Consider the following 104,915-nt stretch of genomic DNA (forward strand, 5'->3'; position numbering starts at 1 on the left):
CGCGTGGGGGCCCCCCCCCCCCCCCCCGGGGGGGGGCCCGCCCCACGTCGTATGCGATCCGCTTACATGCGCACCTGGACGGCGCGCGCCAGCCGGTCGTGCAGGCCGCGTCCGTCCCGGTCCCAGACCAGCGCCGGGATGACGAGGGCCAGCAGGACCGTGCGCAGCAGCACCCGCAGGACGCCGAGGCGGCCGCCGTCCTCCGCGACCACCCGGAGGCCGAGAATCCGCTTGCCGGGGGTAAACCCCACGGTGGCGACGGTCAGCACCGACAGGGCCACGAAGACGGCCAGCGTCCAGTTGCCCGTGGCGCCCAGGTCGCCGTGCGTGATCAGCCCGTAGGCGATCAGCTGGCAGCCGACCCAGTCGATGGCGACGGCGCCGAGCCGGCGCCCGAACCGCGCCACGGAGCCGGGCCCCGACCGGGGCAGCCCGAGGCGCTGGCCGCGGTAACCGAAGTCGACGCCCATCTCCTCGGCGGCCGCGCGGGGGCCGGAGAGCCAGGATCCGAGTGCTTGCCTGTTGTCCACTCGACCACGGTACCGGTGGCGCTCCATGCGACCTGGACGGGGCCCTGGTTAACTTGTGCGAAACAAATGGGTCATGCTTGAGAAATCCCGTCTGCTTATGGTCGGGTCAGCGTGCGGCACCGCACTGACGCACCACGAGCTATACAGCCCGTCCCTGCCCCGGGGCCGGGAGTAGGAGGAGTTGGATGTTCCAGAACGCCGACGAAGTGAAGCAGTACATCGAGGAGAACGACGTCAAGTTCGTCGACGTCCGCTTCTGTGACCTGCCTGGTGTGATGCAGCACTTCACCATCCCGGCGCGGGCGTTCGACCCGGCTGACGAGCTGGCCTTCGACGGCTCCTCGATCCGCGGCTTCCAGGCCATCCACGAGTCCGACATGGCTCTGCGCGCCGACATCAGCACCGCGCGCCTGGACCCGTTCCGCCGTGACAAGACGCTGAACATCAACTTCTTCATCCACGACCCGATCACGGGCGAGGCCTACAGCCGCGACCCGCGCAACATCGCGAAGAAGGCCGAGGCGTACCTCGCCTCCACCGGCATCGCCGACACCGCGTACTTCGGGCCCGAGGCCGAGTTCTACGTCTTCGACAGCGTCCGCTTCGCGACCACCGCGAACGAGTCCTTCTACCACATCGACTCCGAGGCCGGCGCCTGGAACACCGGCTCCGAGGAGAACAACCGCGGCTACAAGGTCCGCTACAAGGGCGGCTACTTCCCGGTCGCCCCGGTCGACCACTTCGCGGACCTGCGCGCCGAGATCTCCCTGGAGCTCGACGCCCAGGGCCTCCAGGTCGAGCGCCAGCACCACGAGGTCGGCACCGGCGGCCAGGCCGAGATCAACTACAAGTTCAACACGCTGCTGGCCGCGGCCGACGACCTGATGCTCTTCAAGTACGTCGTGAAGAACGTCGCCTGGCGCAACGGCAAGACCGCGACCTTCATGCCGAAGCCGATCTTCGGCGACAACGGTTCGGGCATGCACGTCCACCAGTCGCTGTGGAACGGCGGCGAGCCGCTGTTCTACGACGAGGCCGGCTACGCGGGTCTGTCGGACACCGCCCGCTACTACATCGGCGGCATCCTCAAGCACGCCCCGTCGCTGCTGGCGTTCACCAACCCGACGGTGAACTCCTACCACCGCCTGGTGCCCGGCTTCGAGGCCCCGGTCAACATGGTGTACTCGCAGCGCAACCGCTCCGCGGCCATGCGCATCCCGATCACCGGCTCGAACCCGAAGGCCAAGCGCGTCGAGTTCCGCGCCCCGGACCCGTCCTCGAACCCGTACCTGGCGTTCTCGGCCCTGCTGCTGGCCGGCCTCGACGGCGTCAAGAACAAGATCGAGCCGATGGAGCCGATCGACAAGGACCTCTACGAGCTCTCCCCGGACGAGCACGCGAGCGTCCCGCAGGTCCCGACCAGCCTCGAGGACGTCCTCAAGGCCCTGGAGGAGGACCACGAGTACCTCCTGGCCGGCGGTGTCTTCACCCCCGACCTGATCGAGACCTGGATCGACTACAAGCGCACGCACGAGATCGCCCCGATCGCGCAGCGCCCGCACCCGCACGAGTTCGAGCTCTACTTCGACCTCTAAGCCGCGCTGACGGAGCCCCGCCCCTCTCCCCGGAGAGGCGCGGGGCTCCGCCGTTTCCGGGCGCCACCCCCTAGGTTCAGGGCATGGACGATTCCTGGAAGACCGTTGCCGCGCTGGCGGCCCGCTTCGACGAGCACGACCGGGAGCGGGGGGTGGCGCACGAGGAGAGCGTGACGCTGCAGATCCTCAAGATCGGCGAGGAGTTCGGCGAGGCCGCGCAGGCCGTCATCGGGGCCAGGGGGACCAACCCGCGCAAGGGCACCTCGCACAGTTGGGAGGACGTGGAGGCGGAGGTCGCGGACGTGCTCGTCACCGCGATGGTCGCCCTCGCGCGGATGCGGCCCGATGCGGCGGCCTTCTTCGCCGCCCACCTCCGGGAGAAGTCCGCCCGTTTCCTGTGACGCCCGGGTCCGGCGACGCCCGGCCCCGCGGCCGGGTCAGGGGAGGAGGGGAGTGGCGCCCGTCAGGGCGTGGAGGCAGCGCAGGGCGAGCTCGGCGGGCGAGCCGGGGCCCGAGGCCGGGGCGTCCGTCGCCGCCCAGAGTTCCAGGGCGATCCGGATCGAGTCGGTCGCGGCCGCGGCCAGCAGGCGGATCTGGACGGGGTCGGCCTCCGGGCCGGCCAGCCGGGCGATGACCGGGACCAGCCGCTCCTCGGAGTCCTGGTTGACCCGGTACCAGACCCCGCGCAGGGCCTCGTCGGTCGCCGCCGCGCGGAGCAGGCCGCGGGTGACCTCCAGGCCCTCCTCGACGGCCGGCAGGTCGCTGAGCGAGCGGGTCACGGCACGGTCCAGCGCCTCCGCGAGCGGGGTACCGGGATCCTCCTCGGCGAGGAGCGCGCGCCAGGCGTCGCCGCCGCCGGCCAGCAGCGGGGCCACGGCCTCCTGCTTGTTGCGGAAGTAGCGGTAGAAGGTGCGCAGCGCCACACCGGCCCGGTGGGCGATGTCTTCGGCGGTGGTGCCGTCGGGACCGTGCTCGGCGAAGAGCTCACAGGCCGCGCGGGCGATGTCGAGCTGGGTGGCCGCCTTGCGGCGCTCGGTCAGCGACTGGGCTCCGGGGCCGGCCTGGGGAGCGTACGGACGAGGGGATCTCACGAGGTGCAGCCTACCGTCCGCCGCACCAAGCGATTGCAATCCACGCCACTATGGCAAAACGTGCCATCTCCTCGGTACGCTCCTCCCATGAACCGTTACGAAGGACGTCGCGTCCTCATCACCGGCGGCGGCTCCGGCATCGGCCGGGCCACCGTCCACCGCATCCTCGCCGAGGGCGGCCGCGTCCACACCGTGGACGTCAACGAAGCCGGCCTGAAGGCCACCGCCGACCAGGCGGCCGCCGACGGGTACGCGGACCGCCTGACCACCGCCCTGCTCGACATATCCGACGAGCAGTCGGTCAAGGCGGGCGTCACCGCGGCCGTCGGCGCCCTCGGCGGGCTGGACGTCCTGGTCAACGCCGCGGGCATCCTGCGCTCCGCGCACACCCACCAGACCACCCTCGACTTCTGGAACAAGGTCATCTCGGTCAACCTGACCGGCACCTTCCTGATGATCCGCGAATCCCTCCCGGCCCTGCTGGAGGGCGAGCAGCCGGTCGTCGTCAACTTCAGCTCGACCTCGGCGTCCTTCGCGCACCCCTACATGTCCGCCTACGCGGCCAGCAAGGGCGGCATCCAGTCGATGACCCACGCCCTGGCCGCCGAATACAGCAAGCAGGGGCTGCGCTTCGTAGCCGTCGCCCCCGGATCCATCGAGAGCGGCATGACCACCGGCAACGGTCCCGGCCTGCCCGAGGACACCGACTGGAGCCTGTTCACCAAGCTCGCCCCGGCCCTCGGCCAGGGCTTCGCCGGCCCGCAGACGGTGGCCGGCGTCGTCGCGATGCTGGGCTCCGAGGACGGCGCGTTCATCACCGGTACGGAGATCCGCATCGACGGCGGCACGCACTGCTGAGCGCCGGCCTCAGCTCCTGAACCGGTCCCACAGCCGGGGGAAGCGCTCCGCGAGCACGGCTTCGTCCTCGAAGTCCAGCGGTGCGCCCTCCGGCTCGGCCGGCTGCAGCGCCACGCCCAGGTCCGGCGCCACCGAGCCGGTCAGCTGCTCGTACGCCTCGTCGGCCGCGAACCCCAGCTCCTCGCCGTCCCCGTCGATCTCCTCGTCGAAGTCGCCCAGCAGCTCCGCCAGCGCGTCCGGATCGTGCACCCCGCCCTCGAAGACCTCCCGGCCCTGGCCGATCAGCCAGCAGCGGAAGTAGTCGAACGCGTCATCGCTCGCCCCGTCGAGCAGCACCCACGCCGCACCCCACAGGTCCCACGTGTACGCCCGGTTGTACCGGGACTCGAAATGCCGCGCGAAATCGAGCACGGAGTCCGGGTCGAGCTGGGCCAGCCGCTCCACGAGCAGCTCGGCGTGCTCCTCGGGGTCGCCCTCGGCGGCCTCGCGGGTACTGTCGACGATCTCCCAGAACTCCGTCTCGTCCATCACGGCTCCAGCATCACGGGTCCACCCCCGCGCCGCCACCGCTCATACGGCCAAAGACCGGTGAACGCCCCCCGGGTGGCCGCAAAAAGGGACGAGGCGGCCCGCCCCCACGGGGGCGGACCGCCTCACCGGCGACGCGCGGGCCTACAGGCCGTAGCGCTCCCGGGCTTCCTTGATGGCGGACGCCGGGACCTCGCCGCGGCGGGCGAGCTGGGCCAGCGCGGCCACCACGATCGACTGCGCGTCGACGCCGAAGTGGCGGCGGGCGCCCTCGCGCGTGTCGGACAGGCCGAAGCCGTCCGTACCCAGGGAGGTGTAGTCCTGCTCCACCCACTGGCTGATCTGGTCCGGAACCTGACGCATCCAGTCGGAGACGGCCAGCACGGGGCTGGTGACGCCCTCCAGCGCGCGCGTGACGTAGGGGGTGCGCATCTCGCCGCGCAGCAGCGCCTCGTCGCACTCCAGCGCGTCGCGCCGCAGCTCGCCCCAGGAAGTGGCGGACCAGACGTCGGCGGCCACGTTCCAGTCGGCGGCCAGCAGCTTCTGCGCGTCCAGGACCCAGTGGATCGCCGTACCGGAAGCCATCAGCTGGATCTTCGGGGCGTCGGCGGCCGGGGCGGACTCCAGCGAGGAGGCCTCGTTGAAGCGGTACAGGCCCTTGAGGATGCCCTCTTCGACGCCCTCGGGCATCGCCGGCTGCACCTTCGGCTCGTTGTAGACCGTCAGGTAGTAGAAGACGTCCTCCGGCTTCTCGCCGTACATCCGGCGCAGACCGTCCTTGACGATCACCGCGATCTCGTACGCGAAGGCCGGGTCGTAGTTCAGCGACGCCGGGTTCGTGGACGCGATCAGGTGCGAGTGGCCGTCCGCGTGCTGGAGGCCCTCACCGGTCAGCGTGGTGCGGCCCGCGGTGGCGCCGACGATGAAGCCCTTGCCGAGCTGGTCGGCGAGCTGCCACATCTGGTCGGCGGTGCGCTGCCAGCCGAACATCGAGTAGAAGATGTAGAAGGGGATCATCGGCTCGCCGTGCGTCGCGTACGACGTGCAGGCGGCGATGAAGTCGGCCATGGCCCCGGCCTCGGTGATCCCCTCGTTGAGGATCTGGCCGTCCTTGGCTTCCTTGTAGTACATCAGCTGGTCGCGGTCGACCGGCTCGTACGTCTGTCCCAGCGGCGAGTAGATGCCGGCCGACGGGAACAGGGACTCCATACCGAAGGTGCGGGCCTCGTCGGGGACGATCGGCACCCAGCGCTTGCCGGTCTCCTTGTCCCGCATCAGGTCCTTGACGAGCCGGACGAAGGCCATGGTGGTGGCCATCTCCTGCTTGCCGGAGCCCTTGAGCAGCGGGGCGAAGGACCGCTCGGCCGGCGCCGGCAGGGCCACGTGGTGGACCTTGCGGGCCGGGGCCGGGCCGCCGAGGGCCGCGCGGCGCTCGTTCAGGTAGCGGACCTCGGGGCTGTCCGCGCCCGGGTGTCCGTACGGGACCTGGCCGTCGGCGAAGGCGCTGTCGGGGATCGGGAGGCCGAGGAGGTCGCGCATGTCCTTGAACTCGTCGATCGTCAGCTTCTTCATCTGGTGGTTCGCGTTCTTCGACTCGAACCCGGCGCCCAGCGTGTAGCCCTTGACCGTCTGCGCGAGGATGACGGTCGGCGCGCCCTTGTGCTCCAGGGCGGCCTTGTACGCGGCGTACACCTTGCGGGGCTCGTGGCCGCCGCGGGAGCTGTGGAAGCACTCGGCGATCTTCGCGTCGGTGAGGACCGCGCCGAGCTGCACGAGCTCGGCGTTGGCACCGAAGAAGTGCTGGCGGATGTAGGCCACGTCGCGGGTCGCGTACGTCTGGAACTGCGCGTCCGGTACCTCGCGCAGCCGGCGTACCAGGGCGCCGGTGGTGTCCAGCCGGAACAGCTCGTCCCAGGCGGAGCCCCACAGCGACTTGATGACGTTCCAGCCGGCGCCGCGGAACTGGGCCTCCAGCTCCTGGACCACGCGGAAGTTGGCGCGGACCGGACCGTCGAGGCGCTGCAGGTTGCAGTTGATGACGAAGGTCAGGTTGTCGAGCTGCTCGCGGGAGGCGAGGGCCAGGGCGGCGGTCGACTCCGGCTCGTCCATCTCGCCGTCGCCGAGGAAGGCCCAGACGTGCGAGTTGGCGGTGTCCTTGATGCTGCGGTTCTGCAGGTAGCGGTTGAAGCGCGCCTGGTAGATCGCGGAGAGCGGACCGAGGCCCATGGAGACCGTCGGGAACTCCCACAGCCAGGGCAGGCGCCGCGGGTGCGGGTAGGACGGCAGGCCGTTGCCGCCGGACTCCTGGCGGAAGTGGTCGAGCTGCTGCTCGCCGACGCGTCCGTCGAGGAAGGCGCGGGCGTAGATGCCGGGGGAGGCGTGGCCCTGGATGTAGAGCTGGTCGCCCGATCCGTCGGCCTCCTTCCCGCGGAAGAAGTGCTGGAAGCCGGTCTCGTAGAGCCAGGCCGCCGAGGCGAAGGTGGCGATGTGGCCGCCGACGCCGTACTTGGAGCCGCGGGTCACCATGGCGGCCGCGTTCCAGCGGTTCCAGGCGGTGATCTTGGCTTCCAGCTCCATGTCACCCGGGAACTCGGGCTCCGCGGAGGTGGGGATGGTGTTGACGTAGTCCGTCTCCAGCAGCTTCGGCAGCGCGAGGCCGGCGGCTTCGGCGTGCTGGAGGGTGCGACGGAGCAGGTATTCGGCGCGGCGCGTACCGGCGGCCTTGGCGACGGCGTCGAGGGAGGCCGCCCATTCGGCGGTCTCCTCGGTGTCGCGGTCCGGGAGCTGGTCGAGCTCGCTCGGAAGCTTTCCTACGGGGTCGGACATCGGTGTGCGCCGCCTTCCGGACAAAGGAGAGGTGGTGAAGAAGAACCCTGACGGGCAGGACAGGGCCGGCGGACCCGGGTAGGGGTCCGCGATGACTGTAAATCGCTGATCGATGATCGATCAAACGAAAGTGGCGAAGAAATGTCGATCCGGCGAAAGTCGGCACCGGGTGCCATGAAAACGGGCACCCGGTGCCGGGCAAACCGGGACAAGCCGCCCGGTCAAGCCCGGGGGGCACACCCCAGGACGTGCCGCTTCACCAGCACGCCGATGTCCGGATCCTGGTTGCGGAAGGCCTCCACCAGGGCCGCGTGCTCCTCCGCGTACGACTTCTGCACCGTCCCGAGCCAGCGGATGGACAGGGCGGTGAACACCTCGATGCCCAGGCTCTCCCACGTGTGCAGCAGCACGCTGTTCCCGGCGGCCCGCACCAGCTCGCGGTGGAAGCCGACCGTGTGCCGGACCTGCGCGGTTCCGTCCTCGGTCCGGTCCGCCTCCCACAGGGCCGCCACGTGCGGCTCCAGGGCCGTGCAGTCCACCGCCAGCCGCGGCGCCGCCAGCTCGGCCGCGATCTGCTCCAGACCGGCCCGCACCGGGTAGATCTCCTCCAGGTCGGCGGCGGAGAGGTTCCGTACCCGGACCCCCTTGTTCGGCGCCGACTCGATCAGCCGCAGCGTCTCCAGCTCGCGCAGGGCCTCGCGGACCGGCGTCTGGCTGACCTCCAGCTCGACCGCGATCCGCCGCTCGACGATCCGCTCGCCGGGCTTCCAGCGGCCGCTGACGATCCCCTCCACGATGTGCTCGCGGATCTGCTCGCGCAGCGAGTGCACGACGGGTGGGGTGATCATCGGCGCTTCATCTCCTGGGGGCGCGCGGGGCTGTTGCGTAGACAATACGGCGGTGTCGGCCGACGCGATGCGTTCCTGGTCAGGGACCCGGGGTGAGGCTCGTTACAAGACCGGGCACGGGGCCCGGACCGACGACGGCGCCCCCGCCCGGAAGGTTCCGGGCGGGGGCGCCGTGCGCGACAGCTGTGCGGCTACCGCCGCGGCCGGTTGGCTACAGGCCGAGCTCGACCTCGAACTCGCCGGCTTCCAGGATGGCCTTGACGGCCGAGAGGTACCGGGCCGCGTCCGCGCCGTCCACCAGACGGTGGTCGTAGGACAGGGTCAGGTACGTCATGTCGCGGACGCCGATGACCGTGCCCTCGGGCGTCTCGATGACCATCGGACGCTTGACGGTGGCACCGATGCCCAGGATGGCGACCTGGTTCGGCGGCACGATCACCGTGTCGAACAGCGCACCGCGCGAGCCGGTGTTGCTGATGGTGAAGGTCGCGCCCGACAGCTCGTCCGGCGTGATCTTGTTACCGCGGACCTTGGCGGCCAGGTCGGCGGTCGCCTTGGAGATGCCCGCCAGGTTGAGGTCACCGGCACCCTTGATGACCGGGGTCATCAGGCCCTTCTCGGAGTCCACGGCGATGCCGATGTTCTCCGAGTCGAAGTAGGTGATGGTGCCCTCGTCGTCGTTGATCCGGGCGTTGACGACCGCGTGGGCCTTCAGCGCCTGGGCGGCGGCCTTGACGAAGAACGGCATCGGCGAGAGCTTGACGCCCTCGCGGGCCAGGAAGGAGGCCTTGGCCTTCTCGCGCAGCTTCATGATCTTGGTGACGTCCACCTCGACCACGGAGCTGAGCTGCGCCTGCGTGTGCAGGGCCTTCATCATGTTGTCGCCGATGACCTTGCGCATGCGGGTCATCTTGACCGTCTGACCGCGCAGCTCCGACACCGCGGCCGGGGCCTGGGCGGCGGCCGGGGCGGCGGCGACCGGCGCCGGAGCGGCGGCGGCCTTGGCGGCCTCGGCGGCGGCCAGGACGTCCTGCTTGCGGATACGGCCACCGACACCGGTGCCCGAGACCGTGGACAGGTTGACGCCGGACTCCGAGGCGAGCTTGCGCACCAGCGGGGTCACGTACGCGCCCTCGTCACCGGCCTGGGCCGGGGCGGCGGGGGCGGCCGGGGCGACCGGAGCCGGAGCGGCAGCGGCCGGAGCCGGGGTCACCGGAGCCGGGGCGGCGACCGGAGCGGCAGCCTGGACCGGGGCCGGAGCAGCGGCCGGAGCCGGAGCCGGGGCGGCGGGGGCAGCCGGAGCCGGAGCAGCGGCCGGAGCCGGGGCCGGAGCCGCGGGGGCGGCGGCCGGAGCCGGAGCGGCGGCCGGGGCGGCACCGGCGACGCCGATGACGGCCAGCCGCGCGCCGACCTCGGCGGTCTCGTCCTCGCCGACCAGGATCTCCAGCAGGGTGCCGGAGACCGGCGCGGGGATCTCGGTGTCGACCTTGTCGGTGGAGACCTCCAGCAGCGGTTCGTCGGCCTCGACCGACTCGCCGACCTGCTTCAGCCAGCGGGTGACGGTGCCCTCGGTGACGGACTCGCCCAGTGCGGGCAGCACGACATCGGTGCCCTCGGCCGAACCGGCACCGGCGGCCGCCTCGGCCGTCGGCGCGGGAGCCGGGGTCTCGACCTCGGTCGACGGGGTGGCCTGCGGGGCCTCCGGCGCCGGGGCGGGGGCGGTCTCGGCGGCCGGAGCGGCAGCCGCGGCCGGCGCGCCGGAGCCGTCGTCGATGACGGCCAGCTCGGCGCCGACCTCGACGGTCTCGTCCTCGGCGACCTTGATGGAGGCCAGGATGCCGGCGACGGGCGACGGGATCTCGGTGTCGACCTTGTCGGTCGAGACCTCGAGCAGCGGCTCGTCGGCCTCGACGCGCTCGCCCTCGGCCTTCAGCCAGCGGGTGACAGTGCCCTCAGTGACGCTCTCGCCGAGCGCCGGAAGGGTTACGGAAACCGACATGGTTTCTGTTGCTCCTTACGAAAGTGCGGAAGTGGTCGTCGCGCCCGGGACGATTAGTCGTGGGAGTGCAGCGGCTTGCCGGCCAGGGCCAGGTGGGCCTCGCCGAGGGCCTCGTTCTGGGTCGGGTGCGCGTGGATGAGCTGCGCGACCTCGGCCGGCAGGGCCTCCCAGTTGTAGATGAGCTGGGCCTCGCCGACCTGCTCGCCCATCCGGTCACCGACCATGTGGACGCCGACCACGGCACCGTCCTTGACCTGGACGAGCTTGATCTCGCCCGCGGTCTTGAGGATCTTGCTCTTGCCGTTGCCGGCCAGGTTGTACTTCAGGGCCACGACCTTGTCCGCACCGTAGATCTCCTTGGCCTTGGCCTCGGTGATACCGACGGACGCCACCTCGGGGTGGCAGTACGTGACGCGGGGAACACCGTCGTAGTCGATCGGGACGGTCTTGAGACCGGCCAGACGCTCTGCGACCAGGATGCCCTCGGCGAAGCCGACGTGCGCGAGCTGGAGGGTCGGGACGAGGTCGCCGACGGCCGAGATGGTCGGCACGTTGGTCTGCATGTACTCGTCGACCAGGACGTAGCCGCGGTCCATCGCGACGCCCTGCTCCTCGTAGCCCAGGCCCTGCGAGACCGGGCCGCGGCCGATGGCGACCAGCAGCACCTCGGCCTCGAAGGCCTTGCCGTCGGCGAGGGTGACGCGCACGCCGTTCTCGGTGTACTCGGCCTTGTCGAAGAAGGTGCCCAGGTTGAACTTGATGCCGCGCTTGCGGAAGGCGCGCTCCAGGAGCTTGGAGCTGTTCTCGTCCTCGACCGGGACGAGGTGCTTGAGGCCCTCGACGACGGTGACGTCGGAACCGAAGGACTTCCACGCCGAGGCGAACTCGACGCCGATCACGCCGCCGCCCAGGATGATCGCGGACTCGGGCACGCGGTCCAGGACCAGCGCGTGGTCCGAGGAGATGATGCGGTTGCCGTCGATGTTCAGGCCCGGCAGCGACTTCGGCACGGAGCCGGTCGCCAGCAGGACGTGGCGGCCCTGGACGCGCTGCCCGTTCACGTCGACGGACGTCGGGGAGGAGAGGCGGCCCTCACCCTCGATGTAGGTCACCTTGCGGGAGGCGACCAGGCCCTGCAGACCCTTGTACAGGCCCGAGATGACGTCGTCCTTGTACTTGTGCACACCCGCGATGTCGATGCCCTCGAAAGAGGCCTTGACACCGAACTGAGCGGCTTCGCGCGCCTGGTCCGCGATCTCACCGGCGTGCAGCAGAGCCTTCGTGGGGATGCAGCCGTTGTGCAGGCAGGTGCCACCGAGCTTGTTCTTCTCGATCAGCGCAACGTCGAGACCCAGCTGGGAGGCGCGCAGCGCCGCGGCGTAACCGCCACTGCCACCGCCGAGGATCACTAGGTCGAAAACGGTGCTGGCGTCGTTCGCCACGTCACGTCCTCCATGCATGTGCGCCGGGCACCGGTCCTCTGTGACCGGGCGGCGGCTGGTATTCGGCCGCTTGTTTCTTCGGCCCTGTGGTGGGGGCCCTGTCCTGCCGAGAACCCATCTTCGCATTTGTCGGGGGAACACGGGACGCCGGGCCCCGGCTGGGGACGGCCGTTCTGCCGGAATGCGGGTTACCAGTGCGTAGAAAACTACTGATCGTCGAGATTACGTCCACAGCGAACGCGCCCCGGGACCTCGTCCGGGTCCCGGGGCGCGTGATCACGAGGAGCCGAGGCGTCAGCCGAGGTCGCCCGTGGCGGTCCGCTCGGCGAGCCGCACCAGGGTGCGCACGGCGGAGCCGGTGCCGCCCTTGGGGGTGTAGCCGTACGGGGCGCTCTCGTGGAAGGCCGGGCCCGCGATGTCGAGGTGGGCCCAGGTGATGCCCTCGCCGACGAACTCCTGGAGGAAGAGGCCGGCGACCAGGCCGCCGCCCATCCGGACACCCATGTTGGCGATGTCGGCGGTGGGGGAGTCCATGGTCTTGCGCAGGTCCTCGGGGAGCGGCATCGGCCAGGAGGCCTCGCCGACCTCCTCCGCGATCTCGTGGATGGAGGTGCGGAAGGCGTCGTCGTTGGCCATGATCCCGAAGGTGCGGTCGCCCAGCGCCAGCACCATCGCGCCGGTCAGGGTCGCCACGTCGACGATCGCGTCCGGGTTCTCCTCGGAGGCGCGGGTCAGCGCGTCGCCCAGGACCAGGCGGCCCTCGGCGTCCGTGTTGAGGACCTCGACGGTCTTGCCGCTGTACATGCGCAGGACGTCACCGGGCTTGGTCGCGGAGCCGGACGGCATGTTCTCGGCGAGCGCGAGCCAGCCGGTGACGTTGACCTGGAGGCCCAGCTTGGCGGCCGCGACGACCGAGGCGAACACGGCGGCGGCGCCGGCCATGTCGCACTTCATCGTCTCGTTGTGGCCGGCCGGCTTGAGGGAGATGCCGCCCGAGTCGTAGGTGATGCCCTTGCCGACGAAGGCGAGGGTCTTCTCCGCCTTGGGGTGGGTGTAGGACAGCTTCACCAGGCGCGGCAGGTTCTCGGAGCCCTTGCCGACGCCCATGATGCCGCCGAAGCCGCCCTTGACCAGCGCCTTCTCGTCCAGCACCTGGACCTTGATGCCGTTCTCCTTCGCGGTCGCGGTGGCGACGGCGGCGAAGGCCTCGGGGGTGAGGTCGTTCGGCGGGGTGTTGACCAGGTCACGCGCGACGTTGACCTCGGTCGCGACGACGACGGCGCGCTCGGCGGCGGCCTTGTGCTCCTTGTCGCGCGGCTTGGCGCCGAGCAGGGCGACCTCGGCCAGCGGCTGCTTCGGGCCGCCGTTCTTGTCGCCGCTCTTGGCCACCTTGTTCGCGCCGCCCTGGTAGGCGGTGAAGGCGTACGCGCCGAGCAGCGCGCCCTCGGCGACGGCGGTGACGGCGGACGCGTCGTCCAGGGGCAGGGCGAACGCGGCCTTCTTCGTGCCGTGCAGGGCACGGGCGGCGGAGCCGGCGGCTCGGCGCAGGGCCTCCTCGTCGTACGACTCGTCCTGCTCCGGTACGGAGCCGAGCCCGACGGCCAGCACGACCGGGACCTTGAGACCGGCGGGCGCGGGGAGCTTGGTGACCTCGCCTTCGGCGCCGGAGGCGCCCATGGCGTCGAGTACGGCGGCCAGCTTTCCGTCGAACGCCTTGTCCACGGCCTCGGCGCCCGCGGCGACGACAGGCCCCTTCGGGCCCTTCGCCACGCCGACCACGAGGGCGTCGGCGCGGAGCGTCGCCGCGCCGGCAGTGCTGAGAGTCAGAGCAGTCACGGTGGTGAAGTCTCGCTTCCGTTTGTGGATGTGTGCGCTGCGGTCGCGTCAGGGTCGCCGGCCGCTCCGCAGCGATCGTATTCGGGCGCGGCGGCACCCGGAAACGAGCCTACGCGTACGCGGTCGTCCGTACGCCACTCGAAGGTTTGGCAAGTTGTTCGACGGAACCACTGACAGGTTCACCCATCTGTGGTCTCTGTTCCAGGTTTGCCCTTTAGACCTGACGAGGTCCGAGAGGATCGAGCCACTCTCGCAAGGGGGCGTGGGGTCCCTTTGCATGATTTCCACAGAGCCTCCCGGTCGGCCGTCCGCCATGGCCGGTGCCGAGGGAGCCTGCGGGGGGAAGGCCGAAATGGTCAGCAAGGCCGGAATGGTCAGCAAGAACAAGAACCGGATGAACAGGGCCGCCGCGGCGATGGCCGCGACCGCCCTGATGTCCGTGGCAGTGCCCGCGGCGACCGCCCAGGCGGCCACCGTCGTACCGCGCGTCGACCTCAGGGTGCTGGTCGTCGACGACGGCGGCAGCTCGGTCGCGGCGATCACCGCCGAACTCCGGGACACCGGGGTCCCCTTCACCCGCGTCGACCTGGGCAGCGGCAGCCGCCCGGTGATCGACGCGGCGTTCCTGAGCGACACCGTCGACGGCCGGCCGCGGGCCAAGTTCCAGGGTGTCGTCCTGCCCAACGAGAACCCCTTCGGCGCGGGCTCCGCCGAATCGGCCGCGCTCAGCGCCTACGAGAGCGCGTACGGCATCCGCCAGGTGGACGCCTACACCTGGGCGCATCCCGAAGTCGGCCTGGAATACACCGACAACGGCGGCTACAGCGGCACCCTCGACGGTACCCAGGCCGCCGTCACCGCCGCGGGCAAGGCGGGTCCCTTCGGCTACCTCGGGGGCCAGGTCACCTTCGAGGACAACTCGCCGCTCATCCCCGAGAGCTACGGGTTCATCGCCAAGCCGCGCACCGGCTACACCAGCTACCTCGACGCCCCCGTCGGCTCCGGACGGGCCTCCCTGGTCGGCGAGTACGCCCACGACGGACGCAGCGAGCTCGTCGTCACCTTCGGCTACAACCAGTACCAGCAGCAGTTCCGGCTGCTCGCCCGGGGCATCGTCGACTGGCTGACCCAGGGGGTCCACCTCGGCCAGGAGCGCAACTACTTCGCGGTCCACGTCGACGACGTCTTCGCCCCGGACGCCCGCTGGGACCAGGCCCTCAACTGCACGCCCGGCGACTACGCCTGCGCCGGCGGCGAGGGGAAGGAGAGCACCATCCGGATGACCGCCGCCGACGCCCAGTACGCGGCGCAGTGGCAGAAGTCGAAGGGCTTCAAGCTCGACCTGCTCTTCAACGCGGGCGCCGGGGAGGAGTGGAAGGCCGCGAACTCGGCGAACGGCGGCACCGACGCGCTGACCGCCCAGCTGGTCGCGGACCGGGCCCAGTACCGGTGGATGAACCACACCTACACCCACCTCTTCCTCGGCTGCGTCCAGGACGTCACCACCGTCCCCTGGACCTGCACCAAGAACGCCACGGGCGCCATCAACTGGATGAGCCGCGCCGACATCTCCGCCCAGATCCGCGACAACAACAACTGGGCCGCCTCCAAGGGCATCACCACCGACCGCTCCGAGCTGGTCACCGGCGAGCACTCCGGCCTCAAGACCCTCCCGCAGCAGCCCGCCGACAACCCGAACCTGGCGGGCGCCCTCGCCGACAACGGGGTCAAGTGGGCCGGCAGCGACAGCTCCCGCGAGCCCGGGCAGCGCGCCGTCGGCGCCGCCCTGACCGTCCCCCGCTACCCGATGAACGTGTACTACAACACCGGCACCAACGCGGAGATGGCCGACGAGTACAACTGGATCTACACCAGCCGCGCCCAGGGCGGCAGCGGCGCCTGCGAGGACAACCCGGCGACCTCCACCTGCCTGCCGGCCCCGCTCGACGCCGCCACCGGCTACCTGGGCTACGTCGTCCCGACCGAGGCCCGCACCGCGCTGCGGCACGTGCTGGCCAACGACCCGCGCCCGCACTACGTCCACCAGTCCAACCTCGCCGAGGACCGCACCCTCTACCCGGTCCTCGATCAGGTCCTCGACACCTACCGCACGCTCTACGCGCCCAGCGCCCCGATCGTCAACCAGAGCATGAAGGACACCGGCGTCGAACTCAGCCGCCGTGCCGCCTGGGACGCGGCGCTCGCCGCCAACAAGGTCACCGCCTACCGCATCGGCAAGGACGTCACCGTCAAGGCGCCCTCGGGCGTGGTCGCGCCCGTCACGGCGCCCGTCGGAACCAAAAAGCAGCTGCTGCTCGGCACCGCGGACTTCGGCACCGCGTACGCGGGCAGCCGCTCCGCCTGGACGGCTCCCGAGCTGCTCCAGTCGGCGGTCACGCTCAAGCTGGCCTGACCCCCGCCCGCCGGCCCTCCGCCGGGCCGGCCCCGCTCCATCCGCACGCGTACGCAGCACCACCTTGCGCCGGCGCTCCGCGAACCACGGGCGCCGGCCCCTTTTCCGTCCTGGGGGGACACACCGCATGAGCCATGGGCGCCATGTCACCATGCTCACCGAAGGCACCTACCCGCACGTCCACGGGGGCGTCAGCACCTGGTGCGACCAACTGGTCCGGGGGATGCCCGAGGTCGACTTCAACGTCATAGCCCTGACCGGCTCCGGACGCGAGCCGGTCACCTGGCAACTGCCCCGCAACGTCTACCGGCACACCGCCGTGCCGCTCTGGGGCCCGCCGCCGCCCCGCTCGCTCCGGTCGGCCCTGCGGGGCAAGGCCCGGCGCCGCTTCACCGACACCTACGAAACGTTCTTGCTGTCGCTGCTCGATCCCGCCCGCGGCGGATTCTCCGCGGCCCTGCGCGAACTGGCCCTGCTGGCCCGCTCCGGCCGCCTCGCCCCGGCCCTGCGCTCCGAGTCCGTCCTGCGGCTGCTGATGGACCTCTGGACCCGCCCGGGCATGCCCACCGCCGCGGCCGCACCCACCATCCACGACGCGCTCACCGCCACCGACCTGCTGGAACACGCACTGCGCCCGCTCAGCGTGCGCATCCCGCGCGACAGCGTCTCGCACGCCGTCAGCAGCGGCCTCGCCACCCTGCCGGCCCTCGCCGCGAAACACCTCGACCAGGTCCCCTTCCTGCTCACGGAGCACGGCATCTACCTGCGCGAGCGCTATCTCGGCTACCGCACCGCCGAACAGCGCTGGCCGGTGAAGGCGCTCATGCTCGGCTTCTACCGCGAGCTCAACAGCGAGGGCTACCGGCAAGCCGACCTGATCACCCCGTGCAACCGGTACAACCGCCGCTGGGAAGAGCGCGGGGGCGCCGCCTCCGACCGGATCCGTACCGTCTACAACGGCGTCGACCCGCACGCCTTCCCCGACGCCGGCCCCGAACCCGAGGTGCCCACCCTCAGCTGGTGCGGCCGCGTCGACCCCATCAAGGACCTCGAAACCCTCATCCGCGCCTACGCGTACATGCGCCAGGAGGTCCCCGCCCTGCGGCTGCGCCTCTTCGGCCCCGTCCCGGCCGGCTGCGAGGACTACAAGCTCCGCCTGGAGAAACTCGCCGCCGAGCTCGGGGTGTCCGACGGGATCACCTTCGAGGGCCGCATCGCGGAGGTCGCCCGCGCCTACGCGGCCGGCTCGATCGTGATGCTCTCCTCGATCAGCGAGGGTTTCCCGTTCAGCATCATCGAGGCCATGTCCTGCGGCCGCACCACCGTCTCCACCGACGTCGGCGGAGTGCGCGAGGCCGTCGGCGACACCGGGCTCGTCGTCCCGCCCCGCGAGCCCGAGACCATGGCCCGCGCCACCCTCGCCCTGCTCCGCGACGACGAACGCCGCGCCGAACTCGGCCGGCTGTCCCGCAAGCGGGTCGTCGAGAAGTTCACCCTCCACCAGTCCGTGGACGGGTTCCGCCACATCTACCGGGAACTCGCCGGCCAGCCCGTCCTGCCGGTCCACCCGGGCGACGACTGGACCCAGCGGCTCGCCGACCCCTGGTACCGGGAGCTCGCGGCGTGGGGGTCCCCCCGGACGGCGGTGCCCCCGGCGGTAGCCGGGGGCGAGCTCGGGGGAGGGAGCCGGTGAGCGGCTCCCTGTGGCTCAAGGTGCCCGGCGGCAACACCCTGCCCGCCGTCCCCCGTCCCCGGCGGACGGCCCCGCCGGCCGCCGACCCGATGGACGAGCTCGCCGAGCGGTTCGACGCGCTCGCCGCCGCCGCCGTCCATCCCGACGAGATCGCCGCCATCCTCGAATCCGACGGGATGAACGACGAGTACATCCGCCTCACCTACGGCCGCCACGACTCCTTCGCGCTCGCGGAGGAGCTCTACGCCCGGGTGCCCCGCTCCTTCCCGGAGCCCGAGAGCGTCCCCGACCCCTGGAAGGTCTCCCTCACCGCCTGCCTGCTGCGCGGGGTGATCTTCGCCCTGCCCGGCCTCGCCTACCTGCTGGGCGCGCCCCTGCTCGAAGGGCCGCCGGACCGGCTCGGCCTGCCCGCCGGGACGCTCACCCTGCTGGCCGGCGCGCTGATCGGCTGGGTGTGGGACCAGACCCTGTCCCACCGGGCCTACTCCTGGCTCGGCCTCGGCGACCGGGCCGCCGCCGGGCGGACCCTGCTCGCCGGGGCGCCCGCCGGGGCGCTGCTGGGCACCGCCGCCGCCCTGGCAGTGCCCGGCGGGCCGCCGTTCTCCTACGTGTTCGCCGCCGGGCAGGCGCTGTACGTCGGCGCCGCCACCGTCCTGCTGGTCCTCGGCCGCGAGCGGATGCTGCTCGCCGCGCTCGGCCCGATGGCCGCGGGGGCGGTGCTCGCGCTGTTCACCGACCTGCCCGTGCCGGTGCGGGTCGCCCTGCTGGCGGTGTCCCTGCTGGCCGCCTGCGCCCTGGCGGTACGGGAACTGCCGCTGGCCGCGGGGGTACGGGCCCTCGTGCGCCGGGCCCGCGGCCGGACGCGGGCCCGCCCGGACGGCGGCCCCGTGCGGTGGCGGATGCTGCGCGGCACCGAGGAGGAGTACGCGTCGCGCGGGCCCCGGCTCGCGGACTCCGTGCCGTACGGCGTCTTCGGCCTGGGCACCGGGCTGCTCGTGCTGTACGCCGCCCTGGGGGAGGTGCTCGCCGGAGGCCCCGCCGAGGCGGTCGCCGCGCCCTCGGCGGTGGCCCTCACCCTCAGCATGGGCCCCGCCGAATGGCTGCTGCACCGGTTCCGCAGCGGCAGCCTGGCCGGGCTGCGGGCGGCCCGCTCGCCCCGCGCGTTCCGGCACCGGATGCTGGCCACCCTGGCCCGCTGCCTCGCCCGGTACCTGGCGGTGCTGCTGGTTCTGGGCGTGACCGGGACCCTGCTGTGGCCCGGCGCTCCCAGCCCGACCGGGGCCCGGGCGGCGACGCTGCTGCTGCTCGGCGCCGTGATGTGGACCGGGCTGCTGCTCCAGTCCTTCGGGGCGGTCCGGCCCGCCGCGGTGGTCTGCGCCTCGGCGGCGTTCGTGCAGAGCCTGGCCGTGCTGACCGGGCTCGGACAGCCGCGGCTGGTCCAGCTGGTGGTGGCGGGCACGGCCGCGGCCGCCCTGGCCACGCTGGTCTGCCTGCTGCTGGGCCGGGCCACGGCGCACCGCTGAGCGCGACCGGGCGGGCAGGACCCCGCGGCACGTGACACCGTACGAGTCGACGCACAAGAAGAAGGACCTCATGTTGCTGGTGCCCCTCTACGAGCACCCCGCCGACCGGCCCGAGGCGTGGGAGCTGCTGATCGCCTCGGCCGGGCGGCTGCATTCGGTGGTGCTCAACCCCGACAGCGGGCCGGGCGAGGCCCCCGACGAACGGTTCGCCGCGGTCGCCGGGCGGTTGCGGGCCGCCGGGGTCCCCGTCCTGGGGTACGCCGACACCGACTACGGGCGGCGCCCGCACGCGGCCGTCGTCCAGGACCTACTGCGCCACCGCGACTGGTACGCCACCGACGGGGCCTTCCTCGACCAGGCGTCGGCCGAGCCGGAACTGCTCCCGCACTACGGGCGGCTCACCGTCGCCGCCCGGGCCGCGGGCGCCGGCACCCTCGTCCTCAACCACGGCGCCCACCCGCACCCCGGGTACGCCGCGCTCGCCGACCTGCTCGTCACCTTCGAGGGCCCCTGGGACGCCTACCGCGACGCGGGCGCCCCGCCGGCGTGGACCGCCGACCACCCCGCACAGCGGTTCTGCCACCTCGTGTACGCCGTCCCGCCGGGCGCACCGGCCGCCGAACTCGCCCTGGAGCGGGGGGCCGCCGTGCACTGCGCGGTCCCCGGCTCCGGCCCGCACCCGTGGGGGACCCTCCCGTACGACCTGGAGGCCACCGCATGAGGCGCCGCGTACTGCCGTGGCTGCTCGTCGGCCCGCTCCTGCTCCTCGCCTCCTGTACGTCGGCGCCCGAACTGCCGGAACCCGACGACCTGTCACCCGACCCGGCGCCGGGCCAGCGCTGGCAGCCCGCGCCGCGGGTGAGCTGGCAGTGGCAGCTGACCGGCACGCTGGACCCGTCCGTGAAGGCGGCGGTGTACGACGTGGACGGCTTCAACACCACCAAGGAGCAGGTGGCCGCCTTGAAGAAGGCGGGCCGCAAGACCATCTGCTACCTCTCCACCGGCGCCTGGGAGGACTTCCGTCCCGACGCCGCCGACTTCCCGAAGGAGCTGCTGGGCGAGGGCAACGGCTGGGAGGGCGAGCGCTGGCTGGACATCCGGCGCTCGGCCGAGCTGGCACCGCTGATGGCCAAGCGGTTCGACATGTGCAAGGAGAAGGGCTTCGACGCGATCGAGCCCGACAACATGGACGGGTACGCCAACTCGTCCGGCTTCCCGCTCACCGCCGCCGATCAACTGGCCTACAACCGGCTGATCGCGAAGCTCGCGCACGACCGGGGGCTGTCGGTCGGGCTCAAGAACGACCTCGACCAGATCCCGCAGCTGGTCGGGGACTTCGAGTTCGCGGTCAACGAGCAGTGCGCGGAGTTCGACGAGTGCGAGCGGTACCGGCCGTTCGTCGCGGCCGGGAAGGCCGTCTTCCACGTCGAGTACGAGGGCCGGCTGCGCGAGTGGTGCCCCACCTCGCAGCGGGAGAAGCTCAGCTCGCTGCAGAAGAAGACCGATCTGGACGCCTGGCGCCGCTGGTGCCCGCCCAGGGGCGAGCCTTAGCGGGTGGCCGCGTACGCCGCGACGCCCTCTGCGGTCGTACCCGCCCAGCCCACGTACCCGTCGGGCCGGACGAGGAACACCCCGTCCCCGTAGGGCGCGTAGGACGGGACGCACACGGTGCGGACGCCGGGCAGTTCCGGAAGGTCCGCCCGCCCTTGCGCGCCGACGGCCAGCAGCGTCCAGTGCGGTCCGCGGAACGCGTCGAAGAGGCGCACGCCGCCGCGCACCCCGTCCGGTGCGCGGTCGCCGGCCCGCAGGGCGGCCTCGGGCAGGCCGGTGCGGGTGTCCACGGAGAGGGAGGAGCCCCGGTAGCCCAGGCCCAGCATCCGCGTGGCCGCCCCGCGCCGGGCCTCCCCCCGGTGGATCCGGGTGGACAGGCCGAGCATGTCGGCGGCCGCGGGCAGCCGTTCCTCCTCGTAGGTGTCGAGCAGGGAGTCGGGGGCCCGCCCGGCCAGCACCGCAGCCAGCTTCCACCCGAGGTTGTACGCGTCCTGGACGCTGGTGTTGAGCCCCTGGCCGCCCGCCGGGGAGTGGACGTGTGCGGCGTCCCCGGCGAGGAAGACGCGGCCCTCGCGGAACCGGTCGGCGAGCGCCGCCCGGGGGCGGAAGTCGGAGGCCCAGCGCACTTCCGTCACGTCCTCGGCGGCGAGGTGGGAGCGGGCGGCCACGACCGCGCGGATGCCGCCGAGGGAGAGGTCGATGTCCGTGCCCTCCGGGAACCGGGCGGTGAGCTGGAAGTCCTCCGTGCCGGCGAGCGGACAGAGCGCGAGGACCCCCGTGTCGTCCGCGGCCGGGAAGACGTGCCAGTTGTCGCGGTCGAGTCCCGTGACGCGGACGTCGGCCACGAGGACCGGGTTCGGGTCGACGCTCTCGCCGGTCATCGCGATGCCGAGCGCGCGGCGCACGGTGGACCGGCCGCCGTCGGCGGCCACGACGTAGCGGGCGCGGACGGGCTCCCCGGAGGCGAAGACGGCGTCCACTCCCTCGGCGTCCTGGTGGAAACCGGCCAGTTCCCGGCCGAAGGCCACCGTGCCGCCGAGTTCGGTGAGCCTGGTGAAGAGGATCTCCTGGGTGCGCCACTGCGGCACCATCCACGGCTCGTGGTAGGGCGAGTCCTCGCGCGGGGTGCCCGGGTCGAACATCGGGAGCTCGCTTTGGCGCCGGCCCTCCCGCCAGATCATCCCGACCGGGTAGGGGCCGCCGGCCGCGTCGATGGCGTCGCCCACGCCGAGGTCGTCGAAGACCTCCCGGGTGCGCGGCTGGATGCCCTTGCCGCGGGAGCCGGGGAAGAGGCCGTGCGCCCGCTCCACGACGAGGGCGTCGACCCCGCGCCGGGCCAGGTCGACGGCGAGCGCGAGACCGGTGGGGCCCGCGCCGACGATCAGGACGTCCGTGTGCGTGCCACCACTCGTGCCGGTGCCTATGCTGCTCATGCCACTTCTCCTTAACGTCGTTAAGTTGCTTTTCAAGAGTTGCCTTAACGGTGTTAAGCTGTCAAGCGTGACGACCCGGAGACCGCCGAGACTGGACAAGAAGCAGGTGGCGGAGACGGCGCTGCGCCTGCTGAACGAGGTGGGCCTGGACGGACTCACCCTGCGGGCCATCGCCAAGGAGCTGAACGTCCAGGCGCCCGCCCTCTACTGGCACTTCAAGGGCAAACAGGAACTGCTGGACGAGATGGCCACCGAGATGTACCGCCGGACGGTCGCGGGGGTGCGGCTCGCCCCGGAGGCCACCTGGCAGGAACGGCTCCTGGCCGTCAACCGGGCGCTGCGCGCGGCGCTGCTCGGCTACCGCGACGGCGCCAAGGTCTTCAGCGGTTCGCGCTTCACCGGCACCGGACACGCTCCCGAGCTGGAGGCGAACCTGCGCGCGCTGGTCGACGCCGGCTTCACGCTGCCCCAAGCGGTCCGCGCCTTCTCGACCGCCTCCTGCTTCACCCTCGGCTTCGTCACCGAGGAACAGGGCGTCGAGCCCGTCCCGGGCGAACGCCGGGAGGGCTACGACGTCACCGAACGCGCGGCCCGCATGTCGGCGTTCCCCCTCGCCGCGGCGGCGGGCGCCGACCTCTTCCAGGACTACGACGAGGGATTCGAGGAAGGCCTGTCGCTCGTCATCGCGGGCGTCGAAGCCCGCTACCGCACACCCTGACGAGCCGTACGCGCCCGCAGCCGGCGGGGGTTACGCGGGCAGGACCGCGTGGACCCGGTAGCCGCCGCCGTAGCGCGGCCCGGCGAAGCAGGAGCCGCCCAGGGCCCCGGCCCGCTCGCGCATCCCCAGCAGGCCGTGGCCGCCGCCCGGGTCGGCCGGGCGGGGAGCGGAGTCCGCCGAGGTGCCCCCGTCGTCCAGCACGGTCACCTCCACCGACGCCCCCACCCGCACCACGCTGACCTCGGCCGTCGCCCCGGGACCCGCGTGCTTGCGCACGTTGGTCAGCGCCTCCTGGATGACCCGGTACGCGGCCAGGTCCACGGCCGCCGGGAGCGGATCCGCCTCCGGGCCCAGCTCGACCATCACCTTCACCGGCAGCCCGGCGTTGCGGAAGGTCTCCGTCAGCTCCGCCAGTACCCCCAGACCCGGCGCGGGCTCCGTCGGCGCCTCCGGATCACCGGACTGCCGCAGCAGCCCGACGGTGGCGCGCAGTTCGTTCAGCGCGGACCGGCTGGCGTCGCGGACGTGGGCCAGCGCCTCCTTGGCCTGGTCGGGGCGCTTGTCCATCACGTGCGCCGCCACCCCCGCCTGCACGTTGACCAGGGCGATGTGGTGCGCGACCACGTCGTGCAGGTCCCGTGCGATGCGCAGCCGCTCCTCGGCGACCCGGCGCCGGGCCTCCTCCTCCCGGGTGCGTTCGGCGCGTTCGGCCCGCTCCCGGATGGCGTCGATGAAGGCCCGGCGGCTGCGCACCGCGTCCCCGGCGGCCGCCGCCATGCCGGTCCAGGCGAAGACGCCGATGTTCTCCTGCGAGTACCAGGGCAGCGGCCCGGCCAGCATGGCCACGCCCGTCAGCCCCGCCATGGTGAGCAGGCCGACCTTCCAGGTGGTGGGCCGGTCGGTGCGGGCGGCCAGCGTGTACAGCGCGATCACCGCGCTCATCACGACGGGCGTCCGGGGTTCCCCGGTCGCCAGCTCCAGCAGCGACAGGGCGATGGTCGCGGCGAGCACCGCGCGCGGCCGGCGCCGCCGGAACACCAGGGCCGCGGCGCCCAGCAGCATCAGCAGCAGCGAGAAGGGCTCGGGGGCGCGGGTGCCGAAGGTCGGGCCGTGCGGCCCGTGGGGAGTGGCGAACGAGCCGACCACCATGGCGACGAGCGCACCGAGCGCGAGTACGGCGTCGGTGGCCAGCGGATGGAGCCGCAGCCACTGCTGGACCGCGCAGAAGGGCTCCTGCCGGGTGGGGTCTGTCGTCACGGGAAGCTACGGTACGGCCTCTCCCGCGGTCCGGGTCAGTCGCTGCGCGCGGGCGGCGCAGGCGCGGACGGCGGCCGGCGGCCCAGCGGTATCCGGGAGCGCGGCGGCCCCCACTTCGCGCGGACCACGCACACCGCCATGACGGCGGCGATGGCGGCGAGGTGCTCCTTGCCCGCCAGGTTGTCCTTGATCAGCACCTCGCCGGTCATGACGGCGATCACCAGGGCCCCGGTGAGGTACGCCCGGTAGCGCCAGCACACGAAGATGGCGAGCCCCACCACGGCCGCCGACGGCCCGGTGTCGTTGACGACGCGGTCGGACACCGGCAGGCCGAAGGGGTGCTCAGGGCCCAGAGAGAGCCCGATCCGGGCATAGGTCGTCCCGGCGAGCGTGGCCACGTAGCCGATCAGCAGGGTGCGCCACCAGCCGATGCAGATCTCGGAGATGCCGAAGACCAGCAGGATCTGGCCGAGCGCCCCCCACACCGGCAGGTCGAGTGCCGGTACGAACAGCGAGAGCGGGGTCCGCAGGAGCGCCAGCCAGAGTGGGTCGGCGGCCTTGACGGAGCCGAGGTCCTGCACCGGCTGGAAACCCCAGTGGGTGTTCTGGACGATCTGGAACAGCGAGGTCAGGGCGACCGCGCCGATGGTCATCGGGATCGCACGCCACTTCTCGCGGACGAGCGCGTCCCGGATCGTCCGGAACAGGGGCCCCCACTCGCGGCGGGCGAACCGCCGCGGTGAGGGGTTCGACCACGCTGTCAACGACGCGTCTCCAGATGTCTGCGGTGCAGCCACTTCGGCAGGCCGGGTGCCTCCAGGAAGCCCTCGGCCCGGCCCGCCGCGATACCGATCCGCAGCAGGTCGGAACTCTTCTCGAAGAGCATGAACCGCGGTTCCCAGATCGGCCGGTATTTGGCGTTGGCCCGGTAGAGGGACTCGATCTGCCACCAACGGGAGAAGAAGCTCAGCAGCGAGCGCCACATGCGCAGCACCGGACCCGCGCCGAGCTTGGACCCCCGTTCGAAGACGGAACGGAACATCGCGAAGTTCAGTGAGACCTGTGTGACGCCGATCTCCTTTGAGCGCTCCAGCAGTTCGATGACCATGAATTCCATCAGACCGTTCTCGGAGTCCCGGTCCCGGCGCATCAGGTCGAGCGACAGGCCCTTGGGGCCCCACGGCACGAAGGACAGCACGGCGCGCAGCTCGCCCTGCCCGTCGAAGCACTCCAGCATCACGCACTGGCCGTCGTCCGGATCGCCCAGCCGGCCCAGCGCCATCGAGAAGCCGCGCTCGGTCGCGCCGTCGCGCCAGTCGTCGGCCCGCTTGAGGAGGTTGTCCATCTCGTCCGCCGGCACGTCGGCGTGACGCCGGATGCGGACGGTGTACCCGGCGCGCTTGACGCGGTTGAAGGCCTGCCGGACGGTCCGCATGGCGCGGCCCTCCAGGGTGAACTCGTCCGTCTCGACGATGGCCTCGTCACCGAGCTCCAGCGCGTCCAGGCCGTGCCGCGCGTAGATCTGCCCGGCCTCCTCGCTGGCGCCCATCACGGCCGGGATCCAGCCGTGCTCGCGGGCCTCGGCCAGCCAGGGCTCGATGGCGCCGGGCCAGGCCTCCGGGTCGCCGATCGGGTCGCCGGAGGCCAGCGAGACACCGCCGACGACGCGGTAGGTGACGGCGGCCTTGCCGGTGGGGGACCAGATGACGGACTTCTCCCGGCGCAGCGCGAAGTAGCCCAGCGAGTCGCGGTCGCCCTGCTTGGCGAGCAGCGCCCGCAGCCGCTCCTCGTCCTCGGGGGTCAGCGGGTCGACGGCGCGGCGCGCGCGGAACGCCGCGAACAGCACGGCGAGCAGCAGCATCATCGACATGACGTTGATGGAGACGTCCACCCAGCTGGGGGTGGCGATACCGTCGTAGGCCCGGTCGTTGGGCTCCAGCGTGACCAGCCGCATCACGCCGTACCGCCAGCGGGCCAGGAACGTCGCCTGGGCCCGGTCGGGGTCGGTGTTGGTGGCGCCGACCAGCAGGGCGGCGACGAGCGAGGTCACCAGCAGGCCGACGGCGCCGACGACGGTGGCGAGCTTGGGGTTGGACCGGTCGCCCTTGGCGTAGAACTCGTGCCGGCCGAGCACCAGGGCGCCGACGAAGGCGGCGGTCAGGATCAGCGACACCCAGTTCTGGGCGTGGTCGCGGAACTCGGGGTAGCAGAAGTTGAACTCCCCGCCCGTGCACGGGGCGAAGGCGGCGGTGGCGAAGGCGAACAGCAGCATCCCGCTGATCACCAGGTTCAGGATCCAGGCGGCCCGCTTGCGGCGGCGCATGGTGACCGCGAGGATCAGCGAGAACAGCCCGGACGCGAACCCGGCCGTGAGCAGGTACGGGGTGTAGAAGTCGGCGGTGTTGTGCCGGCGCAGGTCCTGGCCGAGCGAAAGCCACACCGCGCTGAGGAAGTTCACGAAGGTGACGGCACGCAGGTACCAGACGGCGAACGCGGCCCCGCGCCGCGATCGTCCGGTCCCCCTGCGGCCGGCCGCCTTGTCGGCGCCCTCACCGCCGGGTTCTTTCCTGCCGTTGGCTGCCGTCGTGGTTTCTACGCTGGTCAAGCGGACCTCTCCCATGGAATGCGATGTTATGGGGCGTCACCGTCCACGGGCGGTTCGAGCACCCCGGACTGCTCAGGCCCGTGGCGCCCGTCGACTCAGTCCTTCGGTTCCTCCGCCGCCCGCTCGGGCAGGTCCGCCGCGAGTGCGGCGGCCGCTTGGACGAGGGGGAGGGCCAGCAGGGCCCCGGTTCCTTCCCCCACTGTGACGCCGTGGTCGAGCACGGGGTTGAGCGCCATCCGGTCCAGGGCTTTGGCCTGGCCCGGCTCCCCGCTGGCCTGGCCGGCCAGCCACCAGTCCGGCGCCCGGAACGCGGCCCGCTGGGCCACCAGCCCGCAGGCCGCCGACACGATGCCGTCGAGGATGACCGGCGTACGGCGTACCGCGCACTGGAGCAGGAACCCGGTGACGGCGGCGACGTCCGCGCCGCCGACCTTGGCCAGCAGGGCCACCTGGTCGCCCAGCACGGGCCGGGCCCGGCGCAGCGCGTCGCGGATCGCCGCGCACTTGCGCATCCAGGCCAGGTCGTCGATGGGGACCCCGCCGCGGCCCGTCACCACGGAGGCGTCCGTGCCGCACAGGGCCGCGATCAGCGTCGCGGCCACCGTGGTGCCGCCCACGCTGAGGTCGCCGAGCACGACGAGGTCGGTCCCCGCGTCGGCTTCCTCATCGGCGACGCGCATCCCGAGCCGGAGCGCGGCCTCGGCCTCCTCGGGCGTCAGGGCGTCCTCCACGTCGATGCGGCCGCTGCCGCGCCGGACGCGGTGGCGGGTGACGTCCGCCGGAAGCAGTGCGGGGTCGCAGTCCAGTCCCGCGTCGACGACGCGGACACCGGCACCGAACCGGCCGGCCAGGACGGAGACCGGGCTGGTCCCGTCGAGCACCGCGCGCACCAGTTCGTGGGCGGAGCCGGCGGCCCGGCCGGAGACGCCGGCGGCGGCGATCCCGTGGTCGGCGGCGAACAGCACGACGCGCGGCCGCTCGATCGCCCGGACCGGCACCCGCCCCTGTGCGGCGGCCAGCCACTCGCCGAGCTCGTCGAGCCGGCCCAGCGCGCCGGGCGGCACGGCCAGCCGTTCGCGGCGATCCTCGGCATCACGACGGACGCCCCCGTCGGGGCGCTCGATCAGATCGGAGAACTCGTCGAGATTCAGCGTGGTCATCTGCCAGAGAGTACAGGCGGTGAAGCCCTCCCTCAGGCCCTGTCCCGCAAGCCGTCGCCGGCCTCCCGCGGCCCCGCCGCGGTGTCAGGGCTTCAAGATCAGCACCTGGCCGGCCGCGACCAGCAGCACGTGCTCGCACTCGGCCGCCACCGCGTTGTTCAGCCGGCCCAGCTCGTCACGGAAGCGCCGCCCCGACGCGGTCGCGGGAACCACGCCCGCACCCACCTCGTTGCTGACGAACACCACCGGCCGACGGGTCGTGCGCACGGCCTCCACCAGCGCGCCGGTCCGCTTGCGCAGCTCGGTCAGGCCGCCCGCCGCCCACACCGAGTCGTCCCACGCGCCCGCCCGGTCCATCGCGTCCGTCAGCCACAGCGCCAGACAGTCCACCAGCAGCGGCGGCCCGTCCCCGTCCGCCAGCAGCGGCACCAGCTCGCACGTCTCCACCGTCCGCCAGCTCGCCGGACGCCGCTCCCGGTGCAGGCCGACCCGCTGCGCCCACTCCGCGTCACCGTCCCGGGAACCGCCCGTGGCGACGTAGACCACCCCGGGGAACGGCGCCAGCCGCCGCTCGGCCTCGTACGACTTCCCCGAGCGGGCCCCGCCCAGCACCAGCGTCCGCCGCGGCACCTGCGGCAGCGCGCGGTACTCGCCGGCCACCACCGTGGTGCCGTCCGCCACCGTCCGCGCCCCGACGGCCGCACACCGGCGCTCCAGCTCCCGGCCCGGCGGGGTGTCGTGGTCCAGGTGCACGGCGATCACATCGGTGGCCGGGCCGACCGCCCCGCTCGCCCGCAGCCGGGCCAGCGCCTCCGGGCGGCCGAGCACGTCCGCGAGGACCACGTCGTACGGGAGTTGCCCGCCCGAGGCGGGGCCCAGGCCCGCCGGCGCCCCGCCCGGCGGCAGGTACAGCAGCCGGCCCCCGTCCGGCGCGGTGACCTCGTACCCCGTGCCCGGGGCGTCCATCGGCACGGCCCGCACCCGGTGCCCGCTGATCACGGCCAGCTCCCGGCCGTCCGGCACCCGGCCGGCGGCGGGCAGCCCGGGCGGCAGCTCCACTGCCGGGCCGTCGTGCGGGTGGGTGAGCAGCACCTGCCGCACGCCCGAGAGGGAATGCCCCGCACGGGCGCCGGCCAGCACCGCCCCCGGGGTCAGGTCCAGCAGCAGCGCGCCGTCCACCAGAACGGCGGTCGCGGCGCGGGCCGCCGGGCCGACGGCCAGGGCGCAGGCGGCGCAGGGACAGCCGGGGCGGGGCAGTCCTTCGGGTGTACCGGTACCGAGGAGAGTGAGTTCCACGGGATGATCCTCCCGCGTCGCCGGGACTGCTGCGCGCCCGGCTACTCTGCGGGCAGACTCAAGGGGAGTACGCGCGCGAGCGACAGACGAGCGGCGGACGAGCAACGGAGGCGGACATGGCGTGGACGTGGCGGTTCGAGGCGGCCGACGGCGGCGAGACCAACCCGTCGGTGGAGCCTGAGGAGTTCACCACGCAGGGGGACGCGGAGTCCTGGATCGGGGAGTACTGGAAGGACCTGCTGGAGGGCGGCGTCGAGCGGGTCAAGCTGGCCGACGACAGCGGCGCGGAGCTGTACACGATGAGCCTGCGCGAGGCGCTGGACGCGTGAGCGCCTGACGCGGCGGCGGTGTGCGGGGTCAGCCCCGTACACCGCACAGGTGCAGCAGCGCCGCCACCCCGCGGTAGGGGTCGGTGCGTCCGCCCCGCTCCTCGGCGGCCAGCAGCCGCTCCAGCTCCCCGTCCTGCGGCAGGCTCTCGCCGGCCTCGGTCCCGTCGGTGAAGACGCGGACGCCGTACCAGGTCTGGAGCGGGGCGCCGATCCCGGACAGGGTCGCGGTCAGATCGGCCAGCCGGTCGGCCCGTACCTCGAGGCCGAGCCGGTTCGTGTAGTCCACGGTGTCGAAGGCGGCCAGCGCGGCCGTCCAGTCCCCGTCCAGCCCGGGCCGCATGGCGAGGGCGTCGCCGTTGCGCACCAGCAGGGACAGCAGTCCGCCGGGAGCCAGCATGCGCGCCAGCCCGGCGAGCATCGCGTCCGGTTCGGGTACGTACATCAGCACGCCGTGGCACAGCACCACGTCGAAGCTGCCGGGACCGAAGTGGGCTCCCGTCTCGCGGCCGTCGCCCTCCAGCAGCCGGACCCGGTCCTGGATCCCGGGGGGCTCGGCGGCCAGCGCGGCGTGCGCGACCGCCAGCATGTCCGGGTCCTGCTCCAGGCCGGTGACCATGTGCCCGGCCCGGGCCAGGCGCAGCGCCTGGGTGCCCTGGCCCATGCCGACGTCGAGCACGCGCAGCCGCTGCCCGACGGGGAAGCGGTGCACGATCTGCTCGTCGACCTGTCGGCCCACGAGTTCCTGACGGACGGCGTTGCGCAGCCCGCCCAGGCCCTCCAGCCACAGCCGGGCGCCCCCGGCGAAACCCTGTTTCCCCTCCCCTGACGCCCCGGAGCGGGGCGTCGCTCGGCTCAGGGCCGTTCCCCGCGCTTGACCTGCGGCTTCGGAAGGCGCAGGCGGCGCATCTGGAGGGTGCGCATCAGGCCGTAGGCGGCGGCGCCGCGCTTCGGCTCGTCCGGGAAGCGCGTGTTCAGGGCCTTGCGCAGGCGGATGAACAGGCCGATGGAGTCGAGGATGATCAGGACGATCACGCCGAGCCACAGCAGCAGCGCGATGTTCTGGATCGAGGGGATCCGGACCATGCTCAGCACCAGGATGATCACCGCGAGCGGCAAGAACATCTCGGCGACCGAGTAGCGCGAGTCCACGTAGTCGCGGACGAACTTGCGGACCGGGCCCTTGTCGCGGGCGGGCAGGTAGCGCTCGTCGCCATTGGCCAGCGCCTCGCGCTGCTTGGACAGCTCTACGCGGCGGCGCTCACGGGCGCGCTTGGCATCCTCCTTGCGGTTGCCGGTCGAGGCCACCACTGCCTTGCGCTGCGACTGGGCCACAGCACGCTTCGGCGTCGGGCGGCCCTTCGGGGCCTGGGGGTTACGGGGCTGCGAAAGGCCGGCGCTCACCTTTTCGGTGGCGGCGTCCTTTTCTTCCTTGGAGGAACGGCTACCAAACACAAAACCCAAGCCTACGTGCTCGTGCGCCCCCGCCCCACCTCGGCGGGGAACGATCCGGCAACGGCGGGCGTCTTCCCTGTGCAGGGTTCTTACGGCGGGTGCGCCTGCCGCTTCTCCTGGGACCACCTACTCCTTGCGCCCGATACGGCGGGGGAAACAGTCGTCCTGGAGGAGGAGCGCATCCGCACAGGAACAGTGCGGTAATAGAGACAGGGCCCGTACTGTGGGTCCTGTTGGCGGCCGTCTCGGGAGACCGGGCACCGCCATGGCTGTGACCTGGAGCGAAGTCCGTCTAGAAGGGGGCGCGCGAAGCCCATGAGCGGTGTCATGAAGCGTATGGGGATGATCTTCCGCGCGAAGGCGAACAAGGCCCTTGACCGGGCCGAGGACCCGCGCGAAACCCTCGACTACTCGTACCAGAAGCAGCTGGAACTGCTGCAGAAGGTGCGCCGGGGAGTCGCCGACGTGGCGACCTCCCGCAAGCGGCTGGAACTGCAGCTGAACCAGCTCCAGGGCCAGTCCGCCAAGCTGGAGGACCAGGGCCGCAAGGCGCTCGCCCTCGGCCGCGAGGACCTGGCCCGCGAGGCCCTGGCCCGGCGCGCCTCCCTCCAGCAGCAGGTCAGCGACCTCGAGGTGCAGCACCAGACCCTCCAGGGCGAGGAGGAGAAGCTGACGCTGGCCGCCCAGCGCCTGCAGGCCAAGGTGGACGCCTTCCGGACGAAGAAGGAGACCATCAAGGCCACCTACACCGCGGCCCAGGCGCAGACCCGGATCGCCGAGTCCTTCTCCGGCATCTCGGAGGAGATGAGCGACGTCGGCCTCGCCATCCAGCGTGCCGAGGACAAGACCGCCCAGCTCCAGGCGAGGGCCGGCGCGATCGACGAGCTGCTGGCCTCCGGCGCCCTGGACGACCAGAGCGGTCTCGGCTCCAGGGACGACATCCAGGCCGAGCTCGACCGCCTCTCCGGCGGCACCGACGTGGAACTGGAACTCCAGCGGATGAAGGCCGAGCTGGCGGGCGGCCCGTCCGCCCAGCAGCAGGCCATCGAGGGCGGCGCCCCGGGAACCGGCCAGCCGTCGCAGACCCAGCACCGGTTCGACAAGCAGTAGGACGGGGCCCGTCATGATTGTCCGCATCATGGGGGAAGGCCAGGTGGAGCTGGCCGACAGCCACTTCGCCGAACTCAACACGCTGGACGACGAACTCCTCGCGGAGATGGAGTCCGGGGACGAGCAGGGCTTCCGCAACACGCTCTGCGCCCTGCTCGACGCGGTCCGGCGCCTCGGCGAGCCGCTGCCGGACGATGCGCTGGAGCCGTCGGAACTCATCCTGCCCGCCCCGGACGCGACGCTGGACGAGGTCCGGGAGATGCTCAGCGACGACGGCCTGATCCCCAGCTGACCGGCGCGCACCAGCAGGGTCCGCCGCTCAGTGCGGCGGGCCCTTGCGCATGGAGATCCGCTGCGGGTCCGGGGCGCCGCCGATGAACTCCTCGAACTTGCGGCGCGGCGCGGCCCAGCGCCGGTCGTGGTGGAAGGCCCGCAGCCCGGCCCTGGCGCGGGCCCGCGGGCGCTTGGCGTAGAACCGCTTCGCGTACGGGGAACCGGGCCGGGCCAGCCGGATCGCGCCGATCAGCGCGACGAAGGGCACGACCGTCCCGAACAGCGCGGTGCGCGGCTTGCCTTTCCAGAGGGCGACCAGCGCCAGGAAGAAGTTCCCGGCCATGTTCAGGACCACCAGGCCCCGGCTCTGCCGCTCCCCGGGACTGAGGTCGTTCACCCCGAAGGGCAGGAACCCGCCCAGCACCAGCGCCACCAGCGCGGCCGTCAGGACCACGATCTCGACGCTCTTGCGTCCCTGCTCGCTCCAGTAGACGTCGTCGAGGTGCAGGATCAGCGCGAACTCGTCCAGTACCAGGCCCGCGCCCAGCCCGAAGAGCACGGCCGAGGCCAGCGCGCCGAAACCGCCCCGGCCGCTGGCGATCGAGCCGAACCCGCCGATGATCACCAGGATCACCCCGGGCACCACGTGGTGGATGTGCAGGCCGCCCGGGGAGACGTTGCGGAACGGTCCCTTGCCGGCCCGGATCAGCCGGGTGATCACGCGGGTGACCAGGAACGACAGCACGAACGACAGCAGGGCGAGCAGCAGCGGCAGCTTGCCCGGTTCGATGATGTTCCGATACCACCAGTGACCCATACCCGCCGGCTCCTTCCCCTGGCACCTCCCGGTTTAGCAGGTATTGGGCAATTTACCGGCCGCCGTGAGCGGGTAGCGTTCGCGCCGATGACAGATTCGTACGAAGATCCGCCGACCGCCCCGCCCGCGGAGCGCGCCCCGTTCACCGACGGGCTCCGCTTCGCGTTCGGCACGCTCACCGTGCTGCCCGCCCGCATCACCCGCTGGGACCGGCCGGCCGCCCGCACCGGGATGGCGTGCGCCCCGCTCGCCGGCCTCGTCGTGGGCGCGCTCGCGGCGGCGGCCGGAGCACTCCTGCTGCTCCTCGGCGGCGGCCCGCTGCTGGCCGCGGCCGTCACCGTCGCCGTCCCGGCCGCGCTGACCCGCGGGTTGCACCTCGACGGGCTGGCCGACACCGCCGACGGGCTGGGCAGCGCGAAGCCGGCCGAGGACGCGCTGCGGATCATGAAGCAGTCCGACATCGGCCCCTTCGGCGTGATCTCCCTGCTCTTCGTGCTGCTGATCCAGGTGGCCGCCCTGGCCGACGCCTACGCGGACGGCTGGGGCCGGGGGGCCCTCGCCGCGGTGACAGCCGCCGTCGCCGCCCGGCTCTCGATGACCCTGGCCGCGCGCGACGGCGTCCCCGCCGCCCGGCCCGGCGGCCTGGGCGCGGCCGTCGCGGGCGTGCTCCCGCGCCGCTCGGCCACCGCCGTCGCCGTCCTCGCCACGGCGGCGGCAGCCGCCGCGGCCCTCCCGCTGGGCCTGCCCGCGGCCGCCCGGCACGCCGCCGCGGTACTCCTCGCGCTGGGCGCCGCCGAACTCCTGCTGCGCCGCTGCGTGCACCGCTTCGACGGGGTCACCGGGGACGTCTTCGGAGCCCTCTGCGAGACCGCGGCGACCGTGACGCTGCTGACCCTCGCCCTGGGATAGGCCTGTCCGCCCCGCGCGACGGGTGCCGGGCCCTGCCGCTGCTCGACGTCAGCCGGGTCTGCCGGCGCGCCGAGGCGTCGCGGCGGCCGCGGCACTCGAACCGGCCGCCTCGCAGTCCATCCCGAACGGGGTGTCGATCCAGGTCCGGGGCCCGACGGATCAGGGTCGGATAGCCCCTCCCCCCGCCGGCCGCCCGCGGGGCGCGACCGCCGGCCGAAGCCGCGGCCCGGGCGCCGCCGGCCCCTGCCCGGGCGCGGGCCGGTGGGGGACGCGCCGTACGCTCGGGGCGTGGAAGAGACGCCGACGCCCATCAGGGTGCTGCTCGCCGACGACCAGGCGCTGCTGCGCAGCGCGTTCAAGGTGCTGGTCGACTCCGAGCCCGACATGCACGTCGTGGGCGAGGCCTCGGACGGCGCCCAGGCCTACGCCCTGGCCCGCGAACACCGGGCCGACGTCGTCCTCATGGACATCCGCATGCCGGGCACCGACGGCCTCGCCGGCACCCGCATGATCACCGCCGACCCGGCACTCGCCGCGGTCCGGGTCGTCATGCTGACCACCTTCGAGGTCGACGAGTACGTGGTCCAGGCCCTGCGGGCGGGCGCCTCCGGCTTCCTCGGCAAGGGCGCCGAGCCCGAAGAGCTGCTCACCGCCATCCGGGTCGCCGCCGCCGGCGAGGCGCTGCTCTCCCCGGCCGCCACCAAGGGGCTGATCGCCACCTTCCTCGCCCAGGGCGCCCCGGCCGACGCCCCTGCCCCCGGCTCCGCGCACGCGGAACGGCTCGCCGCGCTGACCGGCCGCGAGCGCGAGGTACTCGTACTCGTCGCGGCCGGCCTCTCCAACGACGGCATCGCCGGCCGCCTGGAAGTCAGCCCGCTCACCGTCAAGACGCACGTCAACCGGGCCATGGCCAAGCTCGGCGCCCGCGACCGGGCCCAACTGGTCGTCATCGCCTACGAATCGGGCCTGGTCCGGCCCCGCGCGGACTGAGCGCGGCGGGCCGCGCAGTAGGGCGGCGTACTGCGGGCGCGGTACGCGGGACGCGAGGACGGCACCTGGGAGCGACGCGCTGCCACCGCGGCACGGGCGAGGCTGAGGCGCCCTCGTGTCTGAACCTGCAGAGAGATCCCGAACCATGTCGTGGCTGTCCCGCTTCAGCCTGGCCCAGAGAGCGCTGATCGGCCTCGTGTCGATCGTCGCGCTCTTCTTCGGCGCCATAGCCATCCCACAGCTCAAGCAGCAACTGCTGCCCTCCATCGAACTGCCGATGGTGTCCGTGCTCGCGCCGTACGAGGGTGCCTCGCCCGACGTGGTGGAGAAGCAGGTCATCGAGCCGATCGAGGCCACCCTCAAGGGTGTTGACGGCATCACCGGCATCACCTCGACCGCCAGCGAGGGCAACGCCCTGATCACGGCGCAGTTTGACTACGGCGACAGCGGCACCAAGCAGCTCGTCGCCGACGTCCAGCAGGCCGTCAACCGGGCCCGCGTCCGGATGCCCGCCGACGTCGACCCGCAGGTGGTGGCCGGTTCCACCGACGACATGCCGACCGTGGTCCTCGCCGCCACCTCCGGCAAGGACCAGCAGGCCCTCGCCGACCAGCTGGAGAGCTCGGTCGTCCCCGTCCTCTCCGACATCCCCGGCGTCGGCCGGGTCACCGTCGACGGCGTCCAGAAGCTCCAGGTCACCGTCACCCCCGACCCCGCGAAGCTGGCGGCGGCCGGTCTCGACGGCGCCTCCCTCGCCAAGGGCCTCCAGGCGGGCGGCGCGACCGTCCCCGCCGGCTCCTTCGACGAGGAGGGCAAGAACCGCACCGTGCGGGTCGGCGCCGGCTACACCTCCCTCGCCCAACTGGAGGAGCTGCGCCTGAGCGCCGGGCCCGGCAAGCCGGCCGTGCGCCTGGCCGACGTCGCCTCGGTGAAGCAGGAGCCCGCCAAGGCCGCCTCCCTCACCCGTACCAACGGCAAGCCCAGCCTGTCCGTCACCCTGACCATGGACAAGGACGGCAGCGCCGTCGCGATCTCCGACGCGGTTAAGGACAAGCTGCCCGAGCTGCGCTCCACCCTCGGTTCGGGCGCCGGCCTGGCCGTGATCATGGACCAGGGCCCGGCCGTCGCCAAGTCCATCTCGGGCCTGACCACCGAGGGCGCCCTCGGCCTGGTCTTCGCGGTTCTCGTGATCCTGGTCTTCCTCGCCTCGCTGCGCTCGACGCTGGTCACCGCGGTCTCCATCCCGCTGTCCGTCGTCCTCGCGCTGATCGTCCTGTGGACCCGCGACCTGTCGCTGAACATGCTGACGCTCGGCGCGCTCACCATCGCCATCGGCCGGGTCGTCGACGACTCGATCGTGGTCCTGGAGAACATCAAGCGCCACCTCGGCTACGGCGAGGAGCGCGAGGCCGCCATCATCACCGCGGTGAGGGAAGTGGCCGGGGCGGTCACCTCCTCCACCCTCACCACCGTCGCCGTCTTCCTGCCGATCGGCCTCGTCGGCGGCATGATCGGACAGCTGTTCAGCTCCTTCTCGCTGACCGTCACGGCCGCCCTGCTGGCGTCGCTGCTCGTCTCGCTGACCGTCGTACCCGTCCTGTCGTACTGGTTCCTGCGCGCCCCCAAGGGCACCTCGCAGGATCCCGGCAAGGCCCGGCGCGACGCGGAGGAGAAGGAGGCGCGCAGCCGCCTCCAGCGGTTCTACGTCCGCGTCCTGGGCTTCGCCACCCGCCGCCGGCTGACCAGTGTCGCCGTCGCGGCGGCGGTCCTGGTCGCCACCTTCGCCATGACCCCGCTGCTCAAGACGAACTTCTTCGACCAGGGCGAGCAGGACACCCTGACGGTGAAGCAGACGCTGGCCCCGGGCACCTCGCTGGCCGCCGCCGACGAGGCGAGCCGCAAGGTCGAGCGGGTCCTCGGCTCCGTCGACGGGGTCAAGGACTACCAGGTCACCGTCGGCTCCTCCGGCTTCATGGCGGCCTTCGGCGGCGGTACGGGCACCAACCAGGCCTCCTACCAGGTCACCTTGGAGGACGCCGGCGACGCCGACTCCGTCAAGGGGCGCATCGAGGGCGAGCTGGCCGGGCTCGACGGCGTCGGCGAGACCCGGATCCTCGCGGGCGGCGGCTTCGGCAGCTCCAACCTGAGCGTGGTCGTCAAGGCCGGTGACGCGGGCGTGCTCGCCAAGGCCGCCGAGCAGGTGCAGGCCGAGGTGGCCAAGCTCAAGGACGTCACCGACGTCCAGAGCGACCTCTCCCAGTCCGTGCCCCGCATCTCGGTCACCGCCACCCCCAAGACCGCCGAAGCGGGCCTGGACCAGGGCGCCCTCGGCGCGCTCGTCGCCCAGGCCGTCCGCGGCACCCCGGCCGGCAAGGCCGTACTGGACGACACCGAGCGGGACATCGTCATCAAGTCCGCCCGGCCGGCCACCACCCTGGCCGAACTCCAGGCGCTGCCGGTCGGCCCGACGGCCAGGCTCGGCGACGTCGCCGACGTGAAGACGGTCCCCGGCCCCGTCGCGATGACCCGGATCGACGGCGCCCGCGCCGCCACCATCACCGCCCGGCCGGTCGGCGACAACACCGGTGCCGTCAGCAGCGCGCTCCAGAGCAGCATCAAGGCGCTGGACCTGCCCGTCGGCGCCACCGCCTCCATCGGCGGCGTCTCCCAGGACCAGAGCGAAGCCTTCGGCTCCCTGGGCCTGGCGATGCTCGCGGCCATCGCGATCGTCTTCATGCTGCTGGTCGCGACCTTCCGGTCGCTGGTCCAGCCGCTGATCCTGCTGGTGTCCGTCCCCTTCGCGGCGACCGGCGCGCTCGGCCTGCTGATCGTCACCGGCACCCCGATGGGCGTCCCGGCGATGATCGGCATGCTGATGCTCATCGGCATCGTGGTCACCAACGCGATCGTCCTGATCGACCTGGTCAACCAGTACCGGAGCCAGGGCCTGGGCGTCGTCGAGGCCGTCATCGAGGGCGGTCGGCACCGCCTGCGGCCCATCCTGATGACCGCACTCGCGACCGTCTTCGCGCTGCTCCCGATGGCGCTCGGCGTCACCGGCGAAGGCGGCTTCATCTCCCAGCCGCTCGCGGTGGTGGTCATCGGCGGCCTGATCAGCTCGACGCTGCTGACCCTGCTCCTGGTGCCGACCCTCTACACGATGGTCGAGCTGTTCAAGGAGCGCCGGCAGGCCAAGCGGCGGGCCCGCCTGACGGTGGTCCCGGCCCCGAGCGAGGGGGAGACCCCGGCGCGGGTCTGAGCGCGGGGCTCCGTACACGCCGAAGGGGCGCCTCCCGGCCGGGAGGCGCCCCTTCGGGCGTGCGGTGGGGGCGGGCTACGGCAGCGCCAGCATCCGCTCCAGGGCGAGCTTCGCGAAGCTCTCCGTCTCCTTGTCGACCTGGATCCGGTTGACGAGGTTGCCCTCGGCCAGGGACTCCAGGGCCCACACCAGGTGGGGGAGGTCGATGCGGTTCATGGTCGAGCAGAAGCAGACCGTCTTGTCGAGGAAGACGACTTCCTTGTCCTCGGCGGCGAATCGGTTCGCCAGGCGCTGGACCAGGTTCAGCTCGGTGCCGATGGCCCACTTGGAGCCGGCCGGGGCCGCCTCCAGCGCCTTGATGATGTACTCCGTCGAGCCGACGTAGTCGGCGGCCGCCACGACCTCGTGCTTGCACTCGGGGTGGACGAGCACGTTCACGCCGGGGATCCGGGCGCGGACGTCGTTGACGGAGTCGACCGAGAACCGGCCGTGCACCGAGCAGTGCCCGCGCCACAGGATCATCTTGGCGTCCCGCAGCTGCTCGGCGGTCAGGCCGCCGTTCGGCTTGTGCGGGTTGTAGAGCACGCAGTCGTCCAGGGACATGCCCATGTCGCGCACGGCGGTGTTGCGGCCCAGGTGCTGGTCCGGCAGGAACAGCACCTTCTCGCCCTGCTCGAAGGCCCACTCCAGGGCCTTCTTGGCATTGGAGGAGGTGCAGATCGTGCCGCCGTGCTTGCCGGTGAAGGCCTTGATGTCGGCGGAGGAGTTCATGTACGAGACGGGCACCGTGCTGCCGGCTATCCCCGCCTCGGTCAGCACGTCCCAGCACTCCGCGACCTGCTCGGCGGTGGCCATGTCGGCCATCGAGCAGCCCGCCGCGAGGTCGGGCAGCACGACCTTCTGGTCGTCCGTCGTGAGGATGTCGGCCGACTCGGCCATGAAGTGGACGCCGCAGAAGACGATGTACTCGGCCTCCGGCTTGGCGGCCGCGTCCCTGGCCAGCTTGAAGGAGTCACCCGTCACGTCCGCGAACTCGATGACCTCGTCGCGCTGGTAGTGGTGGCCGAGGATGAAGACCTTGTCCCCCAGCTTCTCCTTGGCCGCGCGGGCGCGCGCCACCAGGTCCGGGTCCGACGGCGAGGGCAGGTCGCCGGGGCACTCGACCCCGCGCTCGCTCTTGGGGTCGGCTTCGCGGCCGAGCAGCAGCAGGGCGAGCGGCGTCGGCTGGACGTCCAGTGGCTGGGTGTCCATAGGCTGGGCGGTGGTCACGACACGCACCCTTTCTGTTCTGCGACAAGGGACTTCTGAAGACGTTCGGAGCGACTTCTCGTCTATTTGACGCTATCTATCATAGCCGCTTCACGTCAGTTTGACGATGCCGATAGTGTCGATGTGACGAATTCGCCCGCTCCGCCTGTCCCCGTCCGTCAGGTCCGCGCCCGGGCCCCGGTGTGCGAGCATGAATATCTGGAACAAGGTGCGGGACCCGGAATGAATCCGCGGTCGCGCTGGTTGCCACCGACGGCAAGAGTCCGACGTTTCCCCAGCCTCCGGCGGGGAGCCGCCCACTTCGGGAGTGAATGCAGATGTCCGTACAGGACGAAAAGACCACCGTGAGCGACGGCATCCTCCTGTCCGACGCCGCCGCCGAGAAGGTCAGGACCCTGCTGGAGCAGGAAGGCCGTGATGACCTCGCGCTGCGCGTCGCCGTCCAGCCCGGTGGCTGCTCGGGCCTGCGCTACCAGCTCTTCTTCGACGAGCGCTCCCTCGACGGCGACGTCGTCAAGGACTTCGACGGGGTCAAGGTCGTCACCGACCGCATGAGCTCCCCGTACCTGCACGGTGCCTCCATCGACTTCGTCGACACCATCGAGAAGCAGGGCTTCACGATCGACAACCCGAACGCCACCGGCTCCTGCGCCTGCGGCGACTCGTTCAGCTAAGCCGACGGGCTGCGCCGAGGGCCCGGACGGCATCCGCCGTCCGGGCCCTCGGCGTACCCGGGGTGGTGAGCGCTACTGGCGGGGGAGCGGCTTGCCCGTCGTCGCGTCCACCACCTTGCGGTCGCCCAGCGGCTTCTGGAGCGTCACCGACCGGGACATCTCCTTCGCCAGCATGATGCAGGCCCGGCCCGGCTTGTCCGGGGTGTCGGTGATCTTCACCAGGACGTCGGTCCCCTCCTCCCGCGCCTCCAGGGCGTAGGTGCTGCACACCCCGCCCCAGAAGTTCACGGTCAGCGTCCGGTCGGCCTCCTTGTAGGAGAACCCGGGCACCGTACGCGCCCCCGCGCTCGGAGCGACCGTCTCGCGGGCCGAAGCCGGCTCGACCACCGTGTGCGCCGGTGCGCCATCGGCCGCCGCCTCGAACAGCCAGGCCGGGACCAGGCCCCGCCCGCCGCCGTCGACCGTCCCCGCGGCGAGGCCCAGCACGGCCCCCCGTACGGTCTCGGTCCGCGGCGGCTTCATCGGGCGCGGCTCCGGGTTGCAGGGCAGGGTGTCCGTCGCGCCCGTCGGCGTGTCCGGAGTCAGCGGGACCGAGGTCGCGCAGCCGCTGGGGCCGGGGCCGGACCCGGCCGACCCGCCGCTGCGGGCGTTGAGCCGGGTCAGCGCCTCGGCGGCGCCGATCACCGGCTCCTCGGCCGTGCGGACCGGGGCCTTCAGCTCGCCGCTGCCCGCCACCACCGTGCCGTCGGGGCCGACGCTCACCTTGCTGGACCAGCCCTGCGTGGGCATCCCGCCCACCACCGGGTCGGCCGTCACCACCCGGACCGCGCCCTGGGTGAGGCGGGCGTCCAGCTTGGCGTCCGCCTGGCCCGCGCCCGCGAGCACCGGGGCGGCGGCGGACTTGGCGGCCTCCTCGGACACGGGCTGAGCGGTGTCGCCCGCGGCCCGCGGCAGCGTGGCCGGGCCGCAGGTGTCCTGGCCGCGCTTGCAGTTGTCGCTGCCCGCGCCCGCGCCGCTGCCGGCGCCGTTGCCGTCCCCGCCCGCCTGGAACCGGGTGAAGTTCCAGGTGCCCGGGGCCGTACGGGTGACCGTGAGCCGGGGCCCGGACCCGTCGGCCGCCTCGCCGGCCAGCCACTGCTCGCCGGTGAGCCGGGGCGCGCCGGGGATGCCGAGGGCCGTCGCGAGCCGGGCCACCTCCTCGGAGGTCACCTCGCCGGTGGCCGCGTAGGCCGGGGCGGTGGCCGGGGCGTCGGGGAGCTTGACGCCGGCCCGGTAGGTCACCCCGCCGCCCGAGGGGTCGGGCTCGCCGGGGGCGATGCCCGGGCCCGGCGGGGTCGGCGCCACGCGGGGCGCGGAGGCCGCGCTGTCACCCGTACGGCGGCCGCCCGAGCCGTCGCCGTAGGCCGTGGACGCCCAGTAGGCGGTGCCCCCGCCCGCCAGGAGGACGGCCGCCGCGACCGAGCCGACGGCCCAGCCCGGCCGCCGTCGTGTGGGGCGTGATGTGTCGGGTCGTTCGGTGGTCACCGCATCGCTCCTTCGCCTGTCCCGCGTGTCTCGATGCGGGTGTGACGGAGCGGACCGCGAACCGGTTCCCTCCGGACAGATCCTAGTGGCCGTACTCCGCCGTGGCGGCGATCAGCCGCGCCGAAGCGGGCGGGACGCGGACGCCGTGGATCTGGGAGGGCGCCACCGGCGCGGGCCGCGGGTCTGCCGGGACCGCCCAGTGCGGGGCCATCCGGGCGCAGTCGCCCAGCAGCCGTGCGAAGCCCGGCCGCGTCACGGCGGTGTGCTCGGCGTACCCGAAACCATCGGTGTAGGTCATGGAGGGCACGTTAAGCGCGAGTGACGCGAGGAGAAAGACCTACTACGGGGTAGTTTCGACGGGTCGGCCCCGAGCCGTCGACCGGGTAGTTTTGACTGTCCCCTCGCCCTCCCCCGCAGGAGCATCCACGCCGTGCGTATCGCAGTCACCGGCTCCATCGCCACCGACCACCTGATGACCTTCCCGGGCCGCTTCGCCGACCAGCTGGTCGCCGACCAGCTGCACACGGTCTCCCTCTCCTTCCTCGTCGACAACCTCGACGTCCGGCGGGGCGGTGTCGGCCCGAACATCTGCTTCGGCATGGGGCAGCTCGGCAGCCGCCCGGTCCTGGTCGGCGCCGCCGGTTACGACTTCGACGAGTACCGCGCCTGGCTGGACCGGCACGGCGTCGACACCGAGTCCGTGCGGATCTCCGAGGTGCTGCACACCGCGCGCTTCGTGTGCACCACGGACGCCGACCACAACCAGATCGGCTCCTTCTACACGGGCGCGATGAGCGAGGCCCGCCTCATCGAGCTCAAGGCCGTCGCCGACCGGGTGGGCGGGCTGGACCTCGTCCTGATCGGCGCCGACGACCCCGAGGCGATGCTCCGCCACACGGAGGAGTGCCGTACCCGCGGGATCCCCTTCGCGGCCGACTTCTCGCAGCAGATCGCCCGGATGGACGGCGAGAACATCCGCACCCTGATGGAGGGCGCGACGTACCTGTTCTCGAACGAGTACGAGAAGGGCCTCATCGAGTCGAAGTCCGGCTGGACGGACGCGGAGATCCTCTCCAAGGTGGGCACCCGCGTCACCACGCTCGGCTCGAACGGCGTGCGCATCGAGCGCGAGGGCGAGGAGCCGATCGTCGTCGGCTGCCCGGAGGAGAACGCGAAGATCGACCCGACCGGCGTCGGCGACGCCTTCCGCGCCGGTTTCCTGACCGGCCTGGGCTGGGGCGTCGGGCTGGAGCGGGCGGCGCAGGTCGGCTGCATGCTGGCGACCCTGGTGATCGAGACGCTGGGCACCCAGGAGTACACCCTGGCCCGCGCGCACTTCATGGACCGCTTCACCAAGGCCTACGGCGAGACGGCCGCCGCCGGGGTCCGGGCCCACCTGGCATAGCGCGCGACCACCACGGCCACGCCCCCGGCCGGTGCCGGGGGCGTCGCCGTCACCGCAGGCGGCGGACCGTGTACGCCGCGCCCACCGGCCGGGCGGCCTCGCCCACGTACGCGTGGCCCCGCATCGCGCACCACGCCGGGATGTCGAGCCGGGCCACCTCGTCGTCGGAGACCACCGTCACCGTCCCGCCCACGGGCACCGTGCCGATCGCCCGGGCCAGCTCGATGACCGGCTGCGGGCACCGCAGGCCCAGCGCGTCCAGCTCCACCGACTCCGCGACGGGGGCCGCCTCCTGAGCCTGCGGCACCCCGAGCCGCGCCCGCATGCCCGACACCGCCCTCGGCAGCACCTCCAGGAACCCGTTCACCTCCTCGGCCGTCGTCCCCGGCGGCAGGGACACCCGTACGTTCCCCTCCGACAGCACGCCCATCGCCTTCAGGACGTGCGACGCCGTCAGGGTGGAGCTGGTGCAGGACGAGCCCGACGACACCGAGTAGCCCGCCCGGTCCAGTTCGTGCAGCAGGGTCTCCCCGTCGACGTACAGGCAGGAGAACGTGACCAGGTGCGGCAGCCGCCGCTCGGCGTCGCCCACCACCTCCACGTCCGGCACCAGCCGAGCGACCCGCCGCCGGATCCGGTCCACCAGCACCCGCAGCCGGGCCGCCTCCGCGTCCGCCTCGGCCCGTACGGCCCGCAGCGAGGCCGCCGCCGCCACGACGGCCGGTAGGTTGCCGAAGCCGGGGGAGCGGCCCGACTCCCGTTCGTCCGAGGGGCCTTGGGGGGCGAACCGGACCCCCTTGCGGACCGCCAGCAGCCCCACCCCGGGCGGGCCGCCCCACTTGTGGGCGCTCGCGGTGAGCAGCGACCACGCGCCCTCCACCGGGCCCCAGCCCAGCGATTGCGCCGCGTCCACCAGCAGCGGCACCCCCGCCGCCCCGCAGACCTCGGCCACCTCCGCCACCGGCTGGACCGTGCCCACCTCGTGGTTGGCCGACTGGAGGCAGGCCAGCGCGGTGGCCGGGTCCACGGCGGCGGCGTACCCGTCGGGGGACACCGCCCCCAGCCGGTCCACCGGAACCTCCGTCACCGTGCCGCCGGACGCCGCGTGCGCCTCGGCCGCGTGGAGGACGGAGCTGTGCTCCACCGCCGAGACGACCAGCCGGCTGCCGACCCGGCGGCGCCCGGCGAGCGCCCCCGCGACGCCCGTGTGAACCGCGTGCGTCCCCGAAGGAGTGAACACGAGCTCGTCGGCGCGGCACCCCACCGCCTCGGCGGCCGCCTCCCGCGCCGCGTCCAGCAACAGCCGGGCCCGCCGCCCCTCGCGGTACAGCCGGACGGGGTCGGCCCAGCCCTCGTCCAGGGCGGCCTGCAGCGCCTGCCTGGCCACGGGGTGGAGCGGGGCGGCGGAAGCGGAGTCGAAGTACGGCATACGGGCACGCTAACCGGCCCTGCGCCGCACCCGGGGTCAGGGCCCGTCAGAAGGGGGGTCCCGGCCGCGGTTCAGGGCCGGATGGGCCGTCCCCCGGACGGCGGATCCATCCCTTCGGGGTCAGTAGCGGCGCGTTGGGCACCCTCCCCGCGCGACCCCAAATAGCGTCCAGTAGGGTTTGGTCCGCATAAACATCCAAACCCCTGCCTGCGTCAGGGCCGGCGACCGACCCGAACACGGCCGCGGCCGGCCGCGCGGGCCGAGACTCTCGGGAAGGCGCTACGTGAGTCCCTACGGCTCCGACCGCTCGCCGCGGCGCCCGATGCGGCGGAAGCTGCTGCAGGCGCTGACTGCGGGCGCGGTCCTGGCGACCGCCACTGGTTGCTCGTACAACTGGCAAGACTTCCCCCGCCTCGGAATGCCCACCCCGGTCACGGAGGAGGCGCCTCGCATCCTGTCCCTGTGGCAGGGGTCGTGGGCAGCCGCCCTCGTCACGGGCATCCTGGTCTGGGGCCTGATCCTGTGGAGCGTCATCTTCCACCGGCGCAGCCGGACGAAGGTGGAGGTCCCCCCGCAGACCCGTTACAACATGCCCATCGAGGCGCTGTACACGGTCGTTCCGCTCATCATCGTCTCGGTGCTCTTCTACTTCACCGCGCGTGACGAGTCGAAGCTGCTCTCCCTCTCCGCCAAGCCGGCCCACACGATCAACGTGGTCGGCTACCAGTGGAGCTGGGGCTTCAACTACGTCGAGAACGTCGACGGCGACGGGGCCACCCCGAAGGCGGGCGAGGTGCCCAAGAACCTCGCCAACATTCCGGACCGCTTCACCAAGGACTTCCCCGCGGGCGCCGAGGGCGTCTACGACAAGGGCGTCCCCGGCGAGCGGAACCCGCAGACCAACAACCCGGGGCCGACCCTCTACCTGCCCAAGGGCGAGAAGGTCCGCTTCATCCTGTCGTCGAACGACGTCATCCACTCCTTCTGGGTGGTGCCCTTCCTGTTCAAGCAGGACGTGATCCCCGGTCACACCAACGTCTTCGAGGTCACCCCGGACCAGTTCGGCACCTACAAGGGCAAGTGCGCCGAGCTCTGCGGCGTCGACCACTCCCGGATGCTCTTCAACGTGAAGATCGTCTCGCCCGCCGAATACCAGGCGCACCTCAAGGAGCTGGCCGAGAAGGGGCAGACCGGCTTCCTCCCGGCCGGCATCAACCAGACGGACTCGGCCCGGAACGCGGAGACGAACAAACTGTGAGCATCCTCAACGAACCTCAGGGTGCCGCCGCAGCCGACTCGTACGAGAACGAGCTGCCGGTACGGCGCAAGCAGCCGGGCAACGTGGTCGTGAAGTGGATGACCACGACCGACCACAAGACCATCGGCACGATGTACCTGGTCACGTCGTTCGTGTTCTTCCTCATCGGCGGCGTACTGGCGCTCTTCATGCGCGCCGAGCTGGCCCGTCCGGGCTCGCAGATCATGTCGAACGAGCAGTTCAACCAGGCGTTCACCATGCATGGCACGATCATGCTGCTGATGTTCGCCACCCCGCTGTTCGCGGGCTTCGCGAACTGGATCATGCCGCTGCAGATCGGCGCGCCCGACGTGGCGTTCCCGCGGCTGAACATGTTCGCGTACTGGCTGTACCTCTTCGGCTCGACCATCGCGGTGGCCGGCTTCGTCACGCCGAACGGCGCCGCCGACTTCGGCTGGTTCGCCTACTCCCCGCTGTCGGACGCGGTCCGCTCGCCGGGCATCGGCGCCGACATGTGGATCATGGGTCTGGCCTTCTCGGGCTTCGGTACGATCCTCGGCTCGGTCAACTTCATCACCACGATCATCTGCATGCGCGCTCCCGGCATGACGATGTTCCGCATGCCGATCTTCACCTGGAACGTGCTGCTGACCGGTGTGCTGGTCCTGCTCGCCTTCCCGGTGCTGGCCGCCGCGCTCTTCGCCCTGGAGGCCGACCGGAAGTTCGGTGCGCACGTGTTCGACGCCTCGAACGGAGGCGCCCTGCTCTGGCAACACCTCTTCTGGTTCTTCGGCCATCCAGAGGTGTACATCATCGCGCTACCGTTCTTCGGCATCGTCTCCGAGATCATCCCGGTCTTCAGCCGCAAGCCGATGTTCGGCTACATCGGTCTGATCGCCGCGACGATCGCGATCGCCGGTCTCTCGGTGACCGTGTGGGCGCACCACATGTACGTCACCGGCGGTGTGCTGCTGCCGTTCTTCTCCTTCATGACCTTCCTGATCGCGGTACCGACCGGTGTGAAGTTCTTCAACTGGATCGGCACCATGTGGAAGGGCTCGCTGTCCTTCGAGACCCCGATGCTCTGGACGATCGGCTTCCTGGTCACCTTCACCTTCGGTGGCCTGACCGGCGTCATCCTGGCCTCGCCCCCGATGGACTTCCACGTCTCCGACTCGTACTTCGTCGTCGCGCACTTCCACTACGTCGTCTTCGGCACCGTGGTCTTCGCGATGTTCGCCGGCTTCCACTTCTGGTGGCCCAAGTTCACGGGCAAGATGCTGGACGAGCGCCTCGGCAAGATCACTTTCTGGACGCTGTTCATCGGCTTCCACGGCACCTTCCTGGTACAGCACTGGCTCGGTGCCGAGGGCATGCCGCGCCGTTACGCGGACTACCTCGCCGCCGACGGCTTCACGACGCTGAACACCATCTCCACGATCAGCTCGTTCCTGCTCGGCCTGTCGATGCTGCCGTTCATGTACAACGTCTGGAAGACGGCCAAGTACGGCAAGAAGGTCGAGGTCGACGACCCGTGGGGTTACGGCCGTTCGCTGGAGTGGGCGACTTCCTGCCCGCCGCCGCGGCACAACTTCCTCACCCTGCCGCGGATCCGCTCCGAGTCCCCGGCGTTCGACCTGCACCACCCGGAGATCGCGGCCCTCGACCACCTCGAGGACCACACCGCCGGTGCCACCAAGGCCCTCACCGGCGACAAGGAGGCCGGCAAGTGAAGATCCAGGGCAAGCTGTTCCTCTGGCTCTCCTTCTTCATCCTGATCATGGCCGTCGTGTACGGCGTGTGGTCGAAGGAGCCCGTGGGCACCACCGCGCTCTTCCTGGCCTTCGGCCTGAGCGTCATGATCGGCTACTACCTGGCCTTCACGGCCAAGCGCGTGGACGAGATGGCCCAGGACAACCTGGAGGCCGACGTCGCCGACGAGGCGGGCGAGCTGGGGTTCTTCTCCCCGCACAGCTGGCAGCCGCTCTCGCTGGGCATCGGCGGTGCGCTCGCGTTCATGGGCGTCATCTTCGGCTGGTGGCTCATGTACTTCTCGGCCCCGATCATCGTGATCGGCCTGTGGGGCTGGGTGTACGAGTACTACCGCGGTGAGAACCAGAACCAGTAGCGAGCACCACCCGCAGGACCCGAGCACGGCACCAGGGGCCCGGACACCTCCAACGGAGGAGTCCGGGCCCCTCGTTTGCAGTCACCCCGCGCGCCGTAATTGTCATACCTTCTTAGCGTTGGCTCCATGAAGCACTCACCGCGTCTTTGGACGGTACTCAGCTGCTCCCTGCTGGTCGCGTCCCTCGGGGCCGGCGCCACCGCGTGTGGGGGGTCCGACGACAACCCGCTGTCCGCCCGTCCGTACGACGCGGGCGACCACGTCGCTTTCAACCAGGCCTCCGGCGGTCGCCCCGCCGACCCCAGCCGGCCGCTGGAGGTCACCTCGAAGGGCGTCGGCTCGCGGATCACCGACGTGACCGTGGTGGACACCCACGGCCGCCGGCTGGCGGGCGAGCTCTCCGCCAAGGGCGACCGCTGGCACAGCACCGCCGCGATGGCCGCCGGCGTGCGCTACACGGCCACCGTGAGCACGGAGGACGAGCGGGGCGCCCCAGGGCAGCGCACGCTGACGTTCGACACCACCCCGGCCAAGAAGGTCCTCCAGGTGGAATTCGGCCCGGACGCGGGCAAATACGGTGTCGGACAGCCCATCACGGCCGAACTGAGCGAGCCGGTCAAGGACAAGGCCGCCCGCGCCCTCGTGGAGCGCGGTCTGGTCGTGGACGTGCCGTCGGGCATCGAGGGTGCCTGGCACTGGGTGGACGACAAGAAGCTGCACTTCCGCCCCAAGGACTACTGGCCCGCCCACTCCACCGTCTCCGTCCGGAGCAACCTGGAGGGCGTGAAGGTCACCGACGACCTCTACGGGACCGCCAGCAAGCCGCTGAAGCTGGAGATCGGCGACCGCGTCGAGGTCACCACCGACGCCGCGTCGCACTACCTCACGTTCAAGCGCAACGGAGAAGTGATCAACACCATTCCGGTGACTACCGGAAAGCCCGGCTTCTCCACCCGCAACGGCATCAAGGTGGTCCTGGGCAAGCAGTACTACGTCCAGATGCGCGGCGACACCGTGGGCATCGGCGGCAGCGAGTACTACAACCTGCCCGTCTACTACGCGACGCGCGTCACCTGGAGTGGTGAATACGTCCACGCCGCGCCGTGGTCCGTCGGCTCCCAGGGCTACGAGAACGTCAGCCACGGCTGCACCGGCATGAGCACCGGCAACGCCGCCTGGTTCTACGAGAACATCACCGAGGGCGACATCGTCAAGGTGATCAACAGCATCGGTGACGACATGGACACCTTCGGCAACGGCTACGGCGACTGGAACATGGACTGGAAGGACTGGCGCGAAGGCAGCGCCCTGGTGGGCGGCACCCAGGAAGGCCGCAACGCGGTCGACCAGGCCCGACTGCGCCCGCAGGTCTGAACCGGCCCGGCAAGCCCGCCCAGCGGCCCCGAACCGGCCCGCGTGAGAGCTGTCACAGGCTCCCGACGGGCCGGTTCCGCTTGAGCGGCGCCGGGCTACGCGTCCAGCGACAGTCGGGCGCGCAGGAGGCGCGCCAGGGCCTCCGGGAACTCCACCGGGTCAACCGGAAGGGTGACGGCCGCATCGGCCCGGCTCCAGGTGGCCAGCCAGGCGTCCTGCGGGCGTCCCATCAGCAACAGCACCGGGGGACAGCGGAAGATCTCGTCCTTGATCTGCCGGCACACGCCCATGCCGCCCGCCGGAACGGCCTCGCCGTCCAGCACGCACGCGTCCACGCCGCCCTCGTCCAGCGCCTTGAGGACCGCCGGCAGCGTCGCGCACTCCAGGAACTCCACCGGCGGCAGGTCCGCGGCCGGCCTGCGCCCGGAGGCCAGCAGCACCTGCTCCCGGGTGCCCGCGTCGTCGCTGTAGACCAGAACTCGCGCAGTCGCCCGCATTTCGTTCCTCCACGTGTGCCCGTGAATCACGTTGATGTTGCGCGGGATGCTACTCCGTCCGACCGCTCGTCAACATCGGTTCGCACAGCCTCGCGGACAGCCGCCGGTAAGGAGATCTGATGGGCCGTTCGGGCCTTGCACACGCCTCTGACACTCCGAACGGCACCCCCCGGGGTGAGGGCGGGATAAGCGACCGACATAATGTCGGTCGTGGCGACAGCAACGACAGTAGATACCGGGCACGCGCACCCGACGGTCAACCGGCCGAACCTCGTCAGCGTCGGAACCATCATCTGGTTGAGTTCCGAGCTGATGTTCTTCGCGGCCCTCTTCGCGATGTACTTCACCCTGCGATCCGTGACGGGCGCCGAGTACTGGACAGAGCAGGCCTCGGCCTTGAATCTGCCCTTCTCGGCGACGAACACCACGATCCTGGTGCTCTCCTCCCTCACCTGCCAGCTCGGCGTATTCGCCGCCGAGCGCGGTGACGTGAAGAAGCTCCGGACGTGGTTCACCATCACGTTCGTCATGGGTGCGATCTTCATTGGCGGCCAGGTGTTCGAGTACACCGAGCTGGTCAAGCACGAGGGCATGTCCCTCAAGTCCGGACCGTACGGATCGGTGTTCTACCTGACCACCGGCTTCCACGGTCTGCACGTGACGGGCGGTCTCATCGCCTTCCTGCTGGTCCTCGGCCGGACGTACGCGGCCAAGAGGTTCACCCACGAACAGGCCACGTCGGCCATCGTCGTGTCCTACTACTGGCACTTCGTCGATGTCGTCTGGATCGGCCTCTTCGCGACGATCTACCTGATCAAGTAGCGAACACGTCGCCGGGCACGCCCGGCAATCCATCCAGAAACACCGACGCAGAAGATCCTGACACCGGGGTAATCCGTGAAAAAGCTCTCCGCACGACGACGCCATCCGCTGGCGGCGGTCGTCGTTCTACTCCTCGCGCTGGCGGCCACTGGGGGGCTTTACGCCGCCTTCGCCCCCGCGGGCAAGGCGCAGGCCGATGACACCGCCCAGTCCCTCGCCATCGAGGAGGGCAAGAAGCTCTACGCCGTCGGCTGCGCAAGCTGCCACGGAACCGGCGGTCAGGGTTCCTCTGACGGCCCCAGCCTGGTCGGCGTCGGCTCTGCGGCCGTCGACTTCCAAGTGGGTACGGGCCGCATGCCCGCCCAGCAGCCCGGCGCGCAGATCCCGGCCAAGCCCGTGATCTACACGCAGGCCCAGATCGACCAGCTGGCCGCGTACGTCGCCTCGCTGGGAGCCGGCCCGGCCGTGCCCACCCAGAAGCAGGTGGACCCGGCGGGTGCCGACATCGCCAAGGGTGGCGAACTGTTCCGCAACAACTGCGCGCAGTGCCACAACTTCACCGGCGAGGGCGGCGCCCTGACGCACGGCAAGTACGCCCCCAACCTTGCGGACGTCTCGCCGAAGCACATCTACGAGGCCATGCTCACCGGCCCGCAGAACATGCCCTCCTTCCCCGACAGCACGATGCCGGAGAAGCAGAAGAAGGACATCATCGCGTACCTCCAGAACGTGAACGGCGACAAGTCGGTCAGCCCTGGCGGCCTGAAGCTCGGTGGCCTCGGCCCCGTCTCCGAGGGTCTGTTCGGCTGGATCTTCGCTCTGGGTGCGCTGATCGCTGTCGCCGTCTGGGTCGCGGCCCACACCGCTAAGGCCAAGAAGTCATGAGTAGCCAAGACATTCCCGAAGAGAAGCACCTGCCGAGCGAGCAGGGCGACGCGCACCACGGTGGCGTAGCAGTCGCGGACGACCCGTTCGCCGACCCGGGCCTGCCGGTCCACAAGCCGCGCATCCAGGACATCGACGAGCGGGCCGCCAGGCGGTCCGAGCGCACGGTGGCGATGCTGTTCACGCTGTCGATGCTCGCCACGATCGGCTTCATCGCCGCGTACGTGACGATCCCCGTCGACAGGTTCGTGTACATCTTCCCGATCGGGAGGGTGAGCGGCCTGAACTTCGCCCTCGGTCTGACCCTGGGCACGGCGCTCTTCTGCATCGGCGCGGGCGCGGTCCACTGGGCCCGCACCCTGATGTCCGATGTGGAGGTCGCCGACGAGCGCCACGCCATCGCGGCGCCGCCGGAGGTCAAGGCCAAGGTCCTGCAGGACTTCGCCGACGGCGCGAGCGAGTCGGCCATCGGCCGCCGTCCGCTGATCCGCAACACCATGCTGGGCGCGCTGGCCATGCTGCCGCTGTCCGCCCTGGTGATCATGCGCGACCTGGGCCCGCTGCCCGAGGAGAAGCTGCGCAAGACCCTGTGGGCCAAGGGCAAGCTGCTCATCAACCAGAACACGATGGAGCCGCTGCGTCCCGAGGACGTGGTCGTCGGTTCGCTGACCTTCGCCATGCCGGAAGGCCTGGAGGAGACCCAGCACGACTTCCAGAACCAGATCGCCAAGGCCGCCCTGATGATCGTCCGGCTCCAGCCGCAGGACATCAAGGACAAGCGGGAGCTGGAGTGGTCCCACGACGGCATCGTGGCCTTCTCCAAGATCTGCACCCACGTCGGCTGCCCGATCAGCCTGTACGAGCAGCAGACGCACCACGTGCTCTGCCCGTGCCACCAGTCCACCTTCGACCTCTCCGACGGCGCCCGAGTCATCTTCGGCCCCGCTGGTCACGCGCTTCCGCAGCTGCGGATCGGCGTCAATGACGAAGGCTTCCTCGAAGCGCACGGCGACTTCGAAGAGCCCGTCGGTCCTGCATTCTGGGAGCGCGGATGAGCACTGCCACCACCACCGACAGTCAGCGCAAAGCGCCCGCCGGCGAGCGGGTAGCGGACTGGGCCGACGGCCGCCTGGGCATCTACAGCCTGGCCAAGTCGAACATGCGCAAGATCTTCCCGGACCACTGGTCCTTCATGCTCGGTGAGATCTGCCTCTACAGCTTCATCATCATCATCCTCACGGGTGTGTACCTGACGCTGTTCTTCCACCCGAGCATGAACGAGGTCGTCTACCACGGCCCCTACGTGCCGATGCAGGGCGTCCAGATGTCCGAGGCCTTCGCCTCGACGCTGGACATCAGCTTCGACGTCCGCGGTGGTCTGCTCATCCGGCAGATCCACCACTGGTCGGCGCTCATCTTCGTCGCGGCCATGGTCGTGCACATGATGCGCGTCTTCTTCACCGGCGCGTTCCGCAAGCCGCGCGAGGTCAACTGGATCTTCGGCTTCCTGCTGCTGGTCCTCGGCATGTTCACCGGCTTCACCGGTTACTCCCTGCCGGACGACCTGCTCTCGGGCACCGGTGTCCGCTTCATGGAGGGCGCGATCCTGTCCGTGCCGATCGTCGGCACGTACTTGTCGTTCTTCCTCTTCGGCGGCGAGTTCCCCGGCGGCGACTTCGTCGCACGGTTCTACTCGATCCACATCCTGCTGCTGCCCGGCATCATGATGGGCCTGCTGGTGGCCCACCTGATCCTGGTCTTCTACCACAAGCACACCCAGTACGCGGGTCCCGGCAAGACGAACAACAACGTCGTCGGCATGCCGCTGCTGCCGGTCTACATGGCCAAGGCCGGAGGCTTCTTCTTCCTGGTCTTCGGTGTCATCGCGGCCATCGCGGCGCTCGCCTCGATCAACCCGATCTGGGCGCTCGGCCCGTACCGCCCGGACCACGTGTCCACCGGCGCGCAGCCCGACTGGTACATGGGTATGCCGGAAGGCCTGGTCCGTGCCATGCCGGGCTGGGAGATCAACCTGTGGGGCCACACCCTCGTCCTGGGCGTGTTCATCCCGCTGCTGCTCTTCCCGCTGGTGCTCGGCGCGATCGCCGTCTGGCCGTTCATCGAGTCCTGGGTCACCGGGGACAAGCGTGAGCACCACCTGCTGGACCGCCCGCGCAACGTCCCGACCCGTACGGCCTTCGGTGTCGCCTGGATCGCGGAGTACATCGTCCTGCTGATCGGCGGTGGAAACGACATGTTCGCGCAGTACTTCCACCTCTCGATCAACAACATCACGTGGTTCGTCCGGATCGGCTTCTTCGTCGTCCCGGTCCTCGCCTTCATCGTCGCCAAGCGGATCTGCCTCGGCCTCCAGCGCCGGGACCACGACAAGGTGCTGCACGGTCGCGAGACCGGCATCATCAAGCGTCTGCCGCACGGTGAGTTCGTCGAGGTCCACGAGCCGCTCCCGCAGGCCAAGCTGCACACGCTCACCTCGCACGAGCAGTACCAGCCGATCGAACTCGGCCCGACGGTCGACGAGAACGGCGTGGAGCGCAAGCCCAAGGCCACGGAGAAGCTCCGCGCGAAGCTGAGCAAGGGCTTCTACGCGGAGAACAACCAGATTCCGAAGCCCACGGTGGAGGAGTACAAGGAGATCCAGAGCGGCCACGGCCACCACTGATCCCGCATGACCGCTTGAGGGATTGATTCCGGTCAATCCTGGTGTCGCCACGGCGAGAGCCCCGTCCAGGGTCTGGACGGGGCTCTTTGCCGTCCGCCCCGGCTGGATAGGCTGAGGGCCTTCCCATTCGACGTGGGCGGCGAGTACGGGGCGGCCCACTAGCGCAGGAGCGGACCATGAACGTTGCGACCCCGGCAGGCGGCGACAGCGTGGCGGCCCGCGGGTGGCCGGGCGTCCTCGACGCCCTGCTGACCGGCCGGGACCTGAGCAGCGACGACACGGCCTGGGCCATGGACCGGATCATGCGCGGGGAAGCCACCGATGCCCAGATCGCCGGTTTCGCGGTCGCGCTGCGGGCCAAGGGCGAGACCGTCGCGGAGATCAACGGCCTGGTGCGGGCCATGTACGAACACGCCAACCTGATCGAGGTGCCGGGCCGGACGGTGGACATCGTCGGCACCGGCGGCGACGGGGCCAAAACGGTGAACATCTCCACGATGTCCGCGATCGTGGTGGCCGGAACGGGCGCCAAGGTGGTCAAGCACGGCAACCGGGCCGCCTCCTCCGCCAGCGGGGCCTCCGACGTCCTGGAGAAGCTCGGCGTCAACCTCGACCTCACCCCGGCGCGGGTGGTGGAGGTGGCCGAGCAGGCCGGCGTCACGTTCTGCTTCGCGGTGAAGTTCCACCCCGCGCTGCGGCACGTCGCGGCGGCCCGCAAGGAGCTGGGCATCCGGACCACCTTCAACTTCCTGGGCCCGCTCACCAATCCGGCGCGGGTCCGGGCCCAGGCGACCGGCGTGGCCGACGCCCGGGTGGCCCCCATCGTGGCGGGCGTGCTCGCCGAACGCGGCTCCTCCGCCCTGGTCTTCCGCGGTGACGACGGCCTCGACGAGCTGACGACGACGGCCACGTCCAGGGTGTGGTGGGTGCGCGACGGCGCGGTGACGGAGCTGCCCTTCGACCCGCGCGACGTAGGCATCGACCTCGTGGACGTGTCGGCGCTGCGGGGCGAGGACGCCTCGTACAACGCCGACGTGGCGCGCCGGCTGCTGGCCGGCGAGACCGGTCCGGTGCGGGACGCGGTGCTGCTGAACTCGGCCGCCGCCCTCGTGGCGCTGGATCCGGGTACGGGCTCTCTGGAGGAGCAGCTCGCGGCGGGCATCGCCCGTGCGGCCGAGGCCGTCGACTCGGGCGCGGCCCGGGCGGCGCTGGAGCGCTGGGTGGCGGCGAGCAACGCGTAGGCCCCGGCGAGCAACGGGTAGGCCCCGGCGAGCAACGGGTAGGCCCCGGCCGGGCGGTGCGAGAACGGCGTGAAAGGGGTGACCCCGGTCCAGCATGCGGACCGGGGTCTTGCACGTGCGGGATCTTGTGGCAGGATGCTGACCAGGTCACGAGTGACAGCGTTTTGGCCCCGGCTCGCTGTCCGGCAACCCTCCTTCCGTGGCGGGGTGCCCCGGGTGATGACCAGGCCGTAGGCAGTGAGGTCTACGGCAAGCGCGGATCCCTCGACACCAGGGATCCTGGTCCTCGAGGAGCGTTTTCCGTGAGCAAGCGAATGCGATAGGGCGTCTGCGCCCCTTCTTCACCCCTCGGTAACAGGGTCGCTTCCGCGTACCCGGAACCCCGAGACACCCCCGTGCCCCGGACGGCCGCCGAGCCGTACCCGCGTACGGGCAGACACCGAAGCCATTCCGCCCTGCCTGCCGGGAGATACCGCCATGTCCGCATCCCTGAACGCCACCGCCGATCACTCCGCCGACCGCACCGGGTGTGCCGAGCCGCTGCCCGTGCTCGGCCGGGACGTCACCGTCCCGCTCGTGACCGGCGGCGAGGTCAGCTACGCGGCCCTCGACTACGCGGCCAGTGCGCCGGCGCTGCAGCGGGTGTGGGACGACGTGGCCGCGTACGCCCCGTACTACGGCAGCGTGCACCGCGGCGCCGGATACCTCTCGCAGCTGTCCACCGACCTGTTCGAGCAGAGCCGGGCCACGGTCGCGGAGTTCCTGGACTGCCGCCCCGCCGATCAGGTGGTCTTCACCCGGTCCACGACCGACTCGCTCAACCTGCTCGCCGCCGCGCTCCCGGCCGGCTGCCAGGTCTTCGTCTTCGAGACCGAGCACCACGCCTCGCTGCTGCCGTGGGGCGACGCGCGGGTCACGTACCTCAACGCGCCGCGCACCCCGGACGAGGCCGTCGCCGGCCTGGAGCGGGCGCTGGCCGGACGGGAGCCGTACGGGCCGGCGCTGGTGTGCGTCACGGGCGCGTCCAACGTCACCGGTGAGCTGTGGCCGGTGAAGGAACTCGCCGCCGCGGCGCACGCCCACGGCGCGCGGATCGTGCTGGACGCCGCCCAGCTGGCGCCGCACCACCCCGTCTCGGTGCGGGAGCTGGACGTGGACTGGGTCGCCTTCTCCGGGCACAAGCTGTACGCGCCGTTCGGCTCGGGCGTGCTGGCGGGACGGGCCGACTGGCTCCAGGAGGCGCAGCCGTACCTGGCCGGCGGCGGCGCGTCGCGGAAGGTGGCCCGGCGCGAGGACGGGGGCGTGGACGTCGAGTGGCACACCACGGCCGCCCGGCACGAGGCCGGCTCCCCGAACGTCATCGGCGTCTACTCCATCGCCTCCGCCTGCCGGGCGCTGACGGAGGCGGGCTTCGAGGGCCTGGTCGCGCGGGAACGGCAGCTGATCGCGAAGGTCCGCGAGGGCCTGGCAGCGGTCCCCGAGGTCCGGGTCCTCTCCCTGTTCGGGGACGAGGCCCCGCGGGTCGGGGTGATCTCGTTCGTGGTGGAGGGCTGGAACAGCTCCCACTTCGCCGCCGCGCTGTCCGCCGAGTACGGCATCGGAGTCCGCGACGGCCTGTTCTGCGCCCACCCGCTGGTGCGCACGCTGCTGGGCAGCGAGCCGCAGGCCCAGGGCGAATGCGGGGCGCCGGAGGCGGCGCCGGGGGAGAGGTCGCTCAACGCGATCCGCGTCAGCTTCGGCGGGGGCACCCCGGACGAGCACGTGGAGCGCTTCGTCCGCGCGGTGCGGGAGCTGGTCGCGGACGGCGCGAAGTGGCAGTACCGCACGGAGGAAGGCCGCTGCGTGCCGGTTTCCTGACGCGCCCGGCCTTTCCTCGACGCGCCCCTCGCGCGGCTCAGCGCCGGGGGCGCTCCTCTTTTCGACGCGCCGCTCGCGCGGCTCAGCGCCGGGGGCGCTTCCCCGGCTTCGCGCCGCTGCGCCGGACTCCGTCCGGCGGCGGGGTGGTGGTTCGACGGCGGGCTCGCGCCGGGGAACGTGGACCGCGGGCCCGGTGCCCGACCGCTGCCAGGAGCGCGACTGGCGCAACGCGCCGGGTCGTTCTGCGGAGCGCGGACCGGCACTGCCGGACGGGGCCGGCTGATCGGCGCCCGCCGACGTCCCGTACGGCGACGGCCGGGGGCGTCCACCGGCGGGCCCGCGGTCGGGGGGAGGTCCCGTGCTGTGCGCCGACGGCCCGGGCGCCGGGTACGTCTGCCGGCACGCCTGCGACCGGGCGAAGGTCCCGTGCCGTACGGCGACGGCCGGGTACGTCTGCCGGCAGGACCGCGGCCCGGCGGAGAACCTCGTCGGCCACCCGGGAGCCGATGGTGGGCTGCGCCTGCGACGGGCCGGCCCGGGACGGCTGCCTGTGTCAGACCCCCGGCCAGGGGCTACGCGTCGAGGCCGATCGCGAAGGCGGCTTCCAGGTCGTGCTGGGAGTACGTGCGGAACGCCACGTGGGTGTCCGTCGCCTCGACGCCCGGGATCTTGCTGATCCGGCCCGGGATGATGTCCGCCAGGTTCTCGTGGCGGGCGACGCGGACCAGCGCGATGAGGTCGTAGGTGCCGGTGACCGAGTAGACCTCGCTGACGCTGTCCAGCTGCGCGATGGACTCGGCGATCTCGGGGATCCGGTCCACGCTGGTCTTGATGAGCACGATCGCGGTGATCACGGTTGGCTGTCTCCCTCGCTGGCCGTCGCTGGTCGCCTCACTCTAGTCGTACGCCGATATCGCACCCAGGCGTAGGCGAACCCGACGGAGAACCCCACCACGTGGGCCAGGTACGCCACCCCCGGACCGCTCGCCGCCCGGTGCGCCGCCAGCCACTGCAGGCCGAACCAGAACATCAGCACGATCCACGCGGGGAACCGCAGCGGCAGGAAGAACAGGAACGGGAACAGGCTCGTCACCCGGGCCCGCGGGAACAGGCACAGGAACGCGCCCAGGACCGCCGAGATCGCCCCCGACGCCCCGACCAGCGTCTGGTCCGAGGAGGCGTTGGCCGCCGCGTACGCCGCCAGGGCCAGGTAGCCCGTACCGACGTAGAAGAGCAGGAACGCCGGGCGGCCCATCCGTTCCTCCGCCATCGCGCCGAACACGTGGAGGAAGAGCATGTTGCCGAGCAGGTGCAGCCAGCTCCCGTGCACGAACAGCGCCGTCAGCGGCGTGAGCAGGGCCCGGGCCGTCCCGCCGAAGAGCTCGTCCGGGACCACGCCCCAGCGCCGGAAGTACGCGGTCCCCGTCTCCAGCAGCAGGTCACCCGTCCCGTACACCGGGTTCAGGCCGGAGGCGGGGCCGAGGACGAACACCACACAGCAGCCCGCGATCAGCGCGCGGGTGACCACGGGGCCCCGCACGGCATCGCCGAGGGCGGCCTGCCACCTTACGATCATGCGTCAGAGCATGACGCAGCACCGCCCCCGTGCGGGTGGTGCCAGGCCGTAGGGTTACGTGCTGCGGTGCGCCGATCGGCGCCATCGGCCCCCGACGGCTCCGGCGGGCGGCTTTAATTGAAAGAGCTACGAAGGAGAGAGCGGCCTGATGACGGTTCCCCTGCCGACCGACACCACCCGGTGGCGCTGCACCCTGTGCGGCAACCTCACGCGCTTCGACGTCACCCGTTCGTCGAAGGTGGTGGAGTACGTCCACCTGGACCTCGCCGGGGAGCCCAAGGTCGAGGAGCGCGAGGTGGTCAATGAGACCATCGAGTCGGTCCGCTGCCGCTGGTGCAACGCGGTGGACCAGATCGAGCTCGTGGACAGGCCGGGCACGGACTCCTGACGGGAGCCGGGCCCACAGTAGATCACGGTAGGGGTGACGGATTGTGGAGCCAGCAAGCGGCGCTGGGCCGGCCGACGCGGCCGGCGACGCCGCGGAGGTGCTCGACCGCCCGCTGCCGGAAGGCGTGCGGCGCCGGGTCGTCGCGCTCGTCTCGGACGCCTTCGGCGGCCTGACGGTCGCCGACCTGCCCGCGCAGCTGCGCCAGTACGCCCGGTTCACCCCGAGCCGGCGCGCCAAGTTCGCCGGGAACGCGATGGCCGCGGCCGTGGAGACGGACGCCGTCTTCCGCGGCCGCGTCGCCGAGAAGCTCCGCGACGCCCAGACCGAACTGGCCGGGGCGCTGGAGTGCGGTGCCCCGCCCGCCGCCGCCGATCCGCTGGACGTGGCGGCCGCCGCGTACATCCTGCGGCCGTCCGGCTGGGTCAAGCTGGTCGCGGCCGCCGGTGAGGAGGTCCAGCGGGCGGACGCCGAGCGGGTCGGCGACGAGACCCGGCGCGAGCTGGCGCGGCTGCGCGAGGAACTGGCCCATGCCCGCGAGACGCAGCGTTCCGGTGGCGAGCACGTGCGGGCCGAGCTCGACGCCGCCCGCAAGGAAGCGGAATCGCTTCACCGCAAGCTGCGCAGCGCCCAGAGCGACGTCAAGCGGGGCGAGGCGGCCCTGCGCAAGCTGACCGCGGAGGTCGACGGCATCCGCGGCGACGCCGCCGCCCGGGTCGCCGCCGCCGAGAGCGAGAGCCGTCGGCTCAAGTCCCGCCTGGCGGAGGTGGAGTCGGCGCTGGAGACCTCCCGCCGGGCCACCCGGGAGGGGCGCAGCATCGAGGACATGCGGCTGCGGCTGCTGCTGGACACCGTCCTGGACGCGGCCGCCGGGCTGCGCCGCGAGCTGGCACTGCCACCGGTCTCCACGCGCCCGGCGGACACGGTGGACGCGGTGGAGCCGGGCCGGATGACGCCGAAGGACATCGCCGCGCGGGCGCTGTCCGAGACCGATCCGGCGCTGCTGGACCAGCTGTTGGCGCTGCCCCAGGCGCACCTGGTGGTCGATGGTTACAACGTGACGAAGACCGGCTATCCGACGATGCCGCTGGAGAAGCAGCGGCTGCGGCTGCTGGGCGGGCTGTCGATGCTGGCCGCCCAGACCGGCGCGGAGATGACCTGTGTCTTCGACGGCGCCGAGCTGGCCGCCCCGGTGCTGCTCGCGCCGCCGCGCGGGGTGCGCGTGCTGTTCTCCAAGGCGGGGGTGACGGCGGACGAGCTGATCCGCCAGCTGGTCCGGGCCGAGCCGCCCGGCCGTCCGGTGGTCGTGGTGTCCACCGACCGCGAGGTCGCGGACGGGGTGGCCAAGTCCGGGGCCCGTCCCGTTACGTCCGCCTTGTTGCTCAAACGGCTTTCGCGCGTTTCGTGACTTTTTCACCCTGCTGTAGGGCATTGGAGCTTCTCGCCAATTTCGGCCCTTGATGCCGGAATTGGCGGTGTGTCGGGGCGACGTACCGTCAACTCCCCGGCACCCACCGTTGCCTCCGTGTGAAGAAGTGGGTGAGGGGCCGGTTTTTTGCCCCGGGGGATTTGAACTGATCACAACGAGGTCACTAGGGTCTGTTCAAACCTTCGTGCGGTAGGTCACTCATTCGGGGTGACGGCGAAGGTGCCGCCGTGCGTGTCGCGTTCCGTTCCGGCGGCGTGAGGAAGAAGGAGCTCGCCTTCGTGGCGTCCCACCGTCGACCCAAGCAGCCGAGCCGCTCGCGCGTGACCGCGCTCACCGCGTTCGCCGCCGCCGCTGTCGCCCTCTCCTCGCAGTCGGCCATGGCCGCCCCGGACAAGCCCAACAAGGACGAGGTCAAGGCCAAGGTCGACGCCCTCTACGACGAGGCGGAGCAGGCCACCGAGAAGTTCGACGGAGCCAAGGACCGTCAGGACAAGCTCGAAAAGGAGATCGCGCAGCTCCAGGACCAGGTCGCGCGCGGCCAGCTCGAACTCAACGACATGCGCAACACGCTGGGTTCGATGGCCAGTGCCCAGTACCGCACCGGCGGCATCGACCAGTCCCTCACCCTGCTGCTCTCCGACGACCCGCAGAGCTACCTCGACAAGGCCTCCACGCTCCAGCAGTTGAGCGGCAAGCAGATCGAGACGATCGGCAGGATCCAGGCCAAGCAGCGCTTCCTGGCCCAGCAGCGCCAGGAAGCCGCGGGCAAGCTCGCCGACCTCGACGCCACCCGCAAGGAGCTCGGCGAGCAGAAGAAGGCCGCGCAGGACAAGCTCGCCGCGGCCCAGGCCCAGTTGAACACCCTGACCGCGCAGGACCGGGCGGCGCTCAAGGACGAGGAGGGCAAGTCCAGCAGCAGCGCGGCCCAGAGCGCCGGCAACGTGAAGGGTTCGGGCCGGGCCGGCGCGGCGCTCGCCGCCGCCGTGACGCAGAAGGGCAAGGGGTACCACATGGGGTCGACCGGCCCCAATCTCTGGGACTGCTCCGGGCTCACCCAGTGGGCCTACGGGCAGGCGGGCGTCAGCATCAGCCGCACCACCTACACCCAGGCGAACGACGGCACGCGCATCGGCCGCAGCGAACTCCAGCCCGGCGACCTGGTGTTCTTCTACTCCGACCTGCACCACGTCGGGCTCTACGCGGGCAACGGACAGGTCTTCCACGCATCCAACCCGGACGGCGGAGTCAGGTACGAGGCGATGTCCAACATGCCGTTCCAGTTCGGCGTCCGCGTCGGCTGAGCCCAAGCCCCCGACGCGCCGTACACCGCCCATCCGGGCGAATTGCGCGGCCCCGCCCTGACCGCACGCCCCGCCGGTGACCTGCGTCTCCGGCGGGGCGTCCGTGTGCGTGCCCCCGGACGGTCGTTGGCCGGTGCCCGGCGGCGCGGCTACTGTCTGCCAGCGCGGAACCCGGCACACGGCCGTCCACGGGGGGCGGACCCGGGCTGCGCGCAGCGCAAGGGAGCGGTTTCACGTGGCGTCCCATCGCCGGCCCGGGCCCAGCGGCCCCGACCGGAGCACCAAACTCACCTTCACCGCCGCCGCGGCAGGCGCCGCCGTCGCCCTGACGGGGGCGGTGGCGAGTGCGGCCCCGAGCCTGCCCCAGGACCCCCCGGCGGGCGCCCGTGCCCAGGTCGACCGGCTCTTCGAGGAGGCCGAGCAGGCCACCGAGCGCTTCAACGAGGCCGACGAGAAGGCCGGCCGGCTCCGGGCCGAGATCAGCCGGGCCCAGGACGCCGTCGCCCGCGGCCAGGACCGCATCAACACCATGCGCGGCGTCCTCGGCGCCTTCGCCGGGGCGCAGTACCGCTCCGGCGGCATCGACCCCGCCCTCACGCTGGTGCTGTCCGAAGACCCCGACGGCTACCTCGACAAGGCCGCCGTCCTCGACCGGCTCAGCGGCCGCCAGGCCCGGCAGCTCGCCGAACTGCGCGAGGAGCAGCGCCGGATCGGCCAGGAGCGGCAGGAGGCCTCGGTGAAGCTGGCCGAGCTGGAGGCGCTGCGCTCCGACGTCGCGGAGCACAAGCGGGACATCACGGCGAAGCTCGCGGCGGCGCGCCGGCTGCTCGACGCGATGCCGTCCGAGGAGCGGGCCGACTTCGAGCGGGCCTCGCGCTCGGGGGGCCGCGCCGACGCGCTGCCTGACCTGTCCTCGGCCGTCCCCGCCTCCTCCCGGGCGGCGGCCGCGGTGCGCGCGGCGCGGGCCGCGGTCGGGCGGCCGTACGTATGGGGTTCCACCGGGCCGTCGGGCTTCGACTGCTCCGGGCTGATGGTGTGGTCCTACCGCCAGGCCGGGGTCTCCCTGCCGCGCACCTCGCAGGCGCAGCGGTACGCGGGCCGGCAGGTGCCGCTGTCGCAGGCACAGCCCGGCGACCTGGTGACGTACCGCTCGGACGCCAGCCACGTCGGCATGTACGTCGGCAACGGCCAGGTCGTCCACGCCCCCTACCCGGGGGCGCGGGTGCGCTACGACCCGGTCGGGATGATGCCGGTGTCCTCGGTGACCCGGCCCTGACCGGCGGGGTGCGTACGATCGGCTGATGCCTCCCGGTCGCCGCCCCGTCCGCCTCCTCGCGCTCGCACTGCTGCTGTGCCTGCTGCCGGCCGGCTGCGCCGCCGCTCCCGCCGCTCCCGCCGGCACCACCGACCCCGCCGTGCGCCGGGCCGTCGCCGACTGGGCCGCGGCGCCGCCCGCCCGGCTCGCCGGGATCCCGCTGGAGGGGTGGTCGTACGAGGTCACCTCGGTGCGCCGGGACGGCGTACGGGCCTTCGCGCGGGCGGTGCTGCGCTACCGGCTGGCCGGCTACGACACCGCCGCGGCGGACGCGCGGCGCGAGGTGGAACTGGCGCGGGACGGCGTCGGCGGCTGGCGGGTCACGGCCGACCGCCCCGCCCCGGGGGCCCCGCCGCAGCTGTGGGACCAGGGCGCGGTGACGGCCGTACGGGGGGCGCACGCCCTGGTGCTCGGCGTCGGCCAGGCCGCGCAGACGCTGTCGGGTATCGCGGCGGAGGCCGACCGGGCGGTGCCCGCGGTGAGCGCCGCCTGGCCGCGGCCCTGGGCGGGCCGGGTGGTGGTGCTCGTCCCGGGGACGCTCGACGCGATGGCGGCCCTGCTCGGACAGCCGGCCGACGCGTACCGGGGGATGGGCGCCGTCACCACCGGCCGGGTCGGGGCCGGGCCGGCCCCGGCCGACCGGGTCGTGATCAACCCGGAGGGCTACGCGGGCCTGTCGCAGGCCGGCCGGGGCATCGTGCTGACCCACGAGGCGACCCATGTGGCCACCCGCGCCGCGACCTCGGCGACGACCCCGCTGTGGCTGTCCGAGGGCTTCGCGGACTGGGCCGCGTACCGCGCCACGGACCGCACCCCGGCCGAGGCCGCGCCGGAGCTGGCCCGTGCGGTGCGGCGGGGCGAGCTGCCGGGGGCGCTGCCCGCGGACGGGGACTTCGGCTTCGGCGCCGACCCGGAGGCGCTGGCGCGCTCGTACGAGGGAGCCTGGCTCGCCTGCCGGCTCATCGCGGCGAAGTGGGGCGACGCGGCGCTGGTGCGGCTGTACGAGGAGGCGGGCCGCACACCCTTGCCGGCGGCCCTGGACCAGACCCTGGGGACCGACCCCGCCGAGCTGACCCGGGCCTGGCGCGAGGCGCTGCGGGAGGAGCTCCGGTAAGGGCGCCGGTCACGTCGGGTACGTTGGCTGGCGATGCACAAGACGCTGATCGTGACCAATGACTTCCCGCCGCGACCGGGCGGCATCCAGGCCTTCCTGCACAACATGGCGCTGCGGCTGGATCCCGACCGGATCGTCGTCTACGCCTCCACCTGGAAGCACGACGAAGAGGGCCGGGCGGCCACCGCCGCCTTCGACGCGGAGCAGCCGTTCCAGGTGGTGCGCGACCGCACCACGATGCTGCTGCCGACGCCCCGCGTCACGCGGCGCGCGGTGGAACTGCTGCGCGAGCACGGCTGCGAGTCGGTGTGGTTCGGCGCGGCCGCTCCGCTGGGGCTCATGGGTCCCGCGCTGCGGCGGGCGGGGGCCCGGCGGATCGTCGCGACCACGCACGGGCACGAAGCGGGCTGGGCGCAGCTGCCGGCCGCGCGCGGGCTGCTGCGGCGGATCGGCGAGGGCACCGACACCCTGACCTACCTGGGGGAGTACACGCGCAGCCGGATCGCCTCGGCGCTGACCGGGCGGGCGGCGGCGCGCATGACCCAACTGCCGCCCGGGGTCGACGAGAAGACCTTCCACCCCGGGTCGGGCGGGGCGGCGGTACGGGCCGGGCTGGGCCTGACCGGCCGGCCGGTGGTGGTCTGCGTGTCCCGCCTGGTGCCGCGCAAGGGGCAGGACACCCTGATCGAGGCGATGCCGCGGATCCTGGCGGCGGTGCCGGACGCGGTGCTGCTCGTCGTGGGCGGCGGCCCGTACGAGGCCGGCCTGCGGGCGCTGGCCGCCACCACGGGGGTCGCGGACTCGGTGGTCTTCACCGGGCCGGTCCCCTGGGCGGAGCTGCCCGCCCACTACGGCGCCGGGGACGTCTTCGCGATGCCGTGCCGGACCCGGCGCGGCGGCCTGGACGTGGAAGGGCTCGGCATCGTCTACCTCGAAGCCTCCGCCACGGGCCTGCCCGTCGTGGCGGGCGACTCCGGCGGGGCGCCGGACGCCGTGCTGGACGGGGAGACCGGCTGGGTGGTCCGGGGCGGGGTGCCGGAGGAGGCCGCGGACCGGATCGTGACGCTGCTCCTGGACCCGGAGCTGCGCCGCCGGATGGGCGAGCGGGGCCGGGCCTGGGTGGAGGAGAAGTGGCGCTGGGACCTGCTGGCGGAGCGGCTGCGCGAGCTGCTGTAGCAGCCCGCCCGTGCCTTCGGGCCGCGCGGGGAGGGAATTATCGCCCCTCGCGGCCGGTCTCGGGGCCCGGTCCGGCAAACCGGGCGGATGCAGGTGGGGCCGGGCTACGGTCGCGACATGTCTGACTGTTACTCACAAGCGTGTCAGTGTGCGTTATGGCCGGTTGGGCGGAACCCGCTCATGATGCGCCCATGACACCCAACCTGACGCGCCGTCAACTCCTCGGGATCGGCGCCCTCCAGACCGCCGCCGTCCTCGGGTTCACCCGTATCGGGCTCTCCTCCGCCGCCGCCGTCGAGCCGCCCGCCGCCCAGTACGCCCCCGCCATCGTCGTCGGATCCGGGTACGGGGCCGCCGTCGCGGCCCTGCGCCTCGGGCAGGCCGGCGTGCGGACCGTCGTCCTCGAAATGGGCCGGCTCTGGGACACCCCCGGACCCGACGGGAAGGTGTTCCCCTCCACGTCCGCCCCCGACCACCGCTCCATGTGGTTCCGCACCCGCACCGAGGCCCCGCTCGCCCAGTTCCTCTGGCTCGACGTGGTCAACCGCGACATCGACCCGTACCCCGGCGTCCTGGACCGGGTCAACTACGGCGGCATGTCCGTGTACGTGGGGCGCGGCGTGGGCGGCGGCTCGCTGGTCAACGGCGGCATGGCGCCCACGCCCCGCCGGTCCTACTTCACCGAGGTGCTGCCCCGCGTCGACGCCGACGAGATGTACGGCACCTACTACCCCCGCGCCCGCGCCATGCTCGGCGTCAACGACATCGACCCCGCCTGGTTCGAGTCCACCGAGTGGTACCGCTTCGCCCGGATCTCCCGCAAGCACGCCCACAACACCGGGCTCAAGACCGCCTTCGTGCCCAACGTCTACGACTTCGGCTACATGCAGCGCGAGGCGGCCGGCACGGCCACCAGATCCGCCCTCGCCGGCGAGGTCATCTACGGCAACAACCACGGCAAGAAGAGCCTCGACAAGACCTACCTCGCCGCCGCCCTCGGCACCGGCAACGTCACCATCGAGACCCTCCAGCGAGTGGTCGGCGTACGCCAGGACCCGGCCGGGGGGTACGTGCTGACCGTACGCACCATCGACCTCACCGGCCGGGTCACCCGGACCCGCGAACTCGGCTGCGCCCAGCTCTTCCTGGGGGCCGGCAGCCTCGGCACCACCGAGATCCTGCTGCGCGCCCGCGAGACGGGGACCCTGCCCGCGCTCGGGGAGGAGGTCGGGCTCGGCTGGGGCCACAACGGCAACGTCATGACCGCCCGGGCCAACCACCTCTGGGACACCGTCGGGGCGAACCAGGCCACCATGCCCGCCCTGGGCATCGACGACCGGGACAACGCGGCGAACCCGGTCTTCGCCGAGATCGCCCCGCTGCCGATGGGGTTCGAGCACTGGATCTCGATGTACCTGGCCATCACCAAGAACCCCGAACGCGGCCACTTCACGTACGACGCGGCCAGCGACTCGGCGCGGCTCAACTGGACCCGGGACCAGAACGCCCCGTCCGTCGCCGCCGCCAAGAACCTCTTCGACCGCGTCAACCGGGCCAACGTCACGATCTACCGCTACGACCTGTTCGGCGGCAACAGGCCGTTCGCCGACGACTTCACCTACCATCCGCTCGGCGGCTGCGTCCTGGGCGACGCCACCGACGACTACGGCCGCGCCAAGGGCTACCGGGGGCTGTACGTCGTGGACGGCTCGCTGATCCCCGGCTCGCTCGGGGTGAACCCGTTCGTCACGATCACCGCCCTCGCCGAGCGGAACATGGCGCGGATCCTGGCGGAAGACCCGCGCTGAGCCCCGCGCCGGACACTCCCTAGGCCCGGTACAGGGCGTCGATCTCGTCGGCGAAGTCCTTCGCCACCACGTTGCGCTTGAGCTTGAGCGACGGCGTGATGTGCCCCGACTCCTCGGTGAACTGGGAGGAGAGGATGCGGAACTTCCGCACCGATTCCGCCTTGGAGACCGCCGCGTTGCCGTCGTCCACCGCCTGCTGGACGGCGGCGATGAGGTCCGCGTCCTCGCGCAGCTCCGCCGCCGTGACCCCGGCCGGCTTGCCGTGCTCGGCGGCCCACCGGCCCAGGAACTCCTCGTCGATGGTGACCAGCGCGGCCACGAACGGCCTCGCGTCACCGACCACCATGCACTCCGCGACCAGCGCGTGGGCGCGGATGCGGTCCTCGATCACCGCGGGCGCCACGTTCTTGCCGCCAGCGGTGACGATGAGCTCCTTCTTGCGCCCGGTGATCGCCAGGTAGCCGTCCTCGTCGAGGGTGCCGACGTCACCGGTGTGGAACCAGCCGTCGGACAGCGCCTCGGTGGTCGCCGCCTCGTTGTTCCAGTAGCCCGTGAAGACGTGCTCGCCGTGCACCAGCACCTCGCCGTCGTCGGCGATGCGCACCACGGAGCCCGGCAGCGGCTGGCCGACCGTGCCGATCTTCGTCCGGTCCCACGGGTTGAAGGCGGTGGCCGCGCAGGATTCGGTCAGGCCGTAGCCCTCCAGGACGGTGAACCCGATGCCGCGGAAGAAGTGGCCGAGCCGCTCGCCCAGCGGGGCGCCGCCGGAGATCGCGTACTCGCCGCGGCCGCCGAGGACCGTGTGCAGCTTGCTGTAGACCAGCTTGGTGAAGAGCTTGTGCTTGAGCCGCAGCCCGAAGGACGGGCCGCCCGGGGCGTCCAGGGCGCGGCTGTAGGCGATGGCCGTGTCGGCGGCCGCGTCGAAGATCTTGCCCTTGCCGTCGGCCTGGGCCTTGGCGCGCGCCGAGTTGTAGACCTTCTCGAAGACGCGCGGCACCCCGAGGATCAGCGTCGGCTTGAAGGACGCCAGCTCGTCGGTGAGGTTCTTGATGTCCGGTACGCAGCCCAGGCGGATCGGCGCCAGTACGGACGCCACCTCCACCAGGCGCCCGAAGACGTGCGCGGCGGGGAGGAAGAGCAGCACGGAGCACTCGCCGGTGCGGAACAGCGGGCTGAGCCGCTCCACGACGTTGCCGCACTCCGCGAAGAAGTTGCGGTGGGTCAGCACGCAGCCCTTGGGGCGGCCGGTGGTGCCCGAGGTGTAGACGATGGTGGCCGTGTCGTCGGCGTTCGCGAGCGAGCCGCGCCGGTCGGCCTCGGCGTCGGAAACCTCCGCGCCCGCCGCCTTGAGGGCCTCGAAGGCTCCCTGCTCGATCTCCCACACCTCGCGCAGCTCGGGCAGCCGGTCGCGCAGGGCGGCCACGGCGGCACGGTGCTCCGGGCTCTCGACGATCACCGCGGCGGCGCCGGAGTCCCCGAGGATCCACTGGATCTGCTCGGGCGAGCTGGTCTCGTACACGGGGACGGTGATGGCGCCCGCGCTCCAGATCGCGAAGTCGAACAGCACCCACTCGTAGCGGGTACGGGAGATCAGCGCGACCCGCTCGCCGGGCTGGACGCCCGCCGCGATCAGGCCCTTGGCCGCGGCGCGGACCTCGGCGAGGAACTCGGTCGCCGTCACGTCCTGCCACCGGCCGTCGACCTTGCGGCTCATGACGGCGGTGTCGGGATGCTGGGCGGCGTTGCGGCGGATGAGATCCGTCAGGTTCCCGTCCGACGGGACCTCGTACAGGGCCGGAAGGCTGAACTCGCGCAAGACTGCTGCTCCTCTGGGCGCCATCGCCACCGTGTGGACCGACCGGACGTTACCCACCGGTAGTGGGTTCACGATAGAGGGAACCGGCCAGATGTTCCGTGCGTCACACGACGCGGCCGTCCCCTGCCGACACTAGTCGACCCCGCCGACGACCCGGAAGTAACCGCAGGTCCGGCCGCCTGCGGGGGTGCCCCTACCCGAGGAGCCCAAGCGCCCCTAGGGTGGCGGCATGGGTGGCAGGAAGAGTCGCACGCGGGTCCACGTCGTCAGTGACGTCCACGGCAACACCGAGGCGCTCGCGCGGGCGGGGGACGGCGCCGACGCGCTGATCTGCCTCGGCGACCTCGTGCTGTTCCTCGACTACGCCGACCACTCGCGCGGGATCTTCCCCGACCTGTTCGGCGTCGAGAACGCCGACCGCATCGTGGAACTGCGCACCCAGCGGCGGTTCGCGGAGGCCCGCGACCTCGGCCGGGCGCTGTGGGCCGGGCTGGACCGGGAACAGCTGATCGAGGGCGCCGTCCGGCGCCAGTACGCCGACATGTTCGCCGCGTTCCCGAGCCCGACGTACGCCACCTACGGCAACGTCGACGTCCCGGGCCTGTGGACGGAGTACGCCGCACCCGGCACCACCGTGCTGGACGGCCAGCGGGTGGAGATCGGCGGCCGGGTCTTCGGCTTCGTGGGCGGCGGACTGCCGACGCCGATGCGGACGCCGTACGAGGTGGACGTCGAGGAGTACGCGGCCAAGGTCGAGGCGCTGGGCGAGGTGGACGTGCTGTGCTCGCACATCCCGCCCGAGGTGCCGGAGCTCTGCTACGACACGGTGGCCCGGCGGTTCGAACGGGGCAGCGAGGCCCTGCTGGCGGCGATCCGGCGGGTGCGGCCGCGCTACGCCCTCTTCGGACACGTCCACCAGCCGCTGGCCCGGCGGATGCGGATCGGGGCCACGGAGTGCGTGAACGTCGGCCACTTCGCGGCGACGGGAAGGCCGTGGGCACTGGAGTGGTGAGCGCCCGGCGGGCGCTCGCACGGGGGAGGCCCTGGAGTGGCGGGGTCCGCACGCGCGGTAGCCTTCACCCCGGCGGCCGGAGGCCCCCACACACTTGTCGAACTCCCCGGAGGAGCGACCGCGATGGCGGAACACACCAGCTCGAGCATCACGATCGAGGCGGCCCCGGCCGACGTCATGGCCGTGATCGCCGACTTCGCCCGCTACCCGGAGTGGACCGGCGAGGTCAAGGAGGCGGAGGTACTGGCGACCGACGCCGAGGGCCGCGCGGAAAAGGTCCGGCTGCTGCTGGACGCCGGAGCCATCAAGGACGACCACACGCTCGCCTACACCTGGAAGGGCGCGAACGAGGTCAGCTGGACGCTGGCCAAGTCGCAGATGCTGCGCCAGCTGGACGGCTCGTACAAGCTGACCCCGGTGGACGGCGGCAAGCACACCGAGGTCACGTACCAGCTGACGGTCGACGTCAAGATCCCGATGCTGGGCATGATCAAGCGCAAGGCGGAGAAGGTCATCATCGACCGCGCCCTGGCCGGCCTCAAGAAGCGCGTCGAATCCGCCTGAACGGCGGCCCGCCGGTCCCGCGCCGCGGCTGAGCGGCGCGTCGGCGGCCGGGCCGTGCGGGATTCACAGCGCATCGAGGAGCACCACAGCATGCACACCCTGCTCGTCACCGGACCCGGCGGGGCCGGGCGGACCACCGTGGCCGCCGCCACCGCAGTCGCCGCCGCGCGGGCCGGGCGGCGCGTGCTGCTGCTCTCCGGCGACCCCGGAGACCCGATCGGCGCGCTCGTCGGCCCGGACGTGCCCGGGCTGCGCGTCGCGCGGATCGACTCCGGCGAGGAGTTCCGGGCCGAACTCGTCGCCCTCCAGGACCGCGGCGCCGCGCTGCTCGGCATGCTCGGCAGCCGCCCCCTCGGCGCCGAGGAACTCACCGAGCTGCCCGGAGCCGAGCAGTTCGCGCTGCTCCGCGCCCTGCGGCGGGCCGCCGCCGACCCCGGCGCCGACCTGGTCGTGGTGGACATGCCCCCGCTGCACCAGACGGTGACCACCCTGGCCCTCCCCGCCCAGCTGCGCCGCTACCTGGCCCGGCTGCTGCCCGCCGAACGGCAGGCCGCCCGCGCCCTGCGCCCCGTACTGGCCCAGCTGGCCGGGGTGCCGATGCCCGCCCAGTGGCTCTATGAGGCCGCCGCCCGCTGGGACGAGGAACTGGCCGCCGTGCAAGCCGTCGTCGAGGCCGCCACCACCGAGGTCCGGCTCGTCGCCGAACCCGGCCCCGGGGCCGGAACCGCGCTGCGCACCGGCCGGCTCGGGCTCGCCCTGCACCAGCTGCCGGCCGGGTCCCTCGTCGCCAACCGGACCCTGCCCCAGGACTCGCCCGACCCCTGGCTGGCCGGGCTCGCCGCCCAGCAGGAGAAGTACGCCGCCCAGTGGGCCGCCGAGCTCCCGCTGATCCCGCTCCCGCACCTCGGCCACGGGCCCGAGGGCCCCGAGGACACCGCCCGGCTCGCCGCCCGCGCCCCCGGCCTCGCCCCCCTGGCGCCCGCGCCCCGCCCGGCGTGGGCCGTCGAGGACCGGCGCGCCGAGGACGGCGTACTCGTCTGGGCGGTCCCGCTGCCCGGCGCGCGCAAGGCCGACCTCGACCTGGTCCGGCGCGGCGACGAGCTGCTCCTGGCGGCCGGGCCCTACCGCAGGATCGTTCCGCTGCCCGCCGCGCTGCGCCGCTGCACCGTCTCGGGAGCCGCTCTCACCGACGGCGTGCTCCGGGTCCGCTTCACCCCGGACCCGCAGCTGTGGCCCCGCGCGCGCTGATTCCCGTACCGCCGTTCGGGTACCGTCGAAGGTAGCCCGTACCGCACATATCGCAGCCGCCGCAGGAGTGTCCGCCATGAGCGAGGCCACCGACCGCCCCACCGACGACGACGCCTGGGCCAAGGCCTGCGCCGAGGACCTCGCCGCCGAGAAGGAGCGGCTGCGCGCGGAGCGCGGCGCCGCCCGGGGCAATGCCTCCGGCGGCGGGACCGGCACCGCCGCCGAGGAGCTGTTCAAGCTCTTCGGGGCCGTCGCCGACAAGGTCTCCGCCCTGAACAACCCGCTGCTGGGCGCCGCAGCCCAGGGCGCGGTGCGCCAGTTCGTGGACCAGGCCAAGACCGCCGTCAAGCCCGTGGTCGAGCGCAACCCCGAGGTCTTCGACCACCTCGCTGCCGCCGGCTCCGAACTGCTCGCCGCCTACCGCTCGGCGGTCGAGGGCCACGAGCGCCGCTGGACGCAGGAGCGCCCCACGGCCCCGCGCGCCGACGACGACCCCCGCCACGACGGGGACGACCCCGGGGCCGGGCCCGCCGAGCGGATCGATCTCGACTGAACCTCCGCCGGGCTCGGGTACGGTTGGCCGTGGCGGGGTTTGACCGGAAACCGAGGGACTAATGGGACTCACCATCGGCGTCGACATCGGCGGCACGAAGATCGCGGCCGGCGTGGTCGACGAAGAGGGCACCATCCTTGAGACGTACAAGGTGCCCACCCCGCCGACCCCGGACGGCGTGACGGAAGCGATCTGCACCGCGGTGTCCGAAGTAAGCAGCAACCACACCATCGACGCCGTGGGCATCGGCGCCGCCGGGTACGTGGACGACAAGCGCGCCACCGTGCTCTTCGCCCCCAACATCAACTGGCGGCACGAGCCGCTGAAGGACAAGGTCGAGCAGCGCATCGGCCTCCCCGTCGTCGTCGAGAACGACGCGAACTGCGCGGCCTGGGGCGAGTACCGCTTCGGCGCCGGCCAGGGCCACGACGACGTCATCTGCATCACGCTCGGCACCGGCCTCGGCGGCGGCATCATCATCGGCAACAAGCTGCGGCGCGGGCGCTTCGGCGTCGCCGCCGAGTTCGGGCACATCCGGGTCGTCCCGGACGGCCTGCTGTGCGGGTGCGGAAGCCAGGGCTGCTGGGAGCAGTACGCCTCCGGACGCGCGCTGGTCCGGTACGCGAAGCAGCGCGCCAAGGCGACGCCCGAGAACGCGACGATCCTGCTCGGGCTCGGCGACGGCACCCCCGAAGGCATCGAGGGCAAGCACGTCAGCCAGGCGGCCCGGCAGGGCTGCCCGGTGGCCGTCGACTCCTTCCGCGAGCTGGCCCGCTGGGCCGGGGCCGGGCTGGCCGACCTGGCGTCGCTGTTCGACCCGTCGGCGTTCATCGTCGGCGGCGGGGTCTCCGACGAGGGCGACCTCGTCCTCGACCCGATCCGCAAGTCCTTCAAGCGCTGGCTGATCGGCGGCGCGTGGCGTCCGCACGCGCAGGTGCTGGCCGCACAGCTCGGCGGCAAGGCCGGACTGGTCGGCGCGGCCGACCTGGCCCGCCAGGGCTGACCGCGATCGACGTCCGCTGCCCGCCGCGCCCCCTGGGGGAGCGGCGGGCAGCTGCGTAGGGTGGGCGGTATGGAGCTGCCTTCGCTGTCGGCCTCGTTGCCGAAGTCCCTTACGGAGCCCGACGGTTCCGCCGTGATCCGGGTACTCAGCTACAACGTCCGCTCGCTGCGCGACGACGAGGAAGCGCTGGTCCGGGTGATCCGGGCGTGTGAGCCGGACCTGGTGTCCGTGCAGGAGGCGCCGCTGTTCTTCCGGTGGCGCAAGCACGCGGCGCGGCTGGCCGCGAAGTGCGACCTGGTGGTGCTGAGCGGGGGCGGCAGCGCCGCCGGGCCGCTGCTGCTGTGCTCGCTGCGGGCCTTCGTGGAGCGGACCGAGGACGTCCTGCTGCCGTTGACGCCGGGGCTGCACCGGCGGGGCTTCGCGACGGCGGTCGTACGGTTCGGGCCGGCGGTACGGGTGGGGGTGGTGAGCGCGCACCTGTCGCTGGACGCGCGGGAGCGGGCGGCGCAGGCGGAGCTGCTGCTGGAACGGGTGCGGTCGCTGGACACCCCGTACGCGATCGCGGCGGGCGATGTGAACGAGACCCCGGACGGGCCGGCGTTCCGACGGCTGGCGTCGGCGATGCAGGACGGCTGGGCGGTGGCGCCGTGGGGCGGGGAGCACACGTTCTCCCGGTCCGGGGCGCCGCGGCGCATCGACGCGGTGTTCGCGTCGCCGGGGGCGGAGGTCCTGGGCTGCGGCGTCCCGCTCGACCTCCCGGGCGTCACGCGGCCCGACCTCCACGCGGCGACGGACCACTACCCGGTCCTGGCGGCCCTCCGCCTGCCCGCCTGCTGACGCGCGGCTCGGCGCCGGCGCGCCTTCCTTTCTTGACGCGCCGCTCGCGCGGCTCGGCGCCGGCGCGCCTTCCCGGCTTCGCGCCGCTGCGGCGAACTCCGTCCGCCGGGGGCGGGGCCCGTCCACCCTGTGCGGCACCGCCGCGCAAGCGTGCCCCGGCTCCGCCGGGCTTCCTGGGGCTCCGCCCCAGACCCCGCGCCTCAAACGCCGGCGAGGCTGGGTTTTGCCCGGGTCTCTGACGTCGGCGAGGCCGGATTTGCCCACGCCTCAAACGCCGGCGAGGCTGGGTTTTGCCCGGGTCTCTGACGTCGGCGAGGCCGGATTTGCCCGCGCCTTGAACGCGGCGAGGCTGGGTTTGCCGGCGCCTCGGAGGCGAGGCCCTGGCACCCGCGGCCACGGCGCCGCACCACCCAGCCCCGCCGGCGTTTGAGGCGCGGGGCACGGGGCGGAGTCCCGAAAGCCCGGCGGGGCTGGGGTTTGCCCCAGGGCGCCGCGTACATTCAGCCTCGCCAGCGAACTCCGTCCGCCGGGGTACCCGGCACCCGCGGCCACGGCGCCGCACCACCCAGCCCCGCCGGCGTCTGAGGCGCGGGGCACGGGGCGGAGTCCCGGGAGGCCCGGCGGGGGCGGGGCGCGCTTGCGCTGTGGTGCCGCACACGGATGCGGCGCGGCTCCGGCGGGCGGAGTTCGCCGCAGCCGTGCGAGAGGTCACACCACCGCGCCGCGGCCCGGGTCGTCCTCGTCGTCGTCATCGTGGGCCATGCGCGCCACCAGCGTCGCGAACCCGCCCAGGAAGCCGCCGATGCCGAGCGTCGTCAGCCACCACGTCATCTCCCACTGCAGCAGCACTGCCAGCAGCAGCAGGACCGGGCCGCCCACCACCGCCAGCCAGGCGAACTTCGCCGTGGTGTCGGCCGGCGGGAGCTCCGGCTCCGGCGGGACGAAGTGGCCCTCGCCGTCCCCGTCCTCCGGCTCCGCCGGGGCGTGGTCGCCCGGGCCCGGGGCCGGGGTCAGGGACACGCCCGGGGCGAAGACCACCGAGCCGCCCAGCGGCTTCTCCGGCTTGGGCTCCGGCTGGACGTCTTCCTCCGGCAGCATCAGGTTCTCGATGGACCGGAACGGTCTGGACCCCGGCGGGTCCGGCGGTTCCTGCCCGTACCCGGCGACGATCGCCGCCCACGCCGCCTCCTCGTCCAACGGGGGCACACCCCCGGACGACTCCTCGTGCTCAGCCACCGCTGGCCGCCCCCTCCCGCCCGACGCTCTTCGCGAGCCGCCCGACGAACGCATAGCTGTCCGCGAAGATCCGCTCCGCGTCATGGTCCAACGTCGCCACGTGGTAGCTCTGTTCCAGCAGGGTCTCCGTCACGTCCGTGGACGAGATGCGGGCCAGGATGCGCGCCGAGTCCACGGGCGGTACGACATGGTCCTGCGGGCTGTGCAGCAGCAGCACCGGCTGGGTCACCTGCGGCAGGTCGGCGTCGACCAGCCGGAAGAACCGGCGCAGCGAGTGCGCGGCCCGCGTCGGCACCCGGTCGTACCCGATCTCCGCCGACCCCGGCTTCGCGATGTCGCTCGCGATACCGGGCGTCGAGCGGATGAAGTGCTGGGCCACGGGAAGGGCGAAGGCCAGTGGGTCGTGCACCTTGTTGGCGGGGTTGACCAGCACGAGCCCGCTGATCGACTCCCCGTGCTTCGCCGCCAGCCGCAGGCTCAGCGCCCCGCCCATCGACAGCCCGAACACGAACACCTGCTCGCACCGGTCCAGCAGCTCCCGCAGCGCCCGGTCGACCTCCGCGTACCAGTCCTGCCAGCCCGTGAGCTGCATGTCCTGCCAGCGCGTCCCGTGCCCGGGCAGCAGGGGCAGCGACACCGTCAGCCCCCGCTCGGCCAGGTACTCGGCCCAGGGGCGGAGCGACTGCGGGGAACCGGTGAAGCCGTGGCAGAGGAGCACGCCGACCGGCCCGCCCTCGTGGCGGAACGGCTCTGCTCCAAGGAGGACGGGCACCAGGGACTCCTTCGAAAGGGCGGGGGGTACGTAGCGCTGTGTGACTTCACCGTACGCGACCGCGGTGACACCGACCAGGGTCGTCGGGCCGCTCCTGCGGCGGCCAGGGGATAAGGTCTGTTCGACGAACACAGGAAGGCTTTCGAGTTGATCTACGGCGCAATGAAGTTCTCCATCGGCGGATCACTGAAGCTCGCCTTCAGGCCGTGGGTGGAGGGCCTCGAGAACATTCCCGCCGAGGGGCCGGCGATCCTCGCGAGCAACCACCTGTCCTTCTCCGACTCCTTCTTCCTGCCGGCCGTGCTGGACCGGAAGGTGACCTTCATCGCGAAGGCGGAGTACTTCACCTCCCCGGGAGTCAAGGGCAAGCTGACGGCCGCCTTCTTCAAGGGCGTCGGCCAGCTCCCGGTGGACCGTTCCGGCGCGCGCGGGGCCGGCGAGGCCGCCATCAAGAGCGGCATCGACGTCATCGAGCGCGGAGAGCTGTTCGGTATCTACCCCGAGGGCACGCGTTCACCCGACGGCCGCCTCTACCGCGGCAAGCCCGGCGGGCTGGCCCGGGTCGCCCTCGCCACCGGGGCCCCCGTGATCCCGGTCGCCATGATCGACACCGAGAAGATCCAGCCGCCCGGCAAGGTGGTGCCCAAGCTGATGCGCCCGGGCATCCGGATCGGCAAGCCGCTCGACTTCAGCCGCTACCGCGGCATGGAGAGCGACCGTTTCATCCTCCGCTCGGTGACCGACGAGGTCATGTACGAGATCATGAAGCTTTCCGGCCAGGAGTACGTGGACATCTACGCGACGGCCGCCAAGCGGCAGATCGCCGACGCGGAGAAGGCCGCCAAGGCGGTCAAGGAGTAGGAACGGGCGGGGGCCCCGGCGCCCGCGCGCGGGGGTGGGGGAGATGGCGAAACGCGAGCGCGTCGTACGCATGTCGGTCGAGCAGCCGCTGTGGCGCGCCCTGACGGTGTACCGGCTCCTCACCATGGTCTACGCGGTGCTGCTGTTCGCCTCCGCCTACCAGGAGTTCGAGCGGCCCGCGGTCGCCGTGGGCTACCTCGTCGTGCTCGCCGGCTGGACCCTGGCCACCTACCGCAGCGTCGCGAGCGCCGCCCGGGCCACCAAGCGGTTCCTCGGCGCCGACCTGGCCGTCGCGCTCACCGGCATCCTGCTCACCCCGCTCGCCGACACCCACGAGCGGATCGGCGCCGGGGGCCCCACCCTCCCCAGCATCTGGACGGCCGGCTCGGTCCTCGCCTTCGCCCTCAAGGGCGGCTGGCGCTGGGCCGGTTTCGCCTCCACGCCCGTGGCCGTCGCCAACATCGTCGTCCACGGCGGTGACCCGACCCGCGACACCCTGCACAACGTGCTGCTGGTCTGGGTCGCGTCCATCGCCATCGGCTACGTCGTCGAGGTCGCCCGTGCCAGCGAGGCCACCCTCGCCCGGGCGCTGGAGATCGAGGCCGCGACCCGCGAACGCGAACGCCTCGCCCGCGACATCCACGACGGGGTCCTCCAGGTGCTCGCCATGGTCCAGCGGCGCGGCTGCGAACTGGGCGGCGAGGCGGCGGATCTCGGCAGGATGGCCGGGGAGCAGGAGGTGGCGCTGCGCACCCTGGTCTCCAGCGGGCTCGTGCCCGCATCCCGGGTCTCCCGGGACCAGTCGCTGGGTGCGCTCGTGGACGCGTACGAGGTGGAGGAGCCGGGCGCCGACGAGGGCGGGCTGGACCTGCGGACCCTGCTCGCCCCGCACGCGGGCTCCCGGGTGAGCTTCGCCGAGCCGGGCGGCCCCGTGCCGCTGCCGGCCCCCGCCGCCCGCGAGCTGGCGGCGGCCGTCGGAGCCGCCCTCGACAACGTGCGCAAGCACGCGGGGGAAGGCGCCCGCGCCTGGATCCTGGTCGAGGACTGGGGCGACGAGGTGATCGTCACCGTCCGCGACGACGGCCCCGGCATCCCGGCCGGCCGGCTCGTCCAGGCGGAGGGCGAGGGCCGGATGGGCGTGGCGCTGTCGATCAGGGGCCGGCTGCGGGACCTCGGCGGCACCGCCGAGTTGGTGTCCGTCCCCGGACAGGGCACCGAAGTGGAACTGAAAGTACCCAGGGGGAGAACCCGATGAAGCAGGCCGACGAGTCCTACGAGCCCGACCAGTCCGATGGATCCGCCGGGTCCGGAGCGCTCGGCGCGATCAAGGTGATGGTCGTCGACGACCACCCGATGTGGCGGGACGCGGTCGCCCGTGACCTGGCCGCCGCCGGCTTCGCCGTCGTCGCCACCGCCGGGGACGGCCCCGAGGCGGTCCGCCGGGCCGTCCCGGCCGCCCCGCACGTCCTGGTCCTCGACCTCAACCTGCCGGGCATGCCCGGGGTGCAGGTCTGCAAGGAGCTGGTCGGCGCCGACCCGGCGCTGCGCGTCCTCGTCCTGTCCGCCAGCGGCGAGCACGCCGACGTCCTGGAAGCCGTCAAGTCCGGTGCGACGGGCTACCTGTTGAAGTCCGCCGGCGCCCAGGAGCTGATCGACGCGGTCCGCCGCACCGCGGCCGGTGACCCGGTCTTCACCCCGGGCCTCGCGGGCCTGGTCCTCGGCGAGTACCGGCGCCTGGCCGCCGACCCGGCACCGGTCGCCGCCGACGAGCCGAAGGCCCCGCAGCTCACGGAGCGCGAGACCGAGGTGCTGCGGCTGGTGGCCAAGGGGCTGTCGTACAAGCAGATCGCGGAGCGGCTGGTCATCTCCCACCGCACGGTCCAGAACCACGTGCAGAACACCCTGGGCAAGCTCCAGTTGCACAACCGGGTCGAGCTCGTCCGGTACGCCATAGAGCGGGGTCTGGACGACGCGTAACCACGGTCGTACGTCGTACCTACGTCCTCGTACGAGTGAACGGGAGTACGCAACGCTCCGTGATTCCAACGGAATTGTCCTTCCCGGCCCCCTCGGTGTGACCTGAGTCACCACTAGCGTGACCGTCATGCGGGCCCCGCGCCCCCAGCGGGCCCTGTGGCGAAGGGAGATTCCATGAAGGTCGGAGTGCTGACGGGCGGCGGCGACTGCCCGGGGCTCAACGCGGTCATCCGGGGCGTCGTGCGCAAGGGCGTCCAGGAGTACGGTTACCGGTTCGTCGGCTTCAAGGACGGCTGGCGCGGGCCGGTCGAAGGGGACACCGTCCCCCTCGACATCGCCGCGGTACGGGGGATCCTGCCGCGCGGCGGGACCATCCTCGGCTCCTCGCGCACCAACCCGTTCAAGCAGGAGAACGGGGTCCGGCGGATCAAGGAGAACCTCGCCAAGTACGAGGTCGAGGCCCTCGTCGCCATCGGCGGCGAGGACACCCTGGGCGTGGCCGCGCGGCTGTTCGAGGAGTACGGCGTGCCGTGCGTCGGCGTACCGAAGACCATCGACAACGACCTGTCGGCCACCGACTACACCTTCGGCTTCGACACGGCCGTCGGCATCGCCACCGAGGCCATCGACCGGCTGCACACCACGGCCGAGTCCCACATGCGGGTGCTGGTCGTCGAGGTGATGGGCCGGCACGCCGGCTGGATCGCCCTGCACTCGGGCCTGGCGGGCGGCGCCAACGTCATCCTCATCCCCGAGCAGCGCTTCGACATGGACAAGGTGTGCGCCTGGGTGACCTCCCGCTTCAAGTCGAGTTACGCGCCGATCGTGGTCGTCGCGGAGGGCGCCATGCCCACGGACGGCGAGATGGTCCTCAAGGACGCCACCACGGACTCCTTCGGCCACGTCCGGCTGTCGGGCGTCGGCGAGTGGCTGGCCAAGGAGATCGAGGCGCGGACCGGCAAGGAGGCCCGTACGACGGTGCTCGGACACGTCCAGCGCGGCGGCACGCCCAGTGCCTTCGACCGGTGGCTGGCCACCCGCTTCGGGCTGCACGCCGTCGACGCGGTGCGCGACGGCGACTTCGGCAAGATGGTCGCGCTCAAGGGCACCGACATCGTCCGGGTCCCGATCGTCGAAGCCACCTCGAAGCTCAAGACGGTGGACCCGGCGCTGTACGCGGAGGCGGGGGTCTTCTTCGGCTGAGCCGGAGGGCGCCCGCGGATCACGGGCCGTACGGTGACGGACGGCCCGTGATCGCAGGCTCCGGCCCGGCCGGAGCGTACGCGGCCGGGCTACGCCGGGGCGCCCGCGCGGACGGACGCCAGCAGGCCGTCCAGCAGCTCCGCGCCGCGCAGGGTCAGGACCGACTCCGGGTGGAACTGGACCCCGGCGAAGCCCGCCGCCGAACGCAGGGCGTGCACCTCACCGCTCGCCGGCTCCCGGGCGACCTCTACCCCGCGCGCCGCCAGCCGCGCCGCGTCCCGAGCCGAGCACCGCGCGGTGTACGTGTTGTAGAAGCCGACCACCTCCGGCGCGCCGAACAGGTCGATCCGCGTCTGCGCCCCCTGCGCGGGCTCCGCCTTGCGCACCAGCGGCAGCCCCAGCTCCGCGGCCAGCAGCTCGTGGCCCAGGCAGACCCCGAGCAGGCCGCCCCGGTGTCCGGCCAGCAGCTCGGCCGCCAGCGCGCGCAGCATCCGCATCTTGGGGTCGGCGGTGTCCGCCGGGTTCCCCGGCCCCGGGCCCAGTACGACCGGGCCGTCCCAGGCCAGGGCCGCCGTGCGCAGGCCCGGATGGTCGAAGCGGCGTACGGTCACCTCCAGCCCGGTCACCCCCAGGACGTGCGCCAGCATCGCGGTGAAGGTGTCCTCCCCGTCCACCACCAGCACGTGGCCCGGCCCCGCCGCGGGCCGGTCCTGCATCCGCAGCCAGAACGGGGCCAGGCCGTCCCGCCGGGCGGCGAGGGCCGCCTGCACCCGCGGGTCGCGGCCGAGTCCGGCCGCCGCCCGGACCGGGCGGGGCGCCGCCGGGCGGACGCCCAGCGCGGCCAGCACCCCGGCTGCCTTGGCGTGCGTCTCGGCCACCTCGCCCGCCGGGTCGGAGTGCCGCACCAGGGTCGCCCCGACCGGCACCCGCAGGGCCCCGTCCGGCGCGATGTCGGCGGTGCGGATCAGGATGGGGGAGTCCAGCGTCTGCGCCCCGGCGCCGTCCCGGCCCAGCAGCGCGAGGGCGCCCGCGTAGTAGCCGCGGCCGCCGCTCTCGTACCGCTCGATCACCCGGCAGGCGTTCTGCACGGGCGAGCCGGTCACCGTCGCGGCGAACATCGTCTCCCGCAGCACCTCCCGCACGTCCAGCGAGGAGCGCCCGCGCAGCTCGTACTCGGTGTGCGCGAGGTGCGCCATCTCCTTGAGCCGGGGTCCGACGACGACCCCGCCCATGTCGCCGACCGTGCACATCATCTTGAGCTCCTCGTCGACCACCATCGACAGTTCCTCGGTCTCCTTGCGGTCGCCGAGGAAGGCGAGGAGCGACTCGGCCGTGGGCCCCCCGGCCGGGTACCGGTACGTCCCGCTGATCGGGTTCATCACGACCGTCCCGCCGGACATCCGCACGTGCACCTCCGGACTGGCACCGACCAGCGTCCGCTCCCCGGTGTGGACCACGTACGTCCAGTACGCGCCCCGCTCGCCCAGCAGCAGCCGCCGGAACAGGGCGAGGGCGTCGGCGCGCCCGAAGCCGTCGATCCGGCCCTCGTAGGTGCGCCGGATGACGAAGTTCGCGCCCTCTCCGCGCCCGATCTCGTCCCGGATCACGCGCTCCACGGTGGCGGCGTACTCCTCGTCGGGGACGTCGAAGCCGCCGCCGTCCACGCGCACCGCGTGGTCCGGCAGCGCGGCCAGCGCCTCGGCGAGCGGGACCTCGTAGGCCTCCTCGGCGACCAGCACGCTCAGCGGGGTCCCGTCGTCGCGCACGTCGAAGCCGCGCTCCCGGATCTGCCGGAACGGTACGAGGGCGAGCGTCGGCAGTTCCCGTACGGGCAGGTCGGCGAGGCGCTCGGCCTCGTGGACCGGGCCGAGCAGCACCTCGACGGTGTCGTGGTCCCGGCCGGGGGTCCGGCGGCGCAGCAGCGCGAACGGCGGGCAGGACTCGTCCAGCAGGCGGCTGAGGTCCGTGGTCATGGGGTGGGCGTCCTTCCGGAGGGAGGGGCGGCCCGCGTCGGCACACGACGAAGGCCGCCCCTCGGGGCGGCCTTCGTGTCGCTCGTGTCGTCAGGTACGCGCGAGAAGTGGACCGCCGGGAGCGGGCCACCACCAGTTCTGGTTCGAGTGCGCGTACATGCCGACGAGCCTAGGGGATGGCCCGCCGGAGGCGAAGCCTCCGGACCGCGTCCCCCATATCCGGAGACACCCGTCTCACGAAGTGGGCATCGGGCTGGACGTCCCGTGTGACGACGTAATGTGTACGAGGTGACCGTGAACGCTGAAAACCACGCCCCCGCCGTCAAGGCGACCTGGCGAGACCTTCCCGCGGCGCAGCAGCCTTCGTACCCCGATGCCGAGGCACTGCGCGCTGTCGTCGCGGACCTCGAGTCGTATCCGCCCCTCGTGTTCGCGGGCGAGTGCGACCAGCTGCGCGCCCGTCTGGGAGCCGTCGCCAAGGGCGAGGCGTTCCTGCTCCAGGGCGGCGACTGTGCCGAGGCCTTCGACGCCGTATCCGCCGACCACATCCGTGCCAAGCTCAAGACGCTGCTCCAGATGAGCGCCGTCCTGACGTACGCGGCCTCCGTGCCCGTCGTCAAGGTCGGCCGCATCGCCGGCCAGTACTCCAAGCCGCGCTCGAAGGACACCGAGACCCGCGACGGCGTCACCCTGCCGACCTACCGCGGCGACTCCGTCAACGGCTTCGCCTTCACCGAAGAGGCCCGGATCCCGGACCCCGAGCGGCTCAAGCGGATGTACCACGCGTCCGCGTCGACGCTGAACCTGGTACGCGCCTTCACCACCGGCGGTTACGCGGACCTGCGCCAGGTGCACGCCTGGAACCAGGACTTCGTGAAGAACTCCCCGTCCGGGCAGCGCTACGAGCAGCTCGCGCGGGAGATCGACAACGCGCTGAACTTCATGAAGGCCTGCGGCACCGACCCGGCCGAGTTCAAGGCCGTGGAGTTCTACGCCTCCCACGAGGCGCTGCTCCTCGACTACGAGGGTGCGCTGACCCGCACCGACTCGCGGACCGGCAAGCTGTACGACACCTCCGGCCACATGGTCTGGATCGGTGAGCGCACCCGCCAGCTGGACCACGCGCACATCGAGTTCTGCTCGCAGATCGCCAACCCGATCGGCATCAAGCTCGGCCCGACCACCTCGGTGGACGAGGCGCTGACGTACATCGACCGGCTGGACCCCGAGCGCGAGCCGGGCCGGCTGACCTTCGTCGTCCGGATGGGCGCCGACAAGGTCCGCGACAAGCTGCCCGCGCTGGTCGAGAAGGTCACCGCCTCGGGCGCGACGGTCGCCTGGGTCACCGACCCGATGCACGGCAACACCTTCGAGGCGGCCTCCGGCCACAAGACGCGCCGTTTCGACGACGTGCTCGATGAGGTCAAGGGCTTCTTCGAGGTCCACAAGGCCCTGGGCACCCACCCGGGCGGCATCCACGTCGAGCTCACCGGTGACGACGTCACCGAGTGCGTGGGCGGCGGCGACGAGATCTTCGTCGGCGACCTGCACCAGCGCTACGAGACGGCTTGCGACCCGCGGCTCAACCGCAGCCAGTCCCTGGACCTGGCGTTCCTCGTCGCCGAGATGTACCGCGACCAGTAAGCGGATCATGACGGTGGGGCGCGGATCGATGTGATCCGCGCCCCACTGTCGCATCCAGGTCTTTTAGGGGACCCTAACCTTAGGTACGGTTAGGCAAGCCTCACCGAATAGGAGTGGCTCGTCCGACCTCGTCCACTCCCAGGAGGTGAACCGCGTGTACGTCTGCTCGTGCTTCGGGATCACCGACAAGCAGGTCAAGGAACACGCGGAGGCCGGGGCCTGCACCCCCCGGCAGATCGCCTCGGCCACCAAGGCCGGCACCGACTGCGGCTCCTGCGTCCGCACCATCCAGGGCCTCCTCGGCCGCGGTGCGTGCCCGCGCCGCGAGCTCCTGGAAACGGGCCGGACGGCGGCCGTGCTCGCCGCGCAGCCCGCGCCCGTCGCGCAGCCCGCGCTGGCGGACGCGGCCTGACCGCCCCGGGCCCGACTGCACGGGCCCGACTGGCCCCGGCCGGGCTCAGCTCTCCGGCTGCTCGATCTGCTGCGCGATGTACAGCGGCTCGCCGATGCTCTCGATGAGCTCCAGCTGGGTGTCGAGGTAGTCGATGTGGTGCTCCTCGTCCGCCAGGATCTCCTCGAAGAGGCGCGCGGAGGTGACGTCGCCCTTGCCGCGCATGACCTCGATGCCCCGCCGCAGGCGGTCGATCGCCTCGACCTCGACCTGCCGGTCCGCCTGGAACATCTCCGTCAGGGTCTGGCCGACGCGCACGTGGAAGAGGCGCTGGTAGTTCGGCAGGCCGTCGAGCATGAGGATGCGCTCGGTGATCTTGTCCGCGTGCTTCATCTCGTCGATGGATTCGGCACGGGTGTACTGGGCGAGCTTCGTCCAGCCCTTGTTGTCCTGGATGCGGTAGTGCAGCCAGTACTGGTTGATGGCCGTGAGCTCGCCGGTCAGTTGCTCGTTGAGGAACTCAAGGACCTCGGGGTCGCCCTGCATCGCAGAGGCTCCTTCCAGGCAATGTCAGCTAGGTGACTCAGTGCGCGCATCCTTCCACCGTCCTCCGGGGCAGTCCAGTAAGTGCCTCCTTAGTGGGAGTTGCCATGACTTGCCCGAATGGGCCCGGAGCTGGTCATGAACACCCCGCGGCGTCTGTCACCATGGAGGCATGGGTCAGCCGGAAAGCCGGGAATCTCCGGGAGCAGAGCAGTTCGAGCTCCCTCCCGGGCAGCGGTTGCAGCGGGGCTGGCCGGTCACCCACTACGGTCCGGTGCCCAAGTTCAAGCCCGACCGCTGGGAGTTCCGCGTCTTCGGGGCCACGGCCGACGGGGAGAAGCGCTGCTGGAACCACGAGGAGTTCACGGCCCTGCCGTTCGACTCCGTCGTGGCGGACCTGCACTGCGTGACGAAATTCAGCATGCCGGGGGCCGAATGGGGCGGGGTGCTCGCCCGTACCGTCCTCGCGCTGGCTCCGCCGGCGCCGGAGGTCACGCATGTGATGGTGTGGGCCGAGTACGGGTTCAGCTCGAACATGCGATTGGCCGATTTCTCCTCGGAGCGGACCGTCTTCGCCACCCACCAGGGTGGCGAACTGCTGACCGCCGAGCACGGTTTCCCGCTGCGGCTCGTGGTGCCGCACCTGTACGCCTGGAAGGGGCCCAAGTGGGTCCGGGGCGTGGAGTACATGACCGCCGACCGGCGGGGCTTCTGGGAGGAGCGGGGGTACCACAACATCGGCGACCCCTGGCGCGAGCAGCGCTACTCGTACCAGGAGGAGCCGGGCGACGGGCCCGAGATCTAGCGGCCGCCGCCTTCAGTGGTACTGGTGGACGACCGCGTGGCCCTTGCCGCGGCCGATCATCCACTTGTTGACCGGGGTCGTGACGACGAAGGCGAGCGCGAGGGAGAGCGCGAGCGCGGTCCAGAACAGCGCCTCCGACAGGTGGGCGTCCATCGCGCCCGGCCACAGTGCGATCACGCCGTTGTCGATCAGCTCCATCACGGCGATGGAGAGGGTGTCGGCGGCGAGTGCCACCCGGACGGCCGTACGGATTTCCACGCCCGCGCCGAGGATGCCGCGCAGGGTGAGCGCGTAGCCGAAGAAGAACGCGAGGACGATGGCCGCGATCATCGTGGCCAGGTTGCCCCAGCCGAGCGCGGTGCCGATGATCATGCCGAGCACTTCCCCGATGGCGCAGCCGGTGAGGCAGTGCAGGGTGGCCTTGGCGGCCGTGCCCCAGCTGACCGGGCCGGAGCCGCCGTGGTGCGGGTGGCCGCCGCCATGCGCCGGGTACTCGCCGTGGGCCCCGTGGGCCTGCGGCTGCTCGGTTCCGCCGTCGTCGTGGTGCGCGTGTGCGTGGTCCATCGTCAGCCTCCTGGGGACGCCGCCTCTCCGGGGAAGGGCGGTGGCGCGGTCCTGGATACCCGAACCGTATACCCCCCAGGGGTATTCCCCAAGGGGTTACGCGTGCGCCTCGCGCAGCTCCTTCAACAGCGCCACGTCCGCGGCGTGGCCCTCCTTGCCGCCCGGTGTCTCGATGATCAGCGGCACCCCCTCCATCGCGGGGTGGGAGAACAGTTCACCGAACGCCTCCCGCCCGATGTGACCCTGGCCGATGTTCGCGTGGCGGTCCTTGTGAGCGCCGACGCCCTCCTTGGAGTCGTTGGCATGGACCAGCTTGAGCCGGCCCTCGCCCACCGTGTCCACCAGCAGGTCCAGCGTCTGCTTGGCGCCGCCCGGCTCCGCCAGGTCGTGCCCGGCCGCGAAGACGTGGCAGGTGTCCAGGCAGATGCCGAGCTTCGGGTGGTGGTCGAGCGCCTCGAAGTACGGGCCGAAGTCCCAGGTGCGCGAGCACAGCGAGGAGCCCTGCCCGGCCGTGGACTCCAGCAGCAGGAACGGGTCGTCGTCGTGCGTCAGCTCGTCCAGCAGCGGCAGCATGTACTGCCTGACCTGCGCGTACGCCACCTCACGGGGACGGCCGCCGGTGGCCGAGCCGGTGTGCACGACCACCCCGAGCGCGCCGATCTCCCGGGCCCGGCGCAGCGAGTGCCGCAGGGACTCCACCGACTTCTCGACGGTCGCCTCGGTGTGCGAGCCGAAGTTGATCAGGTACGGCGCGTGTACGTAGGCCGGCACCGACAGGGCCGCGCACTGGGCGCGGAACAGCTCGTCCTGCGCCGGGCTGCCGGTCGGGGTGGCCCAGCCGCGCGGGTTGGCCACGAACACCTGGACGGCCTCGGCGCCCATCTCGCCGGCGTACGCCAGGCCGACCGAGGCGAGCCCGCCGGCCACCGGGACGTGTCCGCCCACGGGGTTGCGGCGCGCGGCGGCCCGGTCGGGGGCGGGGCCGGTCGCCGGCTGGGCGGCCGGGGCGGCGGGCTGGTCGGTGAGCACTTACAGCCCCTTGGTCCTGATGATGATCGTGCTGCCTTCGGGGGCGTTCTGGCCGCCCGGCACCGACTGCGCGTCGACGGTGTTGCTGAAACCGAAGAAGGGCCGTTCCACCTTCACCTTGAAGCCCAGGGCCTCCAGCGCCCTGCGGGCCACGTCGGCCTCCTGGCCCGTCACGTTCGGCACCTGCACCGGGCGGGGGCCCTTGGACACGGTGAGCGTCACCGTGTCACCCGCCGCGGCCTGGGTGCCTGCGGCGGCGGACTGGTTGGCGACCGTACCGGCGGGGGAGGGGGAGTTGACCTGCTCGGCCGCCGTCTCCACCTTGAGGCCGAGGTCCTGGAGGGCGACGCGGGCCTGCTCCACCGGCTGGCCGGCCACGTTCGGCACCAGGACCGGGCGCCCCTTGCTGACGACGATCGCCACCGCCGTGTCGGGGGCCCGCTTCTGGCCGCCCTCCGGGTCGGTGCCGATCACCGCGCCCTGGGGGACGTCCTGGCTGAACGCCTGGGTCACGATGCCGGGCGCGAGACCGGCCGACGTCAGTTCCGCCTTGGCGGCGTCCAGGGTCTTGCCCTTGACCGCGGGGACGCTGACGACCTCGGGGCCGCGGGAGAGCGTCAGCGTCACCGAGCCGTTGCCGCGGATGCGCTTGCCGCCCTGGGGGTCGGTGTTCATCACCGTGCCCCGGTCGAAGGCCTCGCTGAACTTCCGGTCGACGCCCTTCACGCCGAGACCGGCCGCCGACAGCTCGGAGCGGGCCTGCTCCTCCGTCTTGCCCAGGAGGTTCGGCACCTTCGTGAACTGGCCCGAGTTGATGTACCAGACCCCCGCGCCGAGGCCGAGGACCAGCAGCACCCCGGCGATGACCAGGTGCAGGCCGCGCGGCCGGGTCCGGCGCCGGGTGCGCGGCGGCGGGGGCGGCGTCGTCAGGCGGGAGGTGTGGTGGAGGGGCTCGGCCGCTATCGCGCCCGCCGGGGCGACGGGCCGGGGGATCACGCTGGTGCGGTCCTCGTTCGCCCCCCGCTCGCCCGGGTTCGCCTGCGGCGGTACGGCGTCCAGCTCGGCCTCGCTCAGCGCGGCCCGGGCCTCCAGCGTCAGGCCCAGCAGTGCGGCGGCGTCGGCGGGGCGCAGCTGCGGATCGCGGGCCGTGGCGTGCGCGACCAGCGCGTCGAGGCCGGCGGGCAGCCCGGGGACGGCGGCGGAGGGGGGCGGAACGTCCTCGTGCAGGTGCTGGTAGAGCACCTGCGCGGCGGAGCCGCCGGTGTGCGGCTTGGAGCCGGTGAGCATCTCGTAGAACACGACACCGCAGGCGTAGACGTCCACCCGGGTGTCGGTGACGCCGTTCTCCATCTGCTCCGGGGCGAGGTAGGAGACGGTGCCCAGGACGGCGCCGGTGGTGCTGGTGACCGTGTCCACGCTGCGGACCAGGCCGAAGTCGGCGACCTTGACCCGGCCGTCGTCGCCGATCAGGACGTTCTCGGGCTTCATGTCGCGATGGACGAACCCGGCCCGGTGCGCGGCGCCGAGGGCGGCGAGGACCGGTTCGAGGATGTCCAGGGCGGCCCGCGGCTGGAGCGCGCCGCGCCGGCGGAGCACGTCGCGCAGGGTGCAGCCGGATACGTACTCCATCGCCAGGTACGTGTACGGGCCGTCCGTGCCCTGGTCGAAGACGGCGACGACGTTGGGGTGGGCGAGGCGCGCCACGGACTTCGCCTCCCGGATGAACCGGTCGACGAAGGAGACGTCCGCGGCGAGGGCCGGGTGCATCACCTTCAGCGCGAGGATGCGGTCGAGGCGGGTGTCGAGGGCCCGGTAGACCGTGGCCATGCCGCCGGCCGCGATCCGGGCGTCGATGCGGTAGCGGCCGTCGAGCGTCTGCCCGACGAGGGGGTCATCCAGGGTCGTGTCCACCCGGCGATTCTACGAGCCGCCCCGCCGGGCCCCGCCGGTACGGGTCGGCTTGCAGCGCGGCTGTGACGCGGGGGCGGTGGTAGGGGCCCCCGCGCGCGGGGACCCGTAGCCGTGGAGGCCCCGCGCGGCCGGGGGCCCGTACCACCGCCCCCCTCAGAACGCCGGGCGTTCCGGGTCCAGGGTCGCGCGGCCCTGCTCCGGGGAGGAGGCGTGCGCGAAGCGGCGTTGGGGGATGCGGCCCGCGCGGTAGGCGAGGCGGCCCGCCGTGACCGCGTCCCGCATGGCCGCGGCCATCAGCACCGGCGCCTGGGCGCGCGTCACCGCCGAAGCCAGCATCACCCCCGCGCAGCCCAGCTCCATCGCCAGCGCGGCGTCCGAGGCCGTACCGGCCCCCGCGTCCAGGATCACCGGCACGCCCGCCCGCTCCGTGATCAGCTCGAAGTTGTGCTGGTTGCGGATGCCCATCCCCGAGCCGATCGGGGAGCCGAGCGGCATGATCGCCGCGCATCCCACGTCCTCCAGCTTCCGGGCCAGCACCGGGTCGTCGTTGGTGTACGGCAGCACCGTGAAGCCCTCGTCGACCAGGATCTCGGCGGCGTCCAGCAGCTCGACGCCGTCCGGCAGCAGGGTGCGTTCGTCCGCGACGACCTCCAGCTTGATCCAGTCCGTACCCAGCGCCTCCCGCGCGAGGCGGGCCGTCAGCACGGCCTCGCCCGCAGTGAAGCAGCCCGCCGTGTTGGGCAGCACCGCGATGCCCAGCTTCGTCAGCACCGACAGCACCGAGCCCTGGACCGTCGGGTCCAGCCGGCGCATGGCGACGGTCGTGAGTTCCGTACCGGAGGCGACCAGGGCGCGCTCCAGCACGTCCAGGCTCGGGGCGCCGCCCGTGCCCATGATCAGGCGCGAGGAGAAGGTCCGGCCGCCGAGGGTGAAGACGTCGTCCGCCATGGCCCTCAGCCTCCCTGTACCGCGGTCAGGACCTCGACCCGGTCGCCGTCGCCCACCGGGGTGTGCGGCCACTGCCCGCGCGGGACGACCGTCTCGTTGAGGGCGGCGGCGACCCCCTTGCGGGCCGGGGTCAGGGTGGCGACCACCGTGTCGAGCGTGGTGCCGGCCGCGACCTCGCGCGGCTCGCCGTTGACGGAGATGGTCATGCGTACGTCTCCTGACGTGCCTCGGTGAACCGGCGCGGGGTGAAGGGGCGGGCGATCTCCGGCACGGTGCCGGTGGCCAGCAGCTCCGCCATCACGTCGCCGGTGAGCGGGGTCAGCAGCACCCCGTTGCGGTAGTGCCCGGTGGCCAGGTGCAGTCCCGGCAGCGCGGTCGGGCCCAGCAGCGGGGCGTTGTCGGGGGAGCCGGGCCGCAGCCCGGCCAGGGTCTCGGTCAGCGGCAGTTCGGTGATGCCCGGCACCAGCTCGTGGGCGTCGCGCAGCAGCTCGTAGACCCCGCCGGCCGTGACGGTGGTGTCCCAGCCCAGCTCCTCGCTGGTCGCGCCGACGACGAGCTCGCCGTTCTCGCGCGGCACGAGGTACACGTGGCCGCCGCGCACGACCGCCCGTACGGTCCGGGACAGGAACGGGGCGTACGGGGCCGGCACCGTCAGCCGCAGCACCTGCCCCTTCACCGGCCGCACCGGGACCGCCACCTCCGGGGGCACCCCGGGCAGCTGCCCGGACAGCGAGCCGGCCGCCAGGACGGTCTGGCCGGCGCGCAGCTCCGTACCGTCGTCGAGCAGGGCCCCGGCGGCCCGGTCGGCCACGACGAGCAGCCGGGCGGCGCTCGCCCGGTGCACGGTGACCCCGGCGCGTTCGCAGGCGGCCAGCAGTGCGGCCGTCAGCCGGCGCGGGTCCACCTGGTGGTCGCCGTCGACGCGCAGGCCGCCGCGTACGCCCGGGGCCAGCATGGGCTCCAGGCGGCGGCACTCGCGGCCGGTCAGCCACTGCGAGTCCAGGCCGCACGAGCGCTGGAGGGCGTGCAGCTCGCGCAGGTGGAGGCGGTCGTCGGCGTCGAGGGCGACGGCGAGGGTGCCGCAGGCGCGGTAGCCGATGTCCATGCCGCCGCTCGCCTCGGCGAGCTCGGCGGCGAACTCCGGGTAGCGGGCGGCCGAAGCGACGTTGAGCCCGAGCAGGGTCTCCTCGCCGTAGTGCAGTTCGGTGACGGCGGCGAGCATGCCGGCCGCGACCTGCGCCGCGCCGCCGCCGGGGGCCGGGTCGGCCAGTACGGTGCTCAGTCCGCGCCGGGCGGCCCGCCAGGCGGTGACCAGGCCGATGATGCCGCCCCCGATGACGAGGACGTCGGATCCCTTCGGGGATCCCCTCCGAGACGAGTGCATGGGCGTCCAGCCCCTCCCTTCGCCGGCATGACCCGGATCAGGTTCGTACGGTCGGAGGCCGGCCAGCCTCCCTCTCAGCCCGGTGCGTCCGGACTCCCGCGATAGGTACGGTGGCCAGACTAACCCCGGCGCGCACGCCGGGTAAGGCTGCCTCCCCCGGGCCTGTTCCTGATGAAACGTCAGAAGATTAGGGTGGGCGGCGTGAGCGAGCAGACGGAACACACTCAGAGCGGCGTCGTCATCGTCGGTGCCGGAATGGCCGGGGTGCAGACCGCGGTCGCCCTGCGGGAGCAGGGCTTCACCGGCCCCGTGACCCTGCTGGGGGCCGAACCCCACCAGCCCTACGACCGGCCCCCGCTGTCCAAGGCGGTGCTGCTCGGTAAGGCCGAGGACTCCGCCTTCGACGTGGACTTCGAGGCCCTCGGCATCGTTCTGCGGCTCGGCGTCGAGGTCACCGGGCTGCGGGCCGGCGCCCGCGAGGTGGACACCGAGGCGGGCCCGGTCCCGTACGACGTGCTGGTGCTGGCGACCGGAGCGCGTCCGCTGACCCTGCCGGGCTCGGACGGGGTCCCGGGCGTGCACCTGCTGCGCACCCTGGACGACGCCGCCCGGCTGCGGCCCGTGCTCGCGGCGGCGCCCCCGGTGGTGGTGGTCGGCGCCGGATGGATCGGCGCGGAGTTCGCGACGGCGGCCCGGGAGGCGGGCTGCGCGGTGACGGTGGTCGAGGCGGCGGAGCGGGTGCTGGCGGGGGCCGTGCCGGCGGAGGTCGCGGAGCCGATGGGGCGCTGGTACGCGGAGGCGGGCGCCAGACTGCTGACCGGGGCCCGGGTGGCGTCCGTCGAGGAGGGCCGGGTCCACCTGGCGGACGGCCGGACGTTGGAGGCGGGCGCCGTGGTCGTCGGCATCGGGGCCCGGCCCGCGACGGACTGGCTGGCGGGCTCGGGCGTCGAGCTGGGCCCGGACGGTTCGGTCACCGCCGACGCCCGGCTGCGGACCTCCGTGCCGGGGGTGTACGCGGTGGGGGACTGCGCGTCGTTCCCGTCGGCCCGGTACGGGGAGCGGCTGCTGGTCCACCACTGGGACAACGCGCTCCAGGGGCCGCGGGCGGTCGCGGCCAACGTGGTCGCCGGGGAGGCGGCGGAGGGCGCGTCCTACGACCCGGTGCCGTACTTCTGGTCGGAGCAGTTCGGCCGGTTCGTGCAGTACGCGGGGCACCACGGCGGGGCGGACGAGATGCTGTGGCGGGGGGATCCGGCCGGCGCGTCGTGGTCGGTGTGCTGGTTGCGCGGCGGGGCGCTGGTGGCGGTCCTGGCCGTGGGCCGGCCCAGGGACCTGGCGCAGGGACGCCGCCTGATCGAGGCCGGCACGGTGCTCTCCGCGGCCGCGGTCTCGGATCCCGACACCCCGCTGAAGTCGGCGCCGGCCTGACGCATCCGCGGCCGCCCCGCCCCGCCCCGGGCCGGTTCCGGTAACCCCGACGGGGCCGCCCGCGTCCGGGCCGGAAACCCGGACGGGGTGGTCCGAGTACCGGCGGCGAGTCCGAGATGGCAGGCTTGTGCCCGTGACCGAGATTGACGCAAAGATCGATGCCCTTGTCCCCGCCTGGCTCTACCTCCCCGACATCGCCGAGATGCTCGACATCGAAGTGACCCGGGTCCGCCAGCTGGTCAAGGAAGGTCAGCTGCTCGCGGTGCGCCGCGGCGAGAACCGCTCCCTCCAGGTCCCCGCCCCCTTCATCGACGGCGACAAGATCGTCAAGGGCCTCACCGGTCTGCTGACCGTGCTCCGCGACGACGGCTTCTCCGACGAGGAGATCCTGGAGTGGATGTTCACCCCCGACCCGACCCTCCCCGGCACCCCCGCCCAGGCGCTGAGCGAGAATCGTGGCACGGAGGTGAAGCGCCGCGCTCAGGCGCTCGCCCTCTGACGGACCCACGCACGACGTGAGGTACTGATCCGCAGGTACTGATCCACGTACTGATCCAGCCGGTGTACGGGCCCCCGCGGCCCGTACACCGCCACCACCACGGGGGTACACCCATGCTGCTGTCCGACGCCCGGCTCTACCTGTGCACGGACGCCCGCAAGCGGCAGGGCGACCTCCCCGAGTTCCTCGACGCCGCCCTGGCCGGCGGCGTGGACATCGTCCAGCTCCGCGACAAGGGCATGGAGGCCGGCGAGGAACTCGAACACCTCCGGGTCTTCGCCGACGCCGCCCGCCGGCACGGCAAGCTGCTCGCCGTCAACGACCGCGCCGACGTGGCCCACGCCATCGGCTCCGACGTGCTCCACCTCGGCCAGGGCGACATCCCCGTCCCCGCAGCCCGCGCGATCCTGGGCCCGCAAATCCTCGTCGGCCGCTCCTGCCACGCCGAATCCGAGGTCGACGCGGCCGCCGCGGAGCCCGGCGTGGACTACTTCTGCACCGGCCCCTGCTGGCCCACCCCCACCAAGCCCGGCCGCTACGCCCCGGGCCTGGGCCTCGTGCGGTACGCCGCCTCCCTGCGCCAGGACCGCCCCTGGTTCGCCATCGGCGGCATCGACGCCACGAACCTGGACGAGGTGCTCGACGCCGGCGCCACCCGGATCGTGGTCGTACGGGCCATCACCGAGGCCACCGACCCCGGCGCCGCCGCCAACGAACTGGCCAAGCGGGTCCGCGAGCGCGCCTGACCGGCCCCCGCCACGGGGGTGTCCAAAAAGGTGTCCAAAAGGCGGACTCGGCTACGGCCCGTGCCGACCCCCGTCTAACCTGCCGGTATGGCCCTTGGTACCGCTTCCACCTGGTCGGACCGTGCACACACGGTCCGCGACCTCCTCGCGTCCGGGAGCTCGTACTCCTTCGAGTTCTGGGCTCCGAAGACCGAGAAGGGCGAGCGCAACCTCTGGGACGCCCTGCGCCGGATCGAAGCGGTGGCCCCCAGCTTCGTCTCGGTCACCTACGGAGCCGGCGGCTCCACCCGGGGCGGCACCGTCCGCGCCACCGAGCAGATCGCCGCGAACACCACCCTGACGCCCGTCGCCCACCTCACCGCCGTGGACCACTCCGTCGCGGAGCTGCGCCACGTCATCGGGCAGTTCGCCGACGCGGGGATCCGCAACATGCTCGCGCTGCGCGGTGACCCGCCGGGCGATCCCATGGGCCCCTGGGTCAAGCACCCTGAGGGCGTGGACTACGCCGCCGACCTCGTGCGCCTCCTCAAGGAGTCCGGGGACTTCTGCGTGGGCGTCGCGGCCTTCCCCGAGATGCACCCCCGCTCCGCGGACTGGGACACGGACATCCGGCACTTCGTGGACAAGTGCCGTGCGGGCGCCGACTACGCCATCACGCAGATGTTCTTCGATCCGGAGAATTATCTGCGGCTGCGCGACAGCGTCCAGAAGGCGGGCTGCGAGACCCCGATCATCCCCGAAGTCATGCCCGTTGTGGGGATCAAGCAGCTCGACCGGCTGCCCCAACTCAGCACCGCCGTCTTCCCCGAGGCGGTAAAAGACCGCATGCTCGCGGTCAAGGACGACCCGGCCGCTGTACGCTCCATTGGCATCGAGTTCGCCACGGAGTTCTGCGCGCGGCTGCTGTCCGAGGGTGTCCCGGGGCTGCACTTCATCACGCTGAACAATTCGACGGCGACTCTCGAGATCTACGAAAACCTGGGTCTGCACCAGCGGGCCTGATCGGCCGGCCCCCGTTTCCCGCGCGGTCGGCCGTACCGAGAGGGGCCATGCATGGGAATGACGGTCCTCTACATCGCGTTCGGCTTCGTCGCGTTGTGGCTGCTTGCCGAGGTCCTGATGCAGTACAAGGCCCGGCTCCGCTGGCGCCTGCTCGCCTTCGCCGGGTTCGTCGGCGTGGTCGCCGGGGTGGTGCTGCCGTCCGTACTGGTCATCGCCGTCGGCGCGACCGCGTTCGCGGTGGGCCAGACCCTGGTGACGCTCTCCTTCCGCAAGGGCTTCGTCGCCGGCTGGGCGCTGCGCCGGGGCGGGGAGCCCGTGCGCAAGGGCGGACGCCGCCGCAGCGGCGGCCCGCGGCCCCCGCGCGCGGAACCCGCGCTGGAGGTGACGGCGCTGGAGTACGGCGCCGAGAGCGACCAGCCGGAGTACGAGGCGTCGTCCGGGCGCCGCGCGGCGGACCGTGACGAACTCGACGCGGGGGATGAGGACGTCTTCACCCCGCAGCCCGTGCCCGAGGAGACCGGCTCCTACGGGATACAGAGTTTCGCCTCCCAGGGCCAACAGGCCGCGCAGCAGGCGGCGGCGTACTCCCAGCACCCCGCCGAAACGGCCGCGTTCGCCTCGCCGTTCACCACGCCCGAGCAGGACGCACACCAGTTCGCGGCGTACTACGACCCCCAGGGCCAGGGCGGCTACGACTACTCGGCCGGCTACCCGGGTGCCGAACAGCAGGTCTACGCGGCCTATTCGGACCCGTACATCGGCACCGGCGGCGGCGTCGCCCCGGCGCAGGAGTACGACTACACCGCGTACGGCGACTACGGCCGCCAGCAGTACTCGATGGACACCCCGCCCGGCGGGGTGTGGGTCCCGCAGCAGCGGGACGCCGCCCAGCCCTACCCGCCGGAGGAGCCGCAGCAGCCCCCTCAGCAGCCCCAGGGCTACCCGTACCAGGGCGGCCCCGGCGAGTACGAGCCCTACCGCTACTGAACCGTTCGAGGGCGTTCTAGCGGGAACCGCGGAAGCCGGCGCCCTCCACGATCAGCCCGGCCACCAGGGCGCCGGTCATCCCGGCGTGGGGGAGGCCGCCGCCGGGGTGGGCCCAGCCGCCCGCGAGGTACAGCCCGGGCAGGGCGGTGGTGTTGGCGGGGTACAGCAGCCGTCCGCCGGCCCCGGCCAGCGCGGGCGCCGGGACCGCGCCGTCCACCGCGCCCGTGGCCCCGGCGATGTCGGCCGGGGTGCGCAGCTCGTGCCACAGCAGCCGCTCCCGCAGCCCGGGTACGGCCCGGGCGGCCGCCGCGAGCAGGTCCTCGGCCGAAGGCGCCGCACCGGGGTCCACGACGGCCTGTACGGTGACGGCCTCGTGCTCCGTGTCCGGCGCCGCGGCCGGGTCGTCCGGGCGCAGCACGGTGACGCCGCCCCCCGTCAGGGTGCGGTGCACGGCGTCCGCCGCGCGGGCCCCGCGCAGGGCGAGGAACAGGGTGTACCGGGCCTGGAGCCCCGTGCTGCGGGCGGGCGTGGAACCCGGCGCGAGCGGGACCGCCAGCGCCCTCGGATCCACCCCGCACACCACCGCGTCGGCCTCCACCACCTCGCCGTCGGCCAGCAGCAGTCCGGCCGCCCGGCCGTCGCGCCGCACGACCTCCCGTACCGCGGTGCCGAAGACGAAGTCCACCTTCCGTTCCAGGCACCGCTCGTGGACGGCGGTGGCGAGCCTCCGCAGCCCGCCGCGCACGTACCAGCTCCCGAAGGTCTGCTCCATGTACGGCAGCACCGCCGCGGAGGCGGGCGCCGTCGCGGGGTCCAGCCCGTACGCGCGCACCCGTTCGGCGAGCAGTTCCCCGAGCGGGCCGCCCAGCTCGCGCGCCGCGACCTCGGCGAGGGTCGGCGGCCGGCGCCGCAGCAGGCCGCTCTTGCGCAGGGCGGGGTACGGATCCTCGCCCAGCACCTGCCAGTCGGGCCGCAGCGGCTCCTCCAGCAGGGGCCGGCGGGTGGCGTTCCAGGCGTCCCGGGCGCGCCCGAGCACATCGCTCCAGCGCTCCCCGGCGCCGGGCCCGAAGGCCTGGTCCAGGACGGCGGCCGCGCCGCCGCGCGAAGCGTTGGGCAGGGTCACCTCTGCACCGCCGGGCAGCACGTGCCGGACGGCGGGGTCCACCTGCACGAGGTCGACGCACTCCTCCAGGGGCCGCTTGCCGGTCTTCACGAAGAGGTCGCGGTAGACGGCGGGCAGGTGCAGCAGCCCGGGTCCGGTGTCGAAGGAGAAGCCGTCGCGTCCGTACCGTCCGACCGCGCCGCCGTAGGTGGAACCGCGCTCGTACACCGTCACCCGGTGCCCCGCCACGGCCAGCCGGGCCGCCGTCGCCATCGCGCCCATGCCGGCGCCGATCACCGCAATTCGTGCCATGCGGTGGAGCCTACCGAGCGGGACCGCAGGCGGACCGACCGAGGTCAGTAGGGCGGGGCGCCGGTGATCCGGTGGCTTTCGGCGGCCGGCCGGCGCTCCTCGCGGCGCTGCGCCCGAATGCGCAGGAAGCGGCGGATCCGGGTCCAGAGGTAGATCACCAGGGCCAGGCCCGCGGCGAGGAGTACGGCCGCGATGACCGCCGCCGCGCGGGGATTGAACATCGCGAAGGTGACGATGCCGGCCACCCCGAGGTCCTCGGCGGTGCTGAGCACCACGTTGCTGAACGGCTCCGGTGAGGTGTTGACCGCCATCCGGGTGCCCGCCTTGACGACGTGGCCGGCCAGCGCCGCGGAGCCGCCGACCGCACCGGCCGCTATGCCGGACAGCGAGCCGCTCTGCCCGGCCAGCAGGGCGCCGACCACGGCTCCGGCGACCGGGCGGATCACCGTGTGGACGGAGTCCCACACCGAGTCCACGTACGGGATCTTGTCGGCCACCGCCTCGCAGAGGAACAGCAGGCCCGCGAGGATCAGCACATCGGTGCGCTGGAGGGAGGCCGGTACCCCGTCGCTCAGCCCGGTCGCTCCGAAGACGCCGAGCAGGAGGACCACGGCGTAGGCGTTGATCCCGCTGGCCCAGCCGCTGGTGAAGACCAGGGGGAGCACTGTCATCGGGCCATCATGCCGCAGCGGACGAATGAGGGACGACCGCCACCGGCGGCCGTCCCTCATGAAGTCGCTACGGGGATCACTGCCCCTGTTCGTCGCGGCGGCGCTGCCACCGTTCCTCGATGCGGGTCATCATCGACCGACGCTGCCGGTTCTGCCCTCGGGCAGTACCGCCTGCACTTCCGGAGACGGGCTGCTCGCCGGGCTTGGGTGCTCTGCGCCAACCGGTGACGACGAGAACCGTGCAGGCCAGCATGACGAGGAATCCCACCACACTGATCCAGAGCACGCTCTGCCAGATCACACCGGTCATGAGGAGCGCGATACCCACCACAATGCCTACGGCTGCCTGGTATACCCGTCGCCGGGTGTACGTGCGCAGTCCGCTTCCCTCAAGCGCTGTCGCGAACTTGGGGTCTTCGGCGTACAGCGCTCGCTCCATCTGCTCGAGCATTCGCTGCTCGTGCTCCGAGAGCGGCACGGGAGTCCTCCTCATCCGTCGGTCGCGGGGGGTAGCGACCAGGGGTCCCCTTCAGGATAGGCGGGGAATCGCCCCCGTGACACCCGCCCACTGCGCCAGGTTCGAAAATGCACCGCCTGGAAAAACACTGCCGGAAAAGCGTCTGCCTGGAAGAAGCGCAGCACCGGACCGCACCGTCGCGGGCGTGGTCATTGAGGCGCTTATTCCCCAATGACCGGTCCGCCATGCCGACCGGTGTCTTCGATCATACGGGGGCGGCGGTCCGTTCGGAGGGTGTCCGGCGAACCCCGCGGCCGGGAGCTTCGCAGATCAGGCGGGCTTCTCGCCCAGGACGTGCAACTGCGTGGCCACCGCGTGGAAGGCGGGCAGCTCGGCAGCGGCCTCCTCCAGGCGCAGCAGCGCCTCCACCGCGCCCGGCTCGGTGTCCACCAGCACCCCGGGGACGAGGTCGGCGAAGATCCGGACGCCGTGCACCGGGCCGACTGCGAGCCCGGCTCCACCGACGACCTCGGCCAGCTGCTCGGCGGTGAAGCGGCGGGGTACGGGGTCGCCCGCCCCCCAGCGGCCGGCCGGGTCGGTCAGCGCGGTGCGGGCCTCGGTGAAGTGCCCGGCCAGGGCGCGGGCCAGCACGGCCCCGCCGAGGCCGGCGGCGAGCAGACTGAGGACGCCGCCGGGGCGCAGCGCGGTGACCGCGTTGGCCACGCCCTCGGCCGGGTCGTCCACGTACTCCAGCACGCCGTGGCACAGCACCACGTCGTACGCGTCCCGCTCGACCACGTCCAGCAGGCCCTGGGCGTCGCCCTGGACCCCGCGCACCAGCTCGGCGACGCCTGCCTCGGCGACCCGCCGCTCCAGCCCGAACAGTGCGTTCGGGCTGGGGTCGACCACGGTGACCCGGTGGCCCAGCCGGGCCACCGGGACGGCGAACTTGCCGGTGCCGCCGCCGGTGTCCAGTACGTCCAGCACGTCCCGGCCGGTCGCCTTCACCCGGCGGTCGAGGGCCTCTTTGAGGACCTCCCACACCACTGCGGTGCGGAGCGAGGCGCGGGGGCGGGAAGTGTCCGACACGACTGATGACTCCTCGGTGTAGGGGGCACCTCCCAGCGGTGGCCGGGGGAGGGTGAGCGGTGCAGGCCCCACCCTATTGCCTCCCGCAGCCGGGCTGGTCATCCCGCCTGCGGACGCTCCGGCCGGGGTTGAGGCACGCCTTGCCGGCCGCCCGGAGCGGCCGCCCCCAGGGCCAGCATCCGCTCGACCAGGCGCACGAACATCCCCACCTCGCGGACGAGGTCGTCGGCGTCCCGGCAGGTCGCCGCATCCGGTATGCCGGCCTCCGCCCGGGCCCGCCGGGCAGCGCCCGAGGCGAACAGGGCGCTCCACTCCGTCAGCTCCGGCGCCATCTCCGGCAGTACCTCCCACGCGCTGCGGATCCGCGGCCGCCGCCGGGGATTCACCGTCTCGGGCCTCCCGCGCGCGGCGAGCACGGCCGCGGCCGCACGCAGCGCGGCGAGGTGGGCGGTGGCGTACCGCTCGTTGGGCCGGGGCAGAAGGGCAGCCTCGGCCAGGCCCGCGCGGGCCTTGTCGAGCAGGTCGAGGGCGGCCGGTGGGGCCGCCGACTTCCTCGGGACGGGGTGGACAGGGGACGGGGACGGTGTGGCCATGACGAACCTCCTGTCGGTGCGTACTGCTGTCGATGCGTGCTGCTGTGGACGCCGGGTGGTGCCCGATAACGGTTTCGCTACCAGTCCCCATCGTGACGGGCGCCACTGACAATTCGCCCTGACCTGCGTGTTCGTCCCGACGCTCGGCGTGCAGGGCCCCTCGGCAGGCGGACTGCAACTAAGCCTGGTAGTTTTTGAACTGACCGGTCAGTTCAAAAGAAGTGGTTCAACAGAAGGGGGGCGGCAGTGGACAGCCCACACGGCGCGGCCGTCAAGGCCGAGGGCTTCGGACTCAAGGGACCGCGCGGCTGGGTCTTCCGGGGTGTGGGGCTCCACGCGGAGCCCGGCTCGCTCATCGCGATCGCAGGGCCCTCGGGCAGTGGCCGTACCTGCCTCCTGCTCGCCCTCACCGGCCGGATGAAGCCCTCCGAAGGGCACGCCGAGATCGGCCGCCACCGGCTGCCGAAGAAGATGGCCGCGGTCCGCCGGATCTCCGCCCTCGCCCATGTCCCCGGGGTCAACGACCTGGATCCCGCCCTGACCGTCGCCGAACAGCTGCGGGAAGGGGCCCTCCTCCAGCGCCGCTACGAAGGCCCCGTCCGGGCCCTGCTGCGCCCGCGCGGCGAGCGCCGCGTCTCCGCCGAGGCCCGGATCGAAGAGGCCCTCGCCGGCGCCGGTCTCGACCTGGACACCCTGCCCAAGGGACCGCGCACCTCGGTGCGCGACCTGGAACGGCTGGAGGCCCTGCGGCTCTCGGTGGCCATCGCCCTGCTGGCCGCTCCGCGGCTGCTGGCCCTCGACGACGTCGACCTCAAGCTCCCGGCCGCCGAGAGCGCCGAAGCCTGGACCCTGCTCCGCTCGCTCGCCGAGCGCGGCACCACCGTCCTCGCGGTGTGCAGCGAGGCACCGCAGGACGCGACGGTGCTGCGCCTGGGCGCCGCCGCCGAAGCGCCGCAGCAGCCCGAGCCGCGCACGGCGCCGGCTGCCCGGGCCACCCGGGACCCCAAGATCACCTGGGGCGCCGGGGCCACCGCCCGGACCACCGCGAAGACCGATGCCGACGAGACCGACGCCGGCGAGACCGACGCCGGCGAGGCCGACCGGAGCACGCCCGAGGAGGGCCCGACCGCCACCGCCGGAACCACCGACGTCCCGGCCGAGGCGACCGACGACCCCGCCGCCGACCACGACCGGGCCCCCGACACCGACACCGCCGCCGACACCGACACGAAGGGGGCCGACGATGCGCTCACCGAAGCTCGCCGCGCTTGAGCTCAAGCGCTTCGGCCGGGGCAAGCTGCCCGCCGCCGCCCTCGTCGCGCTGCTCCTCCTGCCCCTGCTCTACGGCGCGCTGTACCTGTGCTCGTTCTGGGACCCGTACAGCCGCCTCGACAAGATCCCCGTCGCGCTCGTCAACGCCGACCGCGGCGCCGCCGTCGACGGCAAGCGCATCGCGGCGGGCGACGAGATCACCAAGAAGCTGCACACCAGCAAGACCTTCGACTGGCGCGAGGTGAGCGCCGACGAGGCGGCCAAGGGGCTGGAGCACGGGAAGTACTACCTCTCGCTGACCATGCCCGCCGACTTCAGCGCCAAGATCGCCTCCAGCTCCGGCGCGGACCCCGCCACCAGCGCCCTCCAGGTCCGCACCAACGACGCGAACAACTACATCGTCGGATCGATCTCGAAGACCGTCTTCTCCGAGGTCCGCGCGGCGGCGTCGACCAACGCCTCCCGCGGCTTCCTCGACAAGATCTTCGTCAGCTTCTCCGACCTGCACGACAAGACCGCGGAGGCCGCCGACGGCGCCGACAAGCTCAAGGACGGCGCGGGCAAGGCCCAGCAGGGCGCCCAGAAACTCGCCGACGGCCTCGACACGGCCGAGGAGAAGTCCGGCGAACTCACCGACGGCCTGAAGAAGCTCGACTCCGCCGCCGGTCAGCTGGAGACCGGCACCAAGGAGGTCGCCTCCGGCACCCAGATGGTCGCCGACAAGGTCAACGGCGCCGCCGCGAAGGCGCGCCCCTTCGTCAAGGACCCGAAGTCGCTCGCCGACACCGCCCGGCTCGTCGCCGACACCGCCAAGGTGGTCAACCACCACCTCGGCACGTTCGCCGAGAAGGCCCCCGCCGCGGCGGCCGTCACCAAGCGGGTCGCCACCGGCACCGCGGCGTACTACACCGACCACTGCGTCACCCCGGGCGCCGAGCCGCACCTGGCCTCCTGCCCGGACCTGAAGAAGCTCAAGGACGACGCGGCCGAGGGCGCCCTGCTGGCCGGTGACGTCAACACCGTCGTCAAGGACACCAACGGCGACCTCACCACCCTCCGCGGCCAGCTCACCGACCTGGAGACGAAGGCCAACGCGCTCGCCGCGGCCGCCCCCGGCCTCTCCTCCGACCTCGAAGCGGCCGTCGCCAAGGTCAACGCCCTCAACACCGGCGCCCACCAGGTCGCCACCGGCATGGCCAAGCTGCACACCGGCCTCGGCACCGCCACCGGCGGCTCCGGCGCCCTCGGCGAAGGCGTCGGCAAGCTAGGGGACGGCGCCCACACCCTCGACGGCGGCATGTACAAGCTGGTGGACGGCACCGGCGAGCTGGCCGGCGGCCTGCACGACGGCGTCGGCAAGATCCCCGACTACGACCAGCAGGCGCGTGACGCCCGCACCCAGGTCATGGCCGACCCGGTCCGGCTCGCCAGCCAGTCCCTGCACCGGGCGCCCAACTACGGCACCGGCTTCGCCCCGTACTTCATCCCGCTCTCCCTCTGGGTCGGCGCGATGGTCGCCTACATGCTGATCGCGCCCCTCAACAGGCGGGCGCTGGCCACCGGCGCCTCGCCGTGGCGGATCGCCTTCGCGGGCTGGCTGCCCGTGGCGGGGATCGGCGTCGTGCAGGTCGCCGCGCTGATGTCCGTACTCCACTGGGGCCTCGGTCTGGAGCTGGCCCGCCCGGCGCTGACCATCGCGTTCCTGGCGCTGGTGACCGCCTGCTTCGCCGCGATCGTCCAGTGGCTGAACGCCAAGTTCGGCGCGGCCGGACGCATCCTGGTCCTCGCCTTCCTGATGCTCCAGCTGACCTCGGCCGGCGGCACGTACCCCGTCCAGACCAGCCCGGCCTTCTTCAACGCGGTCCACCCGTACCTGCCGATGTCCTACGTCGTCGAGGGCCTGCGCCGGCTGATCACCGGCGGCGACCTCACGCCGGTGTGGACGGGCTGCGCGGTACTGGCGGCCTTCACGGCCGGGGCGCTCGCCCTCACCGCGCTCGCCGCCCGCGGCAAGCAGGTGTGGACGATGGACCGGCTGCACCCCGAACTGAGCCTGTAGGGAGCCGGTGACCTGTGAGAATCAGCGCCATGGAAAGCAGCAGCACCGGTACGGGTACCGGCAGCGGCCGGCGGCGGGCAACCCGGCAGAAGCTCTACGAAGCGGCTGTCACCCTCATCGCCGAGCAGGGTTTCTCCGCGACGACGGTCGACGAGATCGCCGAGCGGGCGGGCGTCGCCAAGGGCACCGTCTACTACAACTTCGCCAGCAAGACCGATCTCTTCGAGGAACTGCTGCGCCACGGGGTGGGGCTGCTGACCGCCTCGCTGCGCGAGGCGGCGGAGTCCACCGAGGCCCGGGGCGGCACCCGGGTCGAGGCGCTGGACGAGATGATCCGCGCCGGCCTGGTCTTCATCGACCGCTACCCGGCCTTCACCCAGCTGTACGTGGCCGAGCTGTGGCGGACCAACCGGGCCTGGCAGTCCACGCTGATGGTGGTGCGCCGGGAGGCGGTGGCCGTCGTGGAGACGGTGCTGCGCGAGGGCGTGGAGCGCGGGGAGCTCAGCGCTGAGATCGACGTGCCGCTGACGGCGGCGGCGATGGTCGGCATGGTGCTGGTGGCCGCCCTGGACTGGCAGTCCTTCCAGAGCGAGCGCTCGCTGGACGACGTGCACTCGGCGCTGTCCCTGCTGCTGCGGGGCCGCGTCAGCGGGAGCCGGTGACACCCGCGGGTGACCCCCGGTCGGCGGTGCCGCCGGGCGGGGGCCGCGGCGTAGAACTGAGTATCCGTACCTAGCCGCCCCCGGGCTTCGAAATGAGTACGTGTACGGATGGGCTCCCACCTGCGCGGACAGCAGACTGGGGGCGACGGACGGGGCCGCTCGGCCCGCACCGCGGACACGGGGCCGCGGAGCGGGACCGGGTCCTCGTCCAGCACCGGGAGGGGAAACCCGGTGGGTCCGCCGGTGCGGCGGGGCTCGGGGGGATCGAGCC

95 protein-coding genes and 2 riboswitches are annotated in these 104,915 nt (G+C 72.4%); of the genes, 55 read left to right on the forward strand and 40 right to left on the reverse strand.

Annotation, left to right across the window (positions count from 1 at the left end; translation table 11 throughout):
* Nucleotides 1–62: 62 nt before the first annotated feature.
* Nucleotides 63–530 (reverse strand): RDD family protein, encoded by a 468-nt coding sequence (locus ACWGH1_RS18945; RefSeq protein ID WP_453354863.1) that lies wholly within the window; start codon nt 528–530, stop codon nt 63–65.
* A gap of 185 nt (nt 531–715) precedes the next feature.
* Here ACWGH1_RS18945 and glnA point away from each other — a divergent pair, with 185 nt between their 5' ends.
* Nucleotides 716–2,125: a type I glutamate--ammonia ligase gene (gene glnA, locus ACWGH1_RS18950; RefSeq protein ID WP_453354864.1), complete on the forward strand. Its 1,410-nt coding sequence runs from the start codon at nt 716–718 to the stop codon at nt 2,123–2,125.
* A gap of 83 nt (nt 2,126–2,208) precedes the next feature.
* Nucleotides 2,209–2,526: a MazG-like family protein gene (locus ACWGH1_RS18955; RefSeq protein ID WP_453408838.1), complete on the forward strand. Its 318-nt coding sequence runs from the start codon at nt 2,209–2,211 to the stop codon at nt 2,524–2,526.
* Between the two features lie 36 nt (nt 2,527–2,562).
* On the opposite strand, the gene ACWGH1_RS18960 is transcribed toward ACWGH1_RS18955, so the two are convergent.
* Nucleotides 2,563–3,216: a TetR/AcrR family transcriptional regulator gene (locus ACWGH1_RS18960; RefSeq protein WP_453354866.1), complete on the reverse strand. Its 654-nt coding sequence runs from the start codon at nt 3,214–3,216 to the stop codon at nt 2,563–2,565.
* Between the two features lie 87 nt (nt 3,217–3,303).
* Here ACWGH1_RS18960 and ACWGH1_RS18965 point away from each other — a divergent pair, with 87 nt between their 5' ends.
* Nucleotides 3,304–4,074: an SDR family NAD(P)-dependent oxidoreductase gene (locus ACWGH1_RS18965; RefSeq protein ID WP_453354867.1), complete on the forward strand. Its 771-nt coding sequence runs from the start codon at nt 3,304–3,306 to the stop codon at nt 4,072–4,074.
* A gap of 9 nt (nt 4,075–4,083) precedes the next feature.
* On the opposite strand, the gene ACWGH1_RS18970 is transcribed toward ACWGH1_RS18965, so the two are convergent.
* The 6 genes from ACWGH1_RS18970 to ACWGH1_RS18995 all read right to left on the reverse strand — a co-directional run bounded on the left by ACWGH1_RS18970 (nt 4,084) and on the right by ACWGH1_RS18995 (nt 13,553).
* Nucleotides 4,084–4,602 (reverse strand): DUF4240 domain-containing protein, encoded by a 519-nt coding sequence (locus ACWGH1_RS18970; RefSeq protein WP_453354868.1) that lies wholly within the window; start codon nt 4,600–4,602, stop codon nt 4,084–4,086.
* Between the two features lie 144 nt (nt 4,603–4,746).
* Nucleotides 4,747–7,428 carry a pyruvate dehydrogenase (acetyl-transferring), homodimeric type gene (gene aceE / locus ACWGH1_RS18975; protein ID WP_453354869.1) on the reverse strand — a complete coding sequence of 894 codons (2,682 nt, stop codon included), beginning with the start codon at nt 7,426–7,428 and terminating at the stop codon, nt 4,747–4,749.
* 221 nt (nt 7,429–7,649) lie between these two features.
* Nucleotides 7,650–8,273, reverse strand: a complete 624-nt coding sequence (locus ACWGH1_RS18980; RefSeq protein WP_453408847.1) for a GntR family transcriptional regulator — start codon at nt 8,271–8,273, stop codon at nt 7,650–7,652.
* A gap of 214 nt (nt 8,274–8,487) precedes the next feature.
* A complete protein-coding gene (sucB, locus tag ACWGH1_RS18985; RefSeq protein ID WP_453408839.1) occupies nt 8,488–10,275 on the reverse strand; it encodes a 2-oxoglutarate dehydrogenase, E2 component, dihydrolipoamide succinyltransferase in 1,788 nt (595 codons plus the stop codon).
* A gap of 53 nt (nt 10,276–10,328) precedes the next feature.
* The gene (lpdA, locus tag ACWGH1_RS18990; RefSeq protein WP_453357329.1) at nt 10,329–11,717 is read right to left on the reverse strand and encodes a dihydrolipoyl dehydrogenase; all 1,389 of its coding nucleotides are present in this window, start codon (nt 11,715–11,717) and stop codon (nt 10,329–10,331) included.
* A gap of 294 nt (nt 11,718–12,011) precedes the next feature.
* A complete protein-coding gene (locus ACWGH1_RS18995; RefSeq protein ID WP_453354943.1) occupies nt 12,012–13,553 on the reverse strand; it encodes a leucyl aminopeptidase in 1,542 nt (513 codons plus the stop codon).
* A gap of 352 nt (nt 13,554–13,905) precedes the next feature.
* Between ACWGH1_RS18995 and ACWGH1_RS19000 the strand changes: the two genes are divergently transcribed.
* The 5 genes from ACWGH1_RS19000 (at nt 13,906) to ACWGH1_RS19020 (ending at nt 20,733) form a co-directional block, all read left to right on the forward strand.
* The gene (locus ACWGH1_RS19000) at nt 13,906–15,966 is read left to right on the forward strand and encodes a hypothetical protein (protein WP_453354942.1); all 2,061 of its coding nucleotides are present in this window, start codon (nt 13,906–13,908) and stop codon (nt 15,964–15,966) included.
* A 127-nt stretch (nt 15,967–16,093) separates the two neighbouring features.
* A complete protein-coding gene (gene pelF / locus ACWGH1_RS19005; protein WP_453354941.1) occupies nt 16,094–17,659 on the forward strand; it encodes a GT4 family glycosyltransferase PelF in 1,566 nt (521 codons plus the stop codon).
* Nucleotides 17,656–19,182 carry a hypothetical protein gene (locus tag ACWGH1_RS19010; protein ID WP_453354940.1) on the forward strand — a complete coding sequence of 509 codons (1,527 nt, stop codon included), beginning with the start codon at nt 17,656–17,658 and terminating at the stop codon, nt 19,180–19,182. Before pelF ends, ACWGH1_RS19010 begins: the two co-directional genes overlap by 4 nt.
* Before the next feature lie 70 nt (nt 19,183–19,252).
* The gene (locus ACWGH1_RS19015) at nt 19,253–19,903 is read left to right on the forward strand and encodes a spherulation-specific family 4 protein (RefSeq protein WP_453408848.1); all 651 of its coding nucleotides are present in this window, start codon (nt 19,253–19,255) and stop codon (nt 19,901–19,903) included.
* The gene (locus tag ACWGH1_RS19020; RefSeq protein ID WP_453352190.1) at nt 19,900–20,733 is read left to right on the forward strand and encodes an endo alpha-1,4 polygalactosaminidase; all 834 of its coding nucleotides are present in this window, start codon (nt 19,900–19,902) and stop codon (nt 20,731–20,733) included. Before ACWGH1_RS19015 ends, ACWGH1_RS19020 begins: the two co-directional genes overlap by 4 nt.
* Here ACWGH1_RS19020 and ACWGH1_RS19025 read toward each other — a convergent pair.
* Nucleotides 20,730–22,166: an FAD-dependent oxidoreductase gene (locus ACWGH1_RS19025; RefSeq protein WP_453352191.1), complete on the reverse strand. Its 1,437-nt coding sequence runs from the start codon at nt 22,164–22,166 to the stop codon at nt 20,730–20,732. The genes ACWGH1_RS19020 and ACWGH1_RS19025 overlap by 4 nt on opposite strands.
* 67 nt (nt 22,167–22,233) lie before the next feature.
* On the opposite strand from ACWGH1_RS19025, the gene ACWGH1_RS19030 reads away from it, so the two are divergent.
* Nucleotides 22,234–22,884, forward strand: a complete 651-nt coding sequence (locus ACWGH1_RS19030) for a TetR/AcrR family transcriptional regulator C-terminal domain-containing protein (protein ID WP_453352192.1) — start codon at nt 22,234–22,236, stop codon at nt 22,882–22,884.
* A gap of 30 nt (nt 22,885–22,914) precedes the next feature.
* Here the strand turns inward: ACWGH1_RS19030 and ACWGH1_RS19035 are convergent, their stop codons facing one another.
* The 5 genes from ACWGH1_RS19035 to ACWGH1_RS19055 all read right to left on the reverse strand — a co-directional run bounded on the left by ACWGH1_RS19035 (nt 22,915) and on the right by ACWGH1_RS19055 (nt 29,202).
* A complete protein-coding gene (locus ACWGH1_RS19035) occupies nt 22,915–24,141 on the reverse strand; it encodes a sensor histidine kinase (RefSeq protein ID WP_453352193.1) in 1,227 nt (408 codons plus the stop codon).
* Nucleotides 24,142–24,176: 35 nt separating this feature from the next.
* Nucleotides 24,177–24,905 carry a hypothetical protein gene (locus tag ACWGH1_RS19040; protein WP_453352194.1) on the reverse strand — a complete coding sequence of 243 codons (729 nt, stop codon included), beginning with the start codon at nt 24,903–24,905 and terminating at the stop codon, nt 24,177–24,179.
* The gene (locus ACWGH1_RS19045; protein WP_453352195.1) at nt 24,902–26,761 is read right to left on the reverse strand and encodes a phosphatidylglycerol lysyltransferase domain-containing protein; all 1,860 of its coding nucleotides are present in this window, start codon (nt 26,759–26,761) and stop codon (nt 24,902–24,904) included. The genes ACWGH1_RS19040 and ACWGH1_RS19045 overlap by 4 nt, the downstream gene beginning before the upstream one ends.
* Before the next feature lie 80 nt (nt 26,762–26,841).
* Nucleotides 26,842–27,897, reverse strand: coding sequence for a nicotinate-nucleotide--dimethylbenzimidazole phosphoribosyltransferase (gene cobT / locus ACWGH1_RS19050; RefSeq protein ID WP_453352205.1), 1,056 nt, complete (start codon nt 27,895–27,897; stop codon nt 26,842–26,844).
* Between the two features lie 93 nt (nt 27,898–27,990).
* The gene (locus tag ACWGH1_RS19055) at nt 27,991–29,202 is read right to left on the reverse strand and encodes a bifunctional adenosylcobinamide kinase/adenosylcobinamide-phosphate guanylyltransferase (RefSeq protein ID WP_453352196.1); all 1,212 of its coding nucleotides are present in this window, start codon (nt 29,200–29,202) and stop codon (nt 27,991–27,993) included.
* Between the two features lie 116 nt (nt 29,203–29,318).
* Here ACWGH1_RS19055 and ACWGH1_RS19060 point away from each other — a divergent pair, with 116 nt between their 5' ends.
* The gene (locus tag ACWGH1_RS19060; RefSeq protein WP_453352197.1) at nt 29,319–29,531 is read left to right on the forward strand and encodes a hypothetical protein; all 213 of its coding nucleotides are present in this window, start codon (nt 29,319–29,321) and stop codon (nt 29,529–29,531) included.
* A 28-nt stretch (nt 29,532–29,559) separates the two neighbouring features.
* Here the strand turns inward: ACWGH1_RS19060 and ACWGH1_RS19065 are convergent, their stop codons facing one another.
* Nucleotides 29,560–30,267: a class I SAM-dependent methyltransferase gene (locus ACWGH1_RS19065; RefSeq protein WP_453352198.1), complete on the reverse strand. Its 708-nt coding sequence runs from the start codon at nt 30,265–30,267 to the stop codon at nt 29,560–29,562.
* 116 nt (nt 30,268–30,383) lie between these two features.
* Nucleotides 30,384–31,037, reverse strand: a complete 654-nt coding sequence (locus ACWGH1_RS19070; protein WP_453352206.1) for a DUF3043 domain-containing protein — start codon at nt 31,035–31,037, stop codon at nt 30,384–30,386.
* A 261-nt stretch (nt 31,038–31,298) separates the two neighbouring features.
* Here ACWGH1_RS19070 and ACWGH1_RS19075 point away from each other — a divergent pair, with 261 nt between their 5' ends.
* Together ACWGH1_RS19075 and pspAA are read left to right on the forward strand one after the other, a co-directional pair.
* Nucleotides 31,299–32,093: a PspA/IM30 family protein gene (locus ACWGH1_RS19075; RefSeq protein WP_453352199.1), complete on the forward strand. Its 795-nt coding sequence runs from the start codon at nt 31,299–31,301 to the stop codon at nt 32,091–32,093.
* Between the two features lie 13 nt (nt 32,094–32,106).
* A complete protein-coding gene (gene pspAA / locus ACWGH1_RS19080) occupies nt 32,107–32,385 on the forward strand; it encodes a PspA-associated protein PspAA (RefSeq protein ID WP_453352200.1) in 279 nt (92 codons plus the stop codon).
* 27 nt (nt 32,386–32,412) lie between these two features.
* On the opposite strand, the gene ACWGH1_RS19085 is transcribed toward pspAA, so the two are convergent.
* A complete protein-coding gene (locus ACWGH1_RS19085; RefSeq protein ID WP_453352201.1) occupies nt 32,413–33,183 on the reverse strand; it encodes a hypothetical protein in 771 nt (256 codons plus the stop codon).
* 87 nt (nt 33,184–33,270) lie between these two features.
* Between ACWGH1_RS19085 and ACWGH1_RS19090 the strand changes: the two genes are divergently transcribed.
* The 3 genes from ACWGH1_RS19090 (at nt 33,271) to ACWGH1_RS19100 (ending at nt 38,341) form a co-directional block, all read left to right on the forward strand.
* Nucleotides 33,271–34,092, forward strand: coding sequence for an adenosylcobinamide-GDP ribazoletransferase (locus tag ACWGH1_RS19090; RefSeq protein ID WP_453352202.1), 822 nt, complete (start codon nt 33,271–33,273; stop codon nt 34,090–34,092).
* A gap of 288 nt (nt 34,093–34,380) precedes the next feature.
* Nucleotides 34,381–35,082: a response regulator gene (locus ACWGH1_RS19095; protein WP_453352203.1), complete on the forward strand. Its 702-nt coding sequence runs from the start codon at nt 34,381–34,383 to the stop codon at nt 35,080–35,082.
* A gap of 145 nt (nt 35,083–35,227) precedes the next feature.
* On the forward strand, nt 35,228–38,341 hold the full coding sequence (locus ACWGH1_RS19100; RefSeq protein ID WP_453352204.1) for an efflux RND transporter permease subunit: 3,114 nt from the start codon (nt 35,228–35,230) through the stop codon (nt 38,339–38,341).
* A 75-nt stretch (nt 38,342–38,416) separates the two neighbouring features.
* Here the strand turns inward: ACWGH1_RS19100 and nadA are convergent, their stop codons facing one another.
* Nucleotides 38,417–39,619, reverse strand: a complete 1,203-nt coding sequence (gene nadA, locus ACWGH1_RS19105) for a quinolinate synthase NadA (RefSeq protein WP_453357575.1) — start codon at nt 39,617–39,619, stop codon at nt 38,417–38,419.
* A gap of 308 nt (nt 39,620–39,927) precedes the next feature.
* Here nadA and erpA point away from each other — a divergent pair, with 308 nt between their 5' ends.
* Nucleotides 39,928–40,284 carry an iron-sulfur cluster insertion protein ErpA gene (erpA, locus tag ACWGH1_RS19110; protein ID WP_136217385.1) on the forward strand — a complete coding sequence of 119 codons (357 nt, stop codon included), beginning with the start codon at nt 39,928–39,930 and terminating at the stop codon, nt 40,282–40,284.
* A gap of 72 nt (nt 40,285–40,356) precedes the next feature.
* On the opposite strand, the gene ACWGH1_RS19115 is transcribed toward erpA, so the two are convergent.
* Together ACWGH1_RS19115 and ACWGH1_RS19120 are read right to left on the reverse strand one after the other, a co-directional pair.
* A complete protein-coding gene (locus tag ACWGH1_RS19115) occupies nt 40,357–41,808 on the reverse strand; it encodes a hypothetical protein (RefSeq protein WP_453357064.1) in 1,452 nt (483 codons plus the stop codon).
* 82 nt (nt 41,809–41,890) lie between these two features.
* Nucleotides 41,891–42,106, reverse strand: coding sequence for a hypothetical protein (locus tag ACWGH1_RS19120; RefSeq protein ID WP_453357065.1), 216 nt, complete (start codon nt 42,104–42,106; stop codon nt 41,891–41,893).
* A gap of 132 nt (nt 42,107–42,238) precedes the next feature.
* On the opposite strand from ACWGH1_RS19120, the gene ACWGH1_RS19125 reads away from it, so the two are divergent.
* Entirely contained in the window at nt 42,239–43,213 is a 975-nt protein-coding gene (locus ACWGH1_RS19125; protein ID WP_453357066.1) for a carbohydrate kinase family protein, read from the forward strand.
* A gap of 49 nt (nt 43,214–43,262) precedes the next feature.
* On the opposite strand, the gene ACWGH1_RS19130 is transcribed toward ACWGH1_RS19125, so the two are convergent.
* A complete protein-coding gene (locus ACWGH1_RS19130) occupies nt 43,263–44,642 on the reverse strand; it encodes an aminotransferase class V-fold PLP-dependent enzyme (protein WP_453408840.1) in 1,380 nt (459 codons plus the stop codon).
* Nucleotides 44,643–44,925: 283 nt separating this feature from the next.
* Between ACWGH1_RS19130 and ctaC the strand changes: the two genes are divergently transcribed.
* The 4 genes from ctaC (at nt 44,926) to ACWGH1_RS19150 (ending at nt 49,402) form a co-directional block, all read left to right on the forward strand.
* A complete protein-coding gene (gene ctaC, locus ACWGH1_RS19135) occupies nt 44,926–45,900 on the forward strand; it encodes an aa3-type cytochrome oxidase subunit II (protein WP_453356117.1) in 975 nt (324 codons plus the stop codon).
* Nucleotides 45,897–47,633: an aa3-type cytochrome oxidase subunit I gene (gene ctaD / locus ACWGH1_RS19140; RefSeq protein WP_136215172.1), complete on the forward strand. Its 1,737-nt coding sequence runs from the start codon at nt 45,897–45,899 to the stop codon at nt 47,631–47,633. The genes ctaC and ctaD overlap by 4 nt, the downstream gene beginning before the upstream one ends.
* Nucleotides 47,630–48,028 carry a cytochrome c oxidase subunit 4 gene (locus tag ACWGH1_RS19145; RefSeq protein WP_136215173.1) on the forward strand — a complete coding sequence of 133 codons (399 nt, stop codon included), beginning with the start codon at nt 47,630–47,632 and terminating at the stop codon, nt 48,026–48,028. Before ctaD ends, ACWGH1_RS19145 begins: the two co-directional genes overlap by 4 nt.
* 126 nt (nt 48,029–48,154) lie before the next feature.
* Entirely contained in the window at nt 48,155–49,402 is a 1,248-nt protein-coding gene (locus ACWGH1_RS19150) for an Ig-like domain-containing protein (protein WP_453408841.1), read from the forward strand.
* 95 nt (nt 49,403–49,497) lie between these two features.
* On the opposite strand, the gene ACWGH1_RS19155 is transcribed toward ACWGH1_RS19150, so the two are convergent.
* Nucleotides 49,498–49,899, reverse strand: a complete 402-nt coding sequence (locus ACWGH1_RS19155; protein ID WP_453354217.1) for a hypothetical protein — start codon at nt 49,897–49,899, stop codon at nt 49,498–49,500.
* 201 nt (nt 49,900–50,100) lie between these two features.
* Here ACWGH1_RS19155 and ctaE point away from each other — a divergent pair, with 201 nt between their 5' ends.
* The 6 genes from ctaE (at nt 50,101) to ACWGH1_RS19185 (ending at nt 57,387) form a co-directional block, all read left to right on the forward strand.
* Entirely contained in the window at nt 50,101–50,721 is a 621-nt protein-coding gene (ctaE, locus tag ACWGH1_RS19160; protein WP_453354218.1) for an aa3-type cytochrome oxidase subunit III, read from the forward strand.
* 75 nt (nt 50,722–50,796) lie between these two features.
* Nucleotides 50,797–51,606, forward strand: coding sequence for a cytochrome bc1 complex diheme cytochrome c subunit (gene qcrC / locus ACWGH1_RS19165; protein WP_453354219.1), 810 nt, complete (start codon nt 50,797–50,799; stop codon nt 51,604–51,606).
* Nucleotides 51,603–52,661 carry a cytochrome bc1 complex Rieske iron-sulfur subunit gene (qcrA, locus tag ACWGH1_RS19170; protein ID WP_453354220.1) on the forward strand — a complete coding sequence of 353 codons (1,059 nt, stop codon included), beginning with the start codon at nt 51,603–51,605 and terminating at the stop codon, nt 52,659–52,661. The genes qcrC and qcrA overlap by 4 nt, the downstream gene beginning before the upstream one ends.
* Entirely contained in the window at nt 52,658–54,289 is a 1,632-nt protein-coding gene (qcrB, locus tag ACWGH1_RS19175) for a cytochrome bc1 complex cytochrome b subunit (protein ID WP_453354221.1), read from the forward strand. Before qcrA ends, qcrB begins: the two co-directional genes overlap by 4 nt.
* Before the next feature lie 176 nt (nt 54,290–54,465).
* On the forward strand, nt 54,466–55,530 hold the full coding sequence (gene trpD / locus ACWGH1_RS19180) for an anthranilate phosphoribosyltransferase (protein WP_453354222.1): 1,065 nt from the start codon (nt 54,466–54,468) through the stop codon (nt 55,528–55,530).
* Between the two features lie 145 nt (nt 55,531–55,675).
* Nucleotides 55,676–55,792: riboswitch (SAM riboswitch) on the forward strand.
* Between the two features lie 215 nt (nt 55,793–56,007).
* Nucleotides 56,008–57,387 carry an aminotransferase class V-fold PLP-dependent enzyme gene (locus ACWGH1_RS19185; RefSeq protein ID WP_453408842.1) on the forward strand — a complete coding sequence of 460 codons (1,380 nt, stop codon included), beginning with the start codon at nt 56,008–56,010 and terminating at the stop codon, nt 57,385–57,387.
* 572 nt (nt 57,388–57,959) lie between these two features.
* Here the strand turns inward: ACWGH1_RS19185 and ACWGH1_RS19190 are convergent.
* The gene (locus ACWGH1_RS19190; protein WP_007263678.1) at nt 57,960–58,241 is read right to left on the reverse strand and encodes an Lrp/AsnC family transcriptional regulator; all 282 of its coding nucleotides are present in this window, start codon (nt 58,239–58,241) and stop codon (nt 57,960–57,962) included.
* Nucleotides 58,238–58,963 carry a rhomboid family intramembrane serine protease gene (locus ACWGH1_RS19195; RefSeq protein WP_453353776.1) on the reverse strand — a complete coding sequence of 242 codons (726 nt, stop codon included), beginning with the start codon at nt 58,961–58,963 and terminating at the stop codon, nt 58,238–58,240. Before ACWGH1_RS19195 ends, ACWGH1_RS19190 begins: the two co-directional genes overlap by 4 nt.
* Nucleotides 58,964–59,111: 148 nt before the next feature.
* Here ACWGH1_RS19195 and ACWGH1_RS19200 point away from each other — a divergent pair, with 148 nt between their 5' ends.
* The 7 genes from ACWGH1_RS19200 (at nt 59,112) to ACWGH1_RS19230 (ending at nt 67,491) form a co-directional block, all read left to right on the forward strand.
* Nucleotides 59,112–59,351, forward strand: a complete 240-nt coding sequence (locus ACWGH1_RS19200) for a hypothetical protein (RefSeq protein WP_030291802.1) — start codon at nt 59,112–59,114, stop codon at nt 59,349–59,351.
* 40 nt (nt 59,352–59,391) lie between these two features.
* Entirely contained in the window at nt 59,392–60,756 is a 1,365-nt protein-coding gene (locus tag ACWGH1_RS19205) for an NYN domain-containing protein (RefSeq protein WP_453353778.1), read from the forward strand.
* 299 nt (nt 60,757–61,055) lie between these two features.
* Nucleotides 61,056–62,078 (forward strand): NlpC/P60 family protein, encoded by a 1,023-nt coding sequence (locus ACWGH1_RS19210; RefSeq protein ID WP_453353777.1) that lies wholly within the window; start codon nt 61,056–61,058, stop codon nt 62,076–62,078.
* A 235-nt stretch (nt 62,079–62,313) separates the two neighbouring features.
* Nucleotides 62,314–63,354 (forward strand): NlpC/P60 family protein, encoded by a 1,041-nt coding sequence (locus tag ACWGH1_RS19215; RefSeq protein ID WP_453353775.1) that lies wholly within the window; start codon nt 62,314–62,316, stop codon nt 63,352–63,354.
* Between the two features lie 25 nt (nt 63,355–63,379).
* Nucleotides 63,380–64,507, forward strand: a complete 1,128-nt coding sequence (locus ACWGH1_RS19220; protein ID WP_453353774.1) for a hypothetical protein — start codon at nt 63,380–63,382, stop codon at nt 64,505–64,507.
* Nucleotides 64,508–64,540: 33 nt separating this feature from the next.
* Nucleotides 64,541–65,683: a glycosyltransferase family 4 protein gene (locus ACWGH1_RS19225; RefSeq protein WP_453353773.1), complete on the forward strand. Its 1,143-nt coding sequence runs from the start codon at nt 64,541–64,543 to the stop codon at nt 65,681–65,683.
* Between the two features lie 191 nt (nt 65,684–65,874).
* On the forward strand, nt 65,875–67,491 hold the full coding sequence (locus ACWGH1_RS19230; RefSeq protein WP_453353772.1) for a GMC oxidoreductase: 1,617 nt from the start codon (nt 65,875–65,877) through the stop codon (nt 67,489–67,491).
* A 19-nt stretch (nt 67,492–67,510) separates the two neighbouring features.
* Here ACWGH1_RS19230 and ACWGH1_RS19235 read toward each other — a convergent pair whose 3' ends face one another.
* Entirely contained in the window at nt 67,511–69,307 is a 1,797-nt protein-coding gene (locus ACWGH1_RS19235; protein ID WP_453408843.1) for an AMP-dependent synthetase/ligase, read from the reverse strand.
* A gap of 229 nt (nt 69,308–69,536) precedes the next feature.
* Here ACWGH1_RS19235 and ACWGH1_RS19240 point away from each other — a divergent pair, with 229 nt between their 5' ends.
* The 6 genes from ACWGH1_RS19240 (at nt 69,537) to ACWGH1_RS19265 (ending at nt 74,524) form a co-directional block, all read left to right on the forward strand.
* The gene (locus tag ACWGH1_RS19240; RefSeq protein WP_453355716.1) at nt 69,537–70,319 is read left to right on the forward strand and encodes a metallophosphoesterase family protein; all 783 of its coding nucleotides are present in this window, start codon (nt 69,537–69,539) and stop codon (nt 70,317–70,319) included.
* Nucleotides 70,320–70,442: 123 nt separating this feature from the next.
* On the forward strand, nt 70,443–70,883 hold the full coding sequence (locus tag ACWGH1_RS19245) for an SRPBCC family protein (protein ID WP_453355715.1): 441 nt from the start codon (nt 70,443–70,445) through the stop codon (nt 70,881–70,883).
* Between the two features lie 90 nt (nt 70,884–70,973).
* A complete protein-coding gene (locus ACWGH1_RS19250; protein ID WP_453355714.1) occupies nt 70,974–72,131 on the forward strand; it encodes an ArsA-related P-loop ATPase in 1,158 nt (385 codons plus the stop codon).
* A gap of 76 nt (nt 72,132–72,207) precedes the next feature.
* On the forward strand, nt 72,208–72,684 hold the full coding sequence (locus ACWGH1_RS19255) for a DUF5304 domain-containing protein (RefSeq protein ID WP_453355713.1): 477 nt from the start codon (nt 72,208–72,210) through the stop codon (nt 72,682–72,684).
* Nucleotides 72,685–72,745: 61 nt separating this feature from the next.
* Entirely contained in the window at nt 72,746–73,687 is a 942-nt protein-coding gene (locus ACWGH1_RS19260; RefSeq protein ID WP_453408844.1) for an ROK family glucokinase, read from the forward strand.
* A 69-nt stretch (nt 73,688–73,756) separates the two neighbouring features.
* Nucleotides 73,757–74,524: an endonuclease/exonuclease/phosphatase family protein gene (locus tag ACWGH1_RS19265; protein WP_453356591.1), complete on the forward strand. Its 768-nt coding sequence runs from the start codon at nt 73,757–73,759 to the stop codon at nt 74,522–74,524.
* Between the two features lie 708 nt (nt 74,525–75,232).
* On the opposite strand, the gene ACWGH1_RS19270 is transcribed toward ACWGH1_RS19265, so the two are convergent.
* The gene (locus ACWGH1_RS19270) at nt 75,233–75,760 is read right to left on the reverse strand and encodes a hypothetical protein (RefSeq protein WP_453355689.1); all 528 of its coding nucleotides are present in this window, start codon (nt 75,758–75,760) and stop codon (nt 75,233–75,235) included.
* Nucleotides 75,753–76,532, reverse strand: coding sequence for an alpha/beta hydrolase (locus ACWGH1_RS19275; protein ID WP_453355690.1), 780 nt, complete (start codon nt 76,530–76,532; stop codon nt 75,753–75,755). Before ACWGH1_RS19275 ends, ACWGH1_RS19270 begins: the two co-directional genes overlap by 8 nt.
* Before the next feature lie 162 nt (nt 76,533–76,694).
* Between ACWGH1_RS19275 and ACWGH1_RS19280 the strand changes: the two genes are divergently transcribed.
* From ACWGH1_RS19280 to ACWGH1_RS19295, 4 genes are all read left to right on the forward strand, one after another.
* A complete protein-coding gene (locus tag ACWGH1_RS19280; protein WP_453355693.1) occupies nt 76,695–77,393 on the forward strand; it encodes a lysophospholipid acyltransferase family protein in 699 nt (232 codons plus the stop codon).
* Between the two features lie 43 nt (nt 77,394–77,436).
* Complete coding sequence (gene macS / locus ACWGH1_RS19285; protein WP_453355691.1) at nt 77,437–78,648, forward strand: MacS family sensor histidine kinase; 1,212 nt, start codon at nt 77,437–77,439, stop codon at nt 78,646–78,648.
* Nucleotides 78,649–78,725: 77 nt separating this feature from the next.
* Nucleotides 78,726–79,370 carry a response regulator gene (locus ACWGH1_RS19290; RefSeq protein WP_453408849.1) on the forward strand — a complete coding sequence of 215 codons (645 nt, stop codon included), beginning with the start codon at nt 78,726–78,728 and terminating at the stop codon, nt 79,368–79,370.
* A gap of 174 nt (nt 79,371–79,544) precedes the next feature.
* Nucleotides 79,545–80,573: a 6-phosphofructokinase gene (locus ACWGH1_RS19295; protein WP_453355692.1), complete on the forward strand. Its 1,029-nt coding sequence runs from the start codon at nt 79,545–79,547 to the stop codon at nt 80,571–80,573.
* A gap of 89 nt (nt 80,574–80,662) precedes the next feature.
* Here the strand turns inward: ACWGH1_RS19295 and ACWGH1_RS19300 are convergent, their stop codons facing one another.
* Nucleotides 80,663–82,546, reverse strand: a complete 1,884-nt coding sequence (locus ACWGH1_RS19300; protein WP_453357571.1) for an anthranilate synthase family protein — start codon at nt 82,544–82,546, stop codon at nt 80,663–80,665.
* A gap of 279 nt (nt 82,547–82,825) precedes the next feature.
* Between ACWGH1_RS19300 and ACWGH1_RS19305 the strand changes: the two genes are divergently transcribed.
* Both ACWGH1_RS19305 and ACWGH1_RS19310 read left to right on the forward strand, forming a co-directional pair.
* Complete coding sequence (locus tag ACWGH1_RS19305) at nt 82,826–84,190, forward strand: class II 3-deoxy-7-phosphoheptulonate synthase (RefSeq protein ID WP_453355109.1); 1,365 nt, start codon at nt 82,826–82,828, stop codon at nt 84,188–84,190.
* 145 nt (nt 84,191–84,335) lie between these two features.
* Nucleotides 84,336–84,602 carry a (2Fe-2S)-binding protein gene (locus tag ACWGH1_RS19310; protein WP_453355108.1) on the forward strand — a complete coding sequence of 89 codons (267 nt, stop codon included), beginning with the start codon at nt 84,336–84,338 and terminating at the stop codon, nt 84,600–84,602.
* A 45-nt stretch (nt 84,603–84,647) separates the two neighbouring features.
* Here ACWGH1_RS19310 and bfr read toward each other — a convergent pair whose 3' ends face one another.
* The gene (bfr, locus tag ACWGH1_RS19315) at nt 84,648–85,127 is read right to left on the reverse strand and encodes a bacterioferritin (protein ID WP_453355107.1); all 480 of its coding nucleotides are present in this window, start codon (nt 85,125–85,127) and stop codon (nt 84,648–84,650) included.
* Between the two features lie 169 nt (nt 85,128–85,296).
* Here bfr and ACWGH1_RS19320 point away from each other — a divergent pair, with 169 nt between their 5' ends.
* The gene (locus tag ACWGH1_RS19320; RefSeq protein WP_453355106.1) at nt 85,297–85,929 is read left to right on the forward strand and encodes a sulfite oxidase-like oxidoreductase; all 633 of its coding nucleotides are present in this window, start codon (nt 85,297–85,299) and stop codon (nt 85,927–85,929) included.
* A gap of 12 nt (nt 85,930–85,941) precedes the next feature.
* On the opposite strand, the gene ACWGH1_RS19325 is transcribed toward ACWGH1_RS19320, so the two are convergent.
* The 6 genes from ACWGH1_RS19325 to thiO all read right to left on the reverse strand — a co-directional run bounded on the left by ACWGH1_RS19325 (nt 85,942) and on the right by thiO (nt 91,765).
* A complete protein-coding gene (locus ACWGH1_RS19325) occupies nt 85,942–86,493 on the reverse strand; it encodes a DUF4396 domain-containing protein (protein WP_453355105.1) in 552 nt (183 codons plus the stop codon).
* A 96-nt stretch (nt 86,494–86,589) separates the two neighbouring features.
* A complete protein-coding gene (locus ACWGH1_RS19330; RefSeq protein ID WP_453355110.1) occupies nt 86,590–87,438 on the reverse strand; it encodes a deoxyribonuclease IV in 849 nt (282 codons plus the stop codon).
* A gap of 84 nt (nt 87,439–87,522) precedes the next feature.
* Nucleotides 87,523–89,433 (reverse strand): Stk1 family PASTA domain-containing Ser/Thr kinase, encoded by a 1,911-nt coding sequence (pknB, locus tag ACWGH1_RS19335; protein ID WP_453355104.1) that lies wholly within the window; start codon nt 89,431–89,433, stop codon nt 87,523–87,525.
* Nucleotides 89,434–89,586: 153 nt separating this feature from the next.
* The gene (locus tag ACWGH1_RS19340; protein ID WP_453353844.1) at nt 89,587–90,381 is read right to left on the reverse strand and encodes a thiazole synthase; all 795 of its coding nucleotides are present in this window, start codon (nt 90,379–90,381) and stop codon (nt 89,587–89,589) included.
* A gap of 5 nt (nt 90,382–90,386) precedes the next feature.
* The gene (thiS, locus tag ACWGH1_RS19345) at nt 90,387–90,587 is read right to left on the reverse strand and encodes a sulfur carrier protein ThiS (RefSeq protein WP_453353845.1); all 201 of its coding nucleotides are present in this window, start codon (nt 90,585–90,587) and stop codon (nt 90,387–90,389) included.
* On the reverse strand, nt 90,584–91,765 hold the full coding sequence (thiO, locus tag ACWGH1_RS19350) for a glycine oxidase ThiO (RefSeq protein WP_453353846.1): 1,182 nt from the start codon (nt 91,763–91,765) through the stop codon (nt 90,584–90,586). The genes thiS and thiO overlap by 4 nt, the downstream gene beginning before the upstream one ends.
* A riboswitch (TPP riboswitch) is annotated at nt 91,763–91,875 on the reverse strand. (Overlaps the previous gene by 3 nt.)
* 91 nt (nt 91,876–91,966) lie before the next feature.
* Between thiO and ACWGH1_RS19355 the strand changes: the two genes are divergently transcribed.
* From ACWGH1_RS19355 to ACWGH1_RS19375, 5 genes are all read left to right on the forward strand, one after another.
* A complete protein-coding gene (locus ACWGH1_RS19355; RefSeq protein ID WP_453353847.1) occupies nt 91,967–93,193 on the forward strand; it encodes an NAD(P)/FAD-dependent oxidoreductase in 1,227 nt (408 codons plus the stop codon).
* A gap of 133 nt (nt 93,194–93,326) precedes the next feature.
* The gene (locus ACWGH1_RS19360; protein WP_136215209.1) at nt 93,327–93,692 is read left to right on the forward strand and encodes an Rv2175c family DNA-binding protein; all 366 of its coding nucleotides are present in this window, start codon (nt 93,327–93,329) and stop codon (nt 93,690–93,692) included.
* Nucleotides 93,693–93,805: 113 nt separating this feature from the next.
* Nucleotides 93,806–94,438, forward strand: a complete 633-nt coding sequence (thiE, locus tag ACWGH1_RS19365; RefSeq protein ID WP_453353848.1) for a thiamine phosphate synthase — start codon at nt 93,806–93,808, stop codon at nt 94,436–94,438.
* An 87-nt stretch (nt 94,439–94,525) separates the two neighbouring features.
* A complete protein-coding gene (gene metF / locus ACWGH1_RS19370; RefSeq protein WP_453353849.1) occupies nt 94,526–95,440 on the forward strand; it encodes a methylenetetrahydrofolate reductase [NAD(P)H] in 915 nt (304 codons plus the stop codon).
* Nucleotides 95,441–95,491: 51 nt separating this feature from the next.
* Nucleotides 95,492–96,427: a hypothetical protein gene (locus ACWGH1_RS19375; protein ID WP_453353850.1), complete on the forward strand. Its 936-nt coding sequence runs from the start codon at nt 95,492–95,494 to the stop codon at nt 96,425–96,427.
* Nucleotides 96,428–96,443: 16 nt separating this feature from the next.
* On the opposite strand, the gene ACWGH1_RS19380 is transcribed toward ACWGH1_RS19375, so the two are convergent.
* The 5 genes from ACWGH1_RS19380 to ACWGH1_RS19400 form a co-directional block, all read right to left on the reverse strand.
* Nucleotides 96,444–97,841: a phytoene desaturase family protein gene (locus ACWGH1_RS19380; protein WP_453353851.1), complete on the reverse strand. Its 1,398-nt coding sequence runs from the start codon at nt 97,839–97,841 to the stop codon at nt 96,444–96,446.
* A 44-nt stretch (nt 97,842–97,885) separates the two neighbouring features.
* Nucleotides 97,886–98,512: a DUF4126 domain-containing protein gene (locus ACWGH1_RS19385; RefSeq protein ID WP_453353852.1), complete on the reverse strand. Its 627-nt coding sequence runs from the start codon at nt 98,510–98,512 to the stop codon at nt 97,886–97,888.
* Between the two features lie 76 nt (nt 98,513–98,588).
* On the reverse strand, nt 98,589–98,990 hold the full coding sequence (locus ACWGH1_RS19390; protein ID WP_453353853.1) for a DUF3040 domain-containing protein: 402 nt from the start codon (nt 98,988–98,990) through the stop codon (nt 98,589–98,591).
* Between the two features lie 309 nt (nt 98,991–99,299).
* The gene (locus ACWGH1_RS19395; RefSeq protein WP_453408845.1) at nt 99,300–100,058 is read right to left on the reverse strand and encodes a methyltransferase; all 759 of its coding nucleotides are present in this window, start codon (nt 100,056–100,058) and stop codon (nt 99,300–99,302) included.
* A 98-nt stretch (nt 100,059–100,156) separates the two neighbouring features.
* Complete coding sequence (locus ACWGH1_RS19400) at nt 100,157–100,651, reverse strand: SAV_6107 family HEPN domain-containing protein (RefSeq protein ID WP_453357194.1); 495 nt, start codon at nt 100,649–100,651, stop codon at nt 100,157–100,159.
* 246 nt (nt 100,652–100,897) lie between these two features.
* Between ACWGH1_RS19400 and ACWGH1_RS19405 the strand changes: the two genes are divergently transcribed.
* The 3 genes from ACWGH1_RS19405 to ACWGH1_RS19415 are packed head-to-tail and all read left to right on the forward strand — an operon-like array spanning nt 100,898 to nt 104,644.
* The gene (locus ACWGH1_RS19405) at nt 100,898–101,923 is read left to right on the forward strand and encodes an ATP-binding cassette domain-containing protein (protein ID WP_453357195.1); all 1,026 of its coding nucleotides are present in this window, start codon (nt 100,898–100,900) and stop codon (nt 101,921–101,923) included.
* Complete coding sequence (locus tag ACWGH1_RS19410) at nt 101,895–103,982, forward strand: YhgE/Pip family protein (RefSeq protein WP_453408846.1); 2,088 nt, start codon at nt 101,895–101,897, stop codon at nt 103,980–103,982. The genes ACWGH1_RS19405 and ACWGH1_RS19410 overlap by 29 nt, the downstream gene beginning before the upstream one ends.
* 29 nt (nt 103,983–104,011) lie before the next feature.
* On the forward strand, nt 104,012–104,644 hold the full coding sequence (locus ACWGH1_RS19415; protein WP_190182138.1) for a TetR/AcrR family transcriptional regulator: 633 nt from the start codon (nt 104,012–104,014) through the stop codon (nt 104,642–104,644).
* Nucleotides 104,645–104,915: the final 271 nt, after the last annotated feature.

The sequence above is a fragment of the Streptomyces sp. NPDC054883 genome (genome assembly GCF_053610645.1).

What these genes read in the sequence shown, in the direction of transcription:
- pspAA (WP_453352200.1), top strand. Translation starts at nt 32,107, where the DNA reads ATGATTGTCCGCATCATGGGGGAAGGCCAGGTGGAGCTGGCCGACAGC.
- aceE (WP_453354869.1), bottom strand. Translation starts at nt 7,428, where the DNA reads ATGTCCGACCCCGTAGGAAAGCTTCCGAGCGAGCTCGACCAGCTCCCG.
- ACWGH1_RS19200 (WP_030291802.1), top strand. Translation starts at nt 59,112, where the DNA reads ATGACGGTTCCCCTGCCGACCGACACCACCCGGTGGCGCTGCACCCTG.
- ACWGH1_RS19225 (WP_453353773.1), top strand. Translation starts at nt 64,541, where the DNA reads ATGCACAAGACGCTGATCGTGACCAATGACTTCCCGCCGCGACCGGGC.
- ACWGH1_RS19045 (WP_453352195.1), bottom strand. Translation starts at nt 26,761, where the DNA reads ATGGGAGAGGTCCGCTTGACCAGCGTAGAAACCACGACGGCAGCCAAC.
- ACWGH1_RS19375 (WP_453353850.1), top strand. Translation starts at nt 95,492, where the DNA reads ATGGGAATGACGGTCCTCTACATCGCGTTCGGCTTCGTCGCGTTGTGG.
- ACWGH1_RS19185 (WP_453408842.1), top strand. Translation starts at nt 56,008, where the DNA reads ATGTCCGCATCCCTGAACGCCACCGCCGATCACTCCGCCGACCGCACC.
- thiS (WP_453353845.1), bottom strand. Translation starts at nt 90,587, where the DNA reads ATGACCATCTCCGTCAACGGCGAGCCGCGCGAGGTCGCGGCCGGCACC.
- ACWGH1_RS18970 (WP_453354868.1), bottom strand. Translation starts at nt 4,602, where the DNA reads ATGGACGAGACGGAGTTCTGGGAGATCGTCGACAGTACCCGCGAGGCC.
- ACWGH1_RS19325 (WP_453355105.1), bottom strand. Translation starts at nt 86,493, where the DNA reads ATGGACCACGCACACGCGCACCACGACGACGGCGGAACCGAGCAGCCG.
- ACWGH1_RS19075 (WP_453352199.1), top strand. Translation starts at nt 31,299, where the DNA reads ATGAGCGGTGTCATGAAGCGTATGGGGATGATCTTCCGCGCGAAGGCG.
- ACWGH1_RS19410 (WP_453408846.1), top strand. Translation starts at nt 101,895, where the DNA reads ATGCGCTCACCGAAGCTCGCCGCGCTTGAGCTCAAGCGCTTCGGCCGG.
- metF (WP_453353849.1), top strand. Translation starts at nt 94,526, where the DNA reads ATGGCCCTTGGTACCGCTTCCACCTGGTCGGACCGTGCACACACGGTC.
- ACWGH1_RS19255 (WP_453355713.1), top strand. Translation starts at nt 72,208, where the DNA reads ATGAGCGAGGCCACCGACCGCCCCACCGACGACGACGCCTGGGCCAAG.
- glnA (WP_453354864.1), top strand. Translation starts at nt 716, where the DNA reads ATGTTCCAGAACGCCGACGAAGTGAAGCAGTACATCGAGGAGAACGAC.
- trpD (WP_453354222.1), top strand. Translation starts at nt 54,466, where the DNA reads ATGAACGTTGCGACCCCGGCAGGCGGCGACAGCGTGGCGGCCCGCGGG.
- erpA (WP_136217385.1), top strand. Translation starts at nt 39,928, where the DNA reads ATGTCCGTACAGGACGAAAAGACCACCGTGAGCGACGGCATCCTCCTG.
- ACWGH1_RS19000 (WP_453354942.1), top strand. Translation starts at nt 13,906, where the DNA reads ATGGTCAGCAAGGCCGGAATGGTCAGCAAGAACAAGAACCGGATGAAC.
- qcrB (WP_453354221.1), top strand. Translation starts at nt 52,658, where the DNA reads ATGAGCACTGCCACCACCACCGACAGTCAGCGCAAAGCGCCCGCCGGC.
- ACWGH1_RS19195 (WP_453353776.1), bottom strand. Translation starts at nt 58,963, where the DNA reads ATGATCGTAAGGTGGCAGGCCGCCCTCGGCGATGCCGTGCGGGGCCCC.
- thiO (WP_453353846.1), bottom strand. Translation starts at nt 91,765, where the DNA reads ATGCACTCGTCTCGGAGGGGATCCCCGAAGGGATCCGACGTCCTCGTC.
- ACWGH1_RS19340 (WP_453353844.1), bottom strand. Translation starts at nt 90,381, where the DNA reads ATGGCGGACGACGTCTTCACCCTCGGCGGCCGGACCTTCTCCTCGCGC.
- ACWGH1_RS19400 (WP_453357194.1), bottom strand. Translation starts at nt 100,651, where the DNA reads ATGGCCACACCGTCCCCGTCCCCTGTCCACCCCGTCCCGAGGAAGTCG.
- ACWGH1_RS19085 (WP_453352201.1), bottom strand. Translation starts at nt 33,183, where the DNA reads ATGGGTCACTGGTGGTATCGGAACATCATCGAACCGGGCAAGCTGCCG.
- bfr (WP_453355107.1), bottom strand. Translation starts at nt 85,127, where the DNA reads ATGCAGGGCGACCCCGAGGTCCTTGAGTTCCTCAACGAGCAACTGACC.
- ACWGH1_RS19060 (WP_453352197.1), top strand. Translation starts at nt 29,319, where the DNA reads ATGGCGTGGACGTGGCGGTTCGAGGCGGCCGACGGCGGCGAGACCAAC.
- ACWGH1_RS19230 (WP_453353772.1), top strand. Translation starts at nt 65,875, where the DNA reads ATGACACCCAACCTGACGCGCCGTCAACTCCTCGGGATCGGCGCCCTC.
- ACWGH1_RS19320 (WP_453355106.1), top strand. Translation starts at nt 85,297, where the DNA reads ATGGGTCAGCCGGAAAGCCGGGAATCTCCGGGAGCAGAGCAGTTCGAG.
- ACWGH1_RS19300 (WP_453357571.1), bottom strand. Translation starts at nt 82,546, where the DNA reads ATGACCACGGACCTCAGCCGCCTGCTGGACGAGTCCTGCCCGCCGTTC.
- thiE (WP_453353848.1), top strand. Translation starts at nt 93,806, where the DNA reads ATGCTGCTGTCCGACGCCCGGCTCTACCTGTGCACGGACGCCCGCAAG.
- pelF (WP_453354941.1), top strand. Translation starts at nt 16,094, where the DNA reads ATGAGCCATGGGCGCCATGTCACCATGCTCACCGAAGGCACCTACCCG.
- ACWGH1_RS19245 (WP_453355715.1), top strand. Translation starts at nt 70,443, where the DNA reads ATGGCGGAACACACCAGCTCGAGCATCACGATCGAGGCGGCCCCGGCC.
- ACWGH1_RS19130 (WP_453408840.1), bottom strand. Translation starts at nt 44,642, where the DNA reads ATGCCGTACTTCGACTCCGCTTCCGCCGCCCCGCTCCACCCCGTGGCC.
- ACWGH1_RS18965 (WP_453354867.1), top strand. Translation starts at nt 3,304, where the DNA reads ATGAACCGTTACGAAGGACGTCGCGTCCTCATCACCGGCGGCGGCTCC.
- ACWGH1_RS19250 (WP_453355714.1), top strand. Translation starts at nt 70,974, where the DNA reads ATGCACACCCTGCTCGTCACCGGACCCGGCGGGGCCGGGCGGACCACC.
- ACWGH1_RS19155 (WP_453354217.1), bottom strand. Translation starts at nt 49,899, where the DNA reads ATGCGGGCGACTGCGCGAGTTCTGGTCTACAGCGACGACGCGGGCACC.
- ACWGH1_RS19380 (WP_453353851.1), bottom strand. Translation starts at nt 97,841, where the DNA reads ATGGCACGAATTGCGGTGATCGGCGCCGGCATGGGCGCGATGGCGACG.
- ACWGH1_RS19100 (WP_453352204.1), top strand. Translation starts at nt 35,228, where the DNA reads ATGTCGTGGCTGTCCCGCTTCAGCCTGGCCCAGAGAGCGCTGATCGGC.
- ACWGH1_RS19260 (WP_453408844.1), top strand. Translation starts at nt 72,746, where the DNA reads ATGGGACTCACCATCGGCGTCGACATCGGCGGCACGAAGATCGCGGCC.
- ACWGH1_RS19415 (WP_190182138.1), top strand. Translation starts at nt 104,012, where the DNA reads ATGGAAAGCAGCAGCACCGGTACGGGTACCGGCAGCGGCCGGCGGCGG.
- ACWGH1_RS19220 (WP_453353774.1), top strand. Translation starts at nt 63,380, where the DNA reads ATGCCTCCCGGTCGCCGCCCCGTCCGCCTCCTCGCGCTCGCACTGCTG.
- ACWGH1_RS19385 (WP_453353852.1), bottom strand. Translation starts at nt 98,512, where the DNA reads ATGACAGTGCTCCCCCTGGTCTTCACCAGCGGCTGGGCCAGCGGGATC.
- ACWGH1_RS19265 (WP_453356591.1), top strand. Translation starts at nt 73,757, where the DNA reads ATGGAGCTGCCTTCGCTGTCGGCCTCGTTGCCGAAGTCCCTTACGGAG.
- ACWGH1_RS19240 (WP_453355716.1), top strand. Translation starts at nt 69,537, where the DNA reads ATGGGTGGCAGGAAGAGTCGCACGCGGGTCCACGTCGTCAGTGACGTC.
- ACWGH1_RS19290 (WP_453408849.1), top strand. Translation starts at nt 78,726, where the DNA reads ATGGTCGTCGACGACCACCCGATGTGGCGGGACGCGGTCGCCCGTGAC.
- ACWGH1_RS19015 (WP_453408848.1), top strand. Translation starts at nt 19,253, where the DNA reads ATGTTGCTGGTGCCCCTCTACGAGCACCCCGCCGACCGGCCCGAGGCG.
- ctaE (WP_453354218.1), top strand. Translation starts at nt 50,101, where the DNA reads ATGTCGGTCGTGGCGACAGCAACGACAGTAGATACCGGGCACGCGCAC.
- macS (WP_453355691.1), top strand. Translation starts at nt 77,437, where the DNA reads ATGGCGAAACGCGAGCGCGTCGTACGCATGTCGGTCGAGCAGCCGCTG.
- ACWGH1_RS19150 (WP_453408841.1), top strand. Translation starts at nt 48,155, where the DNA reads ATGAAGCACTCACCGCGTCTTTGGACGGTACTCAGCTGCTCCCTGCTG.
- ACWGH1_RS19295 (WP_453355692.1), top strand. Translation starts at nt 79,545, where the DNA reads ATGAAGGTCGGAGTGCTGACGGGCGGCGGCGACTGCCCGGGGCTCAAC.
- ACWGH1_RS19020 (WP_453352190.1), top strand. Translation starts at nt 19,900, where the DNA reads ATGAGGCGCCGCGTACTGCCGTGGCTGCTCGTCGGCCCGCTCCTGCTC.
- ACWGH1_RS18955 (WP_453408838.1), top strand. Translation starts at nt 2,209, where the DNA reads ATGGACGATTCCTGGAAGACCGTTGCCGCGCTGGCGGCCCGCTTCGAC.
- qcrA (WP_453354220.1), top strand. Translation starts at nt 51,603, where the DNA reads ATGAGTAGCCAAGACATTCCCGAAGAGAAGCACCTGCCGAGCGAGCAG.
- ACWGH1_RS19025 (WP_453352191.1), bottom strand. Translation starts at nt 22,166, where the DNA reads ATGAGCAGCATAGGCACCGGCACGAGTGGTGGCACGCACACGGACGTC.
- ACWGH1_RS19120 (WP_453357065.1), bottom strand. Translation starts at nt 42,106, where the DNA reads ATGACCTACACCGATGGTTTCGGGTACGCCGAGCACACCGCCGTGACG.
- ACWGH1_RS19090 (WP_453352202.1), top strand. Translation starts at nt 33,271, where the DNA reads ATGACAGATTCGTACGAAGATCCGCCGACCGCCCCGCCCGCGGAGCGC.
- ACWGH1_RS19280 (WP_453355693.1), top strand. Translation starts at nt 76,695, where the DNA reads ATGAAGTTCTCCATCGGCGGATCACTGAAGCTCGCCTTCAGGCCGTGG.
- sucB (WP_453408839.1), bottom strand. Translation starts at nt 10,275, where the DNA reads ATGTCGGTTTCCGTAACCCTTCCGGCGCTCGGCGAGAGCGTCACTGAG.